The following is a 115343-nucleotide window of genomic DNA, read 5'->3' on the forward strand; positions in this document are numbered from 1 at the left end:
GGCCATTTGCATTTGGAGACCTTGCTTAATCCGCCGCTGCCCGTAACCCAAGGCATGCGCTTTTTTGCGGCTGCTGCAACACCGATGCGTGATGTGCTAGGCAAGGAAGAGGATAATCCTTATGGCTTGGACCTGACTCAGGAGCAAAGCGCGCTTAATTTTGCGGGGATGACAGTAGTACCATCACATAGATAACCGGGCAGGCTGGGCTGTTAAGCCCAGCATCTGCTGAGTTCATTCGTACTCTCCAAAAATTCTATTATGAAGCCCAATTAACACAAATCTTATCCAGGGTGTTTCAAAGAAGGAAATACTTTAGCGCTGGGCTTAGCAGCCCAGCCTACGGTTATTTGGCTTTTTTTGTCGACGAATTACCTAATATATGGGCATGGAGTGGGAGGAACCAGCACACTAGATAGATTTAACGTTTAAAACCTAGATAGCAGAGGATGATTCCGATAATCAGATCAAATCCAATGGCGCTATAGGCAATACTTTCATTTTGCACAAAAAGAACGGTCGCTTGATCAATATAATGCGGATAAAAAATCATACTTGCTCCTTTCAGCAAGATGAGCCAAGAAATAATGGTGATTAAAAGCCGCCAGCTCCATTGCCAAACATTGTGGCTTACAACCATAAGTAGCCCAAGAATGAAGGTCCAAAAACCCAGAACCAGTATTAATGGTGCATCTTTTAACAAGGCTTGGACATAGATTGTAAATTGATGCATGTTGATCAATATGGCCACACTGATAACGATCAGATAAATTCCCAGAACCTTACTTAAAAACTTTGATGTATCCATTTGAGTACTCCTTTTATACTCTTATAATTGAAGTGTAGTCCAATTGAAATTTTGTGATTGTCGTAGCCTGGGCGTGGCGTAGCGAAAACCCGATGAAATGCATCTAAAAGTTTTGCTTGTACTTCTTTAGGATTGCTTGGGGTGATGGTGATGTACTCCATCCCTTTTGCTTTCAGTAGTGCATAGACTAATTGGCTTTTACCTGGGCCTGGTTCTGCTTCAAGAATGATTTCATTGATACCTAGCTCTTGATCCCACACCCCTGTTATTTTTTTTCTCGAATAAGCAAGAGCATTTTAATACTAAATGCTTCCTTTTTGCGTGCGTCAGTCCAGGTAAATTTTTTATCGCTAGTTTTAGGCTGTAATGGGGTTAAGACCTCTTTAAGTGGTTTCTTTTCTTGCTTCCAGTTTTTCCCCTGCTTTATGTCATCGCGAATATGCTGGCTCAGTTTTTTTATCAAGATTTAAGGTTTTGATTTCACTTAAAATGGCATAACGCAACAGAGAATCATCAGTCATCAATTGAGTTTGCAATCGCTCTTTTAAGATGAAAAAGCGCAGGCACATCATTATTTGCGCATTACAAGGGGAAATATTAAGCCCAGCATTTTGTGCTTTGCTATAGTAGCTTTGAATAAGATTTAATAAGTGCTTTGCATCATCACAATGGGTAATTGATTCTTTTCATACAATAAGTCGAGCTCTTCAAGGATTTCAGTTTGGGTTTTCATTTAATTCCTGATGGGATTTGATACCTGAGGCGTATTTTTAATTGATAAAGTGCGTAATTATATGTCTTATGGTTTGTTTGGCGGCACTGTAGTGTAAAAATGATTTGCACACAACGAAGGGAGGTACTTATTTAGAGCGCATGGCCAAATATTTATCAATCATTTGCCGTGAAAGGCTAATGGGTTTAGGTAATTGAGGCAGTTTTTTTATGGAGAACCATTGGGCATCTTCGATTTCCCTTGCATCAATTTGAATCTCACCACTTTCATATTCAGCAACAAACCCTAACATCAAATTACTTTGAAATGGCCATGGTTGGGAGGAAAAATAATGCAAGTTTTTTATCGTTAGTCCTACTTCTTCTTGGACTTCACGAATAACGGTGTGCTCAAGCATTTCTCCTGGTTCCACAAAACCTGCCAAGATACTGTAAATTCCAGGCATGAAATGAGGCGAACGCGCAAGTAAGATTTCATCATCTCGCCAGATGAGCGCCAACATGACTGGTGCAATTTGCGGAAAAATTAATGAATTACAATTTGAGCATACTTTGGCCCGTTCTTTATCACTGTATTTTGTTTTATGGCCACAATAGCCACAGTATTGAGTACTGCCGTCCCAGTGCAACAATTGTTTTGCTTTGGAAACAAGTAAAAACAAATCCTCATCGCTTATTAGCTCATGTGCTTGGCGAATGTGCTGAAAAGCCATGTATTCGGGTAATGCTGGTGGTTGTTGGCCAATTTGCACTGCAAAACACGGTGTCTTTCCGTATGTTCCTAAATAAATTTGCCGTTCAATCGAAAGATCGAGGGCGTTGATATCAAAAAGATGAGGTATGGTATGGTTTTGCAAAAGAATATTTTCACCGTGAAAAATAAACCAGAATGCGGGTTCCACAAATGAAGTAGGGGGATGTATTTGAGGAATAAATGGTTTTGACATAATGATACAATCCATAAGGTATACACTATTAAGTGTACATAATGGTCTTACAAGTGGTCAAATTCTATAGTTTTCCCTCTCCCTTGCCTTCTGCCAATAATAGGAAAGAGGAAAATCTTTTGCAATCCCTTCTCCCCAAGGGGAGAAGGCCCCCCAGGGCCGATGAGGGGCTCTTAAAACATCCCATTACTATTTGCTGCCTCAGCAGGAATAGGTTGAATTACATCCCAATGTTCATAAATTTTATTGTTTTCCAGGCGAAAAATATCCACTATGGCTCTTCCTTGTGTTCCTGGTTCTAGAACAGAATGGACATGTACAATCACATAATCGCCATCTGCAAGAATACGTTTGATCTCACTATGTGATTGCGGATAAGTCTTTTTGAGGTAGTTAATGTAATTTTTTAAGCCATCAATCCCATCTTGAGCCAGAGGATTATGTTGAATATACCAAGCACCTAAGTAATTTTGTGCAGCATCAAAGTCTTTTTCATTCAATGCTTTTTGATAAAATTGAGTAACTATCTGTTTGTTTGCTTCTTGAATTGCTCCTGCGACTGCAGCAATTGAGTGAATCAATAAACTCCCAGTGATTAATGACAACAGTATTTTTTTCATTATGGCTCCTTGTTAATCTAACAAATTGATTATAAATGGCTATTTAAATAAAAAAAGCACATAATTTTGACCAAATATATCTAATTTTTAGATGGATGCGTGCGAATCATGACTAAGGTAACTTTGGAACAATGGCGGGTATTGCAAACCGTAATCGATGAAGGAAGCTTTGCTAAAGCGGCAATAAAATTGCATAAAAGCCAATCCAATATCAGTTACACGGTTGCCAAACTTCAGGAAATGTTAGGTATGCAATTACTACAACTTGATGGACGCAAGGCCGTGTTGACCGAACAGGGAGTGGATATTTTAAAGTTATCGCGGCAAATTACCCGGGCGGCAAAAAATGTCGAAATTGCTGCGCTAAATTTAAAATCAACTCATGAAAAATCATTGCGTCTTGCCATTGATGAGATTTTTCCAGCGTCCGTATTAATGACCGTTTTGCACCAATTTGGCCAGGAGAATAAACAGACTAAGCTGATTATTTATCAAGGTTTATTATCAGGTCCTAGTGATCAATTAGTCGACGGTGAAGTAGAACTCGCGATTATTTCAAAAATTCCGGAGGGTTATATGGGTGATAAACTCATGGATGTGCATTTTTTTCCTTATGCTCATAAAGACAGTCCTTTGCATCAAAAACAGAGCACACTTGACGATCTTTATGATGAACGTTATCTCATTGCGCAGGATTCTGGAGCAAATAAAAAACGTGATGAAGGCTGGTTGGGTTCTGAATTTCATTGGAAGGTAAGTACCTTGGAAATGAAAGCTCAATGTGTGGCACATGGGATAGGTTTTGCCTGGCTCCCACAGCAAATGGTCGAAGAGAGAAACTTACCTATCCTTCCTCTCAATATGAAAGAAAATAACATCAGAACCTACCCAGTCTATTTAGTGCATCATCAACCTCAAGAAATAGGGCCATCAGCAAGACATTTAATTGATCTCTTTAAAAAATACTCGTGCAGCCCACGTCATCGTTGACAAAAAAAGCCCAGCCTACACTTGCTCTTGCGATTCTATGTCATCCCGAGCATGGCGAGGGATCTCATGATGACGTGGATCTAATGACTTTAGGGATAAATTGGCCTATAAATAAAGATTAAAACTACCCTTAATAAAGAGAACACGATGAAAAGTTCAAAAATAAATTTGATACTCAGTGGGTTGATTTTTTTATGTTCTGTAACAGCCTATAGTATGACTGAAAATGTTTCTCAGTCTGATTCAGATGCCGCGCGAATTTCCATGTTGGAGAAAGCACTGGCTCCACAAAAGCTGGACGAAGTTGCGAATTTGTTCGCAAAAGCGAATAAACAACGTAATGGCGCCGTTCAATTTATGTTGTTTTCGGATCAATTAAAAAAGAAATACAAAGACAATTGGCCTTATTGGGTTTCCGGAACTTCCAGCCCATGGATTACTTCTTATAAGATTAAAAAAATGGCAGAAAGTAAGAATTCTTGGGAGTTTGAAATAACATATCAATGGGCAACTGCTGATGGGCCTTTTAATCCTCCACTGGTGCAAACTATAGTGGTCGCACCTGTTCCTAAAAATATGAATTCATCACAAAAATTCTGGATAATGGAGTTTAATGAGAAGCAGTAAGATCAAACGCAACAGCACTAGTATTTTGCGTGAACGAAAAAGTCGGGCTTTGGCCCGACCTATGTCAGCTGAGTAAGGTTTTTCCAGGTACACATACGTTCACATAAATGAGCGCTATAATTACCTTAAGTATCTGTTTAAGGAATAAACAATGCATAATGGTGACGATGTAATAAGACAAGACGTGCAAAACATTTTATTGAGGAATGGGTTTTCCGCCAATGAATTTACAATAACCACCAAAAATGGTTCAAGCTATGATCCCAGCCAAATAGTGAGTGCACAAGTATGGATAACGATTGAAAAGAATTCTATAAAAAAACAATATGGCTTATACCGAAGTAATTGGCCAAATGATTTTGAAACAGATTTAAAAAATGGTTATTTTAACTAACTTAATAAGCAGCAGGGATGTTCTGTTCTGAAATACAGCTCTCCTTTTTGAACAATTGAGCGGATTTTAATAAGCATATTGTTTCTATGTAGTGTCATTTCCGCACAGGCGGGAATGACAGGAATTTAGAGGAGTTACTTAGTGAAAGAGTTTTTTCTATTTTTTGAGTACAGCAAACCCTAGTGCCGCAACTGCTAAGGCAGCCATCCCAATAGTTGTTGGAGAGAAAAAGCTATAAGGGCTTACTTCATCCTCGTCTTTTGGCGAAGTAGGCACGTCGTCTTGTGCAGGAACTAGGCCTCCACGTGCTGACGCTTTGTTTTGCTCCCGGAAAAATCTGCGCTCTGCTATTTTGTCTCTAGAAGTATAATAGATGTCTGTATGTATTATATCTTGCCCACTGGGTGTTGACGGTACGCCTACTATCGCCGTGGCTTCAATTTCTGAATAACCATTTCTTTGTAATTCTTTGATCTGTTGTTCTAATACTTTTTTAGTGGGAGAAGCACTCGGTGCAATTTTAAGCGATTCTGGGCGTATTTGTCCTTCAGACTGAGTATCATTCCAGGAAACACTTTTTTTGGTCTTTTTAGTAGACTCAGTTGATTTGGATAAAATACTTTTGATCTTTTTACTCGATTCAGTGGGTTTGGATGAGTCGTCTTTGCTTTGCATTGGATAAACCTCTTGTTTTCATCAAAAATCAATCAATTTTATCAATAAATGATTAAGGAAATATGAGCTTCAAAAAAGGAGAGCATTTTTCTATTTTTTTGTGGTAATGAACTCTATTGTTGCTTGGATTAAAGCTGCTCCTACGCCAATAGTAGATAGTGAGAAAAAGTTGTATCGATTTACGTTTTTGTAGGCTTTCTTTAGAGGTATCCTTAACCCGGGTTATGCTTTGCCTTCACCCAGGCTATAATCGTTGTAACTGTTGGTCGTTTTCTATTTGTTACTAAACGCAACAATTCCCACTGTAGCAACTGCTAAGGCGATTCCCACTCCGACTCCAATAGTAGTTGGAGAGAAAAAGCTACAAGGATTTACTTTATTCTCTTCCCGCAATTTTTTGCCCTCCGCTATTTCTTCTTTAGAGGCATAAAATATTGGTTCTGTTATAATGACTTGTCCACTTGGTGTTTGCGCTTTTCCTACTATCGCAGTGGCTTCAATTTCGGTATAACCATTTTTTTGTAATTCTACAATCTGCTTGTCTAGTGTTTTTTTGTTAAGAGAAGCACTTTCCCTAATCACCAGATGTCCCTTATCCATTTTTCCTTCTGTCTTATCGTCATTCCATGAAACACTCTTTTGGGTCTTTTTAGCAGATTCAGTGGGTTTGGATAAAATACTTTTGGTCTTTTTAGTAGATTCAGTTGATCTGGATGAATCGTCTTTGCTTTGCATTGGATAAATCTCTTGTTGTCAAAAGTTAATCAATTTTATCAATAAATGATTAAGGAAATATGAACTTTAAAAAAAGGGAGGTATTTTTTCTTCTGGCCTGATTCAATTTGTGTGGAATTATCGTGTTTGACGGACATAGAAATTCTATTTTATTGTATAAATTTAAGTCAATTTCAACGACAAATCATTATGAGAATATGAAAGTGAAATAAAACAATGTATTTTTAGGATCAGGCGAGCGGCTTTTTAACGGTAGCAATTTATGAAAACCAAGCAACTTTTTGAGCGGGCCTCTTATTTAGCGCAGGTCAGAAGATTAAGAGCTCTGGCCATAGAAGCACTGAAGCACTATCCATTTATTACTCATAATATTGAATTTATTAAATACAGTGCGAACGCGATTTTCAGAATCACAGATCACCAAAATAAACGTTATGCCTTAAGAATTAATCCTTATGGACATCATCAACATGCCGCGATTGAGGAGGAAATACACTGGATGCAACACATACGCAGCACTACAGATCTAATAGTGCCTGCGCCAGTAAAAACACTTTCTGGACACTACTTTATTGAAGTGCAACACCAGATGGTCCAATCAGACCGCTATTGTTTTGTCTCTGAATGGTTAGCGGGTAAGACAAAATGGAACGGTATCAATGAACAGTATGCCAATACCTTGGGAAAATTGATTGGTGCGTTGCATCAGAGCGGGCGCGGCATATCCATGCCGCATAGAAACTATTGGCTCGCTGATGGGCTAATCGGTGCGGAAACCGCAAAATTTTATAACATAGAAACACTTACAGACGTGTCCATTCAGGAACAAAAGGTACTTACTGCAGCAAGGCGAATGGTTTATGAGATCTTAAAAGAATTCGAATGCAAACACCCGGAGAAAACTGGTGTAATTCATTCTGATACCCAGCCTAACAATATTTTGGTGCATCAGGGACACTTCGCAATAATTGATTTTGATGACTGTGGGCTTGGATTTTATAATGATGACTTGGCTGTCGCTTTGTGTGCATTCGAACATGTGGCCGAGGGAAATTTTCATCAGTCATTTAATCGGTTAAAAGAGGCTTTATTGCGTGGGTACGGTGAACACATGCCTCTTTCAGCTGAAGATATTCGACTACTTCCCTATTTTATGTTGGCAAGAAAACTGGTGACTATTGCCTGGTTGGAGGCTCGCAAAACAAATCCAGGGATCGGTTATTATATGCCAACCGCAGTTGAGCGTGCGATACAGTTTTATCAACACATCCTTTTACATAAGGTTTAAGTAACGTTTTTTTACCGACTTGCTAGGGATAGCCTGTCTACTCTAATTTAGGACTAGTAGCTGGCTGCTCCACTTGCTTTGTAGGTTTGCGTGAAAAAAAAGAGCCTACATAACTCAAGAGGGAGCGATTAGAGTTTGCCTCAACGTTCTCTTCAACTTCGATGATTTCCGGTTCGGGATACAAATTTTCTTGCACCATTTGAAAGCCTGAAAAGACACTTTTTAGCACGAGCGGCAGCAAGGCTAAGGTAATCAGCATGCTGCCTAAATTCGTTGACTCGTTAAACAACGCATAATTGGCTAAGGATTGAAAAATCGCGATGAGAAGCGCGATGCCCATGGTGTTGGAAATCAGTCTTGATGCATTGATATTTCGGTTATCCATGGGTAAATCAGCACTTTGATTAATTTCATAAAACGAAATCCATAGCCATAATAAGTCGAATGCCACACTATACCAATGTTGCTGATTCATTTCGGTGACATTGGCGCCCACTGTTTTCGCTAAATCAAACGTCATTTTCCCACTTTTAAGTGCTAAAGCCATGGTAGGTTTTTCTTGTGAATTTGCCATGGGGGCAAACTGTTGTACAAAAAAGCTTTTGGGGAGGTGAATATCAAAAAGTTCATAAAAGCTTTTCTCAGAACCAAATAATCGTTGCAGTTGTGTTTCACTGATATTTGCTAAAGCAGCTACTCCAGGAGCAAAAGTACCGTCATCTGAATGATGCGCAATGACCACATTTGAATTCTTCATCATCATGACATCATTGGTACCATCGCCATTGGCGACAATAAAATACTGATGATCCTTGAGATAACTGGCTAGAATCCCTTTCCCTTCGGTACTCATTTCCGCAAAAATAATGACTGGGCGCTTTGTCTTCTTTCTATCCATCAATTTTTGAAAATGCGCTAATATGGTTTCATTGACACCCGCAAAGATAACCGTGGCATCAGGGGGGCAAGTTTCTGCACTTAAATCGACTGCATGGTTTTCAGTTTCATCTGCACTCACGATAATAATGTTTTTTGCGTTTTGTGGGCATAACACTTTGGCAATGTTTACCGCAGCTTTCTTAGTATCACCAGTTGCTACAAACACTGGGACGGATATTTCTCGACATTGAGCAATAAATTGCTCCGCCCCTTTTTTTACCGGGTTATCAATAATAAACGTTCCGTGATATTGTAATTGTTCAAGGAGTTTTTTGTTTTTTATAAGGAAACTCTCAATTTCCTTTTTATTATCCTTATCAAATAACTCTCTTAAAGCGGCAAATTCAAGCTCACTGAGTTTTGTATGTGCAATACACCAGTCGCGTGATAAGACTTCAGTACGGCTTTGCATCGAGGTATAGGCCTCTAATAACGGAGTAGCTTGAAAGGCTTCCGCTTTAGGTACCCCGCAAAAGACAAGAGATGCTTCATCGCCTTGCTGAATGAGGGTAAAGCGACCGCCAAACGTACGATATAAACCCAGATGAAACGTCTCGACTTCTTGTCGTGCTTCTTTGATGGAAATGACCTTTTTAAAGTGATTGTTCCCCAAAGTGGTCACTTCCAAACATTGTTCATCATCCAATAACGATTTGAATAATTCCAAAATCGCATGTTCTTCAGGTTCTAATTCTTTTTTATGATTGGTATAGGCGTAACAAAAGACTGCAAAGGATTTAAGCCATTGTGATTCTTCGGGTAAAAGAACTTCTTCTTTGTTTTCTTTGACAAGACGTTGTACCTCAACTGGCATCGCGGTGGTCCACAACCCTAATACATCCATTTGAGTTGTAGTCAGAGTGCCGGTTTTATCAGAAATAATGACAACTCCATTGGGAAATTTATCGCGATAATATCCGCCCAATGCATTACATAAATCTACTAGCCGTCGTGCATCAATCGATTCAAAAGGCTGATCTCCTAAATTGCTATTCAATTGTTTCATTAAGTAGCTATTTACTGTTTCACGTAAAAAAGCTTCGGAAAAGGGAATCAGCGTTTGAAATAGGGTGAACATGAGTTTGAGTGTTTCTGCAGGCATGAGCGTAATGTCTCTCTGCAGAAAAGCCGCCATAATAATGGAGCCTAAAATAGAATATAAAACGCTTCTTTGCTTTCGCTCAGCGATAATTTCATCAATAACGGACTTTTTCTCATAGTTACTACTTAATATCAGTTCTTTCTCAGGTTTAATTTGAATAAAAATGTTGTCATTACCGTAGATATTTAATTTATCACCTACAAGCACTCCTGCTTGTTTGCCATCTCTAACGGCATATAAGTCCACTTTTTTGTAATTGGAAGTCAAATTAGGTTTGGTGTGATGCTCGATCCACACGTCCTCACCATTTTGTGCTTTAAGATTGACGCTAAATTTCTTTCGCTCCAGTGTTTGTGTCCATTCATTGTCTACATTACGTTGTAATGCAACAAGCTCTCCGGATATAGGTACACAATCTAAATTGATGCTCTCATCGCAAAGCACTAAATCTCCAGTACGAAGCTTATACCTAGGAACGTTTTCGAATATTGGGCCATTTGCGGTGAACTTTAACACCTTATGTAACTTATGATTGTATTCGTAATCATGGTCTAATTTTTCTTGCTGTACGCGCATTTTTTTGATAGTCGATGGTGCTAAATCAGCGAGTAATGCAGGTAAGTTCCGAAATTTTTGTACGATGCGATCGGCATAACGAATATTGTGCGCAATGAGCCCCAATTGAAAGGCTCGCGAGCTTACCATCAGTTCGCCGGCAATAAAGTGATTGATCTGGAAATACAAATTGGATAATGGGGTTAGCCCACTGGAAATCACGGCTGTGTCTGAGCGCTGTGCGCCTTGATTGTATTGGAAACGGACCAGTAATTCTTGTGCTTTGCGGGTGAGGTAAGCAATTCCACTGGGAACAACTAATGCGCTGGCTCCCAGTCCGGCAATTAATGCATACTCATCTGAAACACGGCCATCGAGTAAAAAGCCAGTACCCTTAAAAACCGAACTATACATAGAGGTTATTGCCATAACCTCACTGGCCACAGCCGCCGATAGCGCTATTCCAGAATCAAATTTCTCATCGGTAATCCGATTTAAGGCACAATAGCCTAAGATGGTGGCGCCAAAAATAAATTTGACAATAAAATCATATTCGGAGCTCCCCATTAGGTATTCACTAAGGCATGGGGTGAGATAATGGCCAAGAAGCAAAGCTGCTCCAGAAGAAATTGTAGGCCAGATGTATTTATTAAAAGTACTCCAATCCACCGCATCTAAAGAAAAGGTCCAAGCCAGGGTGTTATACAGTTCTTTGACTCGCATTGAAAAAAAATTGTTTATCCCTGCGACGGTACTTTTTAGAAAGTAGCTGCGATCAGGTTCGGCTTGTTGTATCAATTGAATAGGTAAGGCTCTGCTGTTTTTAGGATTTTTGTTGTGCAATTTTGGGGGGGTGGGTATTTTTGTCTTCATATCTAAATCCTTTTATGCATGCCAATAATCTCTAGTGGATATTTAGGGCTCATCTTGATAATTAACTTATCTACAACAAAGGTTCAAGAGGGTTGATAAAAAAATTTCTGAATTACTTTTGAAAAATAAAAGCAAGCATAATTCATTATTTGTGCTAAATTTGTACAGATGGGGGATTGGCAATGTTGTTGGATTCCTTATCCATAAAAACATTTAATGACTATCAAAAACAAACTCAAGGAATTCATGGATGAATACAGGAGGTTGTGAAAATGACGATAGTGAAACGAATAACCGATCTTTCGAATTATACCACCGTACTTCCTTATGATAGTGAGTTATTTGGCATATACCAACCGTTACTTGGATGGAAATCAAAACGAATTCAACAGCGCTTTCAGACGGGATTTCAAAATGACAAATCCTCTATTTTAGAGAAACTAAAAAATGAATTTGCTGGTTTAATCGATATCAACTTCAACCAAGATGGACAAATCAACATTCAAATTAAAGCAGGTGCATTGGAAGCAGGAAAAATCCGCACTTTTGATAGCGTTGTATTACAACAAATTTCCTTGCAGCTGCCGCCATATCAAAATTATCAACCGAGGATATGGGATACGATCATTACCAGTGACAATGTGAATGCAATCCTCAATAAAAATATTGTAAAAATATATACGGATGCCTATTCGCAAATTAATAGCCGGAATAATTTAAATCCCAGTACGGGCATTCTCATGCGTGCTGGAAATGTTACTGGATCATCGATTAATACACGCAGAATAGATATTGGTGTATTGGAACATCAATTAGAATATGAGTCATCTGTGGCAGGTACTGTATTATTTCTTGTGAAGCAACGCGCCTACGATCTCTTAGCAGACATCTTTTATAATACGGTGAATAATACTGAAGACGCGACACGATTAACAAAGATGCTTTCTGCCGATAACAGTGGTGATGCATTTCTTAATATTAATGATCTAGACCCTACCAATAAAGAATATCTTGATTGTGTTGCTTTATCACCAATCAGTATCGTTCATTTATTTCGACAATATTTCTTTGAGTTAGATACTTTTCTTGGAACACCGGTTGATCATGTTTGGCTTAGCCCTGGCTCTACCGTAGAACTCATCGAAGTCCATACGCGTACCTCAACAGTTGAACGCACATTAGAAACCACGCTGGATATCACCACGAAGTCTTCCACAACGACCACAACCCAAGATGAGCTTTCTGATGCAGTGAAACAAGACAATCAACAAGATGTCAATTTTGGTGCGAGTGTCAAAGCGTCGTATGCATCAGTCGAAGCGACGTCCAGTTTCGATGATAAGAGTTCACAACAAACGGCTCGCGAAGCGACACATAAACAAATGCGTCAGCAAACAGATCAATTATCTTCTGAAATACGCAAAAATTATAAATCAACGTTTAAGACCGTGACGGAAATAACGGATGTTTCGAGCACAAAACATACGTTAACGAACACAACAGAAGAACTCATTAACTATGAGTTACGACGAAAAATGCGACAAGTTGGTGTGCAAGTCCAGGATGTTGGCTCGTACCTTTGTTGGCAAACCTACGTTGATGATCCAGGCAAGGAGTTGGGGATTGCAGAGCTGATCCATATTGCCAAACCGGCCGATTTGGATAGTATTCCGCATCCGGAAGAAATCCCAACGTTTCAGCCATTTCAAGAAGAAAAAATCATAACCATCCCTTTTGTTTCTATAGATAGTACGGATGCGGACAATAAGAAAGTTTATGTCAATGGTGTTTATTCTGGTACAGAATGGGTTGTGTTTGATGATGTGGAAAAAATTCAAGTGGATTTTGCGCAGGAATTCGTGTGTTCCAAAGCAAATTATGATTTGACGGATGTGGAATTTGACCCTCAAGGTAAACCGGTTAAAGTGTCAAGAAAAGATGCCATTCAAAATTTATCGGATAAAGCAACGTTTACTTTGCATCTGGATTACGCGGATTTTCAAGGAGAAAACAGTCTTGAAGTAACACTTATTTTGCATTGGAGTCCAAAAGCAGGTGCTAATGATGCAATTATCCAACAAAACAATGCAAATCTGGCTAGTTTCAAAGCGAAAGAAAAAGCAGAATATGAAAAAGCCTACGTGGAAAATGTTAAAGATAGGGTGACCAAAGCAAGTAAAATTCAATCGCGCGATAGTGATGAATTAAGGGAAGAAGAGCGTATAGTGGTGTACCGCCAGCTTGTTCAGGGGATGCTTTTAAACGATGTTCCACTGCCTGATGATCGAACTCGCCATGTTGTCGCAGAGCTTGTTAATTCTATTTTTGATATTGATAAAATGCTGTATTTTGTTTCGCCAGAATGGTGGCGGCCACGCTTACATCGCAGCAAACAACAGTTACAAGAAACACCAACACCCGTATTTAACCCATCAGGCCCAGTACTTAGTGGCGTCAATAAAGTGTTGCAGAAGGGATTGATGAACAAAATAAGCATTGCCGACTTAAATTCTGAAAACAATATTATGAGTTCCAGTACCGTGGGTTGGGGAGGTGTAAATGATCTACAAAGGGATAATTATTACATTACGGAAGATTCAGATCCTGCCAAATTAGGAAGTAGTTTGGGATGGTTGCTGCAGCTTGATGGGGATAATATGCGCAATGCATTTTTAAATGCGCCATGGGTCAAAGCGGTAATTCCTATCAGACCAGGCAAAGAAGAGGCGGCCATTAATTGGTTAAAAGGTGTTGAAGGCATGAATGGGATAACTGATGATGTTATTTATCATACCAACAATTCAGATGAAAAAGACATCAATGGCAATCCATTGGATGGGCAAAAAATGATAGATGTCATTATGGACTTAGCCAAAAAAATACAACAGAAATACCAGGAAGGAATCCAGACGGGAAAATACCCCAAACCGGGTGAAGTATCAGATCCCGCATTGGTTGATGACAGCAATACCGTAACGGCAACACCTATTGATAGAGTCTACGAGCATGGATTCTTTCCCTTACAAGGAGGCTTTCGTGCAAACGTGGGTAAAAACTATGAAATTTTTGATCAATGGATAGAAATTCTGCCAACCGATCAAATTGTTCCGGTCGAAGTAAAGTACGATCCCAAAACGGGTAGGCAGATCTAACCATGGCTAATAAATGGTTAAAAATATTTCCGGAGGCAACACGGAATCGTATTGACTATTTTGTCGATGGGGCGAATGCGTTTACTGCGATTGTAAAAGCGATTAAGACAGCAAAAACCCAAGATCATTATATTTACATTCTTGGGTGGATGCTGGATGTTGATTTTCCTCTTATTGAGAGCGATCAAAAGTCCACTTTGTTTGATTTATTAAATACCGCTACGGCGAGTGGAGTCGAGTTGCGGGTATTAATCTGGAATAACCCAAGTGTCGAGCTGCAACAACTGAACTTGAAGAATATTCCTAGATTAAATGGCCTTTCTAATACATATGCTCTCTTAGATGATCATACGTACTCCACGTCCGAGTCACAGCAATTTATCGGCCAATTCGTCCCTTTTATTATGCAGAAATTTAATCGATTTAAATCGATGTTCAAAGAGCTGGATCCCTTTTATGTCATCCTTCGCTATTGCTTATCCAAGAATGTAGGCAGCCATCATGAAAAAGTAATTATTGTGAAGGGGGGGGAGGGGCTCATTTCTTTTTGTGGTGGAATGGACATCAACAAGAATCGATTTGATGTATACCACAAGGACTATTCAAACGTTCATGATGTGCATTGTAAAGTTCAAGGACCAGCAGCGTATCAAATTCTCCAGAAATTTAAAAAAAGATGGCATAACCATCCTAGTACAAAAAATGTACTTCTCAAAGGTGAAAATGAAACGAAGCCAGATGAAATCACTTTTGGTGATTTTCATTATGGGAAAGTTGTTGGCACTTATAATGATCCCAATAGTAATGATAAAGATCGCAGTTTGAAGGACGCTTATTTTTCTATCATAGCAAACGCGCAAAAATATATTTATATTGAGGATCAATACTTAGTTAATGTTGATGTAGCAACGCAACTCAATAAAAAAATTCAAGAATCAAATTTTGTCAGTTTAATTTTAGCCATTCAAGACTCGCAAGAAACCACAGACATACTGATTCCTGATAGAAAAAGAGGAGAGTTTTGGGATGCGTTACTCAACGGGGTGAATCAACAGGTTAAGGATAAAGTGGCGCTTGTTTTAATCGATCGCGCCAATGCACCTAAAGAGAATTACCATCCGGCGATGCATTCCAAGATAATCATTGCAGATGATGAAATCGCAATTATTGGTTCTGCGAATGTGAATCAGCGTTCTTTTACTCTTGATAGCGAAACGTCGATTGTCATTTTTGATGATAATGGCAGTTTATTTAAAGATTCTTTGGCCAGAAAATTGAGACTGGAAATATGGAAAGAATTTGCCAGTAAAATGATGGCGCCTGATTCAGTCATTGCATCTTGGGAACAGTTTTCTAAAATTTTAATGAATAAGACCATACATCCACTGATCTTAATTCCCTATCTGAATAGCATTGAAGATCTGGATAAACGAATTATCGACTACATTCATAATAGTGGTGTCATCGCACCAATTGCAGCCAATATCTTGGTTGGCGACAGCAGTGACTTATCTGTTGCATTGGCTAATGTTTCGGTAGTGCTTAGCCCTTTTCAGATTGTGCAAACATTTAATAATCTGTGGGATTATGTGATTGATCCTCAGGTTAAGTAATACCCTCATCTGCCCTCTTCTCCCCTGGTGGGGAGAAGGGATATTTAGTAAATGGAATGAATATAAAAGAACTCCCTCTCCCATTTATGGGATAGGGGCAGGGCTGAGGGCATTCATTTACAGATCATTAAAAAAATAATTTTGTCTCATTATAAAGTACAAAGATGAGTTTGATTAATTTCTGTAGATGCGCTAACTCCCATCAAGGTCATGGCGATTCCCATTTCATTGCGAATCAGATCAAGCATATGTTCTACCCCTGCTTGCCCGCGTGCCGCCAAAGCATAGACAGTAGGCCTGCCTACGAACACGGCTTGAGCACCAAGGGCTAGCATACGCACTACATCGAGTCCTGAACGAATTCCCGAGTCAACAAGAATTGTAAGATCAGAACGGACCTTATCTACAATCATAGGCAGTGCTTTGGCGGTAGATAATACGCCATCAAGTTGGCGTCCGCCGTGATTGGAGACGATAATTCCATCTGCGCCGAATGCTTTTGCATCTTTTGCATCTTCTGGATCAAGGATTCCTTTAATCAGCAAGGGTCCTTTCCAAAACTGGCGTATCCACTCTAGATCGCGCCAACTGATTGAAGGATCAAAGTTGTTATTTAACCATCCCATATAATCTTCTAAGCCTATGGTTTTTTTTAAATAGGTAGAGATGTTTCCCAGCTCATGTGGACGTCCCATAAGGCCAACCTGATAAGCCCAAGAGGGTTTCATCATGGCTTGGAGGACGCGACGTGTGCGAGCAAATGGACCAGACATACCTGAGTGTGCGTCTCGATAGCGGGCACTTGGTGTGGACATATCCACTGTGAACACAAGATGAGTCACGCCACATTCCTGAGCTCGTTCAAGCATATTCTGCATAAAACCACGATCTTTCAGTACATACAGTTGAAACCATACCGGTTGAGGACTGTGGACGGAGACTTCTTCCAAGGAAGATACTGAAACTGTAGATAACGTAAAGGGGATCCCTTTTTGTGCAGCAGCTTTGGCAACTTGGAGCTCACCGCGTCGGGCATACATTCCTGTAAGACCTATGGGACTTAAGATGACTGGCATTGCCAGTTTTTGTCCTAAAAGTTCTGTGTCAAAATGGAGCTGTCCTACATGTTTTAAAATACGTTGCCGTAAGGTTACCTTGGCAAGATCTTCGACATTGGCTTTTAGTGTTTGTTCCGCAAAAGCACCGCCATCAATATAATCAAATAAAAAGCGAGGGAGTTTCCGTCGCGCGGCTTCACGGTAGTCAGCGATAGAAGAAATAATCATGTTCAAGTCCAATGTGAAATTAAAACCTTAGTACCTGGTTTTAAGAAGTAAAAAATTTTATCGTTCAAAAATATATTGGGCTAAGGACTCGCTTCTTAAAATCATACTATATCTCAAACTCATTGACAGATTAAGCTTTTGATATTGCTAAATATAAGCGTGATGAGAGGTTTGGGAAGTTAATATTGAGTTAAGAGTATTCGTCTATAATTGAATTATACCTGTTTGTAGGAGAAGTATTGTGGGTAAAAAGCGAAAACTTGCAGTCTTTGATGTTGATGGCCCTATAAATCGCGGATATCACAAACCCCAAGATACCTCTAATGATGTCTACTATGTATCACCTAATCAAGATGAGGCAGCAATAGGTGCGGGTGATTTTGTTGCCATCAATATGCCTTTTGTAAAATTAACATTAGATATCTTACACCAAAATAATGTCCATCCAGTAATTGGCTCTCAACGTATTCAAATGGCAGATGACGATCCACGCTATGGAAGCTATATTAAAACCATGTATGGGGCTCTTGATCATTTTTTGGGAAAAGATAGGCCTTTCCTCAAAGAAGATATTGCAAGAGACATTGGTAAAGCGCTTCGAGAGACGAATACTGAACAGTCAAAGAACGAATTATTGAAAGCATATCAGGAGCGTTTGGGTGTAGCAGCCGAAGACATTATCTTTATTGATGATGATTTAGTTTATAAAAACGATGCGGAGCAAGCGGGGCATTTATTTGTTCATGCACCAGTTTCGATTAAGACTAAATGTAGTGTTGATGACAACGCTTACCTTTATGAAACACTTTTACGAACTGTTCCTGCTCATGATATTTATCGCAGTATTGAACAATCGAAGGCGAGCAGCCAGGAAAAAAATGAGTTTAAAAAGCAATTGTTAACGTATCAATTAGAACACCTAAACCAAGTGACACAGTGGCAACAGCAAGTATTGACTGATGAGGGACTACTTACTAAGAAGGACGTCTCAAAAGCGGTGCTTACCCCCAAGGAACAAGCCGCAAAGGCAACCTTACAAGGTATTCAATACCTTATTATGGATACTAAATGGGATATTGGTATGTTTGGTGGAGAAAAAATCGTTGATGAAGTTACAGGAATTAAAAATACCGTCCCTAAAGGAATGAATGAAGTCTTAAAAACAATTGAGCATGCTAAAAATGGAGCAATAACTTGGAATGAAGCATTAACACAAGTTGAGAAACAAATTAATGAATCAGCTACTAAAAAAGATCATGGGGTCTTTAATCGAAGAGGAGAAACCTCACAACTTTTTTACGACAAAGCAAAAGATGTACTGAAACAATTGCGGGAGGGCGAAGTGTCGCAAGATGCTGAGCAAAGAAAAGACGATGGTATGCATTTGTAATTAGTTTGTCATTTACTTACAGTATTCGATATTCATGCTTCTGTAATAATAAAAAATTTCAGCACTGTAATAATGGAAGTTCATCATCTTTGGAGAGCGTCTTGAAGACGCTCCGCTAGTACGGCTACTTTGGGGTTGCTCCTCGGGTAGCGCATATTAGCGCAGTGCCATATGGTTATTTTCTTTTTATTTTGATGGTAGCGGGATGTTGTTGAGTTGCATTTTTACAAGATTGGTAATCGCTTCAAGCATTTGTTGGCATGACTCGGGATTGCCTGGCGATTATTTGTAAATAATATTCGCCAAAAATGCAGAGAGGGCTTGCGATATGATGTTGTTATTACGCAAATTGGGTGGTAGTTTTTCCACGGATTGAATTAAAGAGGACAATAAGTTTTGTCCGATAAAATTCATCGCTTTGGAATAGTCCTCATTGGTTAAGGTTCCAGCTGCTTGCGTATTTTCGTCTCTGTTCATGCTTTATCCTGTGATTTTAACTAAGTGAAATTATAAAGTTTGTCTTAAAGCACTTCAATGTGGAAGAGACTTTTAATTGAAGCATGCATGCGTATTGCATAGACGAGTAGGCAAAAATCCCCTAGATTGGAATGAGAGAATGCCCATGAAAGTAGCCTGTACGCTGTTGCTAATAGAGGCTACATGTTTTTTAAGTACTTAAACCTCTTTGCCTGGAGTCTGATGGGGTGGAGGAGTCTTCGGGATTTCTCAGGTTATTCATGTTTTGACGCATACCACTGGTTGCCTCTTGCGATTTTGTTGCCAGCCACGAGTCAATATAAGCTTGTCCCTCTTTGAGTTTTGTTTTATCTCCAGTAGCAGTTGCTAAAGCCTCTTTTATCTGCGTTTTGATTTCTTCTAAGGTCCCTTGAAAGAGATGGCCACTACCACAGGAATACATGTGATAATTCGTGGGCTTACCGTTTTGATCTAATTTGGCTAAATGGAATTCGCGAGGCGAAGTTGCAGTTGCTTGCCCCTTTAAGAATTCAGTTGCTGATTCATGTGAACTAAAACCCAATGAACCATCTCTGTTAGGTTCTTTGTTGAACTTTTCTTTGAAATCCGCAACTAATTTGGGCATGTCTACACTCATTTTTTGTGATTGGAGTGTTATTTTTTGTCTATGTTGCTCTTGTTCAAGCTCTAACTCTTGCAACCTCTTTCTTTCTCTTTCGCGTGCTTCTCTAGCTCTGCCTCTTATTAATCGTTCCATTTCTGTATCAGACGTTGACATAAACAAATCTCCAAATAACGGCAGTATAAAAATCAAAATCAATTCAATTTGTAACAATATAGATCAAAAAAGAGGTGTGGCATTCAAGGAACTGCACTTTATTGCGATTTTTTTACAATTCATCGAGGGATGTCTGGCATCTAATTTGCATTTAATAAAAGGCTCTTTATGTGATCCAGGATCTTGATGTTATGAAGATGTATATTGCTCAATGTGATGCAACACAATTCAAAATTTATTCAACTTTTCTTTAAAAATAGTTATTAATCCATTAGCATTCATATTTTTTTATGAGTAAATTATGAGTTATGCTTTATTGCCTGAAAATGTTACAAGTAGTTTTGTAAAAGAACTCCGTGAGTTATCTCAAAATCATCATAAATATGAGATCAACCGTTTATTAAATAAGAATGCAAATTATGGAGGCTTAAAAAAAAGTAAGGAAGAGATTTTGGCTATAGCAAAAAATGGAAATAACTTTTTTTCTGCTGTTAATGATCTTTATAACATAATGCAAGAAGCAGAAGCAGAATTTTTTAAATCAATTCTCACAAAAGCAGCTCTGGTTATGCAGGCCCCTACAAAGAAAAATCGCGAAGCATTACGAGCTGAATTCAATAGATTCAAAGCACAAGTACATGAATATAAAAATTCCCATCCGTTTTCGACAGGTCTAGGCAATATATTGATAAATAGCCTAGCCCTAACATTAGGAATTGCTTTAGTAATAACAAGTATCGCACTAGCAGCTCCTGTCAGTGTACCTGGAATAGTAATTGGGCTAGGCCAGGTTTTAATGAGTTCACTAGGGGTAATTACCACGGTTATATCTGCTAATATGCTAGCTCAAAACGCAAGTATGCACTATCGGTTTTTTAAAAATGAATATGAAAAACGTTCAGAATCTTTTATTAATGATATTGATTCTGATGACTATGAAGAATACCTCAAACATGCACAATTTATTGGTGGCGCATAATGCGTCACGCTATTAGAACCATGGCCCATCGGGAGTAATGGAACGGTCAACTGACTTAAGGGGGGGCTAAACAAAGCCCACCAATGTTCCAAGAGAGCAAAATTTAAGCATATATCTGCGTTGTTAGTTACACCATATTATCTAAGATATTGCTTATCTTGTTATGGTGAGAATTCACACCCACATTTAACAAACACAGTGTTTTCAGGCCATCACCGACCAAATTTATCAACGGAACAGATTGCAAAAGAACTGTGTTTAAATAAGGAGAATGCGCATTATATGGCAAGTATACTTAGCAGTGGCATGGTTGATAAAAAACCTCAGAGCAAGCTATCTGGCGAGGTAGAGTATGATGAGGTCTATGTTGCCGCAGGACACCAAGGCAATCCTTCTGCAGTCAAAAAAAAGAGACGCCTAGGCCGACGAAACCGACTTCGAGGCGCATGGCGCTGGTGAATATGCTCGGGACGAAGATGGTGGGTTTTCATGAAGTACATGTTAATACGATGGAAGGATTCTGGTCTCTTTTGCGATCCTGGCTTAGACCACACAGAGGGATTTCACAAGAAAAACTACCAATCTCTCTTGGGTTTTTCGAGTTTGTGCATAACGTAAGAAAAAGAGGGAGAGCACTGCTTGGGTCGTTAGTTCAATTGTTGGTAATATAAGACCCCGGATCACATAAAGAGCCTAATAAAATACTAAAGTGCTCATCTAAAATTTTATAGTAAAGGATTTTGATAATGGTGTAGATAACGGGTTGCTAAGTGGTAGGCCGCATAATCTGTAATATGTCCAGAATCACGAAATACAGGAATGCCATTAATCTCCGCATGACATCTGCCTTTGGGGCATTGCACCTTTTTGGGGTCAATAATGATTAATTGCGAATATTTGTTTTTCATACGTGCAAATAAATCATCCTGCCAGGGCTGCCAATTGGCCGACATATCAAAATCACATTGTTGGGGATCGTATTTGCTTCGTTGTTTGATGTGATTAAAAAAACAATCATAAGAGTCACGTACCGCGATGGATTTGAGCAAAATAGGCTGGGAGCCCGATGCAACAATAATGTGTAACGCTTTATCTAAAGCTTTTTCAATGCGTTCTTTCACTAATTCGACTGGTTCATTTGTAATTAATTTATTACCCAAATAACCGTCCCAATTTTGTCCCAAGATCACAAAATCATAATGATTTGTTTTGATCATCTGATAATAACGTTTTATCTGAGCATGGCATGCAGTATAAACTTCTTTATTCCAATCATATTGTTCGATTCCAGGTAAAGAAAGACATGCAACAGTCGAATGCGCAAGAATGGATATGTTTGCTTCTCGTGCCAGAGTATCCATAAATCCCCACAAATGATTCGCGTGTGAATCACCAAACATAAATCCTTTTTTGCTGTTTGCATTCGTTGCACCCAGGGTGCATTGGGTGTTTACGTCCACGTTTTTTTCCTGAAGACACAAAACTCTTTGGGGATTTGCATAGTCTTTTAATTGACTGCTAATGCGAGCCATTTCTTCAAAACGCTGCGGATATCCTTCATATTTTCTAATTTCATGATCACTGATATGCATGAAGATGACGGGGACTACGAATAAATAAGTAACACTATAACCAAAGTGAAGCTTATGAAGCTTGCGAGTAGGTTTCTCAATAAATCGCCAAGAACAATAAGCAATGATGAAAATGAGACCGAAAGCAAGTAATAAAACGGGCGTGGTTTCTGAGAACCCTAAATAACGAATCAACACAAATACGGGCCAATGCCAAACGTATAATGAATAGGAAATTAAACCTATAAATACTAGTGGTTTTACTGAAAGCAAGCGACTGAGCAGTGGTTTAGGGTTCAGTCCCCCTGAGGCAAGCAATACCCCAGTTGCCAAACATAAGATAAGCGCATACCAGTTGGGGAATCCTGCATTAACTTGTTCATGGGTAGCGATATAAAATAAACAGAGGAGCGCAATAATATTGATGAGCTCTACAAAATATTTATTGAATGTAAAACGATTCGAACTAAAAACAATGCAGGCACCAATTAAAAATTCAAAAATACGACTTAACAGTTGGTAATAGGTTTTTGTTGGTTCTTTAATGGAGAAAAATAAAGCCAAAACAAAAAAAAGTAGCGTCAGAAAATAGATGACTTTGGCAATATGTTGTTTGCTTACTATTCGATAAAGAGCGTACATGACGACAGGTAAGATCAGATAACACTGCCACTCTATAGATAATGACCAGGTATGTAATAAAGGCAATTGGTTTATATTCGGTGAAAAATAACCCTTGGTTGCGTTTTCAAAAAAAACATTGGAAATAAACAGGGAGGTTTTGCGAGCACTCTTGGCATATTGAATCAAATCTTCAGGTAAGTAAAAAATTAAAGTCAAAAGTAGCGTTGTAACGATTAAACAGATAAGTACTGGTTGCAAACGCCAGAGCCTACGATTATAAAAATCAATAAAAGAAAAATGATTTTTTTGTAATGAATTATGAATGATGCTTGTGATTAAAAATCCAGAAATAACAAAAAATACATCAACACCAATAAAGCCAGAAGGGACTACTTTGAGACCTGCATGAAAAAATAAAACAAAGAGAATAGCAATGGCTCTTAAGCCATCAATATCCGGCCGGTATTCCATGTGATAAATCCTGGATGGAAAAAAACATAAGTTATAACATCTTAGGAAACGAAGTGGTATCCTGTTGGATGAATTTTGCTACGTGTTAATCAAGCTTCATAATGGAGTTTGGGGGAGTGCGAGTTCATTTCAGCAAACGCGGGGCTTAAGAGCCCTGTCGACGCATACTGTCTATAATTCAATCATCGCACAATCACTTATTGATGAGAAAGCGTATCAACCGAATTTTCCTCCGCAAGTTGTTGTTCAATCGTCACTGGGGAGATATCGCTCATCGTATCAACAGGGGAGTAGGCCCCATGACCTGCTCTTGGCAGTTTGGATTGACGCCCCTCATTTAATTGTCCTTCGGGATCTAAGATAATGAGATCATCGCCTGTTGCAGTTAAGTTAAAAACGGCGCTACTGCCAAATAACGGGGTAGGATTCACTCCTTTTTGCGTTAATAGTTTAAATGTTTGTTTATAACATAAACTGGGTTCTTCTTCGTCACTTCCTGCACCTACCAGGGTTACTTGATCTTTTAAGTGTGGCCAAGCGAGATTTCTTCCAGTAAGACTTTGTACATCTGAAAGTATTTTGTCCAATTCTTCTTGAACCGCCAATTTTGTGGTGCGAACGCCATAGATGTGGGCTACATAATAACAAGGGTTTCCGCTTTGATCTGGGGTGGTAATCAAGACCCCCACGCAGTCTACAAACCCTTCAGTGCCTAAGATGTCCAAATCACCTTGTTTAAATCCTGCTCCTGCATCAGCGCCTACCCGATAACAACTTAACCCACTCATACTCTTAAGCTGATGTGAGTTGGATGCTCCCGAAAATTCTTTGCATTTCTTTAAAAGCAAGGCAAATTCTGGTTCTGAAGCTTCCACCTGTTTCTTCTGTAAGGTTTTTAAGAGTATTGCTACTCTCCAGTTTTCATCGTTGGCAAGGTCAATTTTTGACATTTTATCTATCGCTTCACCCAGTTTGCCGCAGGATGAAAGTTTTCTATAATACTCAGATGAGTCACTGAGCCGGATCTTATCTGTATCCAGTAGAACGATCTCATGGTGATTTTTTTCTACAACAATCTTGACCATGATGTTACCTTTTTTGCAAGTAGATGTATAATTATACATCTTGCGCGTGGATTGTGTAAATATAATGATCATGTGGGTGGGAATGTGGATTATATGATTTATGATAAGTCAAAAAATAGTCTAAATCCGGTGGAGTATCCGTTACTCTTTACCTTTAGACGTTGCCCCTTTGCGATCAGGGCAAGAATGGCACTCCTGTACTCTAAGATTAAAGTCGCACAATATGAGGTTGAACTTAAAAATAAACCTCAAGAGATGCTTTTGGCCTCACCCAAAGGCACTGTCCCAGTGTTAGTTTTAGAAGATGGTCGGGTTATTGATGAAAGCATTGATATTATGATTTGGGCTTTAACACAATCGGATCCGGAAGGATGGTTATGCAGCGAGCTCGAAGAGCAAAGTAATGAATTAATCCATTTGAATGATGTACACTTCAAACCCATTCTGGATAACTATAAATACCCGCAACGCACAGAGAAAAATGATCCACTATATTATCGAGAAAAGGCGAGCCATTATCTCGATAAATTAAATTCTTTATTAATGAAACAACGCTTTCTTTTAGCGGAGCGGATCAATTTAGCCGATGTTGCTATATTTCCCTTTATTAGACAGTTTTATATGGTTGATCCACAATGGTTTGCCCGCAGTGGATATCCCTATGTACATGCTTGGTTACAGTACTTTTTGAACTCGGAATTGTTTCTTGCGGTGATGAAAAAACTAACACAATAAATAGGCGTTCTGATCTGGTAATGACGCTGCGTTAATAATCGCTATTCTAGTGCTCATTTTTATTATTTAACTGTTCGTGCTGCTGTTCTATAAACTGCTTGTCTTCAGGAGTTAGGTGCAGTGGATTATTTTGCTTTGGCTGTGTAAGCAGTTGGATCTGGGTAAGATTGATTAATACCCGCGCGTGATGATGTCCAGTGAGTGCATGAAATAAGGTGCCTTTGATTCGAACGTGATGACCTTCCTTAATTTGCTCCCAGAACTGTTTTTCTGGGACAACAAGTTGGAGCAGTGAAACATTTTTTTCTGAGGAATTATCGTTACTGCCTTTTGTTGCAGGAGAAGCTTCTACATCAATTGGTTTATCTAAGATGATGTAGGTCCCAGTTTCTGCGGTATCACCGTTTTTGATGTCAGAATAATTTGGTGCTCCTGGAAATTGAAGTGTTTTAAGAACTCCAGTCAACACAACCGTTTGGGGGTCGTAGTAAACCGTTTGATTCTTTGCCAAAATCACAGTAGGGAAAAGCATAAGAAAGATTATTAGACGGATCATATAGTTTTGAATAACAATGAAATATGCTTAGTAAAATTATATCCCTAAATTTATTAAGATACACTATTAAAAAATCAAGGGTAATTTTTTAGTATTTAGGCTTTTGTAGCCTGGGTGCAGCGCAGCGGAACCCGGATTTCGGCATTGCCCTCCACCCAGCTATATTATGAAGCTGATTTTATTAAGCATTGTGATGCAGCCATTGGGCTAATGCCTCGACTCCTGTTTTTAAATCCTCTTCATTTCCGCCAAACGACATGCGCACATAACCCTCTTTACCAAAGGCAATTCCTGGCACAAGGGCAACATGTGCCTTTTCCAGGGCCTGTTTACAAAATTCTTCTGAGTTTTCTTCTGCAAAACCCAGATTTTTTATGGAAAGAAATAAATAAAGCGATGAAGCAGGTGGTCTTATGCTTATGCCAAACGCTGTATATAAGGCATTAATTATCGCATTTCTTCTTTTTTGCATGCATTGTTGTACCCAGATGTTTATATTATTTGCCTCGTTTAAGGCGGCCATGGCTGCCCATTGGCTTAACGTGGTCACGCCGCTGGTACTTTGGCTAACCAAGGTAGTTAAAGGTTGGATAATGGATTGAGGCGCGAAAACAAAACCAATGCGCCAGCCCGTCATCGCAAAATTTTTTGAGCAGCTTTGAATAACAACTACCCGCTCCTGAAATTGCGGAAACGAACCACACGATACATAGGCCTGTTTATCGTAGGTGAGGGCACTGTATACTTCATCCGCGATAATAAGCAGATTGTGTTCCTGAGCAACGTGCAGTAGTTCAGCGAGCTCGTCTGCAGAATATAATGCACCCGTTGGATTGGTGGCGTTATTCAGAATAAGCAGTTTACTTTGTGGTGTACATGCTTTTTTCAGTGCATGCGGGGTCAACTTCCATCCTTCTGCTTCTTTAGTGTCAACCATGACCGGAGTGCCGCCAAATAACTGGGCCATGGCTGGATATGAGACCCAATAGGGCGCTGGAATAATCACTTCATCGTTTTGTTGTACTAATAATTGCATCAGTAAATAGATGCCAAATTTTCCGCCATTCACGACAAGACAGTTTTCTTTTGTAAACGAACAACCATACATTTTATGCATCCACGAACTGGCCAAGTGTCGTAACTCTGGAATACCTGCGACTGGAGGATAAAGAGTTTTTCCCTGTTCCAGAGCCTCTGTGGTTGCGGTAACAATTGAGGGATGAGGAGGAAGTCTGGGTTCACCAGTGCTGAAATTATAAATTTTAATACCCTCATTTATTTTTTGCTGAGCTAATGAATTAACCGCGACGGTTGCTGAGTCTGCAGGTAGCATCTTTTTTATAAAATGAGTCATTATTTTTGTACCTTTCTAGAGTTGGATATGATTATTTTGAATAAGCGATTAATAAAGTCCTCTTGCAAGTGGTACTGTTTGGATAAATGATCATAATACTCAAATAATTGTTTTTCGCGCGAGCGATCCATTATTTTTTTCCCTTCTTTCGATTTTAAAGCACCGATTTGTTTTGATAGTTCTTGGCGTTTGGCTAAGGTTTCAATGATGCATGCATCAGCCTCTTCAATTTGTTCTCTCAATTCTTCGAGTGTCGACATGATATGCTCCTTACTTGAGAAGACTTGCGTGAATGTCATATTTTTTTACCAAGATAAAAGCAGTCTGATTTGGATGACGGTCTTGAATATTGGCCGCTTTTATTTCCAAACCATACAGTTGTGCGCAACGTTTTGGCGCAATGACTGCTGCATGGGCTGGCAATATTCCTTCAGCCAAATCTTTAGCGGCTTTTGCAGTATCAATCCATTCGATTTGTTCCGTATTGTTGAATTGTTTTTGCAGAAATTGGCGACATTGAGCAAGCCCTTGCGGGTGTGACACGATGTGCTTAATTTGCTGAGACTGGGTACCAGGTCGTACAAGCAAACATTGATTAATTTCATGCCATAACTCATCAATGGGGGTAAATAAATGCCGTCCCATCGCGTGCAAGGCGGGCTTAACCAAGCCACCGATTAGATTCACAACGGGCAGTATGCCCAAATCAATGGTTTCATGTTCAATGGCATGGAGCACACCTTCCATATCCAATAAGTGCACAAGAATCGGGTCGATTTCTTTTTGCTTGGCATAAAGCAAAGCTGCCTCTTCTGAAAACGAACCCGCATCACCGGAAACACCCAATAAAATGCTCATACGAGTTCCTCCATGGGTAATTGTTTTTTCTCTAAAGCGCGTAACTTCGCTAATTCCAACAGAAACGTTTCGGTACGTTCCCAACTTAAACATGGATCGGTAATGGATAGCCCGCTTAAATCCAGATCTTCAGGATTCGCTGAATCAACTTTTTGATTACCCTCTTTGATAAAACTTTCAACCATGAATCCTTTGACCAACTGTTTTAACTCTGGATGACTTTGAATACTTTCTAAAACACTTAAAGTAATGTCTGGTTGTAAGTGATGATTTTTTTTGCCATCGACCAGACAATTATCATGGCTGACATCGACGATGATGGATGGGTTGACGATCTGATGCATGTCCATATGTTGCTTTACTTCTTGAAGGTGGGCAATGGAGTAATTTGGGGCATGATTGGAACCGCGAAGAACCATATGTGCATGTGGGTTGCCATGTGTTTGCACTTCATAGCCATCAAATACAGCCACATGATTATGTTGTGAGGCCACAATACTATTTACCCCAATCGCTAATGAGCCGTGGGTGGGATTCTTTAACCCTACAGCGCAGTCTAGAGCTGAGGCAAAAATTCGATGCTCCTGATCTTCTGAACTGCGAGCACCAATTGCCACCCATGAGAGGAGCTCAAGAAATCCTTTGGCATTATGGGTAAACAACGCCTCATCGGCAATTGGCAGTCCCATTTCGATGACTTTAATCATCATATCTCGCGTGTACTTTATTCCTGCCGCGATATCTGGAGCAGAAAATAAATCGGGTTGGTTAACAGGTCCTGTCCATCCTTTAGTGGTCCTAGGTTTTTGAATATATACCCTCATGATTAATTTTAGTTCATTTTTTACGTGCTCATTTAATTGCGCTAAACGGCGGGCATACTCTAAAACAGCTTGTTTGGGCCAGGCAGAACAAGGTCCAACGATCATCAACAGGCGATGATCACGGCCTTCTAAAATTGCTTTGACCTCTTCGCGGTCGCGGGCAATTTGTTGATGGGCTTTAAGAGACAATGGGATTTCTTGAATAATTTCTTCTACTGGAGGTAGTTTTTTTAAGATTGAGTAGCTCATCATCCCCTCCTACACGCAGTAAGTACTTCGGATAGATCCAGGGAACGAGGTGCTCGTGGCTGATGGTACATGATGGACACTCCTTTTTTGGTTGTATCCAACTCCCATGCTTTTGATTGTCTGGGTATTCGGGTACCAAAAACCCCCAGACTATGCTGGGGGTTGGAGTGTTAGTTACTTCTACCGACCACCCAGCTCCGGGCTAAAAAAGCTAAAATAAAAAAAGCAAGCAAAGGCTTGAGTGAAGCCTGCTTCTTTATTTAACTTGTGGTGTACAGTAGAAAGGGACATAAAAATCTGTAAAAAAATATTTGTATTATTAATATACAGCTGTGTCAGTAACTTTGTCAATACCTCGAAGCCAGTTCGCTCCCTATTGGGGACCTGTTGCTCTTGCCAGCGACCTGCAACAAGGCTATATTTTGATCTCTTTTTCTAAAAACATAAGAAATGGCTAAAATTGCGCTTTACTTGGCTGGTGGTGGAGCCCGCGGAGCCTATCAGGCTGGGGTGCTCAAAGCGATCAGCACGATTCTTAACTCAAAACAAATTCCGTTCGACATGCTTACAGGCGCTAGTGTCGGCAGTATTAATGCAGGTGTATTGGCTGAGAATGCACTGGATTTTTCTGCGGGGGCGAACAAGTTAGATGAGTTATGGCGCGATATTACCTGCCAGCACATTTTCAAAGCCAGTAACTATGCACTAAGTAAATCTGCGATGCGCAATATGAGCAGCATGTTTATAAAGCAGCGGCTATTAGGGCATATTCTTGATACATCACCATTACAAAAATTTATTAATAACATTATTGATTTTGAAGTCTTGGATCGTGTCATCAAGAATAAGCACTTAGAAATGATGGAGGTCATTAGCAGTTGTTATGAAACGCAAAAAACCATCTCGTTCTATCAGCATCACGCGGATGATTTTGAGGATTGGCATGATCCACTCCACAGCAGCCAAAGAGTGAGCCTGCAAATGGAATATTTCCTGGCATCAACCTCATTACCTTTATTCTTTCCTCCAGCAAAAATCGATGGGTTTCATTATGGAGATGGGCATGTAGGCTTAGCGGCTCCACTCCGTGGCGCTATTCGTTGTCAAATGGATAAAATTTTAGTTATTGGCACGCGCAAATTACCGGATTTAAAAAGCCAAGAACAATCACAGAAGGGCGATATCGATTTCACACGCGTTTTGGGTAATATGGTCAACGGCTTATTTTTAGACAATCTCGAGCGCGATCTGGAGATGGTTAGCCACATGAATACGATGGCTCATATGTTACCTATGGAGAAAAAAGAGCATGCCCCTTGGCGACCCATTCAAACGCTACATTTGCGTCCAAGCGTGGATATCGCCACGATTGCGCAATCGCAGTATAACAATATGCCCATGTTATTACGTATTTTGCTTAATTTTCTGGGGGCGAAACGTCATTCTGGCGATTTACTGAGTTTTCTTTTGTTTGAAAAAAAATTCACCCGCGAACTCATCAAACTAGGTTTTGACGATACGATGGCAGCCCATGATTCCATTAGGGAATTTTTTAATAGCTAGGTTGTATGCAGCATTATGACCCTAAAAATTCAAACGCTTTCCATGGTCTTCCTCAATGGATGTGGTCATATGATCATACAAAGCCTCGTTGATCTTGCCATTGTCACGCAGTGATTGCAGTGTTAATGGCTGTCCTTTTTCCAGTGATTTGGGTAATTCAATTCCCAATTTTTGGGAGAAGTTCTGTAAATTTGCGGCTAAACGACTACCTGTTTCGCTTGAGGACATGCCTGTAAGCCCACTACGCAGGATATGGCGATATTCTTGCAGCATGAAATCGATAGTTCTTGCTATTTTTGTTTCAGGATCAAGATCCAGTTGTTCAAGTCGATCTATTTCTGCACGTATCCTCTCCCCTCCCTTTCTACTTGTTCCTGAGTCATTAATCGCTTTGATTAAATTTGATTTTACCTCTTGCCACTCAGGAATTTTTGGAGCGGCAGAATACGCTTTGTGCACCTGGTTTAATGCCTGTAACTCCTCGGCCATACGGAGATACTGTGGAGTGCTTTGTATCTTACTGACCTGTTCCTTATATTGTTGCGATAATTCTTTGTGCACTCCAAGATCTGCCATATATTTTTTCATTTCACGCTGATATTGTTCGGCGGGTTTCTGCACGGTACGATATTTATCTGAGTCATCACGATTATCATCAACCCATATAGAAGCAGGACCTTCAAAAGGAATGTATTCTTGTTCGGTATGAGAAGGTTCTTGTGGTATGGGTGGTTCTTTAGGTAACATTTTGGCAAGTTGTGCCTCTAAGTCCATGATTCTGTCAATTAATGAATCTTCAAATAAATAACCACTTTTAACTGAAATTTTTTTCTTACCATCATTCTTAATTCCGTGTTCGGTTAATAATTGGGTCAAACTAATGGGTTTTCCATTGATCAATATTTTCATTTTGGCAATGCTCTATTGATAGTACCTTATATAAATTATAGATTTTATTTGGAAAAAAATTGGTTCATTTTGTCTATTAATTATATGTGGTGATGGGTTTTCTTGAAGATATGATTTAGCGTCATACGCTAAAGAGAAGTGAGTGTCTGCGCAGTAGTCAGAAAGTAGCCTGGGTGAAGGCGAAGCCGTAACCCGGGTTTCAGATAAAAATCAGGCTCCGTTCTTCCAGGTTCCGCTTCGCTTTCACCCAGGCTGCAATTTAGCTGAGCAGGGATGAGCGTAGGTTGGGCTTTGGCCCAACACTACTTTTCTGATAATCAGGAAACGGTAGGGCTATTTGGCGTAGGATCTTCACTGGCATCAGCTTGTTGTTCTGTTGTTCTTGAGCTAGCAAATCTCCGCCAAGCATTTTGTATGGTCAGTGCTGCGCGATGGTGTTCGGCATGATAATTATCTTTGAAAAAATAATGACTTCTAATATACGCCGAAGTACTTGGGGTAATCAAGTTGTCTATTTTCGGTTCCTCATCATTGGGTGTTTGACCCACAATAGCGCGTACTTGAGTTGACGAAACTGTTAAAAACTCAGTGCCTAGGTTGAGTATCCTAATATTGTTTAACTGATGCTCTTCTATGGTTTGTGTTAACTGTTCAGTTTCATTTTCGCCTCTAGGCGCAACAATAACTTCTTCATAGTGTTTACAATATTTTGCTGAGGAGACCAATTGATTCATCACTTGATGCTCATAATCCAGCGTGAAGAGGGATCAATTTTTTGAATATTATTGGGATTGCCGGCAGTATAATGTTGGCTCATCAGGGTGCTGGTAGTCTTATCAAATTTATTTTTGCTGATGTGCTTTTTAAGACAAGTAGCCACAGTTTCGGTAGATGTTCCTGAACAAAAGGCTTGATTGAAATCGTAATATTGATTGAGCTGGCTCTTACTGGCAGTCGCACCAATGAAATTGTAGGTGATATAGTTTTTCAATTGCCAAGGTGTATTTTCATCCTGTCTTGATAGAGTTATCGTTTTAAACGAAGAAGCATTGCCGTGATCCACGCCAATAGAAGCTGAGTAAATGATGGGGATCACGAAGTCTTTATTCGCAATTTTAATGGCGTGGATCTCATCAAAATGAGAATGGGCTGCGAGCATGCCAATTACCGTTTCTGGATAAGTTTTAATAATTTTTTTAAATGGGGTTTTATAGGTTGATTCCCAACTCTGAGGTGGGACATGCATGGCTAAAATAACCTGGTCATGATTTATTTTGCTTGTTTTCAGCTCTTGTTCTAACCATTGCAGCGCTTCTGTAGCGCCTTCTCGAGAAGGATTAAATTGGGGTCTTGATACAAATAAAACACTGTTGAGCGAAATAAGTTTGAGATGCTCACCTACATAAGCAGAGTAATAACCATATTTGGGGTTTTTATCATGGATGCAACTTTCTCCGTTAAAGGGACATTGTAGCCCTGTTGACAGAAATCCATCTTGAGTCCCGGTTATCGCTTTTAACAAATCAGCAGCAGATTCATCATGATAGGTAAAGGGGCCATAGTCTCTTTGAAACGAATCATTATTACCAAAAACATAAAAGTAAGGGGATGGATTTATTTTTTCAAACAGTTGCTCGAATACGAAGTTAATGTTAGCTCGGGTTGTCTTACGTGAGTATGCGTTATGCGCGGGTAAGTCGCCGAGTAAGACAAGGACATGATTTGTTGTTTGAGCTAAATCGACTTGTGCACCTACCTTTGCGATTAAAGTGCTTAAACTTTGTTTGTCTAATTCTTTGGAAGTATGTGGTGGCGGGTTTATATTCGTTGTTTTTTTGCTGGTAACATCTACATGTGGGTCTGAAATTAAAAATAAATTAAGTTGATTTGGGTTTTTCTCGCTCACTGCCTGCGAAGGAAATGAAGTCATACAGAGTAAAGCGGTACTCCAAGCCATGATGAATTTTTTGCACGTCATTATTTATCTCCTAATATTTTTCTCGGGAGATGATACTGGCATTGACATTCAAATCGATTAAATAATGCCCAAAATTACGATTTATTTACATTGAACGCTGAAAAATCCGAGGTTATGCAAGAGGGCTAATATTGATTATCATAATAGGTTGAATGTTTTGCGCTATTCGCGCATATTGAAATTATTTCGATATCTCGGAGGAAATAGGACGATGGAAGGTGCGTTGATTTGTTTAATTCTTCTTTTTTTAATGGTGATCTCTGGGGTAATGACACGTTTTGTTCCTTTCCTACCAACACCATTAATACAAATTGCCGTAGGAACACTCCTGGCCGATTTATTTCCTGAGTTTTTTGCTGTGGGGTTTAATCCGGAACTGTTTATGTTGTTGTTCGTTCCGCCTTTACTATTTAATGACAGCTGGCATTTTCCCAAACGGGAGTTTTTGCTTTACACCAGACCCATTATTATGTTGTCGATTGGTTTGGTATTTTTTACGGTGGCAGGAATTGGTTATTTGGTGCATTGGTTAATTCCGGCCATTCCTTTGCCTGCAGCTTTTGCATTAGCAGCCGCACTTTCGCCAACAGATGCGGTATCACTCAGATCCATGACGGCGGGAGCGCGCATACCCGACCGCATCATGCACATTTTACAAGGAGAGGCACTTTTAAATGATGCCTCAGGTTTGGTGTCGTTTAAATTAGCTGTTGCTGCGATGCTAACTGGGGTGTTTTCACTGAAGGGGGCATTATGGAGCCTATTTTTTATTAGTCTTGGTGGGATTGCCATTGGGGTTACTCTGACCTATGTTTTTATTTCACTTTTAGGAAAGCTCACTAAGCATAACGTGCATGAGACCACCACGGAAAATTTATTATTGTTGCTCTTACCTTTTACGGTATACCTCATCGCTGAAAAGTTAGGCTTTTCGGGCGTTTTGGCTACTGTTGCTGCGGGTTTTACCGTGGATAGAGCTGGATTTTTAGATAGAACAATGGCCAAAATGCGTCTGGAAGGCCATTTTGTTTGGGGGGTTCTCGATATCACTTTAAATGGAATTATCTTTATTCTGTTAGGATTATATTTGCCCCATGCGATTAAATTCCTTAAGGCAACAGGCTATAGTTTATCTGAATATACCATGATTGTTGTTCTTATTACGCTGACCCTAATTCTCCTCCGTACTGCATGGATCTATTTAACCTTGCCTTTCGAAGCCTTAATATCCAGACGAAATAAGAGTTCTTGGCGTTTTCCCAACATAAAGATAATTGGTACTTTTTCGCTCGGGGGAGTGCGTGGCGCAATTGCTCTGGCAGCGATTTTATCGTTGCCGCATATGGCTGATGGTGGTCCTTTTCCTGAACGTAAGCTGTTAATTATTCTTGTTATTGGTGTTGTTCTTTGTTCTTTATTGATTACTAGCTTGTTTCTGCCTTTAATCACACCAGGTTTGAAAAACTTACTGCATAAGCACAATCAAGATGAAGAAAATGAAGCGGTACTTGCATTATCTAAAGCCGCAGTTGAAGCAATCAAAACAAAAATGAAGAGCTTATGTGACGAAGTCAATGGGCGAGAGCGGGACTTATGCATGGAGGTTGCCAATAAATTAATGGATTCTTTTAATCAATTTATTGTCTCAAACCATGGCACTGAAAATGAAAAATTAGAGAGTATCTTAGCTTTAACCTTCGAACGACAACTGCGATATGCTGCTTTGGAGGGGGCTCATCAGGAGTTGCGCTCTTTGCGGAAAGAAAGAAAAATCAATAACACGACCATGATGAAAATTATTGCTCGCCTGGATTTAAGGCAAATTGCGTTACATACAGAGCATCAAATACTTACTGGTTCTTTAGGAACAACGACTCAAGGAGTAAAAGGGGCATAAGATCGATAAGCAATCATAACGAAAAGCCCAGCCTACGTTCATTTAGCTTTGTCAACGAATTACCTAACATATACAGGGATGACGGGTTTCAATAGTAAAGGGTCCTCATTACCAGCCAAATTTCATTTCTACTCCGAGGTAATCCGAGTTATGTCCGCCCACGGCGGCAATTGCTTCGGCAACTTGAAAATGCACGAATTCAAGTGCACTGGTAAAATGATAGGACATTAACCAATCAAAACGGAGTTGGTAATAGTTTCCGGTATAGTTGCCTCCCTCGCCAGCTGTCCCAGGGACTGGGGTTAATGGCTGGGTATAAATTGCATCGGCTGTTGTTTCTCTCCATAAAGCGGCAGCCGCTATCATTGCGCTGAATACAGGATTAGGTTTCACGGTGAGTGAGGGTTTAACATGAATAAAGTTCGAATACCCAGTGTATCCTGCTAAAGTAATATAATAACCATTTGGAAACAGTGGATTAAATGTGCCTAAAGTATTGCCATTCTTATCATGATTACCTGATGCAGCATCAAACTGCAAACCAATTCTTGGCTGCCAAGCTATTTTTTTTATTGTATATCCTGAGCGAGATCCTATTGCCCAGGCACGAATTTTTTTATAAGAAATAGACCCTTCTTGTCCCATAACCTCAAAATCCCAGTCCAAGGCAACCCCCAGGCCGACGAGCCGTGCATCGAGAATATTGCGTCGCTCATTACCTGATACGGAAATATATTTCACATTATCGTGTTTGAAATGGGCGATATAAGAATTAATTTTACCTAATCCTGCTACTTTTCGCTCAATACGAAATCCGCTGAAGGTATAATTACTTGTACTGTAATCATCAAAGGCTCTAATGTTGCGTACGATGACAGGGCGGCTATAAAATGAAATATAGCGCCATAGACCATGTTCATAATCACCCCAAATTGCATCATAGGATTGACGCACATTAGGTCCGTCGCGTACAGAAACAAAGCGTTGTAAATCAAAGGCAAACTGTTGTCGTCCTACACGAAACTTAAACGTACCACCGCCAATAGGCTCAACAAGTGTTGTAAATCCCTGTTCCAAATCTACTCGGTCCTGATCAACTGGAGTAATAATTGTTTTCCAAGGGGCATTGTCATTTTGTAATTGGACAAAGGATTGTAATTGATTGGCAATATGTAAATCCGCATGCGCTTCAAGACGACTAATTACGTAAGATTGCGGTACGCTATTGCCCACGCCGAAATTTACTGCATTATTACTTTCAAAACGTTCACGTGCATTAACCCCAAAAGAAAGATAGGTGTGGGGATCTGTTTTTGATAAGGGAATATACTTTAATTCATCAAATGGTTCGCGCGGAACTTTAGGATTAGCTAATACGGACCAATCTTCTTGCCAACGATTAAACATAATCGAAGGGCGTTTGGGCACCTCCGAAGAGGAGTTAAGCTGCGCGGCTGTTAAGGGGAAGTAACAAAATAACAGCGCGCAGAGAATGATGCTTTTAAAACTCATGCCATTTTAATCAGAGAGTACATGCTAATGACTCTTTTTTGACATTTCATGAATTTCAGCGATATAACCGCCTGGAAATTTAACCATTGCTGAGGTACGGTTGTCTGTAGCAAAAGGTGCAATAAGAATTTCTACACCTGCAGCTTGGGCCTTAGCCAGCGTTTCTTTCAAATTGCCCACCTCATAACCAGTCATTTCTCGTCCATATGGCCAGGGTAGATGTCCATTAGTCACCATAACCAACATTTTGCCAAAACCAGATTCAATCATAATGCGTCGATAAGCGCTTGCGGGTTGACCTATTTCTACTCCTGGAGCTTTAGGATTATCCTCAATAACTTTCACCTTTGAGAATTGGGTAAAGCTATCAATGAACTCTTTGGCACGGTCAGGAGAAACATAGACTCTATTTTCTGGAATTGTCGTTAATGGATCATAATTAGGTGGGGTAAAATGCCAATAGATTTGCATGTTGACTCCACCAGGCCATTGGATAATTGCATCACGACCGATAGGGTCCTTAAAGGGGCTGACAATAATGTCTGCGCCTAGAGCGCGGGCATCAGCAAGGGCTTTATCAAAATCGTTCACGAGATAACCTGTACGCTCAAGCCCAAAGGGATAGGGGATAGGTGTTTTAAAACCAAATACAGAAATAGTCCCTGCGGGTGTTAAAGCAAGCTGTGACATGGTTTGACTAGGTGTTGGCGTGACTTGAAAAACGCCCTGTTTCGAGGTCTTGCCACCAAACGTAGCAGTGAAACTGGAGACAAAACGATCGAAGTCTTCTGGAGCAACATAGACATGTGTTGTGTCATATTGAGGTCCAACCGCATAACCTGCATTTTGAGCAATACCGATTGACCAATAGGTCAACATTAAAAAAATGAAAACTCCATGTTTCATGCGTAGCATTTGCGCTCCTTGCAATAGTTGATGAGAGTCCGCCCCTCGTTGTGTAGAAAATTATAATCCTAATTAAATATTTTGTCGTTGATGAACTATATTTTAAGGAATCTAATTTTATCAACTCAATATTGTACAAGGACGAACATGATGGATAAGAAAATAGAGTTATTGACCCCTAAGAACTGCGCTTTATTAATGATTGATTATCAACCACAAATGGCTTTTGGTGTCGTAAGTATTGATAGACAAGCATTAAAAAATAATGCAGTGGCCCTTGCTAAGTCTGCAAAATTATTCCACGTTCCTACAATTCTCACTTCAGTAGAAACAGAAAGTTTTAGTGGGTTCATATGGCCGGAGTTACTTGATGTCTTCCCCAAAAACGACATTATTGAACGAACCAGTATGAATTCCTGGGATTCTGAACAAGTCAGACAGCAGATTAAAAACACCGGGAAGAAAAAACTTATTCTTGCTGGTCTATGGACGGAAGTCTGCATCAATATGTGTGCGTTTTCTGCCATGCAAGATGACTATGAGCTTTACGTTGTTGAAGATGCATGTGGGGGAACAAGCGTGACAGCACATCAATCATCAATGAATCGCATGCAACAAGCGGGTGTTGTTCCCGTATGCTGGCAACAAGTACTGCTTGAATGGCAACGTGATTGGGCAAGAAGAGAAACCTATGATGGGGTGATGAACATTGTCAAAGAACACAGCGGCGCTTACGGTATGGGGGTTGATTATGCGTATACGTTGGTTCATAAGCAACCATCTCGAAGTGAATGGAATGGAAAAACGGTTAAATAATCGAGGAGTAATGCGCTCAGCTATTTTTTCATGAGCATTTTGCTAAGCGTCAGCGTCATAAGGAGGTTTCACTATGGACGTTATATACTACAATGGCAATTTTAAGGGTTCTGATATTCATGAAAAAATAACTGCTGTTGCCATTAAAGACAGTCGATTCGTTCAATTTGGCTCTGATGCTGACATCATGAAGTTAAAAACCGCGCAAACCAGACTGATTGATTTGCAAAAAAAAACCGTGATTCCAGGATTAAATGACTCCCACATACACCTCATTCGCGGTGGGTTAAATTTTAATATGGAACTGCGATGGGATGGGGTGCATAGTCTTCATGATGCGCTATTGATGCTAAAAGAGCAGGCAGAGCGTACCCCTGCACCACAATGGGTTAGGGTAGTAGGGGGGTGGACTGAGTTTCAATTCAAAGAACGAAGAATGCCAACCTTGGATGAAATTAATACGGCGTCAAAAGATACTCCGGTTTTTGTTTTGCATCTCTACGATCGTGCGTTGTTGAACAAAGCAGCATTGCATGCCATAGGCTACGATAAAGAGACCAAAGAGCTTCCTGGGACTTTAATTCAGCGTGATAAACAAGGAAACCCAACAGGGATGCTCATCGCGCATCCTAATGCAATTATCCTTTATTCTGCTCTAGCACAAGGTCCCAAGTTAAGTCGCGAGGATCAAATTAATTCTACGTTACATTTTATGCGGGAATTAAACCGTCTTGGCATTACCAGTGTGATCGATGCAGGCGGTGGTTTTCAAAACTTCCCAGAAGACTATGAAGTGATCAGTGAACTTGCCAATGAAAATAAACTCACGCTGCGGATTGCTTATAACTTATTTACACAAAAGCCAGGTCATGAACTAGAAGATTTTACCCATTGGACACAAACCTCAACCTACCACCAAGGTAATGAGTACTATAGACACAATGGCGCGGGGGAAATGCTGGTATTCTCCGCTGCGGATTTTGAGGATTTTTTACAGCCACGTCCCGATTTACCCTCCGTAATGGAAGATCAATTAAAACCTGTAGTGCGTGTTTTAGCAGAAAATAAATGGCCTTTTAGGCTGCATGCAACGTATGATGAGTCTATTGCCAGAGCATTGAATGTTTATGAAGAAGTTCACGCAGAAACGCCTATTGATAAACTGCATTGGTTCTTTGACCATGCAGAAACAATTTCTGAGCGCTCCATAGAACGAGTACAAAAGCTAGGGGGCGGGATTGCTATTCAAAACCGAATGGCATTTCAAGGCGAGTATTTCAGTGAGCGCTATGGCAAAGAAAAAACCTTATATACGCCACCCATTAAAAAAATTCTTGAGGCAGGAATTCCCATAGGCATGGGCACTGATGCAACGCGAGTTTCCAGTTATAACCCGTGGTTATGTCTTTATTGGCTTACTACAGGAAAAACTGTAGGCGGACAATTGCTTTATAATGAAGACAACATCCTTTCCAGAGAAAAAGCATTAGCGCTTTATACTCAAGGAAGCGCTTGGTTTTCTAATGAGGCAGAGACAAAGGGTTCTTTTTTACCCAATCAACTCGCTGATTTTGCGGTGTTGTCTCAGGACTTTTTCCAAATACCTGATGAGGAAATTAAAAATATTTATTCCATGATGACGGTAGTTGGTGGGCAAATTGTGCATGCTTGTGAACAATTTAAGCAATATAACCCACCGCTCCCACCGGTGAGCCCCTCTTGGTCACCGGTTAAATATTATGGTGGATATCAGCAACGGAAAGTGCCGTCGACCACTATGCAATCCCTCCATCATTATCACCACCACCATCATCACTGTAAAAATAACTCAGGTTTATGGGGCGGGTGTTTTTGTTGGGCATTTTAAAGAGTAAGTAGGTAACGAGAATGATTCCCTCAACCTTGCCCAATTCAAGTATCGTGTTTTTACTGTATTGTGAGTTACAACGCAGCTCTCAAATCTGACTTTTCTCTATGACTATGAGTCAGCAGGGTAGGCTGGGCTGCTAAGCCCAGCATGTAACACCATGCTGAAATATGTCTTTCTTAGAAACATCATAGATAAGATACGCTTCATAATGGAGGGCCTGAAAGGACTCAGCTAATGCTGGGCTTAGCAGCCCAGCCTACCCGGCTATCTATGCATCTTTTGGGCTGATGGTGACTGTCATCCCCTCAAAATTAAGTACACTTTGTTCTTGAGTCAGGTCCAAGCCATAAGGACTCTCTTCCTCCTTGCTTACCGCGTCACTCATCGCTGTCGCCGCAGCCGCAAAAAAGCGCACGCTTTGGGTCGCAGACAGCGGCGGATTGAGCAAGGTCTCTAAATGCAAATGGCCAAAGTTTAAGAGATGCGCATCCTAGGCACCCTTTAAGGCAAACATCTTGAAATAAACGACGCTTAACTCCTGCAAATAATTGTTCGTTTGTCTGAGCTTTCATTACCGGAATGAAACCATCCAACAGTTCATTCTTAAATACTCTCGATCGCTCATTAGCGATTTAGTATTTATGGGGACGGTCCGGGACGGACCCCTGTAAAAAAGAAACAAATTGCCATTTATTACTTGAGAACTGGGTTTATCTAATATCTATATCAGATAAACCATTGTAAATAAGCTTTCGTGGTTTAGCTACCGCCAAAGCAGGCATCTAAGGTGACTGCATCGCTTGCGGGAAGCCAGTGGCCGTAGGCTTCGCCATGCCAACGACTGCTTTCTTTTAGTTTCGCTTGCACAATGTGTTGTGTAAGCCCCATACGGTTAACCCACTCACCGCAGCGCTTTTTAACTTGTCTTCGAATTTGGCCGCGCATAAACGAGTAACGACAAGGATTGTAGGCTTCATTTAAGTTATCTGAAATGTAGGGTTTTAGTAGATTTTCTTTAGTGACGTGCTTGGAAAACTCCCATATGCCATCATGCAAAACCAGGATCGGCGGCAGCGTACGCGCCCCAATTTTTACACTATGTGCAAGATTCATATAAAATTTCCATCCTGCATAGTTTCCTGCCAGATCACCATTGGAATAAACCCCATTAATTAAGGTGCCTAAATAAGTTTGTTCGAGAAACTGACCATATAAAACGATCGCGGCATGGGCTTGTTCTGCAGTTTTTCCATGATCTAGGTAATACGTATAAATTTTGTAGTAGGTATGTCCCATCATGAAAAAATGACCTAGTTTGTCCGTACCAAAATAATAACCATACATATTAATTGTTGGTGCAAGTCCGATTACAAACAGGGGTGATTGTGAGAAAACCATCCAATAAACAGTTTTCCAAGGTAAGGTTTCTTTATGGAACACAGGTCTGGATTCTTTGGGTAAGCGACGTAACCAGCGCGGAAAGCCAGGACCAGTATATTTATAGACTAAGTCAGCAAGATAGACATCTTTACGTCGTGATGCCAATTGTGATGCAGCAAGCCGGCTGTGCTGCGCTCTTGGTACAAGCATTTGGATTTCTGCATTGGTTTGTGCGACCGCTTTTTCGAGTACTTCATAAAGTCTGTAGCTCGCAATTGGCCCGATGTCTTGTAGTTCGCCGGGGGGGAGGGTGAATTGATCCGTTTCTTCTGCTTGAGATTGCTGTATTCCGAAAATACTAAGTAATGTAATTAAAAAGAAAATCCGTGTAAAAAACATAATTCCTTTCTCATTTCTAAGTCCAATACGACATTAAAATACAAAATATTTCTCTCTGTCTAGAAAAATCGTTTAAGAAACATGATGCAATGGTTTTGTCCCCTTAAGCTCTCAGTCCTTAATATAGTGTGGCATTTTTGCTAAACTAAGAATGTTTATTCAAAGGATTAAGGCATGTTGAAAAAGCTAAAAAGTGTTTCTTATCACACCTCGCCAGCCACTTTATTCGTGTTTGCGTGTATTTTTACATTCACGCTTATTTATGCGGTTAAAACAAATTTTCTGATAATTGATGCAGATATATTCTGGCATACTGCCAGTGGTCGCTGGATTGTTGAACATGGTCAGCTGCCAGCAAATGATCCTTTTTTATCTATTGCCGCCTCAGTAACCAATGATCGCACTTGGGTTTGTCATTTTTGGCTCACCGATGTTTTATTTTTTTACACTCAATCTTATTTTAATTGGATAGGTATTACGGTATTGACCTGCTTTTGTTTTGCCTTAGCTATGATGATTTTAATGCGTTATTTAGAACGCTATCTCAGGACTTCCGCGGCCTTACTTTTAACCCTTTTTAGTATGGGAATCCTCATAACGCATTTAATTGCCCGACCGCATATTATTATTTTGCCATTGTTGGTCATCTGGGTGGGGGAATGTGTCAAAGCACGTGATGAACAGAGGGCTCCTCCTTTTTGGCTCTTGGTGATTTATTTTTTTTGGATTAATTTGCATGGGATTGAGGGGATTCCTGGATTTGTCATTGCAATGGCTTTTGCTTTTGAGGCATTTATTGATGCAAAAAGCACAAAGCAACAACTCAAGGTTATAAAAACATGGGGGCTATTCTTAATATTAGCGTTACTCGTTTCTCTATTTTTATCCCCAGTAGGTGTTGCGACCTGGCAGTACTTTATTGCATTTTTTAAGTTCTCCCACATGCAATTTATTGCCGAATTTAATCCACCTGTGCTTGCTAATTTATTCATACTGGAAATTTGGTTGGCAGTGATTTTATTTATTGCTTTATCGAAGAAACTTTATGTGCCACTTTATCGTTTACTCATGCTTTTAGGCATCTTATTTTTAACGATAAATAGTTATTATGTGGTGAATTATTTTGCTATTTTATCAGCATTTTTACTGGCGCCCCCCTTACAGCAAGCCTTTGCACCGCGCTTGGATCCAACACCGAACAAAACGACGCACCCTGCTCTATTTTGGGTCATGATGCTGGCGATAACCTTATATACACTAGCCTTCAGCGGCTGGATGGTGAAACATCATGCGACCTTACCTGACAATTTGTCTACAGCCCCTTATAAAGCCATTAACTTTGCTAAAACCGCACAGCTCACAGGTCCGTTATTTAATGAAGAGGTGTTTAACGGGTATTTGGCACTTGCAGGTTTTCAGCCTTTTATTGACGATAAAGTGGAGCTTTATAATCAAGATTTTGCTAAGGCATATTTCTGTGCTACCACCCATGGCGGTATATTTTTAACTAATTTATTACAGCATTATCAAATAAATTGGGTCATTTTAAGTCCATATACTGCTGCAGCAGTGACTACGTTAGAAACAGATAAAAATTGGAAATTACTCTACGCAGATAAATTAGCAGTAATTTTTCAACGGATAACACCTTACCCTGACTCACCGCCAATGAAGAGTATTGCCAGGTGTAAACTGTCGGATTAGAAAATTTATTGTTCAAGGATTCAATGTGGGGAGCGTTAGATATGGGGAGTAGTTTGAAGGAACAAGAAAATGCACGCGAGTTAAATTATAAACAAAAATTTAATGTTGACGCGGCCAGTGGCTTAATTGTTGGTGTCGCTACTTCAGGGATTTTTAATCCATGGGATCGCGCTTTATATTTATCTGTGAAATACAATCGTCCGTTTCTTACAGCTGCAAACTTTAAATCCCCATATCAAGGATTCTCGCAAGCTCTAGTACAACGCACTTTTCTTGGCGGCATTTACTATGTGGCTCAGGGGCAGCTTAACACGTATCTATTTCCTTACCTCCATAATCAGTTAGGTTTTAGCCAAACACTGTCTCAATTTTATGTAGGTATGGCTGCAGGAAGTATTGGTGGGGCCTTAACTAATAGTATTTCTGCCATTAAATACCACACATGGGGAAAAGAGGGCGCTTCTTTTCGTTCCAGTGCTCATGAGATGTGGACTCAGGGAGGCATTCAAACTTTTGTAAAAGGTACTACAGCGACAATGACACGTGATATGGCCTTTGGCAGTACGTATGAAATGTTACGAAGTCTGATGAGGACTAAGGCCGAAAAAACAGAGAGCAAAAAACTCAGCGCCAATCAATCATTTATTTATAATGCGGGCGCAGCGGCAGTGGCTACTGTTGTATCAAGCCCATTTAATTATGTTCGCAACATGCACTATGCAACGCCGCCAGACCGCAAACCAGCATCAGCGTATGAGGTGTTAACCCATTTATGGAATGAATCAAAAAATCCGGGGCAGTCTTTCGTAAGTCGATTGAGTTTTTTCCAACAAAAACTCAGATTTGGTTGGGGTACTGCAAGAGTTGCAGTTGGAATGGCCGTTGGTCAAAAACTATTTGATTGGACTCGCGACCAGCTGAGCCACGCATCATCAGATGCAACAGAGAATACTTTGAAAAAATAATGGGCTATAACAAATTAAAAGGAGTTAAAGTGATATTTTTTACAATGGCAGGGAAAAAACACACCCTTCAATTTAAGAGGCTCTCTGAGTTCACTGAAGATAAAGATGAGTATATAAAGCTCACGGCATCATGGGCAAAAACCGCATGGGGATATCTGCATCTGGACGATAAAAAATATTATCTAAGGGAGGTTAAGGAAAAACAAAACGAGATTTATGTTGCAACCTTTTATGGACTACCAGTTGCTATGTTTGGTTTATTTGAAAGAAGGCTCGATCCTTTTCGTGAAGAGGATGATAATACGCTTGCTCCCAGCAATACCGAATTAAAAGCCGTTTACTTTGATTATGTTTTTGTGGAAGAGAAGGTAAGAGGTTTAGGTTTTGCACGCCAACTTTTGGATAAAGCAAAAGTTTTGGCGATTGAATTGGGCGCTGATTTAATTTATCTCGAGACTTTGAATCCTAAGCTAAATAATATGTATAAAAAACTCGATGCAAAGGTTATTTGTGAGGGACAATATATTGAAAACCCCACAGACGTATTAAGCATCAACATCAAAAAACCAGACGCCCAGGTTGTTTGTGAAGCGCTTGAGTTTGAACGTCGCCCACGGATGTATTAAATCTCAGATTATCCCCTCCCGATATATTTCATATAGGTGATAGCTCTGCCTCTTTTTTTGAGGTAGAGAAGCATCTGATTGTTGAGAATAGAAGATAAACAATCTCTCAATAAGTTGTTTAAAAAAAACAAATTGCCTTGTTTTGCTATAATATGACTAACTAATTCATATTATTGGAGAGCTAAGATGCGAACTAAACTCACATCAGGGCTAAGTATGTTTGCTCCCCGGTCCTCTTTGCTATCTATGGAACCGTTTTTTAAACTGGATTCAAACATGTGGGGATTCGCATCGCATAGAAAAACGACTTTTGCAAGAGGGCCTTATATGCCCATATCTTTTGGTGGAACTCAATTAACACGAGATAATGCGCTTCCCAAATTAAGCACACTGACAAGAAGTCAATGTTATGCAAGAACAATGGATACTAGTGAGTTTGCGCATAGCGCTCGGCTTGGAAGCTCAACTCAAGTACCTTCCGGATTGTGTGGTGCGTCTCAATTGGTAAAGTATCAGCGGGATGGAAGTGTGGATGCCAGAAGAACAGAAAGTGCTTTTACGGCACACCACAAGCAAACTGGCAAAGAATATCAAGGTGCTGCGTTATCCTTCTCGCATCAATGGTCAATTTATCATGTTTGTTCTATTGTTTCTGGAAAATCAAGCATCGTTTTGGTTGATCCAACAGGGCTTCCTGATGATCATATGCATGTCCAGGGAACTGGGACAGAAGAAGGAGGCGGATATGATCCATCTGGTGACCGTGACACGTATTCTTTTGAGCATGAGGTAACACTACAAGATGTGCCGGCGATACTTATTCCCGGAAGACTTCACCGGCAAGCTACGAAGGTGGTCTATTCGACTAACCCATTTTTTATTGATCTACAAAATAAATCATTACCAGAAGAAGTACGATCCTTAGCGCTCAAAGCAGTTCAAGATTATGCCATAGCCAATGCCATACGCAGAACGGGCAAACCTGTACCAGGACGTCCAGTTGTCACCATAGATGAAGCGATTCAATCTCAAGTACAAGCAATAGATAGAAATTTTGAGGCAATGATTGAGATACTGGGTATGGGCCCCCAAGTGCAGAATATGTATTACACCATGCTTTGTGATTTGCGGGGAAGAGACAGAGTAGCTCCTTCCCATTATACACATATTGAAGTTGAGGAACCAGAACAAGCGCCAACTGAAAGCTCAGTTAAAATAGAAGAGATTACTGATGAGGAAGCAATAAAATTAGAAGGAGAAGAGGTTCAGGACGATGTAACTGCAGCAAAAAGTAAATCACCCTAGTGCAGGGCGATACTTAAAAACGTACAAGTATCAATAGCATATAGTTCAATTTTGATAGTTAATTTGCTAAATTGAGTAAATTTCATTAAAATAGACTTCGCTCATTACTTAGCAAATTTTAATTCAAAAGAGTATATATCTATGATGCTGAAGCTTATGCGACCATTTACAGTGAAAAGCCCTCTTTTTTTTCAGTCTTCATCTTTCTCGAGCCAAGCTGCTACTAACCCAGCATTTCGTGTGCGACTAATGGAAAAAGGTGGCGATAGAATTGGTGTAATCACCTCCAAAGAAAATGATGTTGAAAAATTATCAAAATTAAAAGAAGAGTTGGCTGCGAAAGATTATGAAGTGTACTCAGTAAGACCAGATGAAATTATGGTGGTACAAAGTAAAGCTAAATTCCTAAAAGACATCAATGATTCTGCAAAAGCGATTGAGAATAATGCCTCTAAGTTAACGCCTTAGTGCTTCAACTAAGGGCTTAATAGCGATTGAATTTTGGCTCAAGTTTTCTAATTGTATTGCTCAATATAAATTGATCTTAGAAAGAGCTGCAGGTACTATGCGTTCATTATGCTAAAATGAGAGTCTATTATGTTTTTTAAACACCCGAATCCTGATATTTCACCTCAAGAATTACAGCGAGTCGTTCGAAACTTACAGACACAACGTGAGTTGATCGAACGCCAATTGAAAGATGGCTCTATATCGCAACAGACTGCACAGGATGAAATGAAGCGTCTGTCAACACTTATAAGTGCTTATAACAATAATACACTGTCAGTATTAGACGCCCAGCAACCCAATTACACACCACAGTAACCGCACTGTATCTCAGATGTAGCCTGATTGCTTGCAACCAGGCTACATTTTGTTCCATTTTGTTGTCGCGCGTGTTGGCATTAAACGTACGATCAATCGATTACACACTATAGTAAGATCAGTTCAATAGACCCTATAATACAAGAAGATGGCTTTAATATTGAGGGACATATGCCCAAGGCAGGGATGGATCATTTTGTACTGAATGTAGCAAATATTGATAGGATACTGGCATTTTATGAGAATGTTTTGGGATTGCATCCCGAACGAGTAGAGGAATTTCGTGCTGGCAAAATATCGTTTCCATCAGTCCGTATTAACGCGGATACGATCATTGATCTTTTTCCCAAAGAAATATCGACACACCAGGATGATGAACAGTCGAATCATTTAAATCATTTTTGTCTTTCCTTTGATAAAAATGAATGGGATAAGGTATATCAAAGAATTAAATCTCATAATATCTCAATTGAAGAAGGTCCAGTAGAACGTTGGGGTGCGCATGGACAAGGCATTTCGATTTATATTTTAGACCCAGAACATAATAAAATTGAACTACGCTATTACCCATAGCAAGGGGCCTGACTTGCTAAATTGTAGCCTGGTTGCAGCCAAGCGGAACCCGGGGGAGTGAAGCCTGATTTTTTATCTGTAACCCGGGTTACGGTTTTTACCTCATCCAGACTACTTTCGCTTTTACTCATTTTAATTACCCCAATAGTGCATTGATATAGGTTAATTATGGAAGAACGTTTGGTTTGTTTTTTGATCTTATTGTATAATAAAGTTCTAATTCATAAACACCGTGATCAATACGGTATTAAAAATTTTAAATTACGAGCAGAATAAGAAGACACCTTATGGAAAAAATTACCTGGCTAAATGAGTGAGTTTATTAATGCGATTATTTCCTAAAAAAGAACAAAGTAAAGCCCTAGTGAGATTTGTCTTTTTAGCCGGACTATTTGGCATAGCCATCCTGTTTTTTGAGTCTCTATCTTTGCATGATGCCAAAGACAAATCAGATGGTATCTTATTCGCTATTTCAATATATGTTTTTTTACTCGCCTTTTTTGCAGGAAAGCCCGTTGAGCGTTTACGATCCTTGTGTACTATTTTGTTTGGCTTAGTCTTAATGTGTTTTTCTATTTTCTTTCAGGTCTTTTATTTCAGAAGTATTTCGATGACGCATATGCTCTTTACGTTTATCTGTCTTGGATGTATGTGGGGTTTGGGACGTACTTTGTCCGTCATTGTTACATGCTTTTGATGCAACACGATTAAGCTCTTAGTTCTTTAGCAGGCGTACGTTGGGATAAGGGAATATGTGTACATAAGTTGAACATTATTGTATAATAATGCTAATAGCTTTTTATCGATGTATTATGATTACGCGTAAACTTGCCCACTATATGTATGCAGAAGCCTCTCTCACTACAGGCCTGGATAATATTTTAGATACTACCCTGGCAAATATCTATGTCAAAGATAAAAAAGGATGCTATTTAGACTGTAATCATAACATGTTACATGTTAACAAGATGCAAGATATGAAGGGAAAAATGGATTATGACTTGTTATGGAAAGAACAAGCTCCTCTCCTTATGAAAAATGATGCAGAGATAATACAACAGAATAAAGCGAAAACGTTTCTTGAGACAGTTCAGCTGGATGGTTCGATTCAGCATTATCTTAGTCGTAAGGCACCGTTATACACTCGACAAGGAAAAATCATTGGTGTCGTTGGAATATCCTTTTTGATTGATGGGGATACCCCTTTGTTTTCGACAATGCATGAGACGGCTCTAGTTGCTAAGCCTAACGCGAATGTTCACTTTAATCCATCCCTCTTACCTGAGCAAAATGCCAATGGTCAACTGACAACGAAACAAGTTAAATGCTTGTACTATTTGGTTAAAGGGATGACAATAAAGCAAATTGGTCAAAAATTAAATTTATCCCCCAGAACAGTTGAAGACCATCTTAATGCAGCTAAAAATAAACTTAACTGTTATAACCGGGCGGAGTTAATTGCAGCAGCATTGCAACTGCCGATTATTAGAAATCAATTGTAATAAGGCTCACTCTTGATTGTGGACAAAGATTTGATTCTGCCTCAATGAGTTGGCGCCGTAACTCGGGTTTCGCTACAGGCTACAGTTGTTCATATAGCTGAGTGGCTGCAAAATGTGCTCGAGAGATTTAAATCGACCAACTGAGTTGGGTTGCCTCATACTTTGGAAGTGGGTCTCTAACTCTTCCTTCTTTTATGTATACCTTTTTCTGCTCATCTGTCCTGAAAAATAAAATATTATCATGATAGGGCTTTACTGTTGAGCGATGAGCAATACTAATAATTGTTGTTTTTGGGAGACGTTTTTTAATGAGTTCGTAGACTAGCGCTTCTATATCTTCATCTAAGGACGCTGTCGCTTCGTCTAAAAACACCCAGTCTGGTTTTCTTAATAAGACGCGAGCAAAGGCAATTCGTTGTTGTTCTCCTAGAGATTTAAAGCCAATTTTTTCATCCAATTTATTAGCTAGTGCCCCCAGGTTAACTGCTTTTAGTGCATTAATTAACTCTTCATCCGGATAAGGGCAATATGAGTCGGGATAAGCGAGCACATTCCTTAATGTATCATCAGGAAGAGTTGGTTTCTGAGGTAAAAAATAAATAGATTTCCTGCTGTTAGGAATAAAAATTTCACCCTCACCAGATTGCCAAGTACCTGCTATAGCTTTAAATAGACTGCTTTTTCCTGTTCCTGAAGGGGCTTGAATTAGAGTATGTACACCGGCAGTGAATTTTAAAGTAAGTCCTTTCATAAGTAGTTCATTACTGCTATGGAGTGCAAGATCTAAGTCTCGCACCTCAAGATTTTTACTTTGCTTATCTATAATATGAATAATTTTTTGTGTTGACTCACCGGCATTCTTTTTATTTAAAATGGTTTGCAATTCATTAACGCGATCCAGGCTTGTTCTAAATTTATTAATTGTCTCAAAGGATTGAATAAACCAATTGAGTGAACGTGCCACCATGGAGAAGTAATAACCAACAGAATAAAAAACATCCAAGCTGATGAGATCGGCCATATATAAAGGAATTGAAATCATGAACGGAACAATTGCTTGAACAATACTATTAAACACATTAAACGTTTTGACTTTATTTTCAACGGATAGCCTGTTTATGGTTTTTGCGTTTAAGGAGTCTACTTCATTTTCAAGTCGATTTTTGTAATACGTCTCCGCTTGTTCAATGGCAATTTCTTCAGAGTGTTCCTTAAGTTGGTGTAGTGTCCCTCGCAAATTGGACTGCGCTTTAGTCTCATCGTTGGTCAGTTTATTCAAACGATTGGTTATATAGTAACCAATTAGAGAGGATACACTACCTATCAAGAGGGCGGTGAGAATTAAGTAGCCTGGTCCTAAAAACATGAACGATATGGAGCTTCCAGCTATCCCTAAGAGTACAATGTACATTGTAAGATTAGAAAAATTATCGATAAATCCTAAAGTTAGCTCTAAGGAGGACTCAACAATTTTATCGATATCTTCTTGAATGCGTTGTTCTGGATTATCAAGATCTTTGTAAATTCTGGAAATTTCTAGATAATTCGTTTTGTTTTTTAAGTACTGATTGATTATTTTCTTTGTTAACCACGACCGCCAATCAACATATAACTCATTTTTAAATAGGTTCGCCAAATAAGTCAATCCAGCCATTCCTCCTGCAATCAAAAGACCTGCCCCTATCCCTATTGCAAACAGTGCTAAATCCTTCGCCATAAACGCCGCAAAAATATAGGGAAAGCACCACCATCCCATAACAAAACCCAAAGCAGATACAGCTAAGACACAAAGCACACTTCCATAAAGCAACCAATAGGCTAACTGCTTGTCTTCTGAGTTTTTAAAATAATCAAACAACAATTTGATGCTACGTTTGAAATAAGAGGGTTTGGAAGGCGACTTATTGGGCATAGTGCGTAACTGTTAAATAAAAACGCAATATAACATAGCCTTTATTTTGTTCAATAGGATTGTGATTCACGAGTAGGCCGGGCCTTGACCCGACAATTTACAATAATTTAAGGAAAGAGCTTATCTGTAGGCTGGCCGTTCGCAACCAGGATTTTCAGTGTTCCCAAATTAAACTCCAACTGCAAGCAGCCAGGTCACGCGGTGCCAGGCTTTAGGGAAAAGATGCGCCCTGTGTCTTACCATGTTGGGTCGAAGTGTCATAATTTGTATCCCAAGTATTATGTCTCTTCACGATACCTTGAGCTGTATTTTCAATGTTCGCTTGCAGCATCTCGCACGAAGACATGGGCGGGATTTGTAATAAGGCCTCTTCTATTTCAGCGGCCACCTCCTTACCATTGTTTCCGTGCCCCTCTTCATGTTTGCTCAAATTACTAAGGTAAGTCTCCCACTTTAATTGGGACTCAGCACTTCCGTGCTCTTTGTCTTCCCATTCAGGTAGAATGGTCACAATATTAGCGCTGACCTTTACTTCAGTAAGATAACAAGGATTTTTCGTAGCATTATCATAATGCCATCTATAGTTCCAATTGATATGCCAAGATGTTTTTGCATCGTAATGTTTATCGGTAGAAACAGGTCCTAACTCATTAAGATGGTTGCGCAATTCTTGTTCAGTAGCTCCGCTTACTTTATAGAAAGTCTGGGTCGTATAGATGGCAGGGGTAGCAAAGATTTTGGTAGTAAAAACTGTAAGAGGAAGTAAAACAAAGGCAAGTTTCTTCATTATTTGTTTACCTTATAATCGAATGAGCAACCTTGATAAGCCAAGGTTTAACCTACAAAAAGAGCGAATTAATTGGAGTCAAATTGTTCGCTTAATGTGCAATTATAAATGATTTTCCTTAAAATATTATTAACCAAAATAAACCAATTGAGCGAGAAGTATTTTGCGATACAGTTCTGGAAAGTCAGATAATATTTTAATTTGAAGGGATTTTAACCGCAGCCTGGTGGCTCGCAACCAGGCTACACTTAATAAATCTCATTCTTAGAAACCAACGAAACCTTTCAAAAGAGAAGCTTGTAAGTCGGTAACTTCATAATCTAAATTTTCTATACTATAGAGTGTCTTAGCTGAAATCTGATGCATGTTAAGTGATGGAGTGGAAAGAAATGTTTGGGCTTTTCTAAAATCGTCGTCTTCGACAATTCTAAATTTTAATGTTGGTTCAAGCGCGCATACTTTAGACAATTCTGCTTTAGTGATTGAACCAACTAAAATATGCCAAACTCCCGAACAGTTTGTATACGGTAAATTATCGCCATTCCGATTATAGCCCAACCAAGACTTAAACTTTAAATCATCTCTTCCAAGACGTGTTTTAAATAAACTAAATCCAGGATTGTCTTCATAAGAAATTAAAATATGCATTGATACGCCCAAAAATATTCATTTAAAAATTAATTATATCTGAGAATATTTAATAAAAACATCAGGTTATATAGAAGTCGCTAATAAAATTTTATCAATGAGGGGCGGCCAAATCAATTTAAATGCAATTGATAATCATTCTCATTGACATTTGGTTTTTGTAATGTAATGCTGTCCTTTAGTTACATGTTAAAAATTGAATAAGGATTATTATGTTTGATAAAACTAGCGCAGGCTCACAGTTATACGATATATCATTAAGGTTCTGCATCAAATGTCTAAAAAAATTCTGTCCCCAAACAGAGCAAATAAACTCTGATACGGTGAGGTTTTTTGTGCCCACTCTCGATGCATTATTTAGAAATCATTTCGCTTATATCGAGTTACCTAGAAAAATGGTTGATGTCATTTATCATATTGAAGATCATTCCAGTGTGGACTTGTCAGAAATTGCTAAGGTATTGCATGTTGAGTTAGGGGATTTGCCATCCTATGAACGCGAGGAAGAGATAAAGTCATTTTACTCCTATTCAACGGAGAGTCATTTTCATTTTATTAATTAGCTTAAAGTTTAATTCACTTTAGCGTGCAATATAGCAAGAGACTCTTAACAATCTTTTTTAATCATAGTCTTACTTCTAGATTAGCGTTTATATGGGACTATATTGCTACATTTAAGTAAAGATGAAAATTAACGCCTTTAAGTAAGAAACACCATAGTAAGGTTAAAGACTAAGAAAAAATAAGCGCTTGTGTTTGAGATAGATATACTTTATCTATCTCAAACAAGTCATTTTCTGAAAATGATGACTAAACGTTCAGCTATAGTTCAAACTATAGCTATTTATATAGTGGTAAAAATAGTATGGCTATCACAGATATTAATCACATTACGCTTGCATGCACTGACATTAATCGCTCTTTCTTATTTTACAAGGATATTCTAGGATTTAAGCCGCTCGTAAAATGGGATCAAGGAGCATATTTTCTCATCGGAGATTTTTGGTTCTGTCTCAATGTTGATTTAGCAAGGAAACCACAACCTTGTTACACTCATTATGCATTTAGTGTAAGCATGAAAGATTTTCAATTTATAGCTAAAAAAATTACTGAATCAGGGGCATCTATATTCAAGGACAACATTTCGTCAGGTGAATCACTCTATTTTCTTGATCCAGACGGACATAAACTCGAGATTCATGTGGGTAACTATCAAACCAGGATCACCGCTAAAAAAATCGATATTGGCAATTGGAAGAATGTAGAGTGGTTTGTATGATCAAAATTGATTTTTTAAAAAAGCATCCACACCTCATACCAGAACTTGCGAATATTTGGCATGAAGTTTTAGGTAAAATTTGGATGCCAGAGATTGGGATTGACGAAATTGAATCGTTGTATCACGAAGAACTGCATCGAGATATCCCATTTACTTACATTGCACTATACGGTGAGACTCCTGTAGGCTCATGTACACTGGAATTAAATGGAGGAATTCGCCCTGATTTAGGACCTTGGATTGGTGATTTGGTGGTTGCTCCTAAATTTCAAAAACAGGGGATCGGTAAAATGCTGGTTGATGTTATAGTTGAGAAAGCAAAAAAGTTGGGTTTTGAAAAACTTTATTTGTTTGTTTTTGATCCAACCATACCAGAATATTATGAGCGACTTGGATGGAAAAAAATTGGCATGGATGAATTTAACGCTCATCCAGTAACAGTAATGGCAGTGAGTTTATGAAAAAAAACTCTAAGCATTATGTTCATGGCACATAAAATAATTAACATTTAAGTTAGGTAACAGTTGGTTCGAAAAAAATGGCTCCTCTATATTCCAAAATAGAATTGAGGCACCTAAGTATTCTTTTGCAAAAGAATAGAAATCATAAAAAGTATAAAAATCACCTGTACTGGGATTTTTATAAGTATAATCAGGTTCTTGGATAGCTATAGCCGTTAAGATGTTACCTTTATATTGATGAAAAAAAGGATAGCTATTCTTCATCTGTGAATTTTTATAAGGTACAACATCTGGGCCACCTAAACCAATGTGGTGCTTCCTGGCAAAAGTAAATAAGCTACTCATGTAATGATGATCATTATTCCATTCTCCTGGAAAAAAATTGACATATTGAATCACCTGACTTTTCTTAAACGCTTTTTTTAAATAACGAATATTCTTAATGACTGCGTAAAAATATTTATCAGATGTGAAGTCTTTAGGCATATGGTTAGGATCGAAATCAGCTGATGTTTCTGGTAGGTTGATACCGTAAATTTTTCCATCAAATTGAGATGCTAATTTTCGTATTAATAATTGAAAACGACCTCTTACGGCAGGATCCCATGTTCGTGCAACCCATCCTGTCGTAATAGGTTTGCCTTCGCCTGGAAAATCATACTGCATTTCCACTCCACCATGATATACACTCTCTTGACGAATATAGTCAGGAACATTAACTACGTCTGGAGTAAAGGAGCGGTCTTGTATTTGGATAAAAAGCTTTTTATGTTCTTTATTAAGAAACTTTAAATCTTTCTCAATTTTGGAAAAATCATAAAAGCCTTTTTTAGGTTCTAATTGCTTCCAAGAATAAATTATTTGTAATCCATTGATGCAATTATTTTTGAGCATATGTTCATATGAACTTGCCTCGTCTCCCCCTAAAAACAAAAATAGCTGCGGTAATCTACCTTGCGCTAAAATAGTGCCACTAGACAATGATAAAAGCCAAACAAGTAATATCTTTTTCATTTTCATTAAATTGTACTGCCTTAAATCAAAGTTGTAATATTTTATCCTTCAAAGATACGAGCGAGCAAAGTTTTTATTTTGATGGTGACGTTTGTCAAAGACTCATTAAACCCCAAACATTAGCGAATAAAGCCAAAACACTTGGATTAGCCAATGATTCTCTAGATAAGTAAAATATGCAGCCAATTAACATGTATAATGGCAGCTTTGGGGATAAACCGTTTAAACGGCCATTAAAAGGATGTGCCTGTATTGAAATACGGATAAAACAAATGAGGTAAATATGACAGAAGAAACACAAATAGAATTCATACAAAATAATCAGGAATTAATCCAAAAATTTCTTGAGGAATCCAAACCTCTCGAAGATGAAATAAGTGCTAGTATTCAAGCAACTATCGCCCAATTTTTATTAAACACACGCATTGAATTAAATAAACGTGCAAATGGTCAACAGTGGATTAGCACAGAAGACATTATACAAGCACAAGTAACCGTGTTGAGGCGCTGTATAGTCGATTTGGAGCAGTATTATATAACACTACGAGATGGCGGAACTTTGCAGTGAAGTAGCAATTTTTCTCTCGTTCATTTCATGTTTTTAAATAACGACTTAGCTTAGAAAGCTTGGGTCTATACTATTATTAATGTAAATATTTTTTACTTTTTATCCAAATGCATCATCAAACGTTAGCAATTTTCATCTTTATGGCTTTTTCTACGGTCACTTCAGCACAATGTATCCAAGACCAATATGGAGAAGTAGTGTGTGGGAAGGGAGCTTGCCTTACAGACAGTAATCTCAAGGTGGTTTGTTCACCTTATAAAAATGGCGAATGTGAAAAAGATAGTTATGGGAAAGTTATTTGTGGTCCTGGACAGTGTTTACGAAATCGTGACGGCTCAGTGGTTTGCTCCACCTATCCAGAAGGTGGCTGTGCTAAAGATCAATACGGTGAAGTGGTCTGTGGCGCAGGAGAATGTGTTAAAGACAGAAATGGCATGGTTGTTTGTGGGGGCGAAGGTGAGAGTTGCGAACTGAATTCTTATGGAGAAGTTAAGTGTGGTAAATAGTGTTGTAGCCTGGTTGCCCACAACCAGGATTTTAAAATAATCTTTTTATTCTCGATAAGGTGCGCCTAATTCTGGTCCCATTTCAGGTGCAGGTGCTTCTAAAGTGCGTACATCTGCTGAATGAGCTCGCATTAGGGTATCTACGCTTCCTGTTACAGGCTGTCCATTAAATCGTTTCGGCGCAAACATCGAGGCAGGAATGGGTTCGCTGTAGAGCACTTCTCCTAATGCATTTTCTCTGTGTAGAGTTCTACTTAGAAGTTCCATTTTTCTCGTTGTTGACTCCATTATTTGTATACTACAACAGGCGGCGAGTGCTTTAGGAAGCGCCTTATTGCTTAAAATAGCCATTTTATCTGCTGCTGTTAATTCAGAGCGATTCATTGATAAGAGAATATCGGTACTAATTTCAGCGAGACCTGCAGCGATGGCCATTCTCAGCGGTGTTGTTGCCGTTGTATCTTCTGTGTTTATGGCTCCTTTTTGTAATAGGAGCTGCACTAATTTTCTTTGCTCTAGCGCAGGATTTTCTATTACAAGATGCAAAGCAGTCATTCCATCATTATTTGTTACATTTGGGTTTCCGCCATGTTCAAGGATTAACATGGCTAATGACGTATCTCCTTTTTTGAACGCTTCTAAAAGTGGGGATTTGCCTACATTAGGATCTGCCCCTTCTTTTAATAACAGTTCTACTAGATCTCTACGGCCTGCTCTTACTGCGATCAACAAGGGGGTTTCTTCTGAGTTATCCAGGATATTAGGATTAGCTGGAGCAAATTCAGCATGTAACAATTGGTGTGCAATCGCAAGATGTCCTGATTTAACAGCGAGATGCAAAGGGGTCATGCCGTCAGCGCGTTTTTTATTCACCTCAATGTGCGGATGACTCAGAAGAATTTTTACAGCATGAGGATGGTTTTGCATAGCGGCCACATGCAGCGGTGTATTATGGTCCTTGGGCTCACTCTCATTAGGATCCTGGCCAGAGTTAAGTAGCTGCTCTACAATCACTTTATTTCCTTTGTAAGCTGCTCGATGTAAGGGAGGCATAGAACCATGGGTTGCTAGCGATTCTGATAAACTGGTATGGGTGGTTCTACGTAAAACTAAAGCCGCTGTGTAGTCTTGGCTCGCATTTGTAACCTGCTCAAGCAATTCATCGCTCCATTCTAAGTTTAATCTGACCCCACAATCAGCAAAAATCCTAAGAACAGCCGGCTCGTTAAATGCATCGAATACTTCAAAAAAGCTATGAGAGCCTCGTGATGTGTAATCCGACATAAACGCTTTTATAAAATGATTTACATCATCCTCCAGGGTAGGGCTACTTCGATTAAGCTGCATATATTTTTCTAATCTTGCTACCATACCATATGCATGGCCTGAAATATTACCTGCAAAAGCAGAACGTCTTGCCAAAGGGGAGTAAGGAGCCGAGCTTCCTATTTTATCTGTGGTTTTGTTAATATAATCTTGTTGCGTTATTTCGTCGCCAAAGCTTGGCTGATTTGATACCATAACTCCCCGATTGCGGCTATGGATGGAGGGTGATGATAATGCTGTCGGTGATCCTGCCAGCGATTTGTGATGAAATCCGGGACGATACGTTTTTACGCGGTCACGGAAGAACTCAGATTGAGCAGATAATTCTTTATAGCGATGATGCATTTCTTCACGAGCATAGTGGGGCGGCTGACAGAAATCAATTACAGCACTGACTGCGTCTTTAACAACCTGAGCAGCCTCAGGTGATCCGGGAGTAATCCCGTCTGTCTCAAAACGGACACCGGTGATCGCCAAACAAATGCGGTTAATGCGTTCAAGTTCAACTGCTTGTCCAAGGAAGGTTTGGCCTAATCTTGTTTCAAAAAATCGTCTGGGATAATTTTTAGAGCGATTAACTTCATTTAAGCGTGGAGAGCGAAGTGTGATTGTATCCGCAAGAGCGCCTCCTATTGCCTCTCTGTGATTTACACAAAATTCATTTATTTTTGTTATCGCGTTTTCATAGTCTCTTGCCATATATAAGCGTCGAATGTGATTTAATTCTGCTTTTTGTATGCTACTTGCGCCTGATGGCGAGTCATTATGCAACACGTCTTTTAGTACTCCCAGCGTGAGTAAAATAAATTCTGAATAATCAAGCTCGGCTTGAATGGCTGTTTTATATTTTGTGGGACTGATTTTTCCGGTATGTTTTTGGGCTTCTACTGTTGTAATAATTTTTGCAGTTTCATGATAAGCATAATCAAGCAGTTGGAGTTCGTGTGGGGGCAGTATTTGTGCATAGAGCGTTTTCTTCATGCTCGTACTAATAAAACCATCAGGGACATTTCCAATTGCCCTTTCCAAAAGAAGAATTCTTTTGGCGGGACTTGCCGTCTGGCCATCTGCAGGCTCGACTAGCATTTTAATTAATGTGACTACTGTAGGGTTTAAAAAATATTCAAGCCGACCGCTTTCGGCCACTTGATTTAAACGTTCTTTGTCAATAGCTGCTAGTGTGGGTATCTCAGACAACATATTTCCCAAAATATCTCTGTCATTACTGATAAGAGCGGAAATTAATTTTGCTTTTTTTTCTGTAGGGAGATTGCTTAGATATCTGCTCAATGGGCTGTTAGGCCCATCTTTTAACGCGACATCAATGGAGACTCTCGCAATATTGATTTCAGCTGGCTCTCGACACAGTAATTCATAAATTCGACTTACAGCAGTCGTAGAATCTGTTATTTCATGTGGCCCGGTTGCTAAGGTATTGTTTCTTGTAATGCCATCATAGCGATCTAAGGCATTCTGCAACTCGTGCTTTTTTGCTGGAGTCATCTCGTCAATTAATGTTTTATTAGTCACTAACAAATAATCAAGCCAATCAATCGCAGGTCTTTTTATGCGGTCAGTTGAAGAGGTAGAGTAATGAAGCTGTCCTGCAGCTTGCAAAGGTGTTCTAATGCCAATAGAAGAGCTAAGAGCAGAAAAAAGGTATTGGCAAATATTCTTTTTTATAGGGAGAGGAAGATCATGGTCTGAAATTCCTCTCATTGCTTTTTCAAAGAGAGCCATTGTTTTGTCTTGTGTCAGTGCAGGCGCTCCATCTGCAGGTTGACATATCTTTGCAATCATATTGGCAACCAAGGTATTGGTAAAAGCACCATAATTAGCCACCTCCATGGCACTTTTATGATAGATTATTTGTTTTAATTGCTCTGCTGGGACTTCTGCAAGCCCTGGTGCATTTTTCAATATCAGATAAATATTATCTGCATTATTATTAATCAGTGCTGATAAAAACAATACTTTGTCTGAGTCGGAAAGATTTTTTAAATAGTTACTTAAAGCTCCTGAGGGATTGAACATTTCCTCTAATAGCCTGTCTTGCAAAGCACTTACTTCTGGCGTTACTCTGCAGAGCAAGCTCGAAATGCGCGCTATAGTAGGGCTTAGATCAAGGGGACGAGGAGGCGGATAAGATATGCTGAGTTGAAGCTCATTCGCCCCATTTCTAATTTGCTCAGCGATCCAGGATTCATACTTGGGGATAGACGCTCGAAGGCGGGAATTTAATTGTTCAAATGAATCTAATTCTGCTAAATTTCGTTGTAACTCTGCTGCTTCGCTGGCATTAAGACTGGCTACAATATTTTTCTGAATATGTAAAAGATAACCCAAGTTATATCCAGCTGCTCCCATAAAACCTCCAGGCGGTATTGCTCAGATATGATAAATTATAGACAATGCTTGGTCTTTTTGGTTTTTATTTGCCCCTTGATTGATAAAAAATCACCAAAAGAGCTCAATAGTTAACTCAATGGAGATGAGTACAAAGAGTGATGGATAAGCAGTGTCGATGAATTATTGATGATTTGTGGGAGTAATGGAGATGATTAGGAGCTTTTCCAGATCTAATTCAGATGAAGCGACAATTGCAATCGTTGCACTACAAAACACGCTGTCCCAAGCTTTGCAGTGCCTATTTGAAGTCATTTATTGTGTGTAATAAAAATTTAAAGCCATTCCATTAATGAGGGTTCATATCGCCGTCTGGTTGATTGGCCTCTTTGTGTCGCTCCGTTTGCACAAGATGAGAGACAGAACCAACATATTTATCTCTTAGTTCTCGAGCATGGGTTAAATGAACCAATTCATTCACCTGTTCACTTGTAGGAAACTTCTTTTTTTCTTGAATAAAATACGTAGAGACGTAGCGTTGAGATTCTTCGCGGATTATTTTTTCCATATGTGTTGCCATTTCCGCATGACTCCTTTTGACCATGCCGGTACAAACGATGCCTTTAAAATCAATTAATTCTTGCTTTTCTGGTTCAGTCATAACTCGAATCGGACTCTCAGTGTAGGTTAGCTTTTCAATGGGTTTAATAAATTTCGCTGTGGCATTTGCATTCATTATTTCTTGACGCATTTCAGGGTATTTATCCCATTCGCCACCACCTAAAGAACAAGAAATTGCCAAGGCCTCATCATTACCCATGCGACTAATAAACGAATTAGCAATTGCGTGATAGTGTTCCTTTATCGTCTTGATTATCTCATCATCAAGTTCCATACCGCTATCAAACAGAAGAGCTGCTTCGGGGCCAAGTTTTTCTTTCATAAGTTGGGTTATCGTTGCTGGCCTCTCGCTGATACATGTTGCAACAGCTTTATCTACAAGGTATTTCTTTAAAATGGCAGCCGGCTCCTCGGAAACACTCCGGGTAACTGGTTTCACCATATAAACTTCACCCTTAGAAGAATCGCCATCAGGATAGTCCACGTAACCCATCCAGGGGAACCAGGTTTCCTTGCTATTGCTATTAAGACCAGAAGACGTGTAAAAGGGATACAGTACCGATGAATTCCCTTTAACTAGTGTAATTGTTCGTGCTTGGGTCTGATAAGCATGAATATCTCCATCTTTAAATGTATACATAAACCCTCCATGGTTTGCGGTGTTGTATGTTTAAATTATAGGCACAAACCAAGAGAGTTTGATTTTTGTTGCATGGCTATCAAAGAAAACAAGCAGCTAGCCTGGTTGCTTGCAAGCAGTATTTATCCGTGAGTTCCTGGCTGTAGTTCTATTGACGCAATTATTGCTTATGTTACATTTGGGCATTTAACGTCTTGGCGCGGGATAGGAAATCGAAATGGCTAAAAATAACAAAGATCTTGAAGATTTACAGCGGACTATTACGATACTCAAAGATGCTGCAAAACGAAGAGGAGATTCTCGTTGTGATGCTGCACTTGATAACCTATATTCAGCAATAGATACTTTAAAACAAAGTACATCTCTAATTACACGTATAAGCAATTATTGGAATGAGTTAACTCTGTGGCAAAAATTGCTAGGTGGGATTGCCCTAGGTGGTTTTCCTTTAGCACTGGGTGCGGTTGCCAATATCAGTTTTTTTATGGAAATAGCAGGAGCAAGTGCAACAGCCTATGCCCTGAGTTGGTGGCTCTTGGAAGACCATATCCAGTGTACCAAAGAGAGTCGAAATAGATTTGTTTCTTCTGCTAAAAATGTACTTTTTTTTGCCGCGAGAAATATGGAAATACCTCTTGAAGATTTAAATTTCAGCGATGATCTTGCGCCAACCACATGAACCCCGGTCTGATTTGTGCAACATTGTAGCCTGGCTGCAAGCAGCCAGGCTAAGCTAACATCTTCGGTGCTTTGCACACGTTTACATCGCATACCAACCCGCTTAAGATATACGATCGACAGTGTTCGTTGATGAAAAAATAATACCATCAGGTCCTGCAGTTTGACCGCCACCGGCTCCAAACATGGTTTCTCCTGTTACACCTAAAATTGAAGGCAGAAACAATAAAGCGGCAGCAATAAAGACTAGAGAAATTGGTGTTCCAATTGGAATTTGAGTCGGATTATCTTTGTGCTGTTTAAATTTCATAATCGCCCCAATAGAAAATCCCAACCCAGCCAAATAAGAACCAGCGGTCACCAATTTAGCCAAGTTCGTAAATGAGCTAGTAATGTTTGATGCCATTGTTCCTAAAGACACACCTCCGACCGCACCTGCTGCTGCACCGTGGCTTACTAATGTCAGAAATGTAAGACAAGCAATACTGCTTAACCAACATCTAAAACCAGATTTATTTATAATGTTACTGTTCACACCTGATACTCCTAAAATTAAAATGATTAAAAAACTCCTGACAATGATATTAGGTAACATGCCCTGATAATTTATGGACTCTATGTCTTTCTTATTGGCCTGCTATGTAGCGCAAGTATAATCTTATCTTAGTTGCTTGCAATAGGATTTTTCTAGAGTGTCCCGTTAGCCTCTTACCTGTTTTGACCGAGTTTAAAATGAGGGTTATAAACTATTTAATCGTTATGAACAAAAGGCTTAAAAGGATTAAAACCAAGGCCACGTGCGCCACAACATAGCCAGTCGCAGCCTGGTTGCTTGCAACCAGGATTTTCTAGTGAGTTTCCATTAGCAGGTGTAGGTAGACCCTATCCATTATTCCACCATCCGCCGCCAAGGGATTGGAAGAGCGCGGCGGTGTCATTATAACGAGCTGCTTCAGCTTGAATTACTTTTAGGTGTATTTTTAAATAGGATTCTTTGGCTCTTAAAACAGTTAAATAGTTTGCTTTGCCGAGTTGGTGTTGCATTTTTACTATTTCAAAATATTTTTTTGTGTTTATTTCTGAATTGACTCGTTCGCGTAATAACTCGGCATCAAACTCAAGCGCATGTAATGCATCTGCAACCTGTTGAAAGGATTCAAGTACCACTTTTTTATATCGCGCAAGTTCATATTCATACAGAGCAATGGCAACTTTACGTTTGGCTCGTAATGCTCCACCTTTAAGTAGGGTTTCAAATATTTGCCCACCATAGTTCCACACATTATTTGCTGGATTGAACAAGGTACTCAGTGCCGTTGAGTACCACGCATAGGTGGCGCCTATATTTAATTTAGGGTAGAGATTGGCGGTTGCAACACCGATTTCTGCACTTGCTTTATGCAATAACGATTCAGAAGACCTTATATCCGGCCGTTGTTTGACAAGCAGTGAGGGTAGTGTCATTGGAAGATCTGTAGGCAATTGCATATCGCGCAGTGTAAAATTAAAAAACTCAGTTTCACTCGGTAATGAGCCTATAAGTACTGCAAGAGCATTATATTTTTTAGCTAAATCATTTTTGAGGATAGGGAGTTGCGCTTGAGTTTCCTTAAGTCGATTGTCACTATTGAGTGTTTCAAGCTTGGATGTATGTCCTTGAAGGTAGTTGCTATTTTCTATTTGCACCAATTTTTTTTGGCACTCTATCAGTTCTTTTGTTGCTTTAATTTGTTCTTGTAACGAGGCAATCGTAATGCCAGTTGTCACTATATTTGCTGTTAGGGTTAAATAGGTTGCTTCCAATTCAAAGCGTTCATAATCAATTGCGGCTCTTAGGGATTCTAATTGACGACGAGTACCGCCAAATAAGTCTAAATTATAGCGAACACTAATAGAGGTATTGTACAGATCAAATGTATTGACTGACGAAAACGGAAGTTTGGTTCCCGGAATCGGGGTAATATTAATTCCTGTGGCAAGTAAACTGTTTCGTTCACGACTTCCTAAAAACTGGGTATCTACAGTAGGAAATAAATTGGGCCCTGCTTCAGCAAGTAAATTAGCTTGTGCTTTGCGCAAATTAGCTTTGCTCATTTCTATTGATGGATTATTTTTTAATCCTTTTTCAATGAATGAATTTAATTCCTTGGAGTGGAATACTTCCCACCATGATTTGGATATATTTTTTTTAAAGTTGAAGCGTTGCGAACGGCCTCCTCGACTCTTCGCGCCAACTGTTTTCGTTTTCACCGGTCCTGCATTATAGTGAATTGTTTTGGGGGCATCGGGTGAATGAAAATTAGGTCCGACCTTACAACTTGTAAGGATTAATGTGCATAAAAATAAATAAATTTTTTGCATTTGATCTTCTTATATAACGAGAGCAAAACAATTCGCTTTAACTATCACGAAATCAAGTTGATGCTGACCGGCTGCCCTGGATGTAAATATTTAAATGCTGCTTTGCTTGGTTTTACCTCAACTCGATAAACAAATTTCGTTCTTGAACTTTCACTAAATATGTAAGGAGGAGTATATTCGGTTTTTGAAGAAATATAGCTTATCGTTGCCGGGTATGTTTCTCTGCACCCATCGCAGCTGATGGTTACTTGATTTTTTAATTTTAATTGGGCTAATAAAGGTTCAGGGATAAAAAAAACCACCTTTAGATTTTCAGGCGTCACAATAGATAATACAGGGCGTCCGGACAATACTAATTCACCAATGGTAAAGTAGGTATCGTAAATATAACCTGAAACGGAAGAGTACACTTTTTTGTTTGCTTTACTCCATTTGGCTTGGGTTAACCCCGCCATGGACGACTCAACTAATGCCTGTTGGGTGATTAATGATGCTTTCGCATTAAGGTAATCGTTCTTTACTTCTTCAAGTTGTTCTATGCTGACCCCACCTGATTTGACCAGTTTTTGATAACGGGTGAATAATGCACTCTGGTAATCAAGATTAACCTGTTTTACTTCGACTTGTGCCAACGCTTGTGCGAGCTCGGCTTTGGCTTTTTTGAGTTGGGATTGTTGGGGTTCTACGTCCAAAGTGAACAGCAATTCACCTTGGTTAATTGTATTGCCTTTGGAGACATCAAGGCTGATAAGATTGCCCGCAAAATTGCTTGAGATATAAGTATAATTTGCATCAACATACCCCTGCAGTGAATTGTTCTCTTGCTTGCAGCTCGCAATAAGTATGCAAATCATGAAGAAAAACAGCCACCTTGGAATGAGTTTTTGCATATTATTTTGATCTTAAACGAATTAATCAATTGAATTGAGAGAATAAAAAAACTTACCATCAAATGGTCATATCTGACAATACACTGATTTAAAATATATTAAAGAAAACTTCAAAATGGAGGCATAGACTGTCAGTCATGATCATATTAAGATACGATACACAAAATGAGCTGTATCAACAAAATCATCTGCTATGGATATTTTCCGGGAAAATCCAGATATTGTTTTGAGAAAAATTGAGCATTTTTAATGCTCATTCAAGGATGATAAATGATAAAAAACGAATTTCTACGTATCTGGTCGATTGCAAAAAAGGAAATTATTCAAATTAGACGGGATTTTTTGATTTTCTCATGGTTAATTATTATTCCAGTTACCCAAATACTTTTATTTGGGGCGATTATTAACACGAATCCCAAACATCTTCCAACGGTAGTGATTACTTCTGAGGATACTCCTTTTACGCGAACTTTATTGCAGGGTTTAAAAAATACGAGTTATTTTTCAATTGAAACAATAACTCGAGATGAACAACAAGCTGCACGGTTATTACTTAGTGGAAAAGTACTTTTTGTCATTAATATTCCACCTAATTTTACCCGGGATTTAATTCGTGGAAAGCACCCGCATGTTTTAATTGAAGCCGATGCTTCAGATCCAGTAGCGGTTTCAAATGCGTTTCGTGCAGCATCCGAATTACCTGCCAAAGTTTTTGAACATGATTTACAAGGACCACTTAGTTATTTAGCTTCCCAGGAAGCACCATTCATTTTCGATATTCAGGCCAAATACAATCCTGAATACATTCCGCAATACAATACTATACCTGGATTAATTGCTTTATTAATCTTTTCAACGTTGACTGTATTGACTGCAGTATCGATAAACTCAGAATTTGAGCGAGGAACTTTTGAGACCTTACTAATCACACCTTTAACCCCAGCGAATATTATTTTTGGTAAGGTGATACCGTATTTTATTTTAGGGTATTTACTTTTATTTATATTGTTAGCAATTGCTTATTTTATTTTTTCTATTCCTTTTCATGGCAGCTTTTTGTTGTTTTTATTACTTGTAGCACCTTACTCTATCTCGAGTTTAGGGACCGGACTTGCTATTTCAGCGATTACCCGCACGCAGTTTGCTGCGGTAGGTTTAACCAACGCATATGGGCTTGTAGCCATTATGGTATCGGGTTTTTTATTTCCATTTACTGGTGTGCCTCATTGGGCGCAATCGATAAGTCAAGTTATTCCGCTCACACACTTTTTAAGAATCACCCGCAATAGTATGTTAAAAGGAGCGGGTTTGGATATTTTATGGCCAGATACTTGGCCTATAATTTTATTTTCAGTCATTATTATTTTTTTGGGAATCTTACTTTTCAGAAGAACGTTAGACTAGGCTGATTGCAATTCTATTATTGGCTCAATCTAGCGAGACCTTAATAATGATTATGACTATTATGAGTACAGACGATTTATGAAAAAGAATTCTGAACATTATGAGGATCTTATTTTACAACATCCTCTTTTCTGTCTTCTCAATCCTACAAATGCACAGCAGTTAATTGGGTATGCACAATCTGAATCCGCTGAAGCAGGCCAAATTATTGCTGTAGAAGGTGAGGCGATAGACTGTATTTATTTTATTGTTTCAGGAAGTGCAGAAGTAAGCAGAGCGGTGCATACATTAGGAAAAAAGCAGGCTATGCGTATTTCTGAATTAAGGAAAGGAGATATTATTGGCCTATCATCTGAGGGATTTGTCTCGCATACAGGTTTACATACGGCTACTGTGAAAGCACTTAATCCTCTGCAGTTACTAAAAATTAGTCTTTATGATTTTCTTAGTTTTTTGGAACAGCCACAAATAAAGTATCCCAATTTAAAAAAATTAAGTGAAGAATTTCTTTTAATTCAGTTTATCCGCGCTCATCATCTATTTAGTAATTTTTCTCACGAGAAAATACAAACAATGGTGAAAACAGCCAAAAATATTAAGGTTAGTGCAGAAACTTGTTTGTATAAAGAAGGGGATATTGCTGATGCTTGTTATTATCTCTTCAAAGGCGAGGTTGTTCTTCTCAATTTAAAGAATAGTAGTTCTACTGTTGTTAAAATAAATCAAATGTTTGGGGATTTGGAATTTATGACGGATATGAAAAGAAAAGAAGCGGCTTTTGCAAAAGTCGATAGCGAATTGTTAGTTATTGAAGCTGAACTTGTTAAAAAATTTATATCCATTCAGCACCAGTCCTTATTTCAAAAAATTCTTTTGAAAATTTCGGGAAACAAGTAGAGTTAGCTTGTATAGAAATATGATTTTTTATTACTTCATCAATGAATAAGAGTAGTGTGGAAATAAATTGTTTATAGGTATTTTATGGATAAAAGCAATTATATTATCGATGTAAGGAATTTAACTAAAAAGTTCAATAAATATCAGGCTGTTAGGGATCTTAATCTGCAGGTTGAATATGGTGATATTTATGGTTTTCTTGGACCGAATGGAGCTGGAAAAACGACTTCTTTAAGAATGCTATGTGGTCTGATTACTCCTGATTCGGGTTCTGGTGAATGTGTTGGGTTTGATATCTTAACCGAATCTCGCCGGATCAAAGCGCTTGTTGGATATATGTCACAGAATTTTGGTCTCTATAAAGATCTTACTGTCTATGAAAATATGATTTTTTTCTCTGAGGTTTATGGAGTAGTTGATAGAAAAAATCAAATAGAAAAGTATTTGCACAAATTTGATTTAGAACAATACAAAGATCAGATTGCAGGCACATTATCTGGAGGGTGGAAACAGCGTTTGTCATTAGCCGTTTCTTTATTGCATGATCCTCTATTGTTATTATTAGATGAACCTACCGCTAATATTGATCCTAAAGCCAGACGAGAATTTTGGGAGCTGATGCATCAGTTATCAAGAGAGGGAATTACCATTTTATTGAGTTCTCATAATTTAGATGAAGTCGATAAATGCAATAAAATTGCCTATATGTGTTACGGAAGCACTTTGATGTCGGGAACGATTGAGGAAATTTTAAACTCTGTAAATTTGACCACTTGGGAAATAAAAGGAAAAAATATTGCGATGTTATCTCATCAATTGGAGTCTACCGAGGGTGTTGATCAAGTATTACGATTCCATAATACACTGCATGTAAGCAGTAAAAATCAGGAGCAATTATCTAGAGCAATCCAGCCCTATTTCGAAAATGAGTTTTTTTATGGAAAAATAATTGATTCGACTTTAGAGGATGTTTTTGTTTGGCTCTCTACGTTTGGCGATCAGAGATTATAAATGATAACAACAGATTTATATCGTGTCTTATCCGTTGCGAAAAAGGAATTTATCCAGATCAAACGAAATATGTCTACTTTTTTGTTTTTATTCTTAGTTCCTATAATGCAAATATTATTATTTGGTTTCATGATTAATACGAACCCCAAATACCTACCAACGGCGGTTATATCTTCTGAAATTGATTCATTTACTCGCACGTTATTAGAAGGTTTTAAACACACAGAATATTTTTCTTTAGATACCTTTGCCCGCACCGAACGCGAAGCAGAGAATTTATTGCTTAGCGGGAAGGGCTTGTTTGTCATTAATATTCCTCCTAATTTTACAAGAAGCTTATTGAGAGGAGAAAAACCACATGTGCTCATTGAGGCGGATGCTTCTGACCCCGTGGCGATTTCAAATGCATTTCGTGCCGCAGCAGATCTCCCAGCACAATTGTTTGAACATGATCTGCAAGGCGCTCTTGGCTATCTTCCTTCACAACAAACACCTTTTGAATTTGATATACACGCCAAGTTTAACCCGGAAGGGTTTTCACAATATAATATTATTCCGGGATTGATTTCCGTATTAATGTTTACAACACTGACGCTGCTCACCGCAATGTCCATTACAGCTGAATATGAGGTGGGTACATTCGAAACGCTATTAATTACGCCACTTAGTGCAGCAAATATTATCTTAGGCAAGGTTATCCCACATTTTATAGTAGGTTATCTTATTTTATTTATGCTATTAATCATTTCTTTTTTTGTATTTTCTGTGCCTTTTTATGGGAGTTTCCTCCTGTATCTTTTCATTATGGCACCTTACTCTATTGGAAGTTTGGCAATGGGCTTAGCTATTTCTGCTTTTGCAAAGACTCAATTTCAAGCCGTTGCGTCAACTAATGCGTATATTTTAGTTGCAGTGATGATTTCTGGATTTTTGTTCCCATTCAGTGGCATGCCAATGTGGGCTCAATATATTAGCCAATTGATCCCATTAACACACTTTTTAAGAGTTACACGTAATATCATGTTGAAAGGGGCGGATTTTAGTATTCTCTGGCCTGATATTTGGCCTATTCTATTATTTATGGTTTTTATTGTTATTTCAGCAACGTTGCTGTTTAGGAAGACTTTGGATTAAAACTATTTTTGTAAGTATTCACAGATACGTCATTTCTGGAGCAAGAGATCCAGCTGTAACAAAATCAATGTATGAACACCGTGAGGTTTCTGGAAACCTGCAGAAACCTTATAGCCTTTGGAAGTTTTTTTATTGGAGCCCAAAAGAAAGTTAGCTCAATACTAAGGTTTTGCTCTGCTCATTCCGGAACTTAATTTAGGCAATGTTGCCTGTGGAGTCTGAGTATTTTGACCAGGCGAAAACAACAAAAATGAATTGTTTCCACGGCAGCACATCAATCATCTCTCATCATATGTCCAATAAATAAACTGATGACCTCTTAATGCCCACTTAATCTATATATTGTACTATATACTCTTTAATCTATTTCAAAGGGTGTTTAAATGTTATCAAAGGTCCAAATGTCATATAAAAGTCGATTCTTTGTGCCAACAGTTGAACTAAAAGAACGAATAAAATCGAAACAGGAGGTTAGCCCAGAAGATTTTACGATAATAGCTTACTCAAGTTCTGGTGGTGATGAAGGGTCTATAGATTTATTAAAACAGACTACGGCTGCTTTTCCCAAAGAAATGGTTAGAAATTTAGTATGCCTGTATCCTGGACGACTTGTTGAACATGAGATACTTGCTCAATTACAAGCAACAATAAAATTGGATAAGCATGTTGATGATGAGATGGATACATTTGGGCATGCTTTTACCATAGTGCAAAAAAAGTTGGAAGAAGGCTTGCTTGATGGACTGGTGTCTAAAGTGGCTTTAATGCATGCAAATACCAAGATAGATGTTATCGAATTTTTCAATGACTTAGTTAATGGTAAAACAAAAGAGAAGTATCCTTTTTCCACAGAGGAGCTAGAGGCTCTAAAATTATTTCATGCGTCAATTTCAGGAAAAGAACCTTGGAGTACCGATAAAGAATTACTTAAAGCGGTTTGTGTTCAGCGAGCCATGGCATTGATTTATACTCAGAGAGCACAAGCAATAATTGAGCCTGTGGTGGCAGGAACTATTAATGAGCTTTGTGAACAAGATACACTGGCTCGACTAGAGTATGTTGAAAAAGAACGCTCCGTAGCCATATTTACTACTGGAGGAGTTGCCTCTGGTAAAGGAAGTTGTCTTAAACTCGTTTCAAAGGTTATTGGGCAATATGAGCCCGAACCTGTTGCATGGAATCAACTCGTTCATCATAATGCGGATAGACTGAAGCCCTTTCTGCAAAAGCCAGAAGTAGATCCCCTGAAATATTCTCAATTTACTTACGAAGAAGCCTTGTTGGTTAAAGAAAGGGTTATGCAAGTTATTGCGAAAAAAAGCCATACATTGGAGGGAGAGAGATATCCTAGTTTTCTTCATGACCAAACCAAATTAAAACCTGATGAACTTCGAGAAGCGAATCAGCGCTATGGTGAAATAAACATTGTTGCGATCTCTACAGATGTAAGTTCCGCTGTCGAACGAGCACATGGTCGTGGGCAAGCCACACAACGATATGAGCATACAGAAGGTCTGCTAGGATCCCATCAGGCAGTTCCTGGAGAAATGATGAAATCGTTAAATCAAAAGGAATTAATAGGTTCTAATGTATCTGTGGCGATGTTTGATAATAATAGTCCTACAAGAGAATTGACCATGTTTGCTACAATAAATATGAAAACGAAGACAATTGATATTTATGATGAGGAAATGATGGAAAATTGGATTAAGAAAGAAAATATTAATCCTAAAGCAAAACCAGAGGAATCGTTATATTTAGAAAAACCAGTTCGTTCAATTGCCGAATATTTTGGTCCTTTGATTGAGAAGGGGTTCGAACTTGAGTATCCTGAGGCAGAGGCTACCATGACATTCAAAGTATAATTAAGTGACCCCTATTTGATATATTTAATATATCATGATTTAATGTTCATAATTTATTCACAAGGAGCTAACATGATGTCGAAAAATGCTAATGGAGCAAAGAATCCTAGCGATGCTTCAAAAAAATGGTCTTTTTTAGATACCTCCAAACGAGTTTTGGATGAAGAAAAAAGTTTAAAGAACTCAGAAGACAAAGAAAAGGCTAAGAATAAAGGAAAAACTATCAGTAGTTCAGATAATATTGTTGAAGTGGAGCCAGATATAAATCAGCTTTTTCAACATAAATAGTTTTGATATAAGAGGATGTCCACAAAATCGATGCCTCAGGCTGTTGGAACGAGAAAGTCAAATTTTTCCCTCGTGCAAAAAGATTTTTCTGATACCTCCTATATCACGATAATAGGGGCCGGCCTTCTCATTTATGAAGAGGCTCTGCCCCAATGCTAAAGGAAACCCAGCGAGTGCCTCTACATCTATAAAGAACATAGCAAGCGTAGGTCGATCCCTCAGGGGCTGACCTACGCTTGCTACAGGAATGAAAGTAACTCATGGTTTCTGCAAACCTGCAGAAACCTCACAATTTGGAAGTTTTTTTATTGGAGCTCAAAAGAAAGTTAGCTCGAGACTAAGGTTTTGCTCTGCTCATTTCGGAACTTAATTTAGGCGATGTTGCCTGTGGAGTCTGAGTATTTTGACCAGGCGAAAACAACAAAAATGAATTGTTCCCGCGGGGTATGAATTCCTGTGAGCTTGGCTTTAGCATGCTGGATGATAAGAATGTATTGGGCTTTTCTGGAGTGGGTACCGCCAAGCTGCCCTTATCTGCAGACAATGTATTGGGATGACTTGTGCTCTTGAGGGTTGCTTTTGTTGTAATAGAAAGATGAGCTACTCCGAAATTATGTGTCTCTTCCTGCAATACCACATCATAATTTTGCAAGCAGTTCTTGATGACATCCTGAGTGGCACTTTTGATGGGGTGTATTTCTGCATCCGTTTTGCTATGCAAACCTTTGCCATAAATGATTCTTATGTTCAGGGGCTTGGGAGTCATGTCAATAAATTCACTGAGGGCAATATGGGTTACTCCATAATTTAAACCATGTAAATCTATTTCATAGATCCCATCAGCTTTTCGTATTAGAGGCTGTTTGGCATGATTATCATAAATAGCTTTTGCTTGATTGATTTGATTATTCATAAACAGCACATCAATCATGCAGTTATGGGTCACCACATCAGCCACATAATGCTTGGGGTCGGTTGCCTTCTGATAAGCCCGTAGGGCTAAATCAAGGCGGCCATTTTTGCCTGCTGCCTCAATCATGTTGCTATGGGTCACCACATTAGCCATATAATGCTCGGGGTCGGTGGCCTTCTGATAAGCCTGCAGGGCTAAATCGAGGCGGCCATTTCTGCCTGCCGCATCAATCATGCTGCTATGGGTCACCACATCAGCCACATAATGCTCGGGGTCGGTTGCCTGATGATAAGCCTTAAGAGCTAAATCGATCCGGCCATTTTTGCCTGCCGCATCAATCATGATGTTATGGGGCACTACATCAGCCACATCATGCTTGGGGTCGGTGGCTTGATGATAAGCCTGCAGGGCTAAATCGATCCGACCATTTTTGCCTGCCGCATCAATCATGCTGCTGTGGGTCACCACATTAGCTACATCATGTGCGGGGTCGGTTGCTTGATGATAAGCCTGCAGGGCTAAATCAATCCGGCCATTTTTGCCTGCTGCATCAATCATGCTGTTATGGGTCACCACATTAGCCACATAATGCTCGGGGTCGATTGCCTGATGATAAGCCTGCAGGGCTAAATCAATCCGGCCATTTTTTCCTGCCACATCAATCATGCTGCTATGGGTCACCACATTAGCCACATAATGCTCGGGGTCGGTGGCTTGATAATAAGCCTGCAAGGCTAAATCAATACGGCCATTTTTGCCTGTCGCATCAATCATGCTGTTATGGGTCACTACATTAGCCAGGTTATTTGTGATGCTTATCGCATAAACCGCATCGGCATGAGCTATTTGTTTTAGTTGAGCTAATTTTTTGATTAATATATTAATAATTACAGTATCAGGATATAAATCTTTATCCAAAAGAGTGTTTAATACCAAGCATAATTCATTTAAAGTACGCGCTTTATTTAATTGCTGACCACAAGCTTTATATTTGTCAAAATTTTTCTTCGCGATAAAACATTGTTTCGTTTTTAATCGGTTAATGACTAAAGAAAAATCACCAGCTGCTGTGTTTGGTTGAATGGCTCTAACTTGGGTCTTCATTATTCGTTTCCTCGTTCAATTGACCTATTCTAGGAATTCCAACGCTGAGCATAAAAATTATCGGTATAGGATAAGAATTGTCTTTAGCATCAATTTTATAACCACCACTTCCACACAAATTAAACGCGAGGTGACCGCTGTCTCACGAAGCAGCGTTTTGGAGGGGTACTATTGAAATGGCCTGTTATAATGTGTTGTCCGCATTCTATGGGGATTTTATTAAGTGAACCTTAATCAATATGAGTAAATATTACATTTGAGACTTTTAGCAAAAAAAGCCAAGACAAATGGTTGTCGATTCCGTTTCAAGTGGATGAAGAATCAAAACAACAAGGATGAATTCTCAGTAGAGCATCAATTTTAACCGCATCTAGTTTATTTGTGCTATTTATCATTAAGTCACCTCCTATAATCATTGTGGCTATAGGCTAAACAGCAGCCATGATTTTAGTCATGCACGTTTGCCGAAAACTCAGTGAACACCATGGATAAGTTACTTGTTCATTGAAATTACAGTGATGGTTTTCATAATGGACATTTTTGAAGAGAGGAGTTAACTCAGCAAACGCTGGGCTTAACAGTCCAGCCTGCACTTACAAGGATGAGTGGTCATGAACGCTTACCTATTAAAGTAAACTTTCTTGCTCATAAAAAAAACCCCGTTTGCACGGGGATGATTGGATTTGTCCAGGAAGTAACTATTAATCCGCTTTTTTACCGGTTAACTTTTCTTTGATACGTGCTGCACGACCAGCTAGATTACGGAGGTAATAAAGTTTAGCGCGACGTACATCACCACGTCTTTTTACGGTAATGCTATCAACAATTGGACTGTAAGTTTGGAATACACGCTCAACCCCAACACCGTGAGAAATTTTACGAACAGTGAATGCAGAGTTCAAACCACGATTACGTTTTGCTATAACAACACCTTCAAAAGCCTGTAAACGCTCACGGGTACCTTCAATTACTTTCACTTGAACCAAAACAGTATCACCTGGGTTGAAATCTGGGATTTCTTTGCCTTGCATTTGCTCAGCATTCAGTTGATCAATAATATTAGTCATGGACTACTCCTCAAATTGGTTCATCCTTTAGGAATCACCGTGTTCATACATAAACTCAGCAAGCAATTGCTTGTCTGTTTCACTTAACTGTATTTTTTCAAGTAAATCTGGACGTTTAAGCCAGGTTTTACCCAGAGATTGCTTTCTTCGCCACAGTTCTATATCTCTGTGATTACCACCTAATAAAACGGGTGGTACCTCTAACCCGTCAACGGTTGCTGGTCGAGTATAATGAGGGCAATCCAGTAAACCATTCATAAATGAATCTTGTTCCGCTGAACCAAGATGCCCTAGACTCCCTGGTATTAAACGAACAATTGCATCGATAAATACCGTAGCAGCCAGCTCACCACCACTTAAAACAAAATCTCCAAGAGACCATTCTTCATCAACATAGTGTTGAAGGATACGCTCATCAATTCCTTCATATCGCCCGGCAATAAAAAGCAGGGGTTGTTTGTCATGTGCCACTTTATTTAAGTCATTTTGCCGAATTACCTTACCTTGAGGACTCAGGTAAATCGTTTTGCAATGACTTGGCATTTGACTTCGTGCCTGCATTATTGCCCCTTTTAAGGGCTCATACATCATCACCATTCCCGGGCCGCCACCATAAGGCTTATCATCGACTTGCCTGTAAGGCCTGGAGGACCAATCTCTTGGATTCCAGTGATCAATTTTGACCAACTCTTGCTCAATTGCTCTGCCCGTAATGCCATACTTCAAGGCATTAAGTATTTCTGGTATTAAGCTGATTACTCCGAGATGAAGTACCACTTAAAAATCCATATCCCAATCAACAGTAATTATCTGCTGTTTCGAATCTATATCTAATATAAATTGGCCAAGTAAATAAGGTATTAAATGTCTTTTATTACCTTCTACAACCAACACATCATTTGCACCCGTAGGAATTATTTCAGTGACATTTCCAAAAGGCTCGCCTTGTTGGTTAATCACTTTCATACCTATAAGCTGATGCCAATAATATTCACCAGGTTCTAGTGTTGCTAATTGCCCCCGTTGAATCGCAATTTCTATATTAGTTAGGTAAGCTACTGATTCGCGTTCAGGATAACCTTCAATTTGGACAATGATGGATTTATTTTGTACTTCAGCACGCAATAACTTCATTGGCTGCCATTTATTGTTGATAAAGGCATGCCAATTTGCATACTTCAGGACATTATCACGAGGTTCTGTAAAGGAGTGAACCGTAACAAAACCTTTAACACCATGTGGCCGCCCAAAACGGGCAATGACTATCCAGTTTTCCTGATTATTCACGTTATTAAGCAGCTTCGCCTTTTTTATTAAACTCTTTGACTAAAGCGCTTACGCGATCAGACAACTGTGCGCCTACTTTTTGCCAGTGGCTTAATTTTTCTGCATCAATGTGCAGACGTACTTCTTGCCCACGAGCTATAGGGTTAAAATAACCAATGCGCTCAATATAGCTACCGTCACGGCGCTTGCGGCTGTCAGTAACGACCATATGATAAAACGGACGCTTTTTAGCGCCACCTCTTGATAAACGTATAACGACCATTGTTTTCCTCTACTTTAAGAGTGGTTACGTAAAAATGCCGTGTATTGTACGAAAATTAATTCAGCATGTGAAGTAATTCTTGTGAATTATTTAAAATCATCGGGTAATATGCCTTTTAAACCAGCCATTCCACCGAGTCCACGCATCATTTTTTGCATTCCACCGGGTTTGGTAAATTTTTTCATCATTTTTTGCATTTGTTCAAATTGTTTTAATAACTTATTCACATCCTGTATTTGTGTCCCTGAGCCCAAAGCAATGCGCTTTTTACGTGAACCCACAATAAGCTTGGGGATACGACGTTCTTTGGGGGTCATGGAATTAATAATGGCAATGGTTTGGGCCATGGCTTTATCACCGACTTGTTGCATTGCCTGTTGAGGCATCATTTGACTGACACCAGGAAGCTTGCTCATCATCCCGGCAACACCACCCATATTGTTCATTTGTAGGAGCTGTTGTTTAAAGTCTTCTAGATCAAAGCTTTTACCCTTTTTCAGTTTCTTAGCGAGCTTTTCACTCGCTTGTTTGTCTGCTTTACGCTCAACTTCTTCAATCAGCGTGAGAATATCTCCCATGCCAAGAATTCTTGAGGCAATTCGCTCAGGATGAAACGGCTCCAAAGCTTCTACTTTTTCACCACTACCAATAAATTTAATAGGTTGTCCAGTAATTTGCTTTACAGAAAGCGCGGCTCCACCTCGTGCGTCACCATCCGTTTTGGTTAAAATGACCCCGGTTAATGGTAGGGCTTCATGAAAAGCTTTTGCTGTATTTGCCGCATCTTGCCCTGTCATGCTGTCGACAACAAACAGCGTTTCAATAGGCGTAATCTCTTTGTGCAAGCTTTTAATTTCATCCATCATATCGGCATCAATATGCAATCGGCCTGCCGTATCAATCAGCAAAACATCCATATATTGTTTCTTGGCTGTATCCAACGCTTTTTTGGCAATGGCAAGCGGCTGTTCATTGGCTTCGGATGGGAAAAAGGCAACCCCTATTTGCTCCGCTAATACTTTAAGTTGTTGGATTGCCGCAGGTCGATAAACGTCGACGCTGGCTACCATTACTTTTTTATTCTCAGACTCTTTCAAGTAACGGGCTAATTTTGCAGTGCTGGTTGTTTTACCTGACCCTTGCAATCCTGCCATTAAAAATACTGCAGGGGGTTGGGTTTTAAAATTAAGTTCAGCGCGTTCATCGCCCATAATATGGATTAATTCATCATGGACAATTTTAATAAAGGCTTGATCAGGATTTAATTCAGTTAAGACTTCCTGCCCTAAAGCCTTTTGTTTTACTTGTTCAATAAATTCTTTAATAACAGGTAAGGCAACGTCTGCTTCAAGCAGTGAAAGCCTGACCTCACGCAGAGCGTGTTGTACATTTTCTTCAGTTAATCGACCCTGTCCTCGTAAATTTTTAAAGGTGCGAGTCAAACGTTCGGTTAAGGTTTCAAACATAATATGTTGCCCGAAAAAAATAGGAACTATAGCACAGAGAGAGTATGTTATGAAACTGCCCAGACTATGATCCTAGAAAAAGCAGTTAAACCATTCAACGCAAGCTAAAGATGCCAACGATAAGGTACCAACTGTTTTTTTCTGGAATGCTCCAGTTTGCTATAAGCCAAATTCATACGATTTTTTTTATAAAGGGATTTTTGATCGTGTCCACATCTCTTGCGGGCGCGAGTGATTTTGTGCACAACGACAGGAAAAAAGGCAGAGATTTTCTGATTAAATCATGTTATTTTACAGAGCGTATTAAGAATCTGCGGGTGATTAAATGGAATTAAGGAACATTTTGTTTAATTATTACCCTATTATTAAGGGTTCCTTAAGCTAATTTTTATATAATTAAGCTTCTTCAAGCCCAAAAACTGCACTGAAGGAATGCGATGATCGAGAAAAAACACTCACTGACAATTTTCAGTCTGACGATGATAACAGTTGGTTCTGTAGACAGCATACGCAATTTGCCTGCTACAGCCTTATTCGGTAGTCAGTTAATTTTTTATTTCGTTTTAGGTGCTTTATTTTTTCTAATCCCTACCGCGTTGGTTTCCGCAGAGCTGGCTTCGGGATGGCCACGACAGGGTGGGATTTATATTTGGGTAAAACAGGCTTTCGGTAAAAAAGCAGGTTTCTTAGCCATTTGGTTGCAGTGGATAGAAAACGTAATTTGGTATCCAACGATTTTATCTTTTGTCGCCGGAACTATTGGCTATTTAATTAATCCTGAGTTAACAAGTAATCCTTATTTTTTATGGTCGGTCATCGTGAGTGCATTTTGGGGCGCGACGATATTGAATCTGCGCGGGATGAAATCATCTGCGGCATTTAGTAATCTTTGCTCTCTTGCAGGTTTATTGTTGCCTATGTCTCTCATTATTGGTCTAGGAGCTGTGTGGATTACTCAAGGGAATCCCTTACAGATTCAGTTTGATATTCCGAGTATCGTGCCGCATTTATCAGATAAATCCATGTGGGTTTCCTTAACGGCGATCATTATGTCTTTTTGTGGCATTGAAATTGCGACAGTTCATGCTAACGATGTACATAACCCACAGCATGCTTTTCCCAAAGTTTTAATCTATTCAGTAGGAATTATTTTAAGTACTTTAATCCTTGGATCTTTAGCCATTGCGATTGTTTTACCAGGAAAAGACATCAATTTAGTTGCTGGCATTATGCAAGCATTCGAGGCATTTTTCTCTAGCTATCATTTATATTGGATGATGCCTGTAGTTGCTGTAATGCTGGTTTTGGGAGGGCTTGGAGGCGTGAGTAATTGGATAATTGCTCCCACAAAAGGATTGCTGGTTGCTGCTGAAGATGGAAATTTGCCCGAATATTTCCAACGTACGAACGCACAAGGTGCCCCGGTTGTTATGCTGTACACGCAGGCGAGCATTGTTACCGTATTATCAGGATTATTCTTGTTTATGCCTAGTGTGAATGGCTCTTATTGGTTATTAACTGCTTTAGCAGCGCAATTGTATATGTTGATGTATTTCATTATGTTTGCCGCTGCAATTAAATTGCGGTTTGCTGAACCTCATCATCACCGGCCTTTTGCGATCCCTGGAGGCATGTTCGGCATGCTATTTGTTGCAGGGGTAGGTATTATTGGTGTATGTGCTACCTTGGCAGTAAGTTTTATTCCACCAGACGGCATCAATGTAGGTAGTATGGCACGTTATGAGTTAACATTAATTTGTGGCTTAATTCTCATGTGTTTACCACCGTTTATAAGCACTTGGTCGCGCGGAAAAACAGCAGTATTGGAGGCTGTTCCAGATTAAAGATTCTCCTGTGTACGCGGAAGGCATTTATAGACAAAAAGTATGATGGATATCCCAGCAGAATCTAATGAATTATTAAGCCAGTTAATGGCAAGATTACCTGAATTGGAATGGAAGATTAGCGAGCTTGGCTCATTTTTTTCGAGCCAGCGTTTGCCCAAAGGGTTATTTCGTACCGATTCAGGGCTAAATGGTGGTGCTGCATGTATTGCAGAAATTAAAGCAGATATCCACGCCTTAGGTGCGCAAAAAAATAAGCGTAGTGCTTTTTATTTGGCGGAACGAATCAGACGAAAAATTAATGTTTTAGTTGTGTTATGTCAAATGCATCAAGGTAAGGCTAAGCCTGAGGAAAAACCAGTATTTGGCATTAAGATGCTAAGTACCAGGCGGCAATGGATAAATGACCTTGAGTTAGAAATTAAAACCTTAGAAGAACAACAACAAGCAATGACTAAAGCTTTAGAACATCTAAGGCATAATCATAATCCCAGTGCAATTTTACATTTAAAAGCAGAGCTAGGTGAGGTGGTGCGTCGCCTAACTTTAGCGAAAGAAACACTAAATCGTGCTGTTTCTTGATCGAGAATCTTTTTCTCAATAAGCTAATGCTGTAAATTAACGAGGGTTCGAGATACAAGACATTTTTAGGTCTTATGTATCGCTAAACGAACGTTGTCTCGTAAAATCTATCTTTACGGGAGCCGGTTCAAAATAATCATATGCCTTCTTGGCGTAATTATTAATAAATCGCTCAATTAAATCATTTACTTGCATAAAGATAAACGAGAATGAGTGGTTACAAAAAGGAGCTTTTAAATGTCAGATAAATATTCTCAAGTCACCAAAGACATCAGTACTCAATTAGCGAAAATGCGTAAGGAAATGCCAGAAGTAATGTCTGGATTTTCAGCTCTAGCGCAGGCAGCATCTAAAGACGGCGTACTCGATAAAAAAACTAAAGAATTAATTGCTATGGCTTTGGCTGTTGCCAAACAATGTGATGGTTGTATCGGATTTCATGCACAAGCATTAATTAAATTACAAGCAACCCGAGAAGAGTTTTTAGAAACGCTAGGTATGGCTGTATACATGGGTGGTGGCCCATCTCTAATGTATGCCGCAGAAGCTTTAGAGGCTTTTGAAGAGTTTAGTAAATAAATTGCTGCGCTTAGCATCAACTTACATTATCTTTTGTTATGCTTCAGCGATGTAGCAAGTGTAGCAACTGTCTTGAAATAAAATTTAAGACAGTTGCTACGTTTTATTGAGCTATTTTTGTCAACGAGATTACCTAACACATACAAGGATGACCAGGTATGTGTTAATGATCCATCATCTAGATGTATACAAAATCCGGGTTTAGAATTTCCCTGAAAGACTAATGTTGGGCTGTTGCTGGTTGCTCTGTTGATGGTTGCGTTACTGGTGGCTGTGCTGCAGATGGTTGTCCTAACGCAGCAGAAACATGAAGCATTTCATTTTTGGCTGCGGTATTTTGTTGGCATGGGTATTGTTTGCTTGCACCTAACCAGGCTATTTGCGATACGGTCATGGCGTCTTTGTCGCTTTGCTGGCTTGAGATTTCTTTATAAGTTTGCTGAATCAGCCCACAAAGAGTAGGTGCATTAAGTTGTACGCTTGGGGGGAGGCAAAAAATAGGCGTTCCATGATTTTTTGCGATTTCATTCGCCTGAATCATTGTTTCAGCAATACTTTCACAGGTTATTGTCAAAACATGACGGGCGGACCTAGCCCACGCTTGTGCTTGAGGATCGGCTTTAACCTCCATCTGCGGAATATTATCAGCAATATTCATATAGTTCTTTATGGTGTCGGCATGTATGCAGTGACAAAAGAATAAGAAACTAATTAATAATATACGCATAATTATACCCTTAAAATTAATGTAACTATTCAGCGCCATGCTCTCAACCATGGTGAGTAGCTACACATTAAATGCCATGTGGCTTAATTAAACCCAGTTTAAAAGCAATTAATAAAAATATAAATAAACTCACTGAAATACTTATTCTTATGGTTAAGGCTTTAATAGTCCGTTTGGAGTTACCGGAGTCACGAATAAGAAAGATAAGACCACTTGCTAAAGAAGCTGCGATGATAATCATGGCAAAGATGATGATAATTTTAGTGATCATTTGTTATACTCCTGAAATTGCCGTCTGATTATGACTAACATTTGAACAATTAAATAATGATGCCTAGTTTAACCTGTTTTAAATTTCGTTTCACCCCAAGTTGGCCGATGTTCATTCTTGCTATCTTATTTTTTTCTTTGTTTGTACGCCTTGGTTTTTGGCAGATTTATCGTGCAGATGAAAAAACAAAAATGATTCTTGCACAAAAGGCACAAGAAAAGCAAAAACCAATCCTTTGGAATACAAAGGAAAAGCTGCCGTTACAATATGAACGCATCATCTTGGAAGGGGAGTATTTGCCGCAAATATTCTTATTGGATAATCAGCATCACAAACATCAATTTGGTTACGATGTACTATCTCCCTTGGAATTATCTGATGGCACTATTGTCATTGTTGATCGAGGGTGGGTTCCTGGTGAGCTGACACGTCGTGTTCTCCCGAATATCCAAATTCCTAAAGGAGTCATGGAATTACAGGGTACGGCATATTTTCCGAGTAAAAAGCAATGGGTTTTAGGGCCTGTTTCGGAAGAAAAAGGGAATAAAATAACCATTTTGGAGCGTGTGGATGATCAATTGATCAGCCAAATTTTGCAAAAATCAGTCTCTCCGTTTATTATTCGCCTCGACAAGCAAGATACAAATGGATTTGTGCGTGAATGGGAGACGGTCTCCATGCCTCCGCAGCGGCATTTAGCTTATGCTATGCAGTGGTTTGTTATGGCATTGGTGATACTAATTATATTTGTAGCATTAAATCTGAAGAAAAAAAATGAGAAAACAATCCAGTAAATATTATATTTTATTGTTGTTAGTTGTAATATTCGCCACACCTGGGATAACTGCTTATGTGTTTTTCCAGCATCCTTCCTGGTTGGGCTCTGCACGGATCAATAAAGGGACCTTACTGAATCCCCCAGTATTATTAGATACTTTGGAGGGAAAGTCTAAGTGGCGTATCGTTTTTTGGAGTCCAGAGACTTGTGACCAGGTATGTATGAAACAATTGGATGTCTTGGCTCGAATTCGCCTGGCATTGGGGCGTAAGTTATACCAGGTCGATCAATGGCTTCTTATCAGTGATAAAGCACCCCCTTTATCGCAGGAACAACAATCCTTTTTAAAGGATATAGATTTTAAAGTGGCGAAATTATCTGCGGCTGAGCTTACTGCAAAAGATACTTTACTTTCACAAGCGCAAGTATTTATAGCTGATCCGGGTAATTATTTAATTCTCAGTTATGCACCTCAGGTTAATCCTGAAGATGTATATAAAGATTTGAAGTTGTTACTAAATACAACAGAAAACAAGAGTGATTAATCTGATGCAGAATAAATTATTACGATATGTAGTATCATTTACTGTGCTTTTATCTTTATTAGTGGTGATGTTGGGTGCCTACACACGTTTGACTGATGCAGGCTTAGGTTGCCCTGATTGGCCTGGTTGTTATGGGCAGATGGTTCTTCCAAGCGCTAAGGAAAAATTGAAAGCAGCTCAGACTCAATATCCCCAAATTCCTATCGAGTCTAGAAAGGCTTGGACCGAAATGGCTCATCGTTATGTCGCGGGTTCTTTAGCTTTATTGATCTTTTTTATTGCTTTTTATGCGCTACGCAAACGTTTACGTGGCGATTATTTGATGCCTTGGCATTTACCTGCTGCATTACTTGTATTGGTTTTTTTTCAAGCGGCTTTGGGAATGTGGACCGTAACTTTAAAGTTATTACCGGTGGTAGTTATGGGGCATCTTTTAGGTGGGATGCTGATTGTCGCCTGTTTAAGCCGTTTTCGCTTGCAAATCAGCTCATTGAGCGGACAGGACTTGCCACAATGGCGTCCTTGGTTGCGTCTAGGGGTAATTATTGTTTTCCTGCAAATCGCTTTGGGTGGTTGGGTCAGTTCAAATTATGCGGGGATCTCATGTATTGGTTTTCCTCAGTGCAATGGAGAATGGTTGCCTGATTTACATTTTGCACAAGGATTTAATTTATTTGCACCAGTGGGGGCTAATTATCAAGGTGGTTTGTTAGATCATGATGTACGGGTAACAATTCAATGGATTCATCGATTAGGGGCTGTAATCACTGCGCTATATATGCTGGCACTTTCTTTATTGATTATGTTGCGAAGTCGTTTCAATTATCTCAAAACAGCTGCTGCGTTGATTTTCCTATGTATATTAGTTCAATTTACTTTAGGTATCCTGAATGTAGTTTATCTACTCCCAATCAGTGTAGCAGTCGCCCATAATGGAGTTGCAGCTCTATTATTGGCAACAGCATTTAGTACACTTCATTTTACACGTAAGGGGCAAAATGATGCACGTTGATCATGTAGTTCAACCCTCGTCAGCTGCTTGGCGTGATTATCTTGAGTTATGTAAGCCTCGTGTTGTATTGCTTATGTTGTTGACTGTGGTTGTTGGCATGTACTTGGCAACACCAGGTTGGGTTAGCTTATCATTATTATTTTTTTCTTTACTTGGTATTGGATTGTGTGCAGGAAGTGCTGCTGCAATTAATCATTTAGTGGATAAGCGAATTGATGCCATCATGGCTAGGACTAAAAAGCGACCTGTTGCCAGTGGCCAAGTTTCAGTGCGTCAGGCCATGTTGTTTGCTTTTATCATGGGAGTCTTAGGCTTGACCATTTTGGTTGTTTTTGTGAATCAATTAACTGCCATACTGACGTTTGTTACATTGATTGGCTATGCAGGTATTTATACAGGTTATTTAAAAAGAGCTACGTCACAAAACATCGTTATCGGCGGATTGGCAGGAGCTGCTCCACCATTACTGGGCTGGACGGCGGTGACCAATCAACTGGATCCTCAAGCGTTATTGTTGGTGTTAATTATTTTTATTTGGACACCACCCCATTTCTGGGCTTTGGCTATCTATCGCTATGAAGAGTACCAAGACGCAGAAATTCCTATGTTACCGGTGACTCATGGTATCGCATTTACTAAATTAAGTGTTTATTTGTATACCATTTTATTATTGGTAGTAAGTGTTTTACCTTTTGTTATCGGGATGAGTGGTTTGTTTTATTTAATCGGTGCTTTAGTACTTGGAGGACGATTTTTATTTTGGTCTCACAAGTTATATCGTACTGATAAGCCTGTAGTTGCAATGCAAACATTTAGATTTTCAATTGTTTATTTGATGTTGTTGTTTGTTTTTTTATTGTTCGATCATTATTTATAAGGAATGTGTATGAAATAAGTCCCACACCGCAATTCAGATAGATATTGAACAGCGAGTGGTGAGACTTATTTCCTGTCCGTTCCTATTAAGGGGGATAAAATGAGTTTAAAGGCTAAAAGTGTTACCTTTACCGTTGTTGTTTTGTTGGCTCTTGCAGGACTATTTTCAGGGATTTTTGTCGGTCAACATTTCCACTTTAAGAAAAAAATCGATGTGTCTACCTTTCATGGTACATACCTTGAAAATCCAAGAACAGTGAATCGCTTCAGCTTAGAAGGCGTTGATGAGAAATCATTCGATAATAAAAGCTTAAAAGGAAAATGGACTTTAATGTTTTTTGGTTTCACAAACTGCGGTTATGTTTGTCCAACGACAATGGCAGAATTAGCTAAAATGTATCGTACCCTTGAAGACAAGGGTGTGAAGAATTTACCCCGGATCGTAATGATTTCTATTGATCCAGAACGTGATACTCCTGAGAAATTACGTGCTTATGTGACTTCATTCCATCCTAATTTTTATGGGGCACGTGGCGACGAAGAGTCCATTAAATCAATGACTCGAGAAATGGGTATTGCTTATGCGAAGGTAATTGAAAAGGGAAGTAATGATGCAACAAATTATGATATTCAGCATAGTGGCGCTTTAATGCTATTTAATCCTAACGGTGAACTGAATGCATTTTTTACCACTCCGCATCATGCAGATTTATTGGCAAAAGATTATTTATTATTAGTTTCCTAATTGAGGATATTTTTATAAATATATTTTTTAACTCCAATGTGATTTTTACATTTTTTAGACTAGTCTTATTTATACGAGTCTGTTGTAAATAAATTTTTAGCATGGAACTTCTAGAGTCTATTTACGATTCTACTATCATGGCCAAAACGCTGTGATTTTATGTACTTCGCTACTCGCATACTTCGTGTATGCTGTGTTTCGATGCTCTAAATTCACTGTATTTTGACTTAGCTAGCGAATTGTAAGCGGACCCTAATAATAAAAATAAAAGTTGAGGAACGCGTTTTTCATGAAAATTGCAATATTGGCCACTAATCCACATTTATACTCTCACAAGCGTCTGAAGGCAGAGGGTGAGGCTGCTGGTCATGAAATTAAAATTATTAACCCATTATATTGTTACATGAATGTCGCCGCCTCTTGCCCTAAGGTGCATTATAGAGGTGGCTCTCCTTTGCAGCATTTCGATGCGGTAATTCCTAGAATTGGTGCATCAAATACGTACTATGGAACTGCAGTTTTACGGCATATGGAAACGATGGGCATGTATGCTTTAAATGAATCTTTAGCCATCGCACGCTCTCGAGACAAATTCCGTTCTTTACAATTATTGGCGCGTAAAGGGATTCCTATGCCCTTAACTAGCTTTGCTCAATCTCCTGATGACACTGAGGATTTAGTGCGCATGGTCGGTGGGGCACCTTTAGTCATTAAATTATTGGAAGGTACACAAGGCAAGGGAGTAATCCTAGCAGACAGTCATCAATCGGCTGTAAGTATCATTAATGCGTTTAAAGAAATGCATGCCAATATCCTAGTTCAAGAGTTTATTGAGGAATCGCGTGGGGTTGATATTCGTTGCTTTGTTGTAGGCGATAAGGTGGTTGCTGCGGTGAAACGACAAGCAAAAGAGGGGGAGTTTCGTGCGAATGTCCATCAAGGTGGAAAGGCAGTTAAGGTAAAGTTATCACCACAAGAGCGTGCGATTGCGGTCAGCGCTGCTAAAACAATGAGTTTAAAAGTTGCTGGTGTTGATTTAATTCGTTCGAATCATGGGCCTTTAGTTTTGGAAATTAATTCTTCACCTGGCCTTGAAGGGGTAGAAAAAGCAACTGGCATCAATATCGCTGGAAAAATCATTGAATACATTGAGAAACATGCAAAACCGATCAGTGTAAATGATCGTTTTCATGGATAGGAAATCTTATAAATATCCAATCAGCGCCCAAATCTAATTTTCTCAGAGCCCCTGTACTTTTGACTAAGACTACTACGTGAAGCCCGGTTGTTTACAACCGGGAAGTGAGTTTTTTTCTAAGTTTTTGATCCTGGTCGCAAGCAACCAGGTTACTGATTAGGCAAGAGAACTACTGTTCTTAACTTTGGCAAGTTTATTTGCTTTCGCTTCGTTTTCAGCTTTTCTACTTCGCCAAACCACTGAGAAGGCAATCAGAGAAGCGATAAATAAAAATGCCATTACTCCAGTAAATCCATTCATGAATATTCTATTAAACAATTGATGGATAAAGTCATTTTCTGGAAGTTGTAATGAATGCGTAGGATTTGCAATGAAGTCTTTTAAACTGGAAACTTGTGTTTCGCTTAGCCCGTTGACATTGGATGTAGATAATGAAGTGAGGGAATGATTTGTTACAAAATTATAAATAACAATGGCTAGAGATAAGCCTATAGAGCCGCCAATATTAAATAAGGTAACCATAGATCCTGTTGCAACACTCGCGCGTTCGGGACCTACTGCGGTTTGGGCAGCAATGATTGAAACAGTATTACCCATAGCCCACATGCTTCCAAGACAAACAAATGCAAAAATGATGTAAAATATTGAGGCATTACTTGTAAAGAATACTTGTAAAAGTGTTGCAAAGCACGCTAAGAACAATCCTAATAAAATAGTATGCAATAATCCCAGATTACTGATAAGTTTTCCTACAAAAAAAGCAATCAAGAATACTGAGACGGGAATAGCGAATAAAACAAAGCCAGATAATTGCGCTGACTGTTCTTTGATGATTTGTAAATATAGTGGATCAAAAAATAAAGTAACTGCGCTTAATATACCCGCTAAAAAGACAAGAATAGCTCCGGCAGAAAAGAGTACATTGGAATAATCTTTAAAGTCAATGAGTGGGGTCGGATGATTGTTTTCGGCCTTGACCAATAAAATACTTGTCACCAAAGTAACTGCAAAACAGGTTAAAGTGATTGGTGCTATCCAGCCATAGCTTTGGCTATAAATTAAACCAAGTACAATGCTGCCCATAGTAAATGCCAGTAAGACCATCCCTTTTATATCTAAAGAGACTTGTTGGGAATTGGTTTGCGATTCTGTAACTGATTTGCTGCAAAACAGATATCCTAATAAGCAAATAGGAATATTGATGAAGAAAATCCATCTCCATCCTAAATATGTAACAATAAGTCCACCTAAAAGGGGGCCTAAGGCCAAAGCAATACCACCTATACTTCCAAACCAAGCTACAGCCTTACCTCGTTCTTCTTGAGGAAAAAATTGTGGCAGCAAAGAAAGGCCTAAGGGAAATATAATCGCAGCACCTACCCCTTGCAATAATCGACCAAAAACCAACCAATGAATATGAGAAGAAACACCAGCAATGATCGAGGCAATGACAAAAATTCCCCCACCGAGATACAAACAACGTCGACGTCCATATAAATCACCAAATCCCCCCATTACCGTAGCTAAAACGCATAATGCTAAGAAGTAAATATTCATTACCCATTGCATGGAGACGAGGTTTGCTTGTAATTCTTGTTGTATGGTAGGTAAGGCAACATTTACTACCGTATAATCGAGATAACACCCAAAAGAAAGCAGGGCGATTCCTATAAAAGCGTACCATTTGTGTTGATAATTATCGACTTTGCTGGTTGTAGACACGTTTCATCCTAATGATTATGTTTAAAAAATGGCCATAGAAGAAAATTTTTAGCCATCATATGCAGAAAAATTGTAAAGTAATATCTATTTTAAGACAATTAAAATTTTCAATTAGATGAACGGATACAACATCCTTGTTGTATTTATTTTATCCTTGATAGCCCAAAAAGCTTGGGAATGTATGTTTAATTTCAGGTGTATTTAGCCAAATTCTTAATAAATGCCGAACCGTTTGATTTTGAGGATGATCAAAAGTTGTTCTACCATGAAGAATTTCTTCATTGTTAATAAAAATGATGCTACCTGGTTTTACTTTTGTTTCAAAGGCAATGTCTTTACGTAGTGAAACCTGATCGAATAATTCCATGGCTTCAATTTGCTGCGGAGTAAAACGTGGTAGTTCGGGGAATTTTTTTGTGCATTGTTATAAAAAGGCTGATGATATTGGCAACGCAATTCATTTCCATGCATAGCAAAGATGGGGCTTAAATCATAAGGCGGTGTTCCCGTTGCTTCATTTCCACGTCGATCTGCATAAAAAGGTTGGTATAATATTTCGAGAAGGTCGGGTCTTATTTTCTGTATTTCGTCATGAACAGTACGAGAGCTGGTAAGTATCGTATGACCACCAACATCAGCTGATGCAAGACAATACATCCCCAGAATCGCTCCTGCAACATCTTCAATTAAAAAAATTATTTTAACAGGAGAAATTATCTCCAAAGCCAAGTTTGCTCGTATCAGTAAGATGTATGGGGGCGCAACAGTTCATGGAGTTTACGGTTTAACTGAGCTCGATAGTGGTGGTTTAGTATCATGCAGCAATCATCAGTATCACTTACCTTCAAAACCTTATTTAATTATTGAATTGTTAGAGGATGATTTTAATACGCCAATAAAGAAAGAAGGAGAGTTGGGCAACATCGTGCTAACCAACACCCATAAAAATCATATGCCATTGTTGCGTTATAAAACAGGTGATTTTTGTAAATTACAATATGGCTGTGGTTGCGAGTATTCTACTCCAGTAATTAATGCAATGGGACGTTCTGCGGATTTAATTCAGTGCAAAACCACAGGAAATTCAGCTTTTCCCATAGAGATTGAAAATATTTTATTCCAAAACGATGAAATTGCCTGTGATTACCAAATTATTACAAGAAATGGTGCTATTGAGTTGAGAATTGAATTATTAAACAATTTAGATTCAGCTCAAATTTCAGCATTAACGCAACAACTAAAAACAGATATTATGCAGCAATTATCTGTTACTGTTGAACAAATCCAGGTTTTTATGCCAGGTCAATTAGCAAATAAATTAGGGATTGCAAAAACTAAGGCAGGAACTCTTTATGTATTAGACGGCATGAGTGAAGAGGAAGCTAAAGAGCGGCTGGAGTTAAATTATTGTTGTGAAGAAGGGTTATAAGATAATGATAAATTGGGAAAAATACAGAGAAATGTTTCCGGTTGTAACACAGCAAACTTATTTTATGACAGCTGGAGGCGGCGCTTTATCAAAGCAGGCACTTAATGCAGTTACTGAGCGTTATCAATCATTAGCCTTAAATGGAGGCAGAATTTTTGGCGATAACATTCAGTTGATGGAAACATGTCGAGAAAAATTGCTAAACTGATTAATGCAGAAAAAGAACACATCGCTTTTATCCCTAGTGTGTCATTTGGTATGAATGCATTAGCTCATTCGCTACCTCGCAAAGACTCTGTTTTGCTTGTAAAAAATGATTTTTCCTCATCGATTTTACCCTGGGAAAATGCGGGACATTCAGTAAAGTGGACTGATTCAGCCGCGAACTTTGCCGAGCAATTAGTTTCTGCACAACAAGAAAATGAAAAAATTTCTTCAATTGTAGCCAGCTATGTCCATTATGCTAATGGTTATAAACTTAATTTGGAACGAATTAAGGAATTAAAGAAAGATGCGCATTTTATTGTGAACGGAACTCAAGGAGTTGGCGCATTTCCTATCGATATTAAAAAGCAAGGAATTGATGCATTAGTTTGTTCTTGTTATAAGTGGATGGGCTGTGGTGAAGGAATCGCCTTTATTTACATTCATCCAGACCTCTTTAAAAAATTGACACCTGCTTTAATTGGATGGAGAAGTGTTCAGTCTGCAATGAACTTTGATGGAAGCTGTCAGTTTTATCAATCTGCTCGTGTTTTTGAATTAGGCTGGGATAATATGACCATTTTTTCCGGTTTTAACGCGGCACTTGATTTGATTGACGAAATTGGGATTGCAAACATTGCCGAACGAATTATGTTTCTTACTGATTATTTAGTAGAACGATTGCGCCAATTAAATATTCCTGTACTTTCAAATACTGAAAAGCAATATCGCTCAGGCATTATACAATTAGGTCCTTTCCAAGAGCTAGAGAAGATAATGAAACTTCTGGAAAGCCATAATGTTTGGGTAACTCAGCGTGATGGTGGTATTAGAGTTTCCTTGCATTACTACAACAATGAAGCAGATATAGATAATTTATTAAATGCGCTTCAGCAGCTGTAAATCACGTAAAATGTAAAATCTTGGTGTTCCCTGTTCCTTTGATACAGGAAGCTCATCAAGATTTATCATGAGCTTGGAGAGTGGGGGCCTACTTGCTCTTCTTCTTGCTCATTCGTATTTTCAAATCGTTTTACCGCTTCATTATATTTCTTTTTAAAGAACATCGTATGATCCCTTTCTTGATAAAAAGTTGGATTATTTTGGAGTTCTTGACTTGCTTTATCGAGTGTTTGTATCAATTCATTGACAACGTTCATCGTTCTTCTGCTAAGGATTTTTTTTGAGTTTGGATCCATTCGTAATGCAAGAAGTTGATCCGAAACCTGAGATTTCATCTGTTCAATGGAATGCCAGTTATCTAAATTCTGTAGAGTAAAATGTGCAAGACCATCTAAAAAAGCCTCCCGCGTTTTAAGACATCTAATGCGTTCTTCACTTTTAGTTTTTGCTTTAGGATCTGTTTCATGAGCATTTTTTTGTTCTGCTTGTCTGATTTTTTCTTGGCCTAAAGCAATTTTTTGTTCCACATTTTTTTGTGCTACGAGAAAGTCCAGCTGCGGAGACGTTGTGATTTGCGATTTAGAGTTTTTCTTGCAATAGTCGATAAGATCAGGTTTGGGAGAGGTGGATGGTAAGTTCTGCCATTGCTTATAAGCTTTTTCAGAGAAGAGGCGTGCTCCTTCATCGTCGGGCTTTGCAGTAACCCAGTTTCCTGGTTTAGCAGGATCGGGATCAGGTTTTAAAAGAATGAGATCATTGGTAATGCGCATATACAACTTGTCTTTACTCCAGCGTCTAAACCAATCTTCTGCTTCTTTTGAGAACAGCTTGCCCCAAGTAAATCCGCTTTTGCCATATGCTTTTGATTCGACTAAGCCAGATTTATTCAAATCTAATTCTTCTTGATTAAAATCTTTTGTTTTCCATGCTCTTCTTGAGCCCATAAACGCCACAACTTTGCGAAAATTATCGTCATCGTGACCTTGTACACGTGTAAAAATATGTTTTGTATTTTCTAAACGTTCAATTTGTTTTAGCAGTTTTCTTCCTTTTAGCGGGTCTGTAAACGTTTCAGGAATCACCATACCTACATTGCTTAAAAAAGCTGCCTCGCGTACATTGTCTTTTATACTTTCCATCGATTTTTTAGATTTGCTATATAAATCGTCAAGGCCGGCATGCCCTGCATTAGTGGCTAATTGGATGCTTAGTTTACGTATTTGTGATACTTCACGAACAATTCCTCCATCCGCTGCGACAACATAATTTCCACTCATATCACTGTAATCAGATGCTAAAAATTCTTTTGCTTTTTCCACTGCCGCTTGTGCTGCAAAAGATTTTCCAGATGCTGAGGGACCACCAACGATTACCACCGGTCGCTCGGTCCACTTTGGTCCATCAAAATGTGTGGTTGATTTGATGACTACAGCCTGCCTAAATTCTTTGCTATTCATCTCTTCGTCTAATGCAAGCTTGTATAATTCAGCCCCTTGTTCACCAAAAAATGCCTCCATACCTATGGTCGCCTCTTCAGGGTGGGTTTCGCGTGTTTGAGGATTACCGTTATATTGGGGGAACGGATGGCTCTGCGTATACTCGATGAATTTTTTTCTAAAAAACTGGGGATCGGATGCAGCATCAGTATTAATATTTTGATCGTATTTCTTTGCATATGATTCAACTAATGTAACGCGAGTACCTTCATAGGCCTCTATACCCCGATATAACTGTTCCTCCCCTTCTGGGCTGATACAAAATGGACCGCGATTATCATAATGGCCGATTTGTTGCTTTAAGGATCGTGTAATTGGCGTCTCTATCGGTGTTTGCATAATACATATATCCCACAATTAGAACGGTTTTGTTTTAATTATAGCCAATATATGTATTATGCGAGTACAAAGAGGAAAATAATATTAATGGGATGAGTCACTTTTACCGACTAGCCAATCTGCACTTACTTCAAATTCTTGTGCGAGGGCGTTGAGTAGTTTTTCATCTGGGTTTGTCGCGCCATTAAGCAATGCTTCTGCTTTAAACTTTGGAATCTTCACGAGCTTTGATAATACTTCAATGCGTTCCGCACTTGATTCTGGAGCACCAATATTATCAAGTTCTTTATTTAGTCTTTCTGAAAATCTCTTATTAAGCATCTGCTTCTCCTAACAATGATTTAGGTCAAGATAAGTACTGCAACAACGGTTCATCTAAGTCATCGCTCCAAAGCTAAGCCATAGGATGTCCGGCAGAAGCGAACAGCTACCTTATTTATTTCATATAGCATAAAACTGAGGTTTTGCAATAATAGGAGCATTTAAATTGATTTTAATCGATTTAATCCGATTTCTATTTCTATATCTCACAGCTTGTTTTGGGGACCCAGAATCAAGCCAAATACACTGGATTTTCGTGAATAAACTGCTGAGCATAAATGACAAGATTTTTTCATGTGTAGGCCTTGAAGATAATATTGATTTGGGTTGATCTGGACTATCTTTCAATTTAGTATTGAACCTCTAAAAAAGATGACTGTTTGGGATAAGCATGATCGAAGAAGTCGCTGTAAAATATCCTTGTGATTTAATTCTATTCGGTGCATTGGGGGATCTGTCTTGCCGTAAATTATTCCCAGCGTTGTATCAGCTGGAACGTGCGCACTTGCTTCACGCCAATACACGTATCATTAGTTGTGCACGTGACGCATTAACATTAACTGACTTCACTGGGTTAATGAAATCTAAAATGCAAACTTTTATCGGTGAGGCGCTTGAGGAGCTTGTTTGGTCTCGTCTTGTTGACAGAATGACTTATTGTCAGATTGATTTAACTCAATCTGCAGATTTTACAAAAATAATCGATTATGTGAATCCTCAAGAACGGATTCCCATTTCCTATTTTGCAATTCCACCCTCACTCTATGCACAAACATGCCAAGGTCTTTCGAGTATTGGCTTAACGACGCAGCCATCGCGCGTGGTTTTAGAAAAGCCAATTGGCCATGATTTGTCTTCATCGATTGCAATTAATAATGAAGTGGCTCATTTTTTTGCTGAAAATCAGATTTATCGAATTGATCATTATTTGGGTAAAGAAACAGTATTGAACTTATTAGTGCTTCGCTTTGCTAATGCGATTTTTTCCTCAAATTGGGATCACAACGCTATTGATAAAGTTGAAATTACCGTGGCTGAAGAAGTTGGGGTTGAAGGACGATGGGCTTACTATGATAAATCAGGTCAAGTAAGGGACATGCTACAAAATCACTTATTACAAATTTTATCGCTTTTGGCAATGGAACCACCGATGAGTCTCGATGCCGCATGTATTCGAAGTGAAAAATTAAAAGTATTAAAGTCATTAAGGCCTATTTCAGATGCGCATGTACATGCTAATACAGTACGTGCTCAATATGTGAGAAACGCAAGTAAAGGCCAACAGCTTCCAGGATATCTCGATGAAGATGGGGCGCATAAAGAGTCAACCACGGAGACTTTTGTTGCAATTAAAGCCTATATTGATAATTGGCGCTGGTCAGGAGTTCCTTTTTATTTATTGACTGGTAAAAGGTTATCGAAAAAACAAAGTGAAGTGGTGATTTACTTTAAACCACAACCTTATAACATTTTCAAACAGTTAAAACAGGAATTGTCTGCAAATCAGCTCATTATTCGCCTGCAACCCGATGAGGGAGTGGAGTTTCGAATGATGAATAAAGTTCCTGGTCTGAGTGAAAGCATGCAATTAAGGGACAGTAAGTTGAATTTAAATTTCAACCACCTTTTTAATTCACAAAGAATTGCAGATGCTTATGAACGTTTGTTGTTGGAAGTCATGTTAGGCAATCAATATCTGTTTGTTAGCCGTGAAGAAGTAGAGCAAGCCTGGCATTGGATAGATGAAATCAAGCACGCATGGGAAAGACAAGATAGCCCACTCTATACTTATCCATCCGGAACTTGGGGGCCTTTGGAGGTCATTCGTTTGTACAATGGCAAAGCACATGTATGGGGTGAACAAAATGCAGTTACATAGTTTTAGTGACGCGTCTTTATTAACTGAAGATCTAGTTGGCCAGTTAAAGAAGGTTCTTGGTGATGCAGTAAAACAACGTGGCCATGCTTATTTAGTGGTTTCAGGCGGAAAAACTCCCATCGATTTATTTAAGGCACTGGCGGGAACAGAGCTTCCCTGGAGTAAAGTTACGGTCACTCTGGCAGATGAACGTTGTGTTCCTGCTCATGATGCTGCTCGCAATGAACATTTGGTTCGCCAATTTTTACTCCAAAATCACGCATCTAAAGCTCATTTTCTAAGTTTATATAGTGAAAATCATTCTATAGAGCAAACAGAACGCATCATCGCTTCTTTACCCACTTTTGACGCAGTGGTTTTAGGTATGGGTGAAGATGGACATACTGCATCTTTATTTCCTTGCGCTGATGAGCTTGTTAACGGGTTAGATGATAATGCCGCTGCAATACTTTGTGTTAGCCCAAAAACAGCGTCTCATCAACGAATCAGCTTATCTAAAAAAAGATTATTAAACAGTCGCGTGATTTTTTTCCATTTAATAGGCCAAAAAAAACTGGCTGTATTGCATCAAGCCATGGCGGAGCATGATCCCATGGTGATGCCGGTTAGTGCTTTTTTTAATAATGCAGATGCTAATGTTCAGGTGTTGTATGCACCTTAAGGAAAAAAAATGCACCCGGTTGTAGCCCAAGTTACTGATCGTATACGTAAACGCAGCGAGCATAGTCGAGATGTTTATCTGAGACATATAGAAAAATCACGTATTAAAGGTCCTCAGCGTGGTGCACTCCATTGCGGTAATTTAGCACATGGCTTTGCTGCCTGTGCGCAGCAAGATAAAGCCAATCTAAGTGGTATGAGCAAGGCCAATATAGCAATTGTTTCTGCTTATAATGATATGCTTTCCGCGCATCAACCGTATCTGAATTATCCATCTTTAATTAAAGAGGCTATTTCTGCGGCAGGAGGTGTTGCACAATATGCAGCAGGTGTGCCGGCAATGTGTGACGGGATAACCCAAGGCCAAGCAGGAATGGAGTTGAGTTTATTAAGCCGAGATGTGATTGCCATGTCGGCGGCTGTAGGCTTGTCGCATAATATGTTTGATGGCGGCCTCATGTTGGGTATTTGTGATAAAATTGTTCCTGGTTTATTGATGGCGGCATTGAGCTTCGGCCATTTACCGTTTATTTTTATTCCAGCAGGCCCCATGCCTTCGGGAATATCAAATGAGGAAAAAGCACGTATTCGCCAATTGTATGCTGAGGGAAAGGTAGATAAAAATGCATTACTTGAAGCAGAAGCTGCCTCTTATCATTCTGCAGGTACATGCACTTTTTATGGTACTGCAAATTCCAATCAATTACTTATTGAAACGATGGGGCTACAACTTCCTGGTTCCTCATTTATTAACCCGAATACACCATTACGCGATGCGTTAACTTGGAATGCGGCGCAACAGATTCTTTCTTTAACCGATTTGGGTGAAGGCTATGTGCCCATAGGTCAGATGCTTGATGCAAAAAACCTTGTTAATGGTATTGTGGCTTTGTTGGCATCTGGTGGTTCAACCAATCATACGATGCATCTGATTGCCATAGCGAGCATGGCAGGTTATGCGATTAATTGGGATGATTTTGCTCAATTATCGGCAGTGACTCCCTTAATTGCTAAAATTTACCCTAATGGATATGCGGATATTAATCATTTCCAACGAGCTGGTGGCATGGCGTATTTTATTCATACTTTGTTGGAGGCTCAGTTATTACATGAAGATGTCGATACGGTGATGGGACATGGTTTGCAACGATATACGCAATACCCCGTATTGGACAATGAACAGCTTCTATGGGTTTCTGGACCTTCTGATTCAAGTGACGAACGTGTATTAACCTCAACTAAAACTCCTTTTAAACCCCAAGGTGGCTTGCAAGTACTTAGTGGAAACCTAGGAAGAGCGGTAATTAAAACTTCTGGGCTTGCTGCTGGAAAAAGTAAGATTGAAGCTCCTGCAATAGTTTGTTCTAGCCAGGAAGAGTTTGCGGAGCTGTTTCAAAAAGGGGTTTTGAATCGAGATTGCGTCGTCGTACTTCGTTTTCAAGGACCTAAAGCGTGTGGGATGCCCGAGTTACATCAATTAACACCGAAGCTTGGGGTGCTCATGGATAAAGGATATCAGGTTGCTTTGGTCACCGATGGACGCATGTCTGGTGCTTCAGGTAAAGTTCCCGCTGCAATTCATGTGACCCCAGAAGCAATAGATAATGAGGTGCTCTCTCGGGTCGAAACTGGAGATATGATTTTAATTGATGCAGAACAAGGGGCATTACAATTATTAGTTTCTGAGCAGGAATTGAAGCGAAGAACGAAAGCTGTTTTACATGAAGCAGTATTTCATCTGGGTATGGGACGAGAATTATTCAGCAGTTTAAGGACACAATTTACAGGGGCTGAGCAGGGAGCTTGCAGTTTGTTTCAGGGAAAAGAGTCTTGTTATGAGTATTGATGATTTAAAGTCTTATGCAATTGTTGCTGACATTGGCGGAACTTTTGCACGCTTTAGCCGCGTCAATTTAGAAAATTTAGCCATGGATAAAATTGAAATTTATTCATGTGCATCATACAACAGCCTTGGATCAGTTTTACTGGCTTATAAAGAACAACATAAATTGGAAGAAATTAAGCAAGTTGCTCTTGCTATCGCTTGTCCGGTACTTGATGATGTGATCTGTATGACCAATGCACATTGGCGTTTTTCGATCAGTGAATTAAAGCATCAGTTGGAACTAACAGAACTGTATGTTTTGAATGATTTTAATGCGATTGCAATGAGTTTACCAGTTTTATCGAACCAGCAAATACTGCAAATAGGAAGTGGTCATGTCAATCCGCATGGAACAAGAGCTGTATTAGGTGCGGGAACAGGATTAGGCGTTGCTTTTCTCCTGGCAGATCGAGGAGGATACACAGCCCATGCCGGAGAAGGGGGGCACATCAGCTGGGGAGCAAAAACTGAGCAGGAATGGTTTATTTATTGCCACCTCAAAAAGAAATATGAACATGTATCTTATGAGCGCTTATTGTCAGGCCATGGTTTGGAAAATTTATATCAAGCATTGGCAGTGATGTATCAAAAAGACAAACCTTCTATTCCGGCATCACAGATTATTACTTTGGCTTTAGCACAACAATGTAGTATTGCGGAAGCAGCCGTAGCACAGTTTTTTGCTGTTCTTGGCTCTTATGCTGGCGACTTAGCATTAATTATTGCTGCTTTTGGGGGTATTTATATTGCTGGCGGTATTGTACCACGATTAATTTCGTTGCTCCCGAGCAGTGATTTTAGAGCACGTTTTGAAGAAAAAGGCCGTTTTAGTGATTTTAATGCAAAAATTCCGACTTATGTGATTACTGCCGAACAACCAGGAATTTTAGGCGCTGCAGTTTATTTAAAACAATCGATAAAGTGAGATTGTCATAAATTAAGGATATCCCTTCTTCTATTATAGAAAGATGCTCTTCAGGATGAAATGGGGGTATTGATGAAACCCTTAGCCCATCACCACAAGTGGGGCTAGGTGCTTTTTTTATTTTAAGTAGATGAGAATGAGTGTAACCAGAATGACATTTGTTTTAATCCTGAGTTACACTGTTTCCTCATCTTAGCTTTAGCCGACCACAAGGAGAGGTTTTCATGTCATTTCCAAATTGGATGGTGCAACCGGAAATTGTATTTTGTACATCACCTGTAATCCCGGTTGTTGTAATTAAAGAAATAGAACTTGCAGTACCTTTAGCCACTGCGTTATTTGCTGGGGGTATTAATGTACTTGAGATTACCCTGAGAACTCCAATTGCTTTAGATGCGATTAAAGTACTCTCAGAAACCTTCCCCGAGGCCTTAATTGGTGCAGGTACTGTAACCACACCGGAACAATTAAAACAAGTCACTGATTTAGGTGCAAAATTTGCACTAAGCCCCGGGAAAACACAAGCATTATTAACTGCTGGATGTCATTCCACTATTCCTTTGATTCCTGGTGTATCCAGTGTTTCTGAAGTGATGGAAGGATTAATTTTGGGATATACCCATTTTAAATTTTTCCCCGCAGTAGCTGCTGGTGGAGTCAATATGCTGCGTGCGATTCAAGGTCCGTTTCCACAAGTAAAGTTTTGTCCAACTGGTGGTATTAATGAAGTAAATTTTGTTGACTACCTGGCTTTACCCAATGTGTCTTGTGTTGGTGGGTCTTGGATAGTGCCTGAAGAAGCTATTAAAAAGGGCAAGTGGTCATTAATTACCGAGTTAGCTTTTGCTGCACGCCAAAGCGTTAGAGGATGGGACTAGCCATTTTGACGAAAAACGTTTTGTTTTAGAGTCTGTTTACAATTCAAGGAGTTAATATGACATGGGTTGTTGCAATTATTGGTTCGGTTGCCGGTTTTTTGTTTGGTTACGATGAAGGAATCATTGCTGGTTCTTTAGAGTTAGTCAAAAATCATTTTGAATTGAATGCAATGCATATTGGTATCATGGCCTCGGCCTTACCCTTTGGTGCTCTATTTGGTTCTATGCTGATTGGTGCGATTACTGCATCAAAAGGTGCAAAACGTTTTGGTCGTCGAACATTACTGTCTTTTTCGGGGACGATGTTTTTTTTAGGCGCATTAGGTGCTGGATTCGCTGATTCTATTACAGTACTCATTATCTCTCGACTGGTACTTGGCATAGCAATCGGAGTGGCCTCTGTAATGACACCTTTGTACCTGGCTGAAACGGCGACATATGAGACAAGAGGCGCGGTAGTTGCTATTTATCAATTAGCGATGACTTTAGGGATTGTTTGCTCCTATTCAGTAAATTACTTGCTGCTTGAAAATCATGATTGGCGCGCCATGTTTGCTTCAAGTGCTTTCCCAGCCTTGGTTTTAAGCATCGGAATTTTACTCATGCCAGAGTCTCCAAGATGGTTGTGCAGTGTAGGACGTCGTGATGCAGCATCTAAGGCTTTAAAAAAATTACGGAACGGCCATTCCATCGAGCATGAGTTGCATGACATTGAAATGACATTAGCTAATGAACCGAAAAAAGGCAGTTGGTTGTTGTTATTTAAGAGCCCTTTATTGCCTGTTTTGATGTTAGGGACTATGTTGTTTTGTCTGCAGCAATTGAGTGGGATCAACGTAGTTATCTATTTTGCACCCGAAATTTTTAAAAATTTAGGTATGAATAGTACTGCGGGGCAAATATTAGCAACCATTGGCATTGGTTTGGTTAATTTATTGGTGACTATTATTGCGATGCTCAGTGTGGATAAAGTAGGGCGTCGTAAACTGCTGCTGTTTGGTTTTTCTGGTATGTTCGTCAGCCTGTTGGCTTTATGCATATTTTCTCTAAATCAAGCCGTTTGGCTTCCATATTTGTCTGTTGCATGCCTTATTTTTTATATTTTTTCTTTTGCAGTGAGTTTGGGACCAATACCGCATATTGCAATGGCTGAAATCTTTCCCTTGCACGTACGTGGTGCCGGTATGGGGTTTTCTGCTATGAGCAACTGGACGTTTAATACAGTCGTCATTTTTAGTTTCCCTATTTTGGAAAATATGATGGGGATTGAGTATACCTTTGCTTTGTATGGAGTGATTTGTCTTTTTGGCCTAATCTATACCTATTTTTATATGCCTGAAACAAAGAACCTTAGTTTAGAGCAAATTGAAAATTATATCGTGGCAGGTAAGCCATTACGTCTGTTGGGGCGTAAAGAGATACCCACTACCGAAGATGTCGGTAAAAAAGAACCATCTTATTTGACGTCTGCCTAAGGGGGGATTGCATGCATTATCGGGGATACGTCATCCCGAATGCAGTGAAGGATTTCCAAAATGCTAAGGTGTGTCAATCAGGTGATCCTTCGTCGTAAACTACTCAGGATGACGGTAATTGTTTAGACAAGAGCATGTTAGGCTGGGCTTTCACGCCCAGCGTTTGTACTGTCTAGCGAAGTTGGTTGTTGAGAAGTTATTTCAACTTGTTTGTTAGTTTCTCTCTTAACTCAATAGCACGTAAAACAGCCACATAGCTCCAGGTCAGCGATGGAGCTCCTTGTTGGATCCCCGTATTTAAGTTAATTTGCTCACTTAATTTCATGCTGGGAGCATATTTTTTTATAAGTTTCAGATAATTATCACCAACTTGGATGTGTTTTGTTATCTCTGATTGATGAATTTTATCTAAGGGCAAACTATCGGCAAGCGTATAATAATATTCAGCCATAGTCGCGGTTAAAATAAACCATGGATTTCCTATACTATTGGTTTGATATCCATCGTAGGTGTCACCAGGATAACGTCCAAATAAAATTTCTCCCGCATGATTCTTATTAATTGGAAACATGGAGTTAAACTGTTCATATAAAGCCCGAACCGTATTTTGAGTATAAGAGCTATTGGGCGATAAAACGCTATTCTCTTGTGGGTTCAATAAAATACCCAAAATCACTGCTGAATCAAGTTCTAAAGTTTTTTGAGGTCCTGGATGTGGTAAAAGCGTTGCTTGGATTGTTTTATGAGTCAGATCTAAATGTTGCTTTAGGCGATCATTTATCATTTCCGCTTGCTGTTCATAGTAAACTGCAGCTTTATTATCATTGAGGCGGCGAGCAAGCATCGCACCATCATAGAGCGCTTTTTGCTGTACCATAGCTGTAAAAAAATGATGTCCTAGTACTTCTTCCCAAAGGTCAAAGTTTTTCTCAGACCAGTGATGAGCAGTGTATTCCAAATCCATTTTAATTACGCCCATTGCATAGGGATCCAAATTATTATTATACAGATTGGTTTTTACATATTCTGTTTCATTATCATCTAAGAGCTGTTGGGCAAAACGGATTAAAACAGATGCTCTTAAGGCAGGACCATCATTTTGTGGTCTTCCCCAGGACCCATCAAAAGGGTAACCATCAACATAAAATTTAGGCTCACCCAATATATCTTGCCCAGGTAATGGATCATCTTGATGCTGAAGTTTTTGAGTCCAGGAAACATAATTAAATAAGTGCTTTTTATAGCCAAATGCATGTGAGGACTCATACCATGTTTCAATCAAGCTCATGGCAATCGCAGAATCACGAATCCAATCATAATAGTAATCTGGATTTTGTTTTGAGGGGGCTGCGACTATAGCTCCATGAGAATGAATATTGGCAAAAAAATGTTGCTTCAGCTTTTGAATGTCTTCTGTACTAAATACAGAACCTATTGCTTGAGAAACAAAAAATATCATTAAAAAACAGATCCTTTTCAACATAATCTCCTATAAAAGTTGCACGGTTTCATAGTACATTAAATTAAATGCACAGAGTATAGGGTTATTCATGATGTGCTCTAAAGTTCTGGATCTGCGACGTTACAAGCGCACGGAGAGCAGAGCCTCCAAACCCTACTTTTTTTCCATTTTTTGAGCTATATAACTATCTAGTATTCTTAAGAAAGGGATCCTTCCATGCTTCGCTTACGCAAAAATAGAGTTGGCTTGATTGTCTTCAGTTGTTTTTTTATTTCTATTGTCTATGCTGACCCACTCCCACCCTCATCGCTTTGGATAAATACGCAAGACGATTCACGACCATTATTGGTATTGAATCAAAAAAACCAATTAGTTCCTAAAACGATTCAAACTGAAAAAGAGAACTATATTTTGCAACTACGTTATCCGCAAATTGTCGGGAGCCCCTTACCTCCGGCCGCTCATGATTTTAATCACTTGTTACAATCCTTTGTCGATAAAGAAACAAATCAATTTAGAAATGAAATCATGCACACAACACCAAGTAAATCGACCGATGTGATGCAAAATAACCTAAAAATAAATTACGTTTTAGCAGGTTTCGTATCTCAATCACAACATACTGAATACATCAGTACCCGCCTAGAGATTGATTCTTTTGTGCATGGCATGGCTCATCCTCGTCATCAAACGCAAGTGTTTAACTATGACTTAGGGCATAATAAGTTACTGTCGTTAAGCGATTTGTTTGAGCCAAATAGTGGTTATTTAGATAAGATTTCTTCTTATTGCTCTAAAGAATTAAGTACTAAAAAACTTCCTCCAGAAATGATTAAAACCGGAGCTGGACCTAGCATGGGAAATTATAAAAATTGGAATCTAACGTTAAGCGGTTTATTAATTACCTTTGATGAGGGGCAGGTGGCCCCGCGTTATAATGGAGTTCAGGAAGTACTCATCCCTTATGAGGTATTAAAAGATAGCTACACGCATGCAACGGCCTGTACTCTTTTTGTTATTAGTTGTGATGGGACTTAAATGCTGGGATGCTGCATTTTGCTTGCTTCTCGAATGAGTATCATAATCGACGATAGGAATAACACATGATAAAGCTTTATCAATTTCCCACTGCGTGGTCACTACCTAATCCCAGTCCATTTTGTATGAAGCTGGAAACCTATTTGCGAATGGCGAAACTTCCTTTTGAAATTGTAACCGTTGTTGATCCGCGAAAAGCGTTAAAAGGAAAACTACCCATCATTAGTGATGATGGAAAAAAAATAGCAGACAGTGGCTTTATTATCGATTATTTACAAAAAAAATATGGTGTGCCTTTGGATGGGCATTTAACTGCGATGCAAAAAGCAGAAGCGCTGGCAATAAGGCGTATGCTCGAAGAGCACCTGTATTGGATCATTGTTTATTCACGCTGGATTGATAATCGATATTGGCCAATTACTAAAGAGGCTTTTTTTGGTCAGCTTAAAAAGCCTCTTTATTACTTTATTCCTCAATTAATTCAAAGAAAAACAAGGCAGGATCTTTATCGACAGGGAATAGGTCGACATAGTACTGTAGAGGTGTATCAATTAGGTATCGATGATTTGCATGCTCTGAGTACTCTATTGGAACAAAATGATTTTTGTATGGGTGATCAGCCTGCCAGCATCGATGCCAGTGTTTATGCATTTCTCATGGGTATTATCCAGCCGCCTATCCATTCTCCATTACAAGATTATGCGAAATCACAGCCCCATTTTTTTAGCTATTGTGAACGTATGGCGCAGATGTTTTATCCTGAGCGTTAAATTATAAAACTAAAAATTTTGTTACTTCTAAAATACTAACAAAGTGCTTAAGGCTTGTAATATTTTTGATAAATCGAGGCATAAGTTCCATCTTTTTGAATGTTGAGAATGGCTTTATTTATTGCCTCAATTAATTTTGCTTTATCTGCGAGAGCGACGATACCATAACCTTCCCCTAATGCTTGGTCAGGGCCTACCAGTTTAATATTATAAAAATTATTATTGGATAACTCATGTGCAATGGCATTATTAAGCACAATCACATCAATTTTATTTTGTGCCAAAGCAGATAAGAGATCGGCCGTAGCCTGATAAGCAATAATTTGATTATGAGTACTGTAAGGTGATTGCAGCAGCAAGTTATAAAAAGTACTTTTAATGACACCAATTTTTTTGTTTTTTATGTCAGCAATCTTATTGATAGAGCCGCTTTTTAAAGTAACAAACTGAATCTTACTGACGGCATAAGGAAGACTAATGGCATAGTGTTGCAAATTAGCCGATGTATAGGGTTTGGCTTGAACGAGTAAATCAATGTCGCCATTGTCCAATAACTTTAATTGATTATTTAAGGTTATATCTTCGTAGACGCATTTTTCTCCAATGCGTTTGCATATATCATTCATGATATCAATGCAAAAACCAAAGTAATACGGACCCTTAGCCGTATTAACGCGTTCGACAATAGGAAGTCCTGAGAGCGTGATACCCACTTTTAATGGGCTGCTAAAAGCGCGCGCGCAGATGCACAGTACCAAGATAAAGACCACTATGCTTCGCTTTTGGATTTTGGTTAAGCTCATGTTATTCCATTGCTTTTTTCTTAGACTTTACGTAGTGAACTATGCTCTTGTCAATGTTAGGACTTGAGATAGATGAGTTTTTTTTCTAGGAAATTACTACGTGTTAGTTTTTTTTATTATGTTCGAGATCATAAAATAAACGGCAGGGAGCACAAATGAAGTAAATAATGTACCGATGCACAAGCCGCCAATAAGCACTGTGCCTATCGCCTGTCTGGCTTCGGCTCCCGCATCATGTGAGAGGACTAAGGGGATAGCGCCAAAAACCATAGCGCCTGTAGTCATAAGGATAGGGCGTAGCCTTAATGAGCACGATTTTTTTATTGCGTCTGCTAAAGTGAACCCTTCTTTCTGCAACTGGTTGGCAAATTCTACAATCAAAATCCCATGCTTACTGATCAGTCCGACTAAAGTGACCAGTCCAACTTGAGTAAAGATATTTAGAGATTGGCCAAATAAGTACGCGAACAGTAATGCCCCAAAACACGCTAAAGGTACGGTGAACAGAATAATAAACGGATAAACAAAGTTTTCGAATTGTGCTGCAAGAATGGCATAAATAAAGAGAATTGCTAATGCGAATAACAAAACCATGGTATGTGATGACTCATTATAGGCTTTAGCAGCACCTGTCCAACTTAATTTATACTGGTGGGGGAGATTGTCTTTCGCCAATTTCATGAGTTTATTCATTCCATTTTTAAAGGATAGTTGTTTGGGTAATTGGGCATATAAAGTGGTCGAACGCATTTGATTGACGTGTTCCAGTGCTGTGGGTTGTGCGTGTCGCTTCATTTGTGCTACGGAACCTAACGAAACGCGTTTTCCAGTGGGAGTCGTAAGATACAGTTCATCTAAAGTCCAAGGTTTAGATGAACCTTCCAATGTTAGGTTATAGGACACACCATCTTTTTGAAAAGACATGGACTTATCGCCACTGAAAAACACCTCTATGGTTTTCGCCAATTGTGCTGGCGTCAAGTCCAATTGAGCTAAAGTATTTTTATCTATATTGATAGAGTATCCCATGGAATCAAGACGTAAATCATAGCGAGTAGAGGCAAATTCTTTACTTTGATCTAACAATTTTTTTAAATGCTCTGTTGCTTCAAATAACTGTCGGAAATTTTCAGTAGTGGAAATAACGAGTTCCAATTCTGAATTGTTGCGCGCATCATCTACTCCAGGTAAGCCGGAATCCCAGCTCCAGACAGAAGCATCTACTGAGGGTAATTGCTCTGTTTTCGGTTTTAATGAAGTAACAATTTGCTCTGCAGAACGATTTCTTTGCTTATGGGGTTTTAAAGGCATGACAATGCTGCTACCCCAATTTCCAAGAAAAGTTAATGTATTGTTCGCCTCAGGGATTTTACCTATAGACTGCTGGATGCGTTTCGTATTGGCCTCCAACGTATCTAAGTTATCCCCAGATAGAGGAGGGGTATAGATTCCTATTAAGCTGCGATCTTCCTTGGGTGCTGTTTCACCGGGCATTATTTTATAAAAGAGTACGCTTAGACTTAATGACAAGAAGAGTAGGAAGAGTGTGGTTTTTTTTCGATAAATTATTACGCTCAGTAATTTATAATAGTATTGGGCCAGTGCATTCAGGAAATTATCGATAGCAGGCCATAAATGTTTGGTATTTTTATGTAGGAAAGTGGCACACATTAAAGGGGATAGGGTTAGAGCAACTACTCCTGAGATGAATACACTCCCGGCCAAAGCCACAGCAAATTCGATAAATAGCTGACCAATCATGCCATCAATCAAAGCAATAGGTGCATAAACACTGGTTAAGGTGAGTGTCATCGCAATAATAGCAAACCCTATTTGTTTGGAGCCTTTAAGGGCTGCCTCCATAGGTGATAAATCATCTTCGATATGACGCCAGATATTCTCAAGAACAATAATCGCATCATCTACAACCAAACCAACGGCCAATACCATTGCCAGAAGGGTCATTTGGTTTATCGTAAAGCCGGCAACCTTCAAAAATAATAAAGAGCCAAAAAGTGAAATTGGGATTGCAATTAAGGGAATTATTGTAGCGCGAACATTGCGTAAAAAGATAAAAATGATGGCTAAGACTAAGAAAATGGACTCAAGAATGGACGATTGGATGTTTTTAAGAGATGCTTTAATGAATTCGGATTGATCAATAATAATTCGAGTTTTGATGTCATCAGGCAAACCTTTCTTCAAGGCCCTCAGTTCTTTGCGTACACTTTGTGATACTTCAATTGGATTTGCATCATTAGCACGATTAATAGCAAGTACTAAACCTGGATGCCCATTGACTTTGACACGAAATTGGTTGTTATCCGTAGTTAATTGAATTTGGGCTAATGACTTAAGAAAAACAGGATGGTGGTTTTGCGTTTTAATCACCAAGTTTTCATAATCTTCTGGAGTTTTTAATTCGAAATCAAGTGTCGTTGGGATCTTATTCTGATAATTACCTGCTGGCAGAGATAAGTGGTTGTTGTCAATTGCATTAGCAATCTCATCGACATTGATGCCAAATGTATATAATTTTTTTTGATCTAAGCGAACTGCATACGTGAACGGTTGTCCCCATACTTCGACTGAGGCAACTCCTTTTAGGCTTCGAAACACATTTTTCAGATTCAAATTAGCATAGTGTGTGAGTTCGCCGAAATTTAACGAAGAAGATTCCAGCGCGATGCCTATAAACGGTAAGCCATCTGCTTGTCTTTGGCGTTCAATTATGGGTGTTTTTACTGCTGATGGAAGCTGGGCTAATCGTGCTGCTTCATGCGTGGCATTCAGAGCTTTCTCCATAGGGGTTCCGGGGCGAAATCGCAAGGTAATGCGAGAGCTTCCCGCATTAGAACGCGATGTCATCATCTCCACTCCTTCTACGCCAGCAAGCTGATCTTCTAACACATTAGTGACTACAGATTCGACTAATTCAGGGCTGGCATTGGGGTAGTTGGTGTTTACTGTAATGATTGGAAAACTGATGTTGGGATATTCTCTTAAGGATAATGAATGGAAACACAACATTCCCAAAAGCAGAATCATGCAATTAAGAATAATTGAAATAACTGGATGTTTTAAAAAATAGCTCGTAAACTTCATAACCGGCTGGCTAACCTTTATAAATTGAGACGTCCAGTCCTGGATATAATCGTTCGGGGTTTTTACTCACTATTTGATCCCCAGATTTTAATCCTGAAATAATTTCTACCTTATCTTTTTCTTGTATTCCTGTTTTTACGGCAATAAGCTCTATTTTTTTATCAACTACCTTATAAACGTGTGTTTTACCTTGTTTGAGAAATAAAGCTTGTGTGGGAATGATCAGAGTCTCTGTTTTTTTATTCACGACAAGCTGGCTGGATACGCTTGCGCCGATTAAGCAACGAGTGCATTGTATATCCACATCAGCAGGACACATATGTGTTTCATCATCTATCATTTTTTGTACGTGGTTCAAATGATAGCGCTGATTAAATATATAAATAGGTTGGTTTTCTGCAATAGCGTGATTATTGGTGCAAGGAATATCAATTTCTACGCTTAATGAATTAGGATCGTAAATGGTAACAATAGGCACACCTTCTGTTACTTGTGCTCCTTCTTTAATTTTAAATGCACCAATCACGCCATCAAATGGAGCATAAAAACGCATGTTTTTGAGCTCTATTTTAGTTCTAGCCCTTTCCTTTTGTGAATCTATCCAGATTCTTTTTTTCTCTTCGACTTCTCGAGCACTGACAAAGCCTGTTTTTTGCAAGCTTTTTAGGCGTTGGTATTGAGTGTTTTCTAGTTGTTCTGTTTCTTTTGAAAGTTGATAGCTTCGCTCAATATCCGGATTAGTTATTTTAGCAATTAAGTCACCTTTTTTGACTGTTTGTCCTGAGCTCATAAGGGTATCAAGCATCCCAGAACCTTTGGCAACAAGTATGGTTGCATGTTTAGGGCGTATGGTACCGATAAGTTTTATCGTTTTTTCAATAGTCGATGGAGTTACAGTAACTACTTCAACTATTTTAATAGGAGGTGGAGGAGAAATACTCGCATGATAATAGAATATATAGTAAACGCTCAGGGCAGTGAGTATGGTGCTTGACAATCCAATAGTCTTATACCGGGAACACAGGGTGTTCCTTACTCTTCGGATGATTAATCGCAGACTCACGAGATGCACCTCAATTGGGAATCAGATTGACTATCTGTCATGGTGATTATGGCTTGAATCCAGGAGGGATCATTATTCAGGCTCGGAACGGTAATTAATTCGTTCCCTCCTAAGGTGGTCCATTGTTGTTGGAGACGAATTCCTATTTCTTCAAGTGTTTCTAAACAGTCGGCAACAAATGAGGGACAAATAATAACTAATTTTTTAATTCCTTTCGCAATCAATTCAGCAAGAATTTGATCTGTATAAGGTTTTACCCAAGGTGTTTTACCTAGCCTTGATTGAAAAGCGGTACTGTAACTGTTGGTCGCTAAACCCAGTTCATTTGCCAATAAACGGCTCGTCTCATGGCATTGGGCTCTGTAACACCAATGAATGCTGTCTGTTAAAGTAGGACAAGATTCAGTGCATATTGATTTACAACTCACTTTGGTGATTTGGCGTTCAGGAATCCCATGATAGCTAAAAAGGACATGGGCTTGTTCATGAAGATAGGATTTAATGATTTGGGCTTGTGCTTTCAGGTACGCTGGATGTTGAAAAAAATCACTAATAATACGAATTGATGGAATCAAATCCCAGGAGCTAATGATGCGCATGGCTTCTGCAATAGATGAGCCATTAGCTGCTGATGAGTATTGTGGATATAAAGGTAAAATAGTAATGGATTCGCAATCGCGTAACTGATTTAAGGCTGTTTCGATCGAAGGGTTTCCATAGCGCATACCAAGAGCAATTATTGATTCTGACCCCACTTCTTTTTGTATTTGGTTTACTAGACTCTTACTATGAACTAATAATGGCGAACCTTGTTCAGTCCATATGGATTGATACGCACGCGCAGAACGTTTTGTACGAAACGGTAAAATGAATGCATAAACCAATATATAACGGAGCACTGCGGGGAGATCGACAACCCGTTTGTCGGTAAGAAATTCGCGTAAATAACTCCTGACAGATGAAATTTCTGCACTGTTAGGGGTACCAAGATTTATAAGTAACAAGCCACGCTTCATCAGTAATTCACTGACCACAAATAGAATAGGGCCATCATACATGAAGACGGTTTGTAATTCAGTACTTGTTTGAAATTTGATCTTCTTGGGGCTTGTGGACGCAGCACCACCATGATACTGCGTTAACTTAATCAAGCCATTTCAGCATCAGCATTCTCATTGAGCACTATTACATTAGCTGCGTGTAGACCTTTATCACCAGTTTCTACATCGTAATTAACTGCTTGTCCTGGTACTAATGTTTTGTAGCCTGTGCCATGAATCGACGAGAAATGAACAAAAATATCATCGCCACCATTTTCTGGAATAATAAAACCCCAACCTTTGGCATTATTAAACCATTTAACTTCACCTTTAGCCATGTTTCCTCCTTTTCCAGAGCCTTATTTGTAGACTCTACTGTTTCTCAATTGCCCTGACTTTTCTGTCAATTGAGCAATTGCATTCATCCATAAATGACAATTGAACCTATTTTTCTAATAGGTAGTTTTAACATAACGTAAAACAGACTCACTACTCAATAGTATTTTTTATAAAAAAAATAATTATTGTTAATAATTCCTTAAGTTGTTTATGCTAAGTTATAAGTATAGGTGTAACAGGAGGAGTTCAGATGAGTCAATTCAGCACTTCTAAAATGTTAGGGAAACTAGCTGCGGGACAAGGCAAACCTCAGTTTGCAAGCGTTTCTTCGCAGAAAATAGAGGAAGTTGGAGAAGAAATTGCTGCGCCGAAACATCAATTAACGCCCTCTGCAAAACCATCTGCGGAATTAGATATGAAAAATGTTCTCGGCGCGAGCCTAGCACCACAATTTTCAAAAGGATATTCTCCGATGGATAAAAAATAATTTATTTAGTAATCGTTATCCGTATAAAAAAAGCAATCATCCGTAAACTATAAAACCCTCTCCTAGTCAGAGAGGGTTTATTTCACTTGTTAAGATCATAATAATATTCATTAAAAGTACGAATTGTTGTAAAAATACTATTAATATTCTCCGGACAAGGGTGCCAAAGCCTGTATTTAGGTATATACTTTTTTTATAAAGAGTTATTTTTTATTTGAGGTATAAAGGCATGGCAGGGTTTGCTGAAACAGCACATTGGAGAGATTCTGCTCGTAGCGCTCGCTTTTTTATAGTAGATGCTCGAGCCGCATTCCCTATATTCTTATTTCTAATGCATATTAGAATATGGACTGGAGTTCTTGTTTTAATCTCTGCAGTGTTTTTTGGGATTATTGAACATTATGGTTTTACGGTGCCAGTTTTTTTAAGGTGGATAAGAAGTACCTTAGCTGGATCACTGAAGTCTGCAAAACCATGGTGGCGATAACATGGAAAGAGATATTAGTAAAAGTCTGTCAGTTATTGCGGCAAGTTTAAATGCAAAATTTTATCTTAATGATAGATTTGTAAGTTATGAGGAGGTTTTTGCCGATACAGGTTTGTTGCCTGCGATTGCAAAACGAGCGGATCAATTGTGCTCCCTATGTCTTGGGTATGGATTAGGGGCTACGTTTGATGAGGCTGAAGGTGCTTTGTTAGGACTAAGAGTTATTTTTGATGAGGTAACACCTAATGTTTTGCGGTTATTATGTATGACTGATGTGTTAAATGAGTTGATACAAGGTGGACCAAGTCGTGACTATACCCCTTTGGACGAGTTAATGTACGACTAGGTGTATTTTATTAAAATATATTGTAAATAAATCGTAAGCTTTGATGATTATAGATGCATTTATAGTTAATTTTGATAGACTATGTTAATTAAAGATTTTATGTTTAGGGGTAATGCTATGGGATTTTTTAAACAAGAAAGTGGTGACCTGAAGACCCAGATTGAAACTGAATGCAAAACACCTATTGAAAGAATGAAATCAGTGATGGATGCAAGCGGTCGCAATACCAGTGATCTTCTAGAGGGAGCTCAGATGTTGGATGTCGTAACTCAGGTAATAGCTAACCCAAATACATTGCCGAAAGAGGCCATGAACAATCAAGAAGCGACGCCACAAACCCCTACTCCTGGAGCCAAGGAACAACTTCAAGCACTTAAACAATCTCGTGAGAACGCTCAAGAAGAGAAAGGTGCTGAAGAGACGACTAGCTATGGTATGTAAAGGAATTGAGTTCAGTATCTAGGTAAAAAATAATAATTTTTGTTATGCCCACAAAGAGAGTCTTTTCTCTTTGTGGATTTTATATTTTTTATATAATCGAAATTACTGTTATACTCCATAATACTGCATTGATTTCTCTTTTAAAAATAAACCTGGTTTTATGGCAAACGAAAATTTCACTAAAGAGCATAATGATGCGATTCTTAAAGCGCTGGATTATGCAATTCAAAATGGCCCCTGGGATAAATCGAATTTTCTACGGTCAATCGGTAATCGTTTAATCGGAATTCGCGATAATTTTTCCAAAAAAATTAATATGCGCAGTCAATCACAAATTCAATCGGATACTAATCTGGCAAATCGCCTTGCTTTGCGAGGCAATCAGCAAGAAGTTTTCATTTCTTTATATACTTCAGACGGTTCTAATATTCAATCTTGGGAAAGGATAATTATTAATTTGCCGCGCCAAATGATTTCTCGTCCGATTTATGGAAGTGAAGAGCAGGTGCAGGAATTAATCAAATCAAAAGAAAACAAGCAGAATGAAGCTTATGTAGGTATCTATATCAATAATACCGATATGATTCACCTTGCCCCAGATAAAATCTTACATGATAGGTTAGGAAGTCCTTTATTAACGTTAAAAGACAGATCTTTAGACTTAGAGAATATTACCCGGTTTGTCCATATCAGCGGTGTTTATAAATATTCACGTGGCCGTTTAATCAAAGAATCGTGAGTTTTAATATCTCTCTTTGTTGCTATGCTTGCGAATCGCTCGCAAAATTATCCTAGAGCAGTATATACTTATAAAGACAAACTATTTTGAAGTAATCACTAATGGCACAACAACCGCAACAACAAGGTCAAGATAGTGGCATGGGTCCAATATGGGTCATGGTACTATTGTTTATTACGGTGTATCTAATTTGGAAAACAGGACATCAGTATATTGTGATGGTTGTTTTTCAAATTAATATTTGGCAAGCAAAACTTGTTAACCTTTTTGTCCATAATGATCAGCTCGCAGGCTTGATTCAAATCATGCAAACAATAGATCCCAATGCAGTAGATTGGAATCAACTGTTAGATACAACACGTGCAGTTGGCGACTTCATGCGTTATCCAGTAGTGATTGTCCTACTTGCTTTAGCAGTGCTTTTGTATCAATCAAATATCACTTTAAAATTCCGTAAAATTTATGATATGAAAAAATTGCGGGAGCAAGAGCAGTTTAATTGGCCTGCAATTATGCCTATAGTTAAAGAAGATTTGGTCGCTCAGGATATCAATAAAGGTACTTGGGCTATGGCTTTGACGCCAATGGAATTTGCACGTAAATACAATTTATTAAAAAAAGAAGATGTTTTATTAGACAATCCTGTACCTGGTCAAGAAATGACGGCGGGGATACGCAGAGGTGATGCAAAACGAGTTTTTACTTTGCAATTAGGCCCTTATTGGGATGGTTTCGAGCATTGTTCGCCCCAAGCTTATGCCTTAGCTGCTGTTTTTATGGCACGTATTAATCGGGATAGAGATGCGGCAAACAATATTTTATCTACACTAGATAGAACTTATGTTACAGGAAAACTGGATTATTCTGTTGCCAGACCTACGATAGAAAAATATAAAAATACAGAACTTATCCAGGAAGTTGTTACAAAACACGCCTATACTCTATGTATAATGGCATCATTACTCGAGAAAGCTCGGATGGACGGGGTTGTTCCGAGCTCTGAGTTTTTATGGTTAAGGCCCGTTGATAGGCGTTTATGGTATATGCTTAATTGTGTTGGTAGACAAACTCCCTTTTCTGAGGTCGCAGGTGCGTTCGCTCACTGGAAAGCTGAGAAAGAAATGGGGCGTCGTTCTTTAGTGCCTATGGTTGATGAAGCGATTAAAGCTTTGGAAATCGCCATAAAAGAAGTTAAATT

The 115343-nt window shown here is 39.0% G+C and carries 114 protein-coding genes and 1 pseudogene (1 of these 115 running past the window's edge); 62 read left to right on the forward strand and 53 right to left on the reverse strand.

Annotated elements, in window-relative coordinates; all coding sequences use genetic code 11:
• A partial coding sequence (locus Lste_RS19265) for a hypothetical protein (RefSeq protein ID WP_058509831.1) occupies positions 1-195 on the forward strand: 195 nt, incomplete at its 5' end.
• Positions 196-421: 226 nt separating this feature from the next.
• Here the strand turns inward: Lste_RS19265 and Lste_RS04195 are convergent.
• The 5 genes from Lste_RS04195 to Lste_RS04210 form a co-directional block, all read right to left on the reverse strand.
• Positions 422-808 carry a hypothetical protein gene (locus Lste_RS04195; RefSeq protein ID WP_058509832.1) on the reverse strand — a complete coding sequence of 129 codons (387 nt, stop codon included), beginning with the start codon at positions 806-808 and terminating at the stop codon, positions 422-424.
• A complete protein-coding gene (locus Lste_RS19540; protein ID WP_058509833.1) occupies positions 787-1068 on the reverse strand; it encodes a hypothetical protein in 282 nt (93 codons plus the stop codon). The genes Lste_RS04195 and Lste_RS19540 overlap by 22 nt, the downstream gene beginning before the upstream one ends.
• A 5-nt stretch (positions 1069-1073) precedes the next feature.
• Positions 1074-1271, reverse strand: coding sequence for a hypothetical protein (locus Lste_RS19545; protein WP_237760417.1), 198 nt, complete (start codon positions 1269-1271; stop codon positions 1074-1076).
• 397 nt (positions 1272-1668) lie between these two features.
• Positions 1669-2487: an NAD(+) diphosphatase gene (nudC, locus tag Lste_RS04205; protein WP_058509834.1), complete on the reverse strand. Its 819-nt coding sequence runs from the start codon at positions 2485-2487 to the stop codon at positions 1669-1671.
• Positions 2488-2660: 173 nt separating this feature from the next.
• Positions 2661-3107, reverse strand: coding sequence for a nuclear transport factor 2 family protein (locus Lste_RS04210; protein WP_058509835.1), 447 nt, complete (start codon positions 3105-3107; stop codon positions 2661-2663).
• A gap of 108 nt (positions 3108-3215) precedes the next feature.
• Here Lste_RS04210 and Lste_RS04215 point away from each other — a divergent pair, with 108 nt between their 5' ends.
• The 3 genes from Lste_RS04215 (at position 3216) to Lste_RS04225 (ending at position 5118) form a co-directional block, all read left to right on the forward strand.
• Positions 3216-4097, forward strand: coding sequence for a LysR family transcriptional regulator (locus Lste_RS04215; RefSeq protein WP_058509836.1), 882 nt, complete (start codon positions 3216-3218; stop codon positions 4095-4097).
• A gap of 147 nt (positions 4098-4244) precedes the next feature.
• Entirely contained in the window at positions 4245-4724 is a 480-nt protein-coding gene (locus Lste_RS04220; RefSeq protein WP_058509837.1) for a hypothetical protein, read from the forward strand.
• A gap of 151 nt (positions 4725-4875) precedes the next feature.
• Complete coding sequence (locus tag Lste_RS04225) at positions 4876-5118, forward strand: hypothetical protein (protein WP_058509838.1); 243 nt, start codon at positions 4876-4878, stop codon at positions 5116-5118.
• A gap of 156 nt (positions 5119-5274) precedes the next feature.
• Here the strand turns inward: Lste_RS04225 and Lste_RS04230 are convergent, their stop codons facing one another.
• Positions 5275-5793, reverse strand: a complete 519-nt coding sequence (locus Lste_RS04230; protein ID WP_058509839.1) for a hypothetical protein — start codon at positions 5791-5793, stop codon at positions 5275-5277.
• Positions 5794-6066: 273 nt separating this feature from the next.
• Entirely contained in the window at positions 6067-6528 is a 462-nt protein-coding gene (locus Lste_RS04235) for a hypothetical protein (RefSeq protein ID WP_237760418.1), read from the reverse strand.
• A gap of 262 nt (positions 6529-6790) precedes the next feature.
• On the opposite strand from Lste_RS04235, the gene Lste_RS04240 reads away from it, so the two are divergent.
• On the forward strand, positions 6791-7816 hold the full coding sequence (locus Lste_RS04240; protein ID WP_058509840.1) for a phosphotransferase enzyme family protein: 1026 nt from the start codon (positions 6791-6793) through the stop codon (positions 7814-7816).
• Between the two features lie 37 nt (positions 7817-7853).
• Here the strand turns inward: Lste_RS04240 and Lste_RS04245 are convergent, their stop codons facing one another.
• Entirely contained in the window at positions 7854-11285 is a 3432-nt protein-coding gene (locus Lste_RS04245; protein ID WP_058509841.1) for a cation-translocating P-type ATPase, read from the reverse strand.
• 272 nt (positions 11286-11557) lie between these two features.
• On the opposite strand from Lste_RS04245, the gene Lste_RS04250 reads away from it, so the two are divergent.
• Both Lste_RS04250 and Lste_RS04255 read left to right on the forward strand, forming a co-directional pair.
• A complete protein-coding gene (locus Lste_RS04250) occupies positions 11558-14437 on the forward strand; it encodes a hypothetical protein (RefSeq protein ID WP_058509842.1) in 2880 nt (959 codons plus the stop codon).
• A 2-nt stretch (positions 14438-14439) separates the two neighbouring features.
• Positions 14440-16050 carry a phospholipase D-like domain-containing protein gene (locus tag Lste_RS04255; RefSeq protein ID WP_058509843.1) on the forward strand — a complete coding sequence of 537 codons (1611 nt, stop codon included), beginning with the start codon at positions 14440-14442 and terminating at the stop codon, positions 16048-16050.
• 149 nt (positions 16051-16199) lie between these two features.
• Here the strand turns inward: Lste_RS04255 and lldD are convergent, their stop codons facing one another.
• Positions 16200-17336 carry an FMN-dependent L-lactate dehydrogenase LldD gene (lldD, locus tag Lste_RS04260; RefSeq protein ID WP_058509844.1) on the reverse strand — a complete coding sequence of 379 codons (1137 nt, stop codon included), beginning with the start codon at positions 17334-17336 and terminating at the stop codon, positions 16200-16202.
• A 241-nt stretch (positions 17337-17577) separates the two neighbouring features.
• On the opposite strand from lldD, the gene Lste_RS04265 reads away from it, so the two are divergent.
• Complete coding sequence (locus Lste_RS04265; RefSeq protein WP_058509845.1) at positions 17578-18726, forward strand: hypothetical protein; 1149 nt, start codon at positions 17578-17580, stop codon at positions 18724-18726.
• Between the two features lie 186 nt (positions 18727-18912).
• On the opposite strand, the pseudogene Lste_RS04270 reads toward Lste_RS04265, so the two are convergent.
• A pseudogene (locus Lste_RS04270) lies at positions 18913-19203 on the reverse strand (hypothetical protein).
• Positions 19204-19393: 190 nt separating this feature from the next.
• On the reverse strand, positions 19394-19981 hold the full coding sequence (locus Lste_RS04275) for a hypothetical protein (RefSeq protein WP_058509846.1): 588 nt from the start codon (positions 19979-19981) through the stop codon (positions 19394-19396).
• Positions 19982-20282: 301 nt separating this feature from the next.
• Here Lste_RS04275 and Lste_RS04280 point away from each other — a divergent pair, with 301 nt between their 5' ends.
• Both Lste_RS04280 and Lste_RS19460 read left to right on the forward strand, forming a co-directional pair.
• Entirely contained in the window at positions 20283-20960 is a 678-nt protein-coding gene (locus Lste_RS04280; protein WP_058509847.1) for a hypothetical protein, read from the forward strand.
• A gap of 282 nt (positions 20961-21242) precedes the next feature.
• Positions 21243-21419 carry a hypothetical protein gene (locus Lste_RS19460; RefSeq protein ID WP_202814161.1) on the forward strand — a complete coding sequence of 59 codons (177 nt, stop codon included), beginning with the start codon at positions 21243-21245 and terminating at the stop codon, positions 21417-21419.
• A 266-nt stretch (positions 21420-21685) separates the two neighbouring features.
• Here Lste_RS19460 and Lste_RS04295 read toward each other — a convergent pair whose 3' ends face one another.
• Positions 21686-23626, reverse strand: coding sequence for an acyltransferase family protein (locus Lste_RS04295; protein ID WP_058509849.1), 1941 nt, complete (start codon positions 23624-23626; stop codon positions 21686-21688).
• Positions 23627-23823: 197 nt separating this feature from the next.
• The gene (locus Lste_RS04300; RefSeq protein WP_058509850.1) at positions 23824-24711 is read right to left on the reverse strand and encodes a hypothetical protein; all 888 of its coding nucleotides are present in this window, start codon (positions 24709-24711) and stop codon (positions 23824-23826) included.
• Between the two features lie 93 nt (positions 24712-24804).
• On the opposite strand from Lste_RS04300, the gene Lste_RS04305 reads away from it, so the two are divergent.
• A complete protein-coding gene (locus Lste_RS04305) occupies positions 24805-25446 on the forward strand; it encodes a glutathione S-transferase (RefSeq protein ID WP_058511643.1) in 642 nt (213 codons plus the stop codon).
• 46 nt (positions 25447-25492) lie between these two features.
• Here the strand turns inward: Lste_RS04305 and Lste_RS04310 are convergent, their stop codons facing one another.
• From Lste_RS04310 to Lste_RS04330, 5 genes are all read right to left on the reverse strand, one after another.
• The gene (locus Lste_RS04310) at positions 25493-25978 is read right to left on the reverse strand and encodes a DUF4431 domain-containing protein (RefSeq protein ID WP_058509851.1); all 486 of its coding nucleotides are present in this window, start codon (positions 25976-25978) and stop codon (positions 25493-25495) included.
• Positions 25979-26183: 205 nt separating this feature from the next.
• The gene (locus tag Lste_RS04315) at positions 26184-27356 is read right to left on the reverse strand and encodes a pyridoxal phosphate-dependent aminotransferase (protein ID WP_058509852.1); all 1173 of its coding nucleotides are present in this window, start codon (positions 27354-27356) and stop codon (positions 26184-26186) included.
• Positions 27356-27616, reverse strand: a complete 261-nt coding sequence (locus Lste_RS04320) for a chorismate mutase (protein WP_058509853.1) — start codon at positions 27614-27616, stop codon at positions 27356-27358. Before Lste_RS04320 ends, Lste_RS04315 begins: the two co-directional genes overlap by 1 nt.
• 10 nt (positions 27617-27626) lie before the next feature.
• A complete protein-coding gene (locus Lste_RS04325; protein WP_058509854.1) occupies positions 27627-28214 on the reverse strand; it encodes a prephenate dehydratase domain-containing protein in 588 nt (195 codons plus the stop codon).
• Positions 28211-29287, reverse strand: coding sequence for a 3-deoxy-7-phosphoheptulonate synthase (locus Lste_RS04330; protein WP_058509855.1), 1077 nt, complete (start codon positions 29285-29287; stop codon positions 28211-28213). Before Lste_RS04330 ends, Lste_RS04325 begins: the two co-directional genes overlap by 4 nt.
• Positions 29288-29737: 450 nt before the next feature.
• Here Lste_RS04330 and Lste_RS04335 point away from each other — a divergent pair, with 450 nt between their 5' ends.
• The gene (locus Lste_RS04335) at positions 29738-30850 is read left to right on the forward strand and encodes a patatin-like phospholipase family protein (RefSeq protein WP_058509856.1); all 1113 of its coding nucleotides are present in this window, start codon (positions 29738-29740) and stop codon (positions 30848-30850) included.
• Positions 30851-30871: 21 nt separating this feature from the next.
• Here Lste_RS04335 and Lste_RS04340 read toward each other — a convergent pair whose 3' ends face one another.
• The 3 genes from Lste_RS04340 to Lste_RS04350 all read right to left on the reverse strand — a co-directional run bounded on the left by Lste_RS04340 (position 30872) and on the right by Lste_RS04350 (position 33737).
• Positions 30872-31759 (reverse strand): hypothetical protein, encoded by an 888-nt coding sequence (locus Lste_RS04340; RefSeq protein ID WP_058509857.1) that lies wholly within the window; start codon positions 31757-31759, stop codon positions 30872-30874.
• Positions 31760-32076: 317 nt separating this feature from the next.
• On the reverse strand, positions 32077-32496 hold the full coding sequence (locus tag Lste_RS04345) for a hypothetical protein (RefSeq protein WP_157070699.1): 420 nt from the start codon (positions 32494-32496) through the stop codon (positions 32077-32079).
• Complete coding sequence (locus Lste_RS04350; RefSeq protein ID WP_237760421.1) at positions 32493-33737, reverse strand: metallophosphoesterase; 1245 nt, start codon at positions 33735-33737, stop codon at positions 32493-32495. Before Lste_RS04350 ends, Lste_RS04345 begins: the two co-directional genes overlap by 4 nt.
• 211 nt (positions 33738-33948) lie before the next feature.
• Here Lste_RS04350 and Lste_RS04355 point away from each other — a divergent pair, with 211 nt between their 5' ends.
• A complete protein-coding gene (locus tag Lste_RS04355) occupies positions 33949-35634 on the forward strand; it encodes a Na+/H+ antiporter (protein WP_058509860.1) in 1686 nt (561 codons plus the stop codon).
• 108 nt (positions 35635-35742) lie between these two features.
• Here the strand turns inward: Lste_RS04355 and Lste_RS04360 are convergent, their stop codons facing one another.
• Complete coding sequence (locus Lste_RS04360; RefSeq protein WP_058509861.1) at positions 35743-37146, reverse strand: alginate export family protein; 1404 nt, start codon at positions 37144-37146, stop codon at positions 35743-35745.
• A 24-nt stretch (positions 37147-37170) separates the two neighbouring features.
• Positions 37171-38061, reverse strand: a complete 891-nt coding sequence (locus Lste_RS04365) for a glyoxalase (protein ID WP_157070700.1) — start codon at positions 38059-38061, stop codon at positions 37171-37173.
• A gap of 138 nt (positions 38062-38199) precedes the next feature.
• Between Lste_RS04365 and Lste_RS04370 the strand changes: the two genes are divergently transcribed.
• Both Lste_RS04370 and Lste_RS04375 read left to right on the forward strand, forming a co-directional pair.
• Positions 38200-38868: a hydrolase gene (locus tag Lste_RS04370; RefSeq protein WP_058509862.1), complete on the forward strand. Its 669-nt coding sequence runs from the start codon at positions 38200-38202 to the stop codon at positions 38866-38868.
• Positions 38869-38941: 73 nt separating this feature from the next.
• The gene (locus Lste_RS04375; protein WP_058509863.1) at positions 38942-40735 is read left to right on the forward strand and encodes an amidohydrolase; all 1794 of its coding nucleotides are present in this window, start codon (positions 38942-38944) and stop codon (positions 40733-40735) included.
• Between the two features lie 762 nt (positions 40736-41497).
• Here Lste_RS04375 and Lste_RS04385 read toward each other — a convergent pair.
• Complete coding sequence (locus tag Lste_RS04385; protein ID WP_058509865.1) at positions 41498-42517, reverse strand: hypothetical protein; 1020 nt, start codon at positions 42515-42517, stop codon at positions 41498-41500.
• Positions 42518-42691: 174 nt separating this feature from the next.
• Here Lste_RS04385 and Lste_RS04390 point away from each other — a divergent pair, with 174 nt between their 5' ends.
• The 7 genes from Lste_RS04390 to Lste_RS04420 all read left to right on the forward strand — a co-directional run bounded on the left by Lste_RS04390 (position 42692) and on the right by Lste_RS04420 (position 48515).
• Complete coding sequence (locus Lste_RS04390) at positions 42692-44221, forward strand: hypothetical protein (RefSeq protein WP_058509866.1); 1530 nt, start codon at positions 42692-42694, stop codon at positions 44219-44221.
• Between the two features lie 23 nt (positions 44222-44244).
• Positions 44245-45186, forward strand: a complete 942-nt coding sequence (locus tag Lste_RS04395; protein WP_237760422.1) for a hypothetical protein — start codon at positions 44245-44247, stop codon at positions 45184-45186.
• Positions 45186-45812 (forward strand): GNAT family N-acetyltransferase, encoded by a 627-nt coding sequence (locus tag Lste_RS04400; RefSeq protein WP_068310891.1) that lies wholly within the window; start codon positions 45186-45188, stop codon positions 45810-45812. The genes Lste_RS04395 and Lste_RS04400 overlap by 1 nt, the downstream gene beginning before the upstream one ends.
• Positions 45813-45998: 186 nt before the next feature.
• Entirely contained in the window at positions 45999-47117 is a 1119-nt protein-coding gene (locus Lste_RS04405; protein WP_058509867.1) for a hypothetical protein, read from the forward strand.
• Between the two features lie 141 nt (positions 47118-47258).
• Positions 47259-47585, forward strand: coding sequence for a hypothetical protein (locus Lste_RS04410; RefSeq protein WP_058509868.1), 327 nt, complete (start codon positions 47259-47261; stop codon positions 47583-47585).
• Between the two features lie 129 nt (positions 47586-47714).
• The gene (locus Lste_RS04415; RefSeq protein WP_058509869.1) at positions 47715-47942 is read left to right on the forward strand and encodes a hypothetical protein; all 228 of its coding nucleotides are present in this window, start codon (positions 47715-47717) and stop codon (positions 47940-47942) included.
• Positions 47943-48113: 171 nt separating this feature from the next.
• Complete coding sequence (locus tag Lste_RS04420) at positions 48114-48515, forward strand: VOC family protein (RefSeq protein ID WP_058509870.1); 402 nt, start codon at positions 48114-48116, stop codon at positions 48513-48515.
• Here Lste_RS04420 and Lste_RS19090 read toward each other — a convergent pair.
• Complete coding sequence (locus Lste_RS19090) at positions 48506-48646, reverse strand: hypothetical protein (RefSeq protein WP_157070701.1); 141 nt, start codon at positions 48644-48646, stop codon at positions 48506-48508. The two genes, Lste_RS04420 and Lste_RS19090, sit on opposite strands and share 10 nt — an antisense overlap.
• A gap of 194 nt (positions 48647-48840) precedes the next feature.
• Here Lste_RS19090 and Lste_RS04425 point away from each other — a divergent pair, with 194 nt between their 5' ends.
• Positions 48841-49212: a hypothetical protein gene (locus tag Lste_RS04425; protein ID WP_058509871.1), complete on the forward strand. Its 372-nt coding sequence runs from the start codon at positions 48841-48843 to the stop codon at positions 49210-49212.
• A gap of 115 nt (positions 49213-49327) precedes the next feature.
• Positions 49328-50017: a helix-turn-helix transcriptional regulator gene (locus tag Lste_RS04430; protein ID WP_058511646.1), complete on the forward strand. Its 690-nt coding sequence runs from the start codon at positions 49328-49330 to the stop codon at positions 50015-50017.
• A gap of 127 nt (positions 50018-50144) precedes the next feature.
• On the opposite strand, the gene Lste_RS04435 is transcribed toward Lste_RS04430, so the two are convergent.
• The 3 genes from Lste_RS04435 to Lste_RS04445 form a co-directional block, all read right to left on the reverse strand.
• The gene (locus Lste_RS04435) at positions 50145-51929 is read right to left on the reverse strand and encodes an ABC transporter ATP-binding protein/permease (RefSeq protein ID WP_058509872.1); all 1785 of its coding nucleotides are present in this window, start codon (positions 51927-51929) and stop codon (positions 50145-50147) included.
• Positions 51930-52140: 211 nt separating this feature from the next.
• The gene (locus Lste_RS04440) at positions 52141-52716 is read right to left on the reverse strand and encodes a DUF922 domain-containing Zn-dependent protease (protein ID WP_237760423.1); all 576 of its coding nucleotides are present in this window, start codon (positions 52714-52716) and stop codon (positions 52141-52143) included.
• A gap of 264 nt (positions 52717-52980) precedes the next feature.
• Complete coding sequence (locus Lste_RS04445; RefSeq protein WP_058509874.1) at positions 52981-53364, reverse strand: hypothetical protein; 384 nt, start codon at positions 53362-53364, stop codon at positions 52981-52983.
• A gap of 335 nt (positions 53365-53699) precedes the next feature.
• Here Lste_RS04445 and Lste_RS19550 point away from each other — a divergent pair, with 335 nt between their 5' ends.
• The 3 genes from Lste_RS19550 to Lste_RS04460 all read left to right on the forward strand — a co-directional run bounded on the left by Lste_RS19550 (position 53700) and on the right by Lste_RS04460 (position 55104).
• Complete coding sequence (locus tag Lste_RS19550; protein WP_237760424.1) at positions 53700-53927, forward strand: hypothetical protein; 228 nt, start codon at positions 53700-53702, stop codon at positions 53925-53927.
• Between the two features lie 302 nt (positions 53928-54229).
• Positions 54230-54643, forward strand: coding sequence for a VOC family protein (locus tag Lste_RS04455; protein ID WP_058509876.1), 414 nt, complete (start codon positions 54230-54232; stop codon positions 54641-54643).
• Positions 54640-55104: a GNAT family N-acetyltransferase gene (locus tag Lste_RS04460; protein ID WP_058509877.1), complete on the forward strand. Its 465-nt coding sequence runs from the start codon at positions 54640-54642 to the stop codon at positions 55102-55104. The genes Lste_RS04455 and Lste_RS04460 overlap by 4 nt, the downstream gene beginning before the upstream one ends.
• Before the next feature lie 9 nt (positions 55105-55113).
• Here Lste_RS04460 and Lste_RS04465 read toward each other — a convergent pair whose 3' ends face one another.
• Entirely contained in the window at positions 55114-56124 is a 1011-nt protein-coding gene (locus Lste_RS04465) for a hypothetical protein (protein ID WP_058509878.1), read from the reverse strand.
• Positions 56125-56401: 277 nt separating this feature from the next.
• Here Lste_RS04465 and Lste_RS04470 point away from each other — a divergent pair, with 277 nt between their 5' ends.
• Positions 56402-56686 (forward strand): hypothetical protein, encoded by a 285-nt coding sequence (locus tag Lste_RS04470; RefSeq protein ID WP_058509879.1) that lies wholly within the window; start codon positions 56402-56404, stop codon positions 56684-56686.
• Positions 56687-56826: 140 nt separating this feature from the next.
• Entirely contained in the window at positions 56827-57192 is a 366-nt protein-coding gene (locus Lste_RS04475) for a hypothetical protein (RefSeq protein ID WP_157070702.1), read from the forward strand.
• Between the two features lie 45 nt (positions 57193-57237).
• On the opposite strand, the gene Lste_RS04480 is transcribed toward Lste_RS04475, so the two are convergent.
• Complete coding sequence (locus tag Lste_RS04480; RefSeq protein ID WP_058509881.1) at positions 57238-60885, reverse strand: ankyrin repeat domain-containing protein; 3648 nt, start codon at positions 60883-60885, stop codon at positions 57238-57240.
• A gap of 328 nt (positions 60886-61213) precedes the next feature.
• Complete coding sequence (locus tag Lste_RS04485; protein ID WP_058509882.1) at positions 61214-62125, reverse strand: hypothetical protein; 912 nt, start codon at positions 62123-62125, stop codon at positions 61214-61216.
• Between the two features lie 217 nt (positions 62126-62342).
• Between Lste_RS04485 and Lste_RS04490 the strand changes: the two genes are divergently transcribed.
• Positions 62343-62804: a hypothetical protein gene (locus tag Lste_RS04490; protein ID WP_058509883.1), complete on the forward strand. Its 462-nt coding sequence runs from the start codon at positions 62343-62345 to the stop codon at positions 62802-62804.
• A gap of 102 nt (positions 62805-62906) precedes the next feature.
• Here the strand turns inward: Lste_RS04490 and Lste_RS04495 are convergent, their stop codons facing one another.
• The 3 genes from Lste_RS04495 to Lste_RS04505 form a co-directional block, all read right to left on the reverse strand.
• A complete protein-coding gene (locus Lste_RS04495; RefSeq protein WP_058511647.1) occupies positions 62907-63338 on the reverse strand; it encodes a hypothetical protein in 432 nt (143 codons plus the stop codon).
• 347 nt (positions 63339-63685) lie between these two features.
• Positions 63686-65164, reverse strand: a complete 1479-nt coding sequence (locus tag Lste_RS04500) for an efflux transporter outer membrane subunit (protein WP_058509884.1) — start codon at positions 65162-65164, stop codon at positions 63686-63688.
• Positions 65165-65208: 44 nt separating this feature from the next.
• Positions 65209-66018, reverse strand: coding sequence for an HlyD family secretion protein (locus Lste_RS04505; RefSeq protein WP_237760425.1), 810 nt, complete (start codon positions 66016-66018; stop codon positions 65209-65211).
• A 306-nt stretch (positions 66019-66324) separates the two neighbouring features.
• Here Lste_RS04505 and Lste_RS04510 point away from each other — a divergent pair, with 306 nt between their 5' ends.
• The 6 genes from Lste_RS04510 to Lste_RS04535 all read left to right on the forward strand — a co-directional run bounded on the left by Lste_RS04510 (position 66325) and on the right by Lste_RS04535 (position 72653).
• Positions 66325-67458: an ABC transporter permease gene (locus tag Lste_RS04510; protein WP_058509886.1), complete on the forward strand. Its 1134-nt coding sequence runs from the start codon at positions 66325-66327 to the stop codon at positions 67456-67458.
• A 78-nt stretch (positions 67459-67536) separates the two neighbouring features.
• A complete protein-coding gene (locus tag Lste_RS04515; RefSeq protein WP_058509887.1) occupies positions 67537-68355 on the forward strand; it encodes a cyclic nucleotide-binding domain-containing protein in 819 nt (272 codons plus the stop codon).
• Between the two features lie 84 nt (positions 68356-68439).
• The gene (locus tag Lste_RS04520; RefSeq protein WP_058509888.1) at positions 68440-69366 is read left to right on the forward strand and encodes an ABC transporter ATP-binding protein; all 927 of its coding nucleotides are present in this window, start codon (positions 68440-68442) and stop codon (positions 69364-69366) included.
• A complete protein-coding gene (locus tag Lste_RS04525) occupies positions 69367-70500 on the forward strand; it encodes an ABC transporter permease (RefSeq protein ID WP_058509889.1) in 1134 nt (377 codons plus the stop codon).
• Between the two features lie 383 nt (positions 70501-70883).
• On the forward strand, positions 70884-72365 hold the full coding sequence (locus Lste_RS04530) for a zeta toxin family protein (protein ID WP_237760426.1): 1482 nt from the start codon (positions 70884-70886) through the stop codon (positions 72363-72365).
• A gap of 72 nt (positions 72366-72437) precedes the next feature.
• Entirely contained in the window at positions 72438-72653 is a 216-nt protein-coding gene (locus tag Lste_RS04535; RefSeq protein WP_058509890.1) for a hypothetical protein, read from the forward strand.
• Between the two features lie 337 nt (positions 72654-72990).
• Here Lste_RS04535 and Lste_RS04540 read toward each other — a convergent pair whose 3' ends face one another.
• The 6 genes from Lste_RS04540 to ffh form a co-directional block, all read right to left on the reverse strand.
• Complete coding sequence (locus tag Lste_RS04540) at positions 72991-74670, reverse strand: hypothetical protein (RefSeq protein WP_058509891.1); 1680 nt, start codon at positions 74668-74670, stop codon at positions 72991-72993.
• Between the two features lie 701 nt (positions 74671-75371).
• Positions 75372-75737 (reverse strand): 50S ribosomal protein L19, encoded by a 366-nt coding sequence (gene rplS / locus Lste_RS04545; RefSeq protein ID WP_058509892.1) that lies wholly within the window; start codon positions 75735-75737, stop codon positions 75372-75374.
• A gap of 27 nt (positions 75738-75764) precedes the next feature.
• A complete protein-coding gene (gene trmD / locus Lste_RS04550) occupies positions 75765-76514 on the reverse strand; it encodes a tRNA (guanosine(37)-N1)-methyltransferase TrmD (RefSeq protein WP_058509893.1) in 750 nt (249 codons plus the stop codon).
• Complete coding sequence (rimM, locus tag Lste_RS04555; RefSeq protein WP_058509894.1) at positions 76515-77024, reverse strand: ribosome maturation factor RimM; 510 nt, start codon at positions 77022-77024, stop codon at positions 76515-76517.
• A 4-nt stretch (positions 77025-77028) separates the two neighbouring features.
• Positions 77029-77286 carry a 30S ribosomal protein S16 gene (rpsP, locus tag Lste_RS04560; RefSeq protein WP_058509895.1) on the reverse strand — a complete coding sequence of 86 codons (258 nt, stop codon included), beginning with the start codon at positions 77284-77286 and terminating at the stop codon, positions 77029-77031.
• An 86-nt stretch (positions 77287-77372) separates the two neighbouring features.
• Positions 77373-78752 (reverse strand): signal recognition particle protein, encoded by a 1380-nt coding sequence (ffh, locus tag Lste_RS04565; RefSeq protein ID WP_058509896.1) that lies wholly within the window; start codon positions 78750-78752, stop codon positions 77373-77375.
• A gap of 437 nt (positions 78753-79189) precedes the next feature.
• On the opposite strand from ffh, the gene Lste_RS04570 reads away from it, so the two are divergent.
• From Lste_RS04570 to Lste_RS04580, 3 genes are all read left to right on the forward strand, one after another.
• Positions 79190-80596: an APC family permease gene (locus Lste_RS04570; protein ID WP_058509897.1), complete on the forward strand. Its 1407-nt coding sequence runs from the start codon at positions 79190-79192 to the stop codon at positions 80594-80596.
• A 42-nt stretch (positions 80597-80638) separates the two neighbouring features.
• Entirely contained in the window at positions 80639-81178 is a 540-nt protein-coding gene (locus Lste_RS04575) for a hypothetical protein (RefSeq protein WP_058509898.1), read from the forward strand.
• A 237-nt stretch (positions 81179-81415) separates the two neighbouring features.
• Positions 81416-81757 carry a carboxymuconolactone decarboxylase family protein gene (locus tag Lste_RS04580; RefSeq protein WP_058509899.1) on the forward strand — a complete coding sequence of 114 codons (342 nt, stop codon included), beginning with the start codon at positions 81416-81418 and terminating at the stop codon, positions 81755-81757.
• Between the two features lie 220 nt (positions 81758-81977).
• Here Lste_RS04580 and Lste_RS04585 read toward each other — a convergent pair whose 3' ends face one another.
• Entirely contained in the window at positions 81978-82484 is a 507-nt protein-coding gene (locus Lste_RS04585; RefSeq protein WP_193393384.1) for a phosphatase, read from the reverse strand.
• 67 nt (positions 82485-82551) lie between these two features.
• Positions 82552-82755 (reverse strand): twin transmembrane helix small protein, encoded by a 204-nt coding sequence (locus Lste_RS04590; protein WP_058477128.1) that lies wholly within the window; start codon positions 82753-82755, stop codon positions 82552-82554.
• 59 nt (positions 82756-82814) lie between these two features.
• On the opposite strand from Lste_RS04590, the gene Lste_RS04595 reads away from it, so the two are divergent.
• The 6 genes from Lste_RS04595 (at position 82815) to rimK (ending at position 87909) form a co-directional block, all read left to right on the forward strand.
• Positions 82815-83549, forward strand: a complete 735-nt coding sequence (locus tag Lste_RS04595) for an SURF1 family protein (protein WP_193393412.1) — start codon at positions 82815-82817, stop codon at positions 83547-83549.
• Positions 83530-84078, forward strand: a complete 549-nt coding sequence (locus Lste_RS04600) for a hypothetical protein (RefSeq protein ID WP_058509902.1) — start codon at positions 83530-83532, stop codon at positions 84076-84078. The genes Lste_RS04595 and Lste_RS04600 overlap by 20 nt, the downstream gene beginning before the upstream one ends.
• Before the next feature lie 4 nt (positions 84079-84082).
• Complete coding sequence (locus Lste_RS04605; RefSeq protein ID WP_193393385.1) at positions 84083-85090, forward strand: COX15/CtaA family protein; 1008 nt, start codon at positions 84083-84085, stop codon at positions 85088-85090.
• Positions 85080-85967, forward strand: coding sequence for a heme o synthase (gene cyoE / locus Lste_RS04610; RefSeq protein ID WP_058509904.1), 888 nt, complete (start codon positions 85080-85082; stop codon positions 85965-85967). The genes Lste_RS04605 and cyoE overlap by 11 nt, the downstream gene beginning before the upstream one ends.
• Before the next feature lie 99 nt (positions 85968-86066).
• Complete coding sequence (locus tag Lste_RS04615; protein ID WP_058509905.1) at positions 86067-86711, forward strand: SCO family protein; 645 nt, start codon at positions 86067-86069, stop codon at positions 86709-86711.
• A 289-nt stretch (positions 86712-87000) separates the two neighbouring features.
• Complete coding sequence (gene rimK / locus Lste_RS04620) at positions 87001-87909, forward strand: 30S ribosomal protein S6--L-glutamate ligase (RefSeq protein ID WP_058509906.1); 909 nt, start codon at positions 87001-87003, stop codon at positions 87907-87909.
• A gap of 156 nt (positions 87910-88065) precedes the next feature.
• On the opposite strand, the gene Lste_RS04625 is transcribed toward rimK, so the two are convergent.
• The 3 genes from Lste_RS04625 to Lste_RS19095 all read right to left on the reverse strand — a co-directional run bounded on the left by Lste_RS04625 (position 88066) and on the right by Lste_RS19095 (position 90360).
• Positions 88066-89631, reverse strand: a complete 1566-nt coding sequence (locus tag Lste_RS04625; protein ID WP_058509907.1) for an MFS transporter — start codon at positions 89629-89631, stop codon at positions 88066-88068.
• A gap of 148 nt (positions 89632-89779) precedes the next feature.
• Positions 89780-89998, reverse strand: a complete 219-nt coding sequence (locus Lste_RS19795; protein ID WP_058509908.1) for a TauD/TfdA family dioxygenase — start codon at positions 89996-89998, stop codon at positions 89780-89782.
• The gene (locus Lste_RS19095; protein ID WP_157070703.1) at positions 89941-90360 is read right to left on the reverse strand and encodes a TauD/TfdA family dioxygenase; all 420 of its coding nucleotides are present in this window, start codon (positions 90358-90360) and stop codon (positions 89941-89943) included. The genes Lste_RS19795 and Lste_RS19095 overlap by 58 nt, the downstream gene beginning before the upstream one ends.
• A gap of 19 nt (positions 90361-90379) precedes the next feature.
• On the opposite strand from Lste_RS19095, the gene Lste_RS04635 reads away from it, so the two are divergent.
• From Lste_RS04635 to Lste_RS04645, 3 genes are read left to right on the forward strand one after another with little or no spacing between them, the layout of a single operon-like run.
• On the forward strand, positions 90380-91060 hold the full coding sequence (locus tag Lste_RS04635) for a phenylacetate--CoA ligase family protein (RefSeq protein ID WP_058509909.1): 681 nt from the start codon (positions 90380-90382) through the stop codon (positions 91058-91060).
• Positions 91061-91064: 4 nt separating this feature from the next.
• Positions 91065-91268 (forward strand): hypothetical protein, encoded by a 204-nt coding sequence (locus Lste_RS04640; RefSeq protein WP_058509910.1) that lies wholly within the window; start codon positions 91065-91067, stop codon positions 91266-91268.
• Positions 91244-92167 (forward strand): aminotransferase class V-fold PLP-dependent enzyme, encoded by a 924-nt coding sequence (locus Lste_RS04645; protein WP_058509911.1) that lies wholly within the window; start codon positions 91244-91246, stop codon positions 92165-92167. The genes Lste_RS04640 and Lste_RS04645 overlap by 25 nt, the downstream gene beginning before the upstream one ends.
• Before the next feature lie 65 nt (positions 92168-92232).
• Here Lste_RS04645 and Lste_RS04650 read toward each other — a convergent pair whose 3' ends face one another.
• Together Lste_RS04650 and Lste_RS04655 are read right to left on the reverse strand one after the other, a co-directional pair.
• Complete coding sequence (locus Lste_RS04650) at positions 92233-94002, reverse strand: hypothetical protein (protein WP_058509912.1); 1770 nt, start codon at positions 94000-94002, stop codon at positions 92233-92235.
• Between the two features lie 84 nt (positions 94003-94086).
• Positions 94087-94323: a hypothetical protein gene (locus Lste_RS04655; protein WP_028380906.1), complete on the reverse strand. Its 237-nt coding sequence runs from the start codon at positions 94321-94323 to the stop codon at positions 94087-94089.
• A gap of 391 nt (positions 94324-94714) precedes the next feature.
• Here Lste_RS04655 and zwf point away from each other — a divergent pair, with 391 nt between their 5' ends.
• From zwf to Lste_RS04685, 6 genes are all read left to right on the forward strand, one after another.
• Positions 94715-96202, forward strand: coding sequence for a glucose-6-phosphate dehydrogenase (gene zwf / locus Lste_RS04660; RefSeq protein ID WP_058509913.1), 1488 nt, complete (start codon positions 94715-94717; stop codon positions 96200-96202).
• Positions 96189-96863 carry a 6-phosphogluconolactonase gene (gene pgl / locus Lste_RS04665; protein WP_058509914.1) on the forward strand — a complete coding sequence of 225 codons (675 nt, stop codon included), beginning with the start codon at positions 96189-96191 and terminating at the stop codon, positions 96861-96863. Before zwf ends, pgl begins: the two co-directional genes overlap by 14 nt.
• Positions 96864-96872: 9 nt before the next feature.
• Positions 96873-98708 (forward strand): phosphogluconate dehydratase, encoded by a 1836-nt coding sequence (gene edd / locus Lste_RS04670; RefSeq protein WP_058509915.1) that lies wholly within the window; start codon positions 96873-96875, stop codon positions 98706-98708.
• Positions 98698-99672 (forward strand): glucokinase, encoded by a 975-nt coding sequence (glk, locus tag Lste_RS04675; RefSeq protein ID WP_058509916.1) that lies wholly within the window; start codon positions 98698-98700, stop codon positions 99670-99672. The genes edd and glk overlap by 11 nt, the downstream gene beginning before the upstream one ends.
• A 224-nt stretch (positions 99673-99896) precedes the next feature.
• On the forward strand, positions 99897-100550 hold the full coding sequence (locus Lste_RS04680; RefSeq protein WP_058509917.1) for a bifunctional 4-hydroxy-2-oxoglutarate aldolase/2-dehydro-3-deoxy-phosphogluconate aldolase: 654 nt from the start codon (positions 99897-99899) through the stop codon (positions 100548-100550).
• 56 nt (positions 100551-100606) lie between these two features.
• Positions 100607-102025 carry a sugar porter family MFS transporter gene (locus tag Lste_RS04685; RefSeq protein WP_058509918.1) on the forward strand — a complete coding sequence of 473 codons (1419 nt, stop codon included), beginning with the start codon at positions 100607-100609 and terminating at the stop codon, positions 102023-102025.
• A 196-nt stretch (positions 102026-102221) separates the two neighbouring features.
• Here the strand turns inward: Lste_RS04685 and Lste_RS04690 are convergent, their stop codons facing one another.
• On the reverse strand, positions 102222-103484 hold the full coding sequence (locus tag Lste_RS04690) for a glycoside hydrolase family 15 protein (protein WP_058509919.1): 1263 nt from the start codon (positions 103482-103484) through the stop codon (positions 102222-102224).
• 219 nt (positions 103485-103703) lie between these two features.
• On the opposite strand from Lste_RS04690, the gene Lste_RS04695 reads away from it, so the two are divergent.
• The gene (locus tag Lste_RS04695; protein ID WP_058509920.1) at positions 103704-104525 is read left to right on the forward strand and encodes an RsiV family protein; all 822 of its coding nucleotides are present in this window, start codon (positions 103704-103706) and stop codon (positions 104523-104525) included.
• A gap of 65 nt (positions 104526-104590) precedes the next feature.
• A complete protein-coding gene (locus tag Lste_RS04700) occupies positions 104591-105295 on the forward strand; it encodes a glutathione S-transferase family protein (RefSeq protein ID WP_058509921.1) in 705 nt (234 codons plus the stop codon).
• A gap of 47 nt (positions 105296-105342) precedes the next feature.
• Here the strand turns inward: Lste_RS04700 and Lste_RS04705 are convergent, their stop codons facing one another.
• From Lste_RS04705 to Lste_RS04725, 5 genes are all read right to left on the reverse strand, one after another.
• Positions 105343-106098, reverse strand: a complete 756-nt coding sequence (locus Lste_RS04705) for a transporter substrate-binding domain-containing protein (protein WP_058509922.1) — start codon at positions 106096-106098, stop codon at positions 105343-105345.
• A gap of 96 nt (positions 106099-106194) precedes the next feature.
• A complete protein-coding gene (locus Lste_RS04710) occupies positions 106195-109203 on the reverse strand; it encodes an efflux RND transporter permease subunit (RefSeq protein WP_058509923.1) in 3009 nt (1002 codons plus the stop codon).
• A gap of 10 nt (positions 109204-109213) precedes the next feature.
• A complete protein-coding gene (locus Lste_RS04715) occupies positions 109214-110200 on the reverse strand; it encodes an efflux RND transporter periplasmic adaptor subunit (RefSeq protein ID WP_237760427.1) in 987 nt (328 codons plus the stop codon).
• Positions 110201-110262: 62 nt separating this feature from the next.
• A complete protein-coding gene (hemH, locus tag Lste_RS04720) occupies positions 110263-111282 on the reverse strand; it encodes a ferrochelatase (RefSeq protein ID WP_058511649.1) in 1020 nt (339 codons plus the stop codon).
• Positions 111283-111413: 131 nt separating this feature from the next.
• Positions 111414-111644 carry a cold-shock protein gene (locus Lste_RS04725; RefSeq protein ID WP_058509925.1) on the reverse strand — a complete coding sequence of 77 codons (231 nt, stop codon included), beginning with the start codon at positions 111642-111644 and terminating at the stop codon, positions 111414-111416.
• Between the two features lie 251 nt (positions 111645-111895).
• Here Lste_RS04725 and Lste_RS04730 point away from each other — a divergent pair, with 251 nt between their 5' ends.
• The 6 genes from Lste_RS04730 to icmP form a co-directional block, all read left to right on the forward strand.
• Entirely contained in the window at positions 111896-112132 is a 237-nt protein-coding gene (locus tag Lste_RS04730) for a hypothetical protein (protein ID WP_058509926.1), read from the forward strand.
• 229 nt (positions 112133-112361) lie between these two features.
• Entirely contained in the window at positions 112362-112619 is a 258-nt protein-coding gene (gene icmT / locus Lste_RS04735) for an IcmT/TraK family protein (RefSeq protein ID WP_058509927.1), read from the forward strand.
• A gap of 1 nt (position 112620) precedes the next feature.
• A complete protein-coding gene (locus Lste_RS04740) occupies positions 112621-112965 on the forward strand; it encodes a type IV secretion IcmS family protein (protein WP_058509928.1) in 345 nt (114 codons plus the stop codon).
• An 81-nt stretch (positions 112966-113046) separates the two neighbouring features.
• Complete coding sequence (locus tag Lste_RS04745; protein ID WP_058509929.1) at positions 113047-113406, forward strand: hypothetical protein; 360 nt, start codon at positions 113047-113049, stop codon at positions 113404-113406.
• 160 nt (positions 113407-113566) lie between these two features.
• Positions 113567-114145: a Dot/Icm secretion system protein IcmQ gene (gene icmQ / locus Lste_RS04750; protein WP_058509930.1), complete on the forward strand. Its 579-nt coding sequence runs from the start codon at positions 113567-113569 to the stop codon at positions 114143-114145.
• A gap of 101 nt (positions 114146-114246) precedes the next feature.
• Positions 114247-115343, forward strand: the 5' portion of a protein-coding gene (icmP, locus tag Lste_RS04755; RefSeq protein WP_058509931.1) for a type IVB secretion system coupling complex protein DotM/IcmP. It continues 34 nt past the right edge of the window; 1097 of the gene's 1131 nt are visible here — the first part of the coding sequence; its start codon is at positions 114247-114249; its stop codon lies off the right edge, out of view.

This window comes from Legionella steelei (genome assembly GCF_001468005.1).
Taxonomy (GTDB): domain Bacteria; phylum Pseudomonadota; class Gammaproteobacteria; order Legionellales; family Legionellaceae; genus Legionella; species Legionella steelei.

Bases quoted from the DNA above. Each gene is read 5' to 3' on its own strand.
- Lste_RS04705 (WP_058509922.1), bottom strand. From the start codon at position 106,098: ATGAGCTTAACCAAAATCCAAAAGCGAAGCATAGTGGTCTTTATCTTG.
- Lste_RS04570 (WP_058509897.1), top strand. From the start codon at position 79,190: ATGATCGAGAAAAAACACTCACTGACAATTTTCAGTCTGACGATGATA.
- Lste_RS04255 (WP_058509843.1), top strand. From the start codon at position 14,440: ATGGCTAATAAATGGTTAAAAATATTTCCGGAGGCAACACGGAATCGT.
- Lste_RS04280 (WP_058509847.1), top strand. From the start codon at position 20,283: ATGAGTTATGCTTTATTGCCTGAAAATGTTACAAGTAGTTTTGTAAAA.
- rplS (WP_058509892.1), bottom strand. From the start codon at position 75,737: ATGACTAATATTATTGATCAACTGAATGCTGAGCAAATGCAAGGCAAA.
- Lste_RS04485 (WP_058509882.1), bottom strand. From the start codon at position 62,125: ATGTATACATTTAAAGATGGAGATATTCATGCTTATCAGACCCAAGCA.
- Lste_RS04325 (WP_058509854.1), bottom strand. From the start codon at position 28,214: ATGAGCATTTTATTGGGTGTTTCCGGTGATGCGGGTTCGTTTTCAGAA.
- lldD (WP_058509844.1), bottom strand. From the start codon at position 17,336: ATGATTATTTCTTCTATCGCTGACTACCGTGAAGCCGCGCGACGGAAA.
- Lste_RS04490 (WP_058509883.1), top strand. From the start codon at position 62,343: ATGGCTAAAAATAACAAAGATCTTGAAGATTTACAGCGGACTATTACG.
- pgl (WP_058509914.1), top strand. From the start codon at position 96,189: ATGCAGTTACATAGTTTTAGTGACGCGTCTTTATTAACTGAAGATCTA.
- Lste_RS04335 (WP_058509856.1), top strand. From the start codon at position 29,738: ATGGCTAAAATTGCGCTTTACTTGGCTGGTGGTGGAGCCCGCGGAGCC.
- Lste_RS04275 (WP_058509846.1), bottom strand. From the start codon at position 19,981: ATGTCAACGTCTGATACAGAAATGGAACGATTAATAAGAGGCAGAGCT.
- Lste_RS04465 (WP_058509878.1), bottom strand. From the start codon at position 56,124: ATGAAAATGAAAAAGATATTACTTGTTTGGCTTTTATCATTGTCTAGT.
- Lste_RS04410 (WP_058509868.1), top strand. From the start codon at position 47,259: ATGATGCTGAAGCTTATGCGACCATTTACAGTGAAAAGCCCTCTTTTT.
- Lste_RS04685 (WP_058509918.1), top strand. From the start codon at position 100,607: ATGACATGGGTTGTTGCAATTATTGGTTCGGTTGCCGGTTTTTTGTTT.
- Lste_RS19795 (WP_058509908.1), bottom strand. From the start codon at position 89,998: ATGGAATTATTCGATCAGGTTTCACTACGTAAAGACATTGCCTTTGAA.
- Lste_RS04435 (WP_058509872.1), bottom strand. From the start codon at position 51,929: ATGCCCAATAAGTCGCCTTCCAAACCCTCTTATTTCAAACGTAGCATC.
- icmQ (WP_058509930.1), top strand. From the start codon at position 113,567: ATGGCAAACGAAAATTTCACTAAAGAGCATAATGATGCGATTCTTAAA.
- Lste_RS04500 (WP_058509884.1), bottom strand. From the start codon at position 65,164: ATGCAAAAAATTTATTTATTTTTATGCACATTAATCCTTACAAGTTGT.
- Lste_RS04725 (WP_058509925.1), bottom strand. From the start codon at position 111,644: ATGGCTAAAGGTGAAGTTAAATGGTTTAATAATGCCAAAGGTTGGGGT.
- Lste_RS04300 (WP_058509850.1), bottom strand. From the start codon at position 24,711: ATGGTCAAGATTGTTGTAGAAAAAAATCACCATGAGATCGTTCTACTG.
- Lste_RS04650 (WP_058509912.1), bottom strand. From the start codon at position 94,002: ATGCAAACACCGATAGAGACGCCAATTACACGATCCTTAAAGCAACAA.
- Lste_RS04515 (WP_058509887.1), top strand. From the start codon at position 67,537: ATGAAAAAGAATTCTGAACATTATGAGGATCTTATTTTACAACATCCT.
- Lste_RS04690 (WP_058509919.1), bottom strand. From the start codon at position 103,484: ATGATATTTTTTGTTTCTCAAGCAATAGGTTCTGTATTTAGTACAGAA.
- Lste_RS04355 (WP_058509860.1), top strand. From the start codon at position 33,949: ATGGAAGGTGCGTTGATTTGTTTAATTCTTCTTTTTTTAATGGTGATC.
- Lste_RS04360 (WP_058509861.1), bottom strand. From the start codon at position 37,146: ATGAGTTTTAAAAGCATCATTCTCTGCGCGCTGTTATTTTGTTACTTC.
- Lste_RS04245 (WP_058509841.1), bottom strand. From the start codon at position 11,285: ATGAAGACAAAAATACCCACCCCCCCAAAATTGCACAACAAAAATCCT.
- glk (WP_058509916.1), top strand. From the start codon at position 98,698: ATGAGTATTGATGATTTAAAGTCTTATGCAATTGTTGCTGACATTGGC.
- Lste_RS04680 (WP_058509917.1), top strand. From the start codon at position 99,897: ATGTCATTTCCAAATTGGATGGTGCAACCGGAAATTGTATTTTGTACA.
- Lste_RS04460 (WP_058509877.1), top strand. From the start codon at position 54,640: ATGATCAAAATTGATTTTTTAAAAAAGCATCCACACCTCATACCAGAA.
- Lste_RS04305 (WP_058511643.1), top strand. From the start codon at position 24,805: ATGATTTATGATAAGTCAAAAAATAGTCTAAATCCGGTGGAGTATCCG.
- Lste_RS04375 (WP_058509863.1), top strand. From the start codon at position 38,942: ATGGACGTTATATACTACAATGGCAATTTTAAGGGTTCTGATATTCAT.
- Lste_RS04395 (WP_237760422.1), top strand. From the start codon at position 44,245: ATGTGGGGAGCGTTAGATATGGGGAGTAGTTTGAAGGAACAAGAAAAT.
- Lste_RS04220 (WP_058509837.1), top strand. From the start codon at position 4,245: ATGAAAAGTTCAAAAATAAATTTGATACTCAGTGGGTTGATTTTTTTA.
- Lste_RS04740 (WP_058509928.1), top strand. From the start codon at position 112,621: ATGGAAAGAGATATTAGTAAAAGTCTGTCAGTTATTGCGGCAAGTTTA.
- Lste_RS04480 (WP_058509881.1), bottom strand. From the start codon at position 60,885: ATGGGAGCAGCTGGATATAACTTGGGTTATCTTTTACATATTCAGAAA.
- Lste_RS04385 (WP_058509865.1), bottom strand. From the start codon at position 42,517: ATGTTTTTTACACGGATTTTCTTTTTAATTACATTACTTAGTATTTTC.
- ffh (WP_058509896.1), bottom strand. From the start codon at position 78,752: ATGTTTGAAACCTTAACCGAACGTTTGACTCGCACCTTTAAAAATTTA.
- icmT (WP_058509927.1), top strand. From the start codon at position 112,362: ATGGCAGGGTTTGCTGAAACAGCACATTGGAGAGATTCTGCTCGTAGC.
- Lste_RS04600 (WP_058509902.1), top strand. From the start codon at position 83,530: ATGAGAAAACAATCCAGTAAATATTATATTTTATTGTTGTTAGTTGTA.
- Lste_RS04645 (WP_058509911.1), top strand. From the start codon at position 91,244: ATGTCGAGAAAAATTGCTAAACTGATTAATGCAGAAAAAGAACACATC.
- Lste_RS04535 (WP_058509890.1), top strand. From the start codon at position 72,438: ATGATGTCGAAAAATGCTAATGGAGCAAAGAATCCTAGCGATGCTTCA.
- rimK (WP_058509906.1), top strand. From the start codon at position 87,001: ATGAAAATTGCAATATTGGCCACTAATCCACATTTATACTCTCACAAG.
- Lste_RS04475 (WP_157070702.1), top strand. From the start codon at position 56,827: ATGGCTTTTTCTACGGTCACTTCAGCACAATGTATCCAAGACCAATAT.
- Lste_RS04445 (WP_058509874.1), bottom strand. From the start codon at position 53,364: ATGCATATTTTAATTTCTTATGAAGACAATCCTGGATTTAGTTTATTT.
- Lste_RS04585 (WP_193393384.1), bottom strand. From the start codon at position 82,484: ATGCGTATATTATTAATTAGTTTCTTATTCTTTTGTCACTGCATACAT.
- Lste_RS04615 (WP_058509905.1), top strand. From the start codon at position 86,067: ATGAGTTTAAAGGCTAAAAGTGTTACCTTTACCGTTGTTGTTTTGTTG.
- Lste_RS04250 (WP_058509842.1), top strand. From the start codon at position 11,558: ATGACGATAGTGAAACGAATAACCGATCTTTCGAATTATACCACCGTA.
- Lste_RS04425 (WP_058509871.1), top strand. From the start codon at position 48,841: ATGCGATTATTTCCTAAAAAAGAACAAAGTAAAGCCCTAGTGAGATTT.
- Lste_RS04710 (WP_058509923.1), bottom strand. From the start codon at position 109,203: ATGAAGTTTACGAGCTATTTTTTAAAACATCCAGTTATTTCAATTATT.
- cyoE (WP_058509904.1), top strand. From the start codon at position 85,080: ATGCACGTTGATCATGTAGTTCAACCCTCGTCAGCTGCTTGGCGTGAT.
- Lste_RS04745 (WP_058509929.1), top strand. From the start codon at position 113,047: ATGTTAATTAAAGATTTTATGTTTAGGGGTAATGCTATGGGATTTTTT.
- Lste_RS04520 (WP_058509888.1), top strand. From the start codon at position 68,440: ATGGATAAAAGCAATTATATTATCGATGTAAGGAATTTAACTAAAAAG.
- Lste_RS04315 (WP_058509852.1), bottom strand. From the start codon at position 27,356: ATGACTCATTTTATAAAAAAGATGCTACCTGCAGACTCAGCAACCGTC.
- Lste_RS04330 (WP_058509855.1), bottom strand. From the start codon at position 29,287: ATGAGCTACTCAATCTTAAAAAAACTACCTCCAGTAGAAGAAATTATT.
- Lste_RS04590 (WP_058477128.1), bottom strand. From the start codon at position 82,755: ATGATCACTAAAATTATCATCATCTTTGCCATGATTATCATCGCAGCT.
- Lste_RS04320 (WP_058509853.1), bottom strand. From the start codon at position 27,616: ATGTCGACACTCGAAGAATTGAGAGAACAAATTGAAGAGGCTGATGCA.
- edd (WP_058509915.1), top strand. From the start codon at position 96,873: ATGCACCCGGTTGTAGCCCAAGTTACTGATCGTATACGTAAACGCAGC.
- Lste_RS04340 (WP_058509857.1), bottom strand. From the start codon at position 31,759: ATGAAAATATTGATCAATGGAAAACCCATTAGTTTGACCCAATTATTA.
- Lste_RS04370 (WP_058509862.1), top strand. From the start codon at position 38,200: ATGATGGATAAGAAAATAGAGTTATTGACCCCTAAGAACTGCGCTTTA.
- Lste_RS04605 (WP_193393385.1), top strand. From the start codon at position 84,083: ATGCAGAATAAATTATTACGATATGTAGTATCATTTACTGTGCTTTTA.
- Lste_RS04215 (WP_058509836.1), top strand. From the start codon at position 3,216: ATGACTAAGGTAACTTTGGAACAATGGCGGGTATTGCAAACCGTAATC.
- nudC (WP_058509834.1), bottom strand. From the start codon at position 2,487: ATGTCAAAACCATTTATTCCTCAAATACATCCCCCTACTTCATTTGTG.
- Lste_RS04635 (WP_058509909.1), top strand. From the start codon at position 90,380: ATGTATGGGGGCGCAACAGTTCATGGAGTTTACGGTTTAACTGAGCTC.
- Lste_RS04235 (WP_237760418.1), bottom strand. From the start codon at position 6,528: ATGCAAAGCAAAGACGATTCATCCAGATCAACTGAATCTACTAAAAAG.
- hemH (WP_058511649.1), bottom strand. From the start codon at position 111,282: ATGAAGCGTGGCTTGTTACTTATAAATCTTGGTACCCCTAACAGTGCA.
- Lste_RS04525 (WP_058509889.1), top strand. From the start codon at position 69,367: ATGATAACAACAGATTTATATCGTGTCTTATCCGTTGCGAAAAAGGAA.
- Lste_RS04390 (WP_058509866.1), top strand. From the start codon at position 42,692: ATGTTGAAAAAGCTAAAAAGTGTTTCTTATCACACCTCGCCAGCCACT.
- Lste_RS04440 (WP_237760423.1), bottom strand. From the start codon at position 52,716: ATGAAGAAACTTGCCTTTGTTTTACTTCCTCTTACAGTTTTTACTACC.
- Lste_RS04700 (WP_058509921.1), top strand. From the start codon at position 104,591: ATGATAAAGCTTTATCAATTTCCCACTGCGTGGTCACTACCTAATCCC.
- Lste_RS04230 (WP_058509839.1), bottom strand. From the start codon at position 5,793: ATGCAAAGCAAAGACGACTCATCCAAACCCACTGAATCGAGTAAAAAG.
- Lste_RS04240 (WP_058509840.1), top strand. From the start codon at position 6,791: ATGAAAACCAAGCAACTTTTTGAGCGGGCCTCTTATTTAGCGCAGGTC.
- Lste_RS04470 (WP_058509879.1), top strand. From the start codon at position 56,402: ATGACAGAAGAAACACAAATAGAATTCATACAAAATAATCAGGAATTA.
- Lste_RS04510 (WP_058509886.1), top strand. From the start codon at position 66,325: ATGATAAAAAACGAATTTCTACGTATCTGGTCGATTGCAAAAAAGGAA.
- Lste_RS04455 (WP_058509876.1), top strand. From the start codon at position 54,230: ATGGCTATCACAGATATTAATCACATTACGCTTGCATGCACTGACATT.
- rpsP (WP_058509895.1), bottom strand. From the start codon at position 77,286: ATGGTCGTTATACGTTTATCAAGAGGTGGCGCTAAAAAGCGTCCGTTT.
- Lste_RS04730 (WP_058509926.1), top strand. From the start codon at position 111,896: ATGAGTCAATTCAGCACTTCTAAAATGTTAGGGAAACTAGCTGCGGGA.
- Lste_RS04540 (WP_058509891.1), bottom strand. From the start codon at position 74,670: ATGAAGACCCAAGTTAGAGCCATTCAACCAAACACAGCAGCTGGTGAT.
- Lste_RS04195 (WP_058509832.1), bottom strand. From the start codon at position 808: ATGGATACATCAAAGTTTTTAAGTAAGGTTCTGGGAATTTATCTGATC.
- Lste_RS04350 (WP_237760421.1), bottom strand. From the start codon at position 33,737: ATGACGTGCAAAAAATTCATCATGGCTTGGAGTACCGCTTTACTCTGT.
- zwf (WP_058509913.1), top strand. From the start codon at position 94,715: ATGATCGAAGAAGTCGCTGTAAAATATCCTTGTGATTTAATTCTATTC.
- Lste_RS04310 (WP_058509851.1), bottom strand. From the start codon at position 25,978: ATGCTTTTCCCTACTGTGATTTTGGCAAAGAATCAAACGGTTTACTAC.
- Lste_RS19460 (WP_202814161.1), top strand. From the start codon at position 21,243: ATGGCAAGTATACTTAGCAGTGGCATGGTTGATAAAAAACCTCAGAGC.
- Lste_RS04595 (WP_193393412.1), top strand. From the start codon at position 82,815: ATGCCTAGTTTAACCTGTTTTAAATTTCGTTTCACCCCAAGTTGGCCG.
- Lste_RS04420 (WP_058509870.1), top strand. From the start codon at position 48,114: ATGCCCAAGGCAGGGATGGATCATTTTGTACTGAATGTAGCAAATATT.
- Lste_RS04405 (WP_058509867.1), top strand. From the start codon at position 45,999: ATGCGAACTAAACTCACATCAGGGCTAAGTATGTTTGCTCCCCGGTCC.
- Lste_RS04530 (WP_237760426.1), top strand. From the start codon at position 70,884: ATGTTATCAAAGGTCCAAATGTCATATAAAAGTCGATTCTTTGTGCCA.
- Lste_RS04695 (WP_058509920.1), top strand. From the start codon at position 103,704: ATGCTTCGCTTACGCAAAAATAGAGTTGGCTTGATTGTCTTCAGTTGT.
- Lste_RS04210 (WP_058509835.1), bottom strand. From the start codon at position 3,107: ATGAAAAAAATACTGTTGTCATTAATCACTGGGAGTTTATTGATTCAC.
- Lste_RS04575 (WP_058509898.1), top strand. From the start codon at position 80,639: ATGATGGATATCCCAGCAGAATCTAATGAATTATTAAGCCAGTTAATG.
- Lste_RS04430 (WP_058511646.1), top strand. From the start codon at position 49,328: ATGATTACGCGTAAACTTGCCCACTATATGTATGCAGAAGCCTCTCTC.
- Lste_RS04400 (WP_068310891.1), top strand. From the start codon at position 45,186: ATGGGCTATAACAAATTAAAAGGAGTTAAAGTGATATTTTTTACAATG.
- Lste_RS04580 (WP_058509899.1), top strand. From the start codon at position 81,416: ATGTCAGATAAATATTCTCAAGTCACCAAAGACATCAGTACTCAATTA.
- Lste_RS19090 (WP_157070701.1), bottom strand. From the start codon at position 48,646: ATGAGTAAAAGCGAAAGTAGTCTGGATGAGGTAAAAACCGTAACCCGG.
- Lste_RS04505 (WP_237760425.1), bottom strand. From the start codon at position 66,018: ATGATTTGCATACTTATTGCGAGCTGCAAGCAAGAGAACAATTCACTG.
- Lste_RS04365 (WP_157070700.1), bottom strand. From the start codon at position 38,061: ATGCTACGCATGAAACATGGAGTTTTCATTTTTTTAATGTTGACCTAT.
- Lste_RS04225 (WP_058509838.1), top strand. From the start codon at position 4,876: ATGCATAATGGTGACGATGTAATAAGACAAGACGTGCAAAACATTTTA.
- Lste_RS04655 (WP_028380906.1), bottom strand. From the start codon at position 94,323: ATGCTTAATAAGAGATTTTCAGAAAGACTAAATAAAGAACTTGATAAT.
- Lste_RS04415 (WP_058509869.1), top strand. From the start codon at position 47,715: ATGTTTTTTAAACACCCGAATCCTGATATTTCACCTCAAGAATTACAG.
- Lste_RS04295 (WP_058509849.1), bottom strand. From the start codon at position 23,626: ATGGAATACCGGCCGGATATTGATGGCTTAAGAGCCATTGCTATTCTC.
- Lste_RS04640 (WP_058509910.1), top strand. From the start codon at position 91,065: ATGATAAATTGGGAAAAATACAGAGAAATGTTTCCGGTTGTAACACAG.